At 61.5% G+C, this 115,343-nt stretch carries 97 protein-coding genes, 1 tRNA gene, 2 rRNA genes and 6 pseudogenes (2 of these 106 cut by a window edge); 41 read left to right on the top strand and 65 right to left on the bottom strand.

Annotated elements, in window-relative coordinates; all coding sequences use genetic code 11:
• Positions 1 to 1,211, top strand: the 3' portion of a protein-coding gene (locus QTA58_RS12495) for a TonB-dependent siderophore receptor (protein WP_289669068.1). Its footprint begins 955 nt before the window's first position; only the last 1,211 of its 2,166 coding nucleotides appear in the window; its start codon lies off the left edge, out of view; the stop codon is at positions 1,209 to 1,211.
• A gap of 41 nt (positions 1,212 to 1,252) precedes the next feature.
• Here the strand turns inward: QTA58_RS12495 and QTA58_RS12490 are convergent, their stop codons facing one another.
• From QTA58_RS12490 to QTA58_RS12465, 6 genes are all read right to left on the bottom strand, one after another.
• Positions 1,253 to 2,143 (bottom strand): AraC family transcriptional regulator, encoded by an 891-nt coding sequence (locus QTA58_RS12490; protein WP_289669067.1) that lies wholly within the window; start codon positions 2,141 to 2,143, stop codon positions 1,253 to 1,255.
• Positions 2,144 to 2,518: 375 nt separating this feature from the next.
• A complete protein-coding gene (locus tag QTA58_RS12485; protein WP_289669066.1) occupies positions 2,519 to 4,243 on the bottom strand; it encodes an ABC transporter ATP-binding protein in 1,725 nt (574 codons plus the stop codon).
• Between the two features lie 8 nt (positions 4,244 to 4,251).
• A complete protein-coding gene (locus QTA58_RS12480) occupies positions 4,252 to 5,439 on the bottom strand; it encodes an ABC transporter permease (protein WP_289669065.1) in 1,188 nt (395 codons plus the stop codon).
• An 18-nt stretch (positions 5,440 to 5,457) separates the two neighbouring features.
• Positions 5,458 to 6,444: an ABC transporter permease gene (locus QTA58_RS12475; RefSeq protein WP_289669064.1), complete on the bottom strand. Its 987-nt coding sequence runs from the start codon at positions 6,442 to 6,444 to the stop codon at positions 5,458 to 5,460.
• Positions 6,445 to 6,475: 31 nt separating this feature from the next.
• Positions 6,476 to 8,584, bottom strand: coding sequence for an alpha-amylase family protein (locus tag QTA58_RS12470; RefSeq protein WP_289669063.1), 2,109 nt, complete (start codon positions 8,582 to 8,584; stop codon positions 6,476 to 6,478).
• 111 nt (positions 8,585 to 8,695) lie between these two features.
• Positions 8,696 to 10,624, bottom strand: a complete 1,929-nt coding sequence (locus tag QTA58_RS12465) for an ABC transporter substrate-binding protein (RefSeq protein ID WP_289669062.1) — start codon at positions 10,622 to 10,624, stop codon at positions 8,696 to 8,698.
• Positions 10,625 to 10,866: 242 nt separating this feature from the next.
• Between QTA58_RS12465 and QTA58_RS12460 the strand changes: the two genes are divergently transcribed.
• Complete coding sequence (locus tag QTA58_RS12460; protein WP_289669061.1) at positions 10,867 to 11,865, top strand: LacI family DNA-binding transcriptional regulator; 999 nt, start codon at positions 10,867 to 10,869, stop codon at positions 11,863 to 11,865.
• A 216-nt stretch (positions 11,866 to 12,081) separates the two neighbouring features.
• On the opposite strand, the gene QTA58_RS12455 is transcribed toward QTA58_RS12460, so the two are convergent.
• Both QTA58_RS12455 and QTA58_RS12450 read right to left on the bottom strand, forming a co-directional pair.
• Positions 12,082 to 15,216 carry an autotransporter outer membrane beta-barrel domain-containing protein gene (locus QTA58_RS12455; RefSeq protein WP_289669060.1) on the bottom strand — a complete coding sequence of 1,045 codons (3,135 nt, stop codon included), beginning with the start codon at positions 15,214 to 15,216 and terminating at the stop codon, positions 12,082 to 12,084.
• Between the two features lie 289 nt (positions 15,217 to 15,505).
• Entirely contained in the window at positions 15,506 to 16,399 is an 894-nt protein-coding gene (locus QTA58_RS12450) for a DMT family transporter (protein WP_289669059.1), read from the bottom strand.
• A gap of 105 nt (positions 16,400 to 16,504) precedes the next feature.
• Between QTA58_RS12450 and QTA58_RS12445 the strand changes: the two genes are divergently transcribed.
• The 17 genes from QTA58_RS12445 to msuE all read left to right on the top strand — a co-directional run bounded on the left by QTA58_RS12445 (position 16,505) and on the right by msuE (position 36,885).
• The gene (locus QTA58_RS12445) at positions 16,505 to 17,272 is read left to right on the top strand and encodes a helix-turn-helix transcriptional regulator (RefSeq protein ID WP_085420676.1); all 768 of its coding nucleotides are present in this window, start codon (positions 16,505 to 16,507) and stop codon (positions 17,270 to 17,272) included.
• 435 nt (positions 17,273 to 17,707) lie between these two features.
• On the top strand, positions 17,708 to 18,745 hold the full coding sequence (locus QTA58_RS12440) for an ABC transporter substrate-binding protein (RefSeq protein ID WP_289669058.1): 1,038 nt from the start codon (positions 17,708 to 17,710) through the stop codon (positions 18,743 to 18,745).
• Positions 18,746 to 18,805: 60 nt separating this feature from the next.
• Positions 18,806 to 19,915 (top strand): iron ABC transporter permease, encoded by a 1,110-nt coding sequence (locus tag QTA58_RS12435; RefSeq protein ID WP_289669057.1) that lies wholly within the window; start codon positions 18,806 to 18,808, stop codon positions 19,913 to 19,915.
• Complete coding sequence (locus tag QTA58_RS12430) at positions 19,912 to 20,760, top strand: ABC transporter ATP-binding protein (RefSeq protein WP_085420679.1); 849 nt, start codon at positions 19,912 to 19,914, stop codon at positions 20,758 to 20,760. Before QTA58_RS12435 ends, QTA58_RS12430 begins: the two co-directional genes overlap by 4 nt.
• A 35-nt stretch (positions 20,761 to 20,795) precedes the next feature.
• Positions 20,796 to 22,115 (top strand): NtaA/DmoA family FMN-dependent monooxygenase, encoded by a 1,320-nt coding sequence (locus QTA58_RS12425; RefSeq protein WP_289669056.1) that lies wholly within the window; start codon positions 20,796 to 20,798, stop codon positions 22,113 to 22,115.
• 53 nt (positions 22,116 to 22,168) lie between these two features.
• A complete protein-coding gene (locus QTA58_RS12420; protein ID WP_289669055.1) occupies positions 22,169 to 23,197 on the top strand; it encodes a 2-dehydropantoate 2-reductase N-terminal domain-containing protein in 1,029 nt (342 codons plus the stop codon).
• 48 nt (positions 23,198 to 23,245) lie between these two features.
• Positions 23,246 to 23,803, top strand: a complete 558-nt coding sequence (locus QTA58_RS12415; protein ID WP_085420682.1) for a TetR/AcrR family transcriptional regulator — start codon at positions 23,246 to 23,248, stop codon at positions 23,801 to 23,803.
• 20 nt (positions 23,804 to 23,823) lie between these two features.
• The gene (locus tag QTA58_RS12410) at positions 23,824 to 24,426 is read left to right on the top strand and encodes a DsbA family protein (RefSeq protein ID WP_289669054.1); all 603 of its coding nucleotides are present in this window, start codon (positions 23,824 to 23,826) and stop codon (positions 24,424 to 24,426) included.
• A 118-nt stretch (positions 24,427 to 24,544) separates the two neighbouring features.
• The gene (locus QTA58_RS12405; RefSeq protein ID WP_289669053.1) at positions 24,545 to 26,869 is read left to right on the top strand and encodes a molybdopterin guanine dinucleotide-containing S/N-oxide reductase; all 2,325 of its coding nucleotides are present in this window, start codon (positions 24,545 to 24,547) and stop codon (positions 26,867 to 26,869) included.
• Positions 26,870 to 27,417: 548 nt separating this feature from the next.
• The gene (locus QTA58_RS12400) at positions 27,418 to 29,073 is read left to right on the top strand and encodes an ABC transporter substrate-binding protein (RefSeq protein ID WP_289669052.1); all 1,656 of its coding nucleotides are present in this window, start codon (positions 27,418 to 27,420) and stop codon (positions 29,071 to 29,073) included.
• Between the two features lie 55 nt (positions 29,074 to 29,128).
• The gene (locus QTA58_RS12395) at positions 29,129 to 30,139 is read left to right on the top strand and encodes an ABC transporter permease (RefSeq protein WP_289669051.1); all 1,011 of its coding nucleotides are present in this window, start codon (positions 29,129 to 29,131) and stop codon (positions 30,137 to 30,139) included.
• Positions 30,136 to 30,984: an ABC transporter permease gene (locus QTA58_RS12390; RefSeq protein ID WP_289669050.1), complete on the top strand. Its 849-nt coding sequence runs from the start codon at positions 30,136 to 30,138 to the stop codon at positions 30,982 to 30,984. Before QTA58_RS12395 ends, QTA58_RS12390 begins: the two co-directional genes overlap by 4 nt.
• Positions 30,963 to 32,693, top strand: a complete 1,731-nt coding sequence (locus tag QTA58_RS12385; RefSeq protein ID WP_289669049.1) for an ABC transporter ATP-binding protein — start codon at positions 30,963 to 30,965, stop codon at positions 32,691 to 32,693. The genes QTA58_RS12390 and QTA58_RS12385 overlap by 22 nt, the downstream gene beginning before the upstream one ends.
• Positions 32,690 to 33,769 carry an LLM class flavin-dependent oxidoreductase gene (locus QTA58_RS12380; protein WP_289669048.1) on the top strand — a complete coding sequence of 360 codons (1,080 nt, stop codon included), beginning with the start codon at positions 32,690 to 32,692 and terminating at the stop codon, positions 33,767 to 33,769. Before QTA58_RS12385 ends, QTA58_RS12380 begins: the two co-directional genes overlap by 4 nt.
• Before the next feature lie 138 nt (positions 33,770 to 33,907).
• The gene (locus QTA58_RS12375) at positions 33,908 to 35,011 is read left to right on the top strand and encodes an LLM class flavin-dependent oxidoreductase (RefSeq protein ID WP_289669047.1); all 1,104 of its coding nucleotides are present in this window, start codon (positions 33,908 to 33,910) and stop codon (positions 35,009 to 35,011) included.
• An 86-nt stretch (positions 35,012 to 35,097) separates the two neighbouring features.
• The gene (locus QTA58_RS12370; RefSeq protein ID WP_085420826.1) at positions 35,098 to 36,279 is read left to right on the top strand and encodes an acyl-CoA dehydrogenase family protein; all 1,182 of its coding nucleotides are present in this window, start codon (positions 35,098 to 35,100) and stop codon (positions 36,277 to 36,279) included.
• Between the two features lie 45 nt (positions 36,280 to 36,324).
• On the top strand, positions 36,325 to 36,885 hold the full coding sequence (gene msuE / locus QTA58_RS12365) for an FMN reductase (protein WP_085420692.1): 561 nt from the start codon (positions 36,325 to 36,327) through the stop codon (positions 36,883 to 36,885).
• A gap of 79 nt (positions 36,886 to 36,964) precedes the next feature.
• Here msuE and QTA58_RS12360 read toward each other — a convergent pair.
• Together QTA58_RS12360 and QTA58_RS12355 are read right to left on the bottom strand one after the other, a co-directional pair.
• Positions 36,965 to 37,357 (bottom strand): annotated as a pseudogene (locus QTA58_RS12360) (pirin-like C-terminal cupin domain-containing protein); the annotation flags it as partial.
• Between the two features lie 70 nt (positions 37,358 to 37,427).
• Entirely contained in the window at positions 37,428 to 38,087 is a 660-nt protein-coding gene (locus QTA58_RS12355) for a hydrolase (protein WP_289669046.1), read from the bottom strand.
• A 153-nt stretch (positions 38,088 to 38,240) separates the two neighbouring features.
• Between QTA58_RS12355 and QTA58_RS12350 the strand changes: the two genes are divergently transcribed.
• Positions 38,241 to 39,125 carry a LysR family transcriptional regulator gene (locus tag QTA58_RS12350; protein ID WP_289669045.1) on the top strand — a complete coding sequence of 295 codons (885 nt, stop codon included), beginning with the start codon at positions 38,241 to 38,243 and terminating at the stop codon, positions 39,123 to 39,125.
• 26 nt (positions 39,126 to 39,151) lie between these two features.
• Here the strand turns inward: QTA58_RS12350 and QTA58_RS12345 are convergent, their stop codons facing one another.
• Together QTA58_RS12345 and QTA58_RS12340 are read right to left on the bottom strand one after the other, a co-directional pair.
• The gene (locus QTA58_RS12345; protein ID WP_289669044.1) at positions 39,152 to 40,108 is read right to left on the bottom strand and encodes a zinc-binding alcohol dehydrogenase family protein; all 957 of its coding nucleotides are present in this window, start codon (positions 40,106 to 40,108) and stop codon (positions 39,152 to 39,154) included.
• 130 nt (positions 40,109 to 40,238) lie between these two features.
• Complete coding sequence (locus QTA58_RS12340; RefSeq protein WP_289669043.1) at positions 40,239 to 40,979, bottom strand: SDR family oxidoreductase; 741 nt, start codon at positions 40,977 to 40,979, stop codon at positions 40,239 to 40,241.
• Positions 40,980 to 41,152: 173 nt separating this feature from the next.
• Here QTA58_RS12340 and QTA58_RS12335 point away from each other — a divergent pair, with 173 nt between their 5' ends.
• The 3 genes and pseudogenes from QTA58_RS12335 (at position 41,153) to QTA58_RS12325 (ending at position 42,947) form a co-directional block, all read left to right on the top strand.
• Positions 41,153 to 42,034: an AraC family transcriptional regulator gene (locus QTA58_RS12335; protein WP_341850260.1), complete on the top strand. Its 882-nt coding sequence runs from the start codon at positions 41,153 to 41,155 to the stop codon at positions 42,032 to 42,034.
• 131 nt (positions 42,035 to 42,165) lie between these two features.
• Positions 42,166 to 42,399 (top strand): annotated as a pseudogene (locus QTA58_RS12330) (alpha/beta hydrolase); the annotation flags it as partial.
• Between the two features lie 197 nt (positions 42,400 to 42,596).
• Entirely contained in the window at positions 42,597 to 42,947 is a 351-nt protein-coding gene (locus QTA58_RS12325; RefSeq protein WP_289669042.1) for an ethanolamine utilization protein, read from the top strand.
• A 121-nt stretch (positions 42,948 to 43,068) separates the two neighbouring features.
• On the opposite strand, the gene QTA58_RS12320 is transcribed toward QTA58_RS12325, so the two are convergent.
• From QTA58_RS12320 to QTA58_RS12265, 12 genes are all read right to left on the bottom strand, one after another.
• Positions 43,069 to 44,049: a dipeptide ABC transporter ATP-binding protein gene (locus tag QTA58_RS12320; RefSeq protein ID WP_289669041.1), complete on the bottom strand. Its 981-nt coding sequence runs from the start codon at positions 44,047 to 44,049 to the stop codon at positions 43,069 to 43,071.
• Entirely contained in the window at positions 44,046 to 45,032 is a 987-nt protein-coding gene (locus QTA58_RS12315; RefSeq protein WP_289669040.1) for an ABC transporter ATP-binding protein, read from the bottom strand. The genes QTA58_RS12320 and QTA58_RS12315 overlap by 4 nt, the downstream gene beginning before the upstream one ends.
• Before the next feature lies 1 nt (position 45,033).
• Entirely contained in the window at positions 45,034 to 45,939 is a 906-nt protein-coding gene (locus QTA58_RS12310) for an ABC transporter permease (RefSeq protein ID WP_289669039.1), read from the bottom strand.
• Positions 45,936 to 46,877: an ABC transporter permease gene (locus QTA58_RS12305; protein ID WP_289669038.1), complete on the bottom strand. Its 942-nt coding sequence runs from the start codon at positions 46,875 to 46,877 to the stop codon at positions 45,936 to 45,938. Before QTA58_RS12305 ends, QTA58_RS12310 begins: the two co-directional genes overlap by 4 nt.
• Before the next feature lie 57 nt (positions 46,878 to 46,934).
• Entirely contained in the window at positions 46,935 to 48,557 is a 1,623-nt protein-coding gene (locus QTA58_RS12300; protein WP_289669037.1) for an ABC transporter substrate-binding protein, read from the bottom strand.
• A 373-nt stretch (positions 48,558 to 48,930) separates the two neighbouring features.
• The gene (locus QTA58_RS12295) at positions 48,931 to 49,473 is read right to left on the bottom strand and encodes a flavin reductase family protein (RefSeq protein ID WP_289669036.1); all 543 of its coding nucleotides are present in this window, start codon (positions 49,471 to 49,473) and stop codon (positions 48,931 to 48,933) included.
• 14 nt (positions 49,474 to 49,487) lie between these two features.
• Positions 49,488 to 50,006, bottom strand: coding sequence for a flavin reductase family protein (locus QTA58_RS12290; RefSeq protein WP_289669035.1), 519 nt, complete (start codon positions 50,004 to 50,006; stop codon positions 49,488 to 49,490).
• Positions 50,007 to 50,034: 28 nt separating this feature from the next.
• Positions 50,035 to 51,315 carry an NtaA/DmoA family FMN-dependent monooxygenase gene (locus QTA58_RS12285; RefSeq protein ID WP_289669034.1) on the bottom strand — a complete coding sequence of 427 codons (1,281 nt, stop codon included), beginning with the start codon at positions 51,313 to 51,315 and terminating at the stop codon, positions 50,035 to 50,037.
• A 121-nt stretch (positions 51,316 to 51,436) separates the two neighbouring features.
• Positions 51,437 to 53,347 carry a LysR family transcriptional regulator gene (locus QTA58_RS12280; protein WP_289669033.1) on the bottom strand — a complete coding sequence of 637 codons (1,911 nt, stop codon included), beginning with the start codon at positions 53,345 to 53,347 and terminating at the stop codon, positions 51,437 to 51,439.
• A gap of 236 nt (positions 53,348 to 53,583) precedes the next feature.
• Entirely contained in the window at positions 53,584 to 54,945 is a 1,362-nt protein-coding gene (locus QTA58_RS12275) for a UbiD family decarboxylase (protein WP_289669032.1), read from the bottom strand.
• Positions 54,945 to 56,273 (bottom strand): Zn-dependent hydrolase, encoded by a 1,329-nt coding sequence (locus QTA58_RS12270; RefSeq protein ID WP_289669031.1) that lies wholly within the window; start codon positions 56,271 to 56,273, stop codon positions 54,945 to 54,947. Before QTA58_RS12270 ends, QTA58_RS12275 begins: the two co-directional genes overlap by 1 nt.
• Entirely contained in the window at positions 56,273 to 57,625 is a 1,353-nt protein-coding gene (locus QTA58_RS12265) for an amidohydrolase family protein (RefSeq protein ID WP_289669029.1), read from the bottom strand. Before QTA58_RS12265 ends, QTA58_RS12270 begins: the two co-directional genes overlap by 1 nt.
• A gap of 434 nt (positions 57,626 to 58,059) precedes the next feature.
• Between QTA58_RS12265 and QTA58_RS12260 the strand changes: the two genes are divergently transcribed.
• Entirely contained in the window at positions 58,060 to 58,767 is a 708-nt protein-coding gene (locus tag QTA58_RS12260) for a response regulator transcription factor (protein WP_289669028.1), read from the top strand.
• A 260-nt stretch (positions 58,768 to 59,027) separates the two neighbouring features.
• Here the strand turns inward: QTA58_RS12260 and QTA58_RS12255 are convergent, their stop codons facing one another.
• The 9 genes from QTA58_RS12255 to QTA58_RS12215 form a co-directional block, all read right to left on the bottom strand.
• Complete coding sequence (locus QTA58_RS12255; protein WP_289669027.1) at positions 59,028 to 60,074, bottom strand: substrate-binding domain-containing protein; 1,047 nt, start codon at positions 60,072 to 60,074, stop codon at positions 59,028 to 59,030.
• A 5-nt stretch (positions 60,075 to 60,079) separates the two neighbouring features.
• Complete coding sequence (locus QTA58_RS12250; RefSeq protein WP_289669026.1) at positions 60,080 to 61,699, bottom strand: GMC family oxidoreductase N-terminal domain-containing protein; 1,620 nt, start codon at positions 61,697 to 61,699, stop codon at positions 60,080 to 60,082.
• A gap of 3 nt (positions 61,700 to 61,702) precedes the next feature.
• The gene (locus QTA58_RS12245) at positions 61,703 to 62,146 is read right to left on the bottom strand and encodes a MaoC/PaaZ C-terminal domain-containing protein (RefSeq protein ID WP_289669025.1); all 444 of its coding nucleotides are present in this window, start codon (positions 62,144 to 62,146) and stop codon (positions 61,703 to 61,705) included.
• A 76-nt stretch (positions 62,147 to 62,222) separates the two neighbouring features.
• Positions 62,223 to 63,197 carry a substrate-binding domain-containing protein gene (locus tag QTA58_RS12240; RefSeq protein ID WP_289669024.1) on the bottom strand — a complete coding sequence of 325 codons (975 nt, stop codon included), beginning with the start codon at positions 63,195 to 63,197 and terminating at the stop codon, positions 62,223 to 62,225.
• A gap of 44 nt (positions 63,198 to 63,241) precedes the next feature.
• Positions 63,242 to 64,240 carry an ABC transporter permease gene (locus tag QTA58_RS12235; protein WP_289669023.1) on the bottom strand — a complete coding sequence of 333 codons (999 nt, stop codon included), beginning with the start codon at positions 64,238 to 64,240 and terminating at the stop codon, positions 63,242 to 63,244.
• 113 nt (positions 64,241 to 64,353) lie between these two features.
• Entirely contained in the window at positions 64,354 to 65,832 is a 1,479-nt protein-coding gene (locus tag QTA58_RS12230; RefSeq protein WP_289669022.1) for an aldehyde dehydrogenase family protein, read from the bottom strand.
• 11 nt (positions 65,833 to 65,843) lie between these two features.
• Positions 65,844 to 67,349 carry a sugar ABC transporter ATP-binding protein gene (locus tag QTA58_RS12225; protein ID WP_289669021.1) on the bottom strand — a complete coding sequence of 502 codons (1,506 nt, stop codon included), beginning with the start codon at positions 67,347 to 67,349 and terminating at the stop codon, positions 65,844 to 65,846.
• 14 nt (positions 67,350 to 67,363) lie between these two features.
• Positions 67,364 to 68,155 (bottom strand): 3-ketoacyl-ACP reductase, encoded by a 792-nt coding sequence (locus QTA58_RS12220; protein ID WP_289669020.1) that lies wholly within the window; start codon positions 68,153 to 68,155, stop codon positions 67,364 to 67,366.
• Positions 68,152 to 69,336: a CaiB/BaiF CoA-transferase family protein gene (locus QTA58_RS12215; RefSeq protein ID WP_289669019.1), complete on the bottom strand. Its 1,185-nt coding sequence runs from the start codon at positions 69,334 to 69,336 to the stop codon at positions 68,152 to 68,154. The genes QTA58_RS12220 and QTA58_RS12215 overlap by 4 nt, the downstream gene beginning before the upstream one ends.
• 196 nt (positions 69,337 to 69,532) lie before the next feature.
• On the opposite strand from QTA58_RS12215, the gene QTA58_RS12210 reads away from it, so the two are divergent.
• Positions 69,533 to 70,489: a dihydrodipicolinate synthase family protein gene (locus QTA58_RS12210; protein ID WP_289669018.1), complete on the top strand. Its 957-nt coding sequence runs from the start codon at positions 69,533 to 69,535 to the stop codon at positions 70,487 to 70,489.
• A 149-nt stretch (positions 70,490 to 70,638) separates the two neighbouring features.
• On the opposite strand, the gene QTA58_RS12205 is transcribed toward QTA58_RS12210, so the two are convergent.
• The 7 genes from QTA58_RS12205 to QTA58_RS12175 all read right to left on the bottom strand — a co-directional run bounded on the left by QTA58_RS12205 (position 70,639) and on the right by QTA58_RS12175 (position 77,676).
• Positions 70,639 to 71,499 carry an SDR family oxidoreductase gene (locus tag QTA58_RS12205; protein WP_289669017.1) on the bottom strand — a complete coding sequence of 287 codons (861 nt, stop codon included), beginning with the start codon at positions 71,497 to 71,499 and terminating at the stop codon, positions 70,639 to 70,641.
• 43 nt (positions 71,500 to 71,542) lie between these two features.
• Positions 71,543 to 71,848: a putative quinol monooxygenase gene (locus QTA58_RS12200; RefSeq protein ID WP_085420717.1), complete on the bottom strand. Its 306-nt coding sequence runs from the start codon at positions 71,846 to 71,848 to the stop codon at positions 71,543 to 71,545.
• A 4-nt stretch (positions 71,849 to 71,852) separates the two neighbouring features.
• Positions 71,853 to 72,758 carry an HAD family hydrolase gene (locus tag QTA58_RS12195; RefSeq protein WP_289669016.1) on the bottom strand — a complete coding sequence of 302 codons (906 nt, stop codon included), beginning with the start codon at positions 72,756 to 72,758 and terminating at the stop codon, positions 71,853 to 71,855.
• On the bottom strand, positions 72,755 to 74,293 hold the full coding sequence (locus QTA58_RS12190; RefSeq protein WP_289669015.1) for an aminoglycoside phosphotransferase family protein: 1,539 nt from the start codon (positions 74,291 to 74,293) through the stop codon (positions 72,755 to 72,757). The genes QTA58_RS12195 and QTA58_RS12190 overlap by 4 nt, the downstream gene beginning before the upstream one ends.
• Positions 74,294 to 74,760: 467 nt before the next feature.
• On the bottom strand, positions 74,761 to 75,603 hold the full coding sequence (locus QTA58_RS12185; protein ID WP_289669014.1) for a DUF3313 domain-containing protein: 843 nt from the start codon (positions 75,601 to 75,603) through the stop codon (positions 74,761 to 74,763).
• Between the two features lie 95 nt (positions 75,604 to 75,698).
• Positions 75,699 to 76,988, bottom strand: coding sequence for a HAMP domain-containing sensor histidine kinase (locus QTA58_RS12180; RefSeq protein WP_289669013.1), 1,290 nt, complete (start codon positions 76,986 to 76,988; stop codon positions 75,699 to 75,701).
• 1 nt (position 76,989) lies between these two features.
• Positions 76,990 to 77,676 carry a response regulator gene (locus tag QTA58_RS12175; protein ID WP_085420722.1) on the bottom strand — a complete coding sequence of 229 codons (687 nt, stop codon included), beginning with the start codon at positions 77,674 to 77,676 and terminating at the stop codon, positions 76,990 to 76,992.
• A gap of 264 nt (positions 77,677 to 77,940) precedes the next feature.
• Between QTA58_RS12175 and QTA58_RS12170 the strand changes: the two genes are divergently transcribed.
• Together QTA58_RS12170 and QTA58_RS12165 are read left to right on the top strand one after the other, a co-directional pair.
• Entirely contained in the window at positions 77,941 to 78,426 is a 486-nt protein-coding gene (locus QTA58_RS12170) for a hypothetical protein (protein WP_289669012.1), read from the top strand.
• A 40-nt stretch (positions 78,427 to 78,466) separates the two neighbouring features.
• Positions 78,467 to 79,150 (top strand): isoprenylcysteine carboxylmethyltransferase family protein, encoded by a 684-nt coding sequence (locus QTA58_RS12165; RefSeq protein ID WP_289673148.1) that lies wholly within the window; start codon positions 78,467 to 78,469, stop codon positions 79,148 to 79,150.
• A gap of 43 nt (positions 79,151 to 79,193) precedes the next feature.
• Here the strand turns inward: QTA58_RS12165 and QTA58_RS12160 are convergent, their stop codons facing one another.
• From QTA58_RS12160 to QTA58_RS12140, 5 genes are read right to left on the bottom strand one after another with little or no spacing between them, the layout of a single operon-like run.
• Positions 79,194 to 80,039 (bottom strand): amino acid ABC transporter ATP-binding protein, encoded by an 846-nt coding sequence (locus tag QTA58_RS12160; protein WP_289669011.1) that lies wholly within the window; start codon positions 80,037 to 80,039, stop codon positions 79,194 to 79,196.
• Complete coding sequence (locus QTA58_RS12155) at positions 80,036 to 80,689, bottom strand: ABC transporter permease subunit (protein ID WP_289669010.1); 654 nt, start codon at positions 80,687 to 80,689, stop codon at positions 80,036 to 80,038. The genes QTA58_RS12160 and QTA58_RS12155 overlap by 4 nt, the downstream gene beginning before the upstream one ends.
• Positions 80,686 to 81,453: an AroM family protein gene (locus tag QTA58_RS12150; RefSeq protein ID WP_289669009.1), complete on the bottom strand. Its 768-nt coding sequence runs from the start codon at positions 81,451 to 81,453 to the stop codon at positions 80,686 to 80,688. Before QTA58_RS12150 ends, QTA58_RS12155 begins: the two co-directional genes overlap by 4 nt.
• Positions 81,450 to 82,130, bottom strand: coding sequence for an amino acid ABC transporter permease (locus QTA58_RS12145; RefSeq protein ID WP_289669008.1), 681 nt, complete (start codon positions 82,128 to 82,130; stop codon positions 81,450 to 81,452). The genes QTA58_RS12150 and QTA58_RS12145 overlap by 4 nt, the downstream gene beginning before the upstream one ends.
• The gene (locus tag QTA58_RS12140; RefSeq protein WP_234810910.1) at positions 82,112 to 82,906 is read right to left on the bottom strand and encodes a transporter substrate-binding domain-containing protein; all 795 of its coding nucleotides are present in this window, start codon (positions 82,904 to 82,906) and stop codon (positions 82,112 to 82,114) included. Before QTA58_RS12140 ends, QTA58_RS12145 begins: the two co-directional genes overlap by 19 nt.
• A 219-nt stretch (positions 82,907 to 83,125) precedes the next feature.
• On the opposite strand from QTA58_RS12140, the gene QTA58_RS12135 reads away from it, so the two are divergent.
• The gene (locus QTA58_RS12135) at positions 83,126 to 84,055 is read left to right on the top strand and encodes a LysR family transcriptional regulator (RefSeq protein ID WP_289669007.1); all 930 of its coding nucleotides are present in this window, start codon (positions 83,126 to 83,128) and stop codon (positions 84,053 to 84,055) included.
• A 113-nt stretch (positions 84,056 to 84,168) separates the two neighbouring features.
• Positions 84,169 to 85,539 carry an amidase gene (locus QTA58_RS12130; RefSeq protein ID WP_289669006.1) on the top strand — a complete coding sequence of 457 codons (1,371 nt, stop codon included), beginning with the start codon at positions 84,169 to 84,171 and terminating at the stop codon, positions 85,537 to 85,539.
• A 21-nt stretch (positions 85,540 to 85,560) separates the two neighbouring features.
• Here QTA58_RS12130 and QTA58_RS12125 read toward each other — a convergent pair whose 3' ends face one another.
• The 7 genes from QTA58_RS12125 to QTA58_RS12095 all read right to left on the bottom strand — a co-directional run bounded on the left by QTA58_RS12125 (position 85,561) and on the right by QTA58_RS12095 (position 93,227).
• A complete protein-coding gene (locus QTA58_RS12125; RefSeq protein ID WP_289669005.1) occupies positions 85,561 to 86,568 on the bottom strand; it encodes an AbrB family transcriptional regulator in 1,008 nt (335 codons plus the stop codon).
• 41 nt (positions 86,569 to 86,609) lie between these two features.
• A complete protein-coding gene (locus tag QTA58_RS12120) occupies positions 86,610 to 88,022 on the bottom strand; it encodes an amidase (RefSeq protein ID WP_289669004.1) in 1,413 nt (470 codons plus the stop codon).
• 21 nt (positions 88,023 to 88,043) lie between these two features.
• A complete protein-coding gene (locus QTA58_RS12115) occupies positions 88,044 to 88,931 on the bottom strand; it encodes an ABC transporter permease (protein WP_143531505.1) in 888 nt (295 codons plus the stop codon).
• A gap of 2 nt (positions 88,932 to 88,933) precedes the next feature.
• On the bottom strand, positions 88,934 to 89,851 hold the full coding sequence (locus QTA58_RS12110; RefSeq protein WP_289669002.1) for an ABC transporter permease: 918 nt from the start codon (positions 89,849 to 89,851) through the stop codon (positions 88,934 to 88,936).
• Between the two features lie 62 nt (positions 89,852 to 89,913).
• Positions 89,914 to 91,434, bottom strand: a complete 1,521-nt coding sequence (locus tag QTA58_RS12105) for an ABC transporter substrate-binding protein (protein WP_289669001.1) — start codon at positions 91,432 to 91,434, stop codon at positions 89,914 to 89,916.
• 13 nt (positions 91,435 to 91,447) lie between these two features.
• Positions 91,448 to 92,320 (bottom strand): ATP-binding cassette domain-containing protein, encoded by an 873-nt coding sequence (locus tag QTA58_RS12100; protein WP_289669000.1) that lies wholly within the window; start codon positions 92,318 to 92,320, stop codon positions 91,448 to 91,450.
• Positions 92,280 to 93,227 carry an ABC transporter ATP-binding protein gene (locus QTA58_RS12095; RefSeq protein ID WP_289668999.1) on the bottom strand — a complete coding sequence of 316 codons (948 nt, stop codon included), beginning with the start codon at positions 93,225 to 93,227 and terminating at the stop codon, positions 92,280 to 92,282. The genes QTA58_RS12100 and QTA58_RS12095 overlap by 41 nt, the downstream gene beginning before the upstream one ends.
• On the opposite strand from QTA58_RS12095, the gene QTA58_RS12090 reads away from it, so the two are divergent.
• From QTA58_RS12090 to QTA58_RS12080, 3 genes are all read left to right on the top strand, one after another.
• Positions 93,220 to 94,152, top strand: coding sequence for a LysR family transcriptional regulator (locus QTA58_RS12090; RefSeq protein ID WP_289668998.1), 933 nt, complete (start codon positions 93,220 to 93,222; stop codon positions 94,150 to 94,152). The two genes, QTA58_RS12095 and QTA58_RS12090, sit on opposite strands and share 8 nt — an antisense overlap.
• A gap of 247 nt (positions 94,153 to 94,399) precedes the next feature.
• Positions 94,400 to 95,389, top strand: a complete 990-nt coding sequence (locus QTA58_RS12085; protein ID WP_289668997.1) for a phosphotransferase enzyme family protein — start codon at positions 94,400 to 94,402, stop codon at positions 95,387 to 95,389.
• 10 nt (positions 95,390 to 95,399) lie between these two features.
• Complete coding sequence (locus tag QTA58_RS12080; RefSeq protein WP_289668996.1) at positions 95,400 to 96,728, top strand: aspartate aminotransferase family protein; 1,329 nt, start codon at positions 95,400 to 95,402, stop codon at positions 96,726 to 96,728.
• 56 nt (positions 96,729 to 96,784) lie between these two features.
• Here QTA58_RS12080 and fabG read toward each other — a convergent pair whose 3' ends face one another.
• Entirely contained in the window at positions 96,785 to 97,558 is a 774-nt protein-coding gene (gene fabG, locus QTA58_RS12075; RefSeq protein WP_289668995.1) for a 3-oxoacyl-ACP reductase FabG, read from the bottom strand.
• 302 nt (positions 97,559 to 97,860) lie between these two features.
• Here fabG and QTA58_RS12070 point away from each other — a divergent pair, with 302 nt between their 5' ends.
• The 7 genes from QTA58_RS12070 (at position 97,861) to QTA58_RS12040 (ending at position 103,586) form a co-directional block, all read left to right on the top strand.
• Positions 97,861 to 99,000 carry a PotD/PotF family extracellular solute-binding protein gene (locus QTA58_RS12070; RefSeq protein WP_085420735.1) on the top strand — a complete coding sequence of 380 codons (1,140 nt, stop codon included), beginning with the start codon at positions 97,861 to 97,863 and terminating at the stop codon, positions 98,998 to 99,000.
• A gap of 29 nt (positions 99,001 to 99,029) precedes the next feature.
• Positions 99,030 to 100,160 carry an ABC transporter ATP-binding protein gene (locus QTA58_RS12065; protein WP_085420736.1) on the top strand — a complete coding sequence of 377 codons (1,131 nt, stop codon included), beginning with the start codon at positions 99,030 to 99,032 and terminating at the stop codon, positions 100,158 to 100,160.
• Between the two features lies 1 nt (position 100,161).
• Positions 100,162 to 101,058 (top strand): ABC transporter permease, encoded by an 897-nt coding sequence (locus QTA58_RS12060; protein ID WP_289668994.1) that lies wholly within the window; start codon positions 100,162 to 100,164, stop codon positions 101,056 to 101,058.
• A 3-nt stretch (positions 101,059 to 101,061) separates the two neighbouring features.
• On the top strand, positions 101,062 to 101,868 hold the full coding sequence (locus QTA58_RS12055) for an ABC transporter permease (protein WP_289668993.1): 807 nt from the start codon (positions 101,062 to 101,064) through the stop codon (positions 101,866 to 101,868).
• Positions 101,869 to 101,878: 10 nt separating this feature from the next.
• Entirely contained in the window at positions 101,879 to 102,580 is a 702-nt protein-coding gene (locus QTA58_RS12050; RefSeq protein ID WP_289668992.1) for an isochorismatase family cysteine hydrolase, read from the top strand.
• Between the two features lie 65 nt (positions 102,581 to 102,645).
• Positions 102,646 to 102,828 carry a hypothetical protein gene (locus QTA58_RS12045; protein WP_289668991.1) on the top strand — a complete coding sequence of 61 codons (183 nt, stop codon included), beginning with the start codon at positions 102,646 to 102,648 and terminating at the stop codon, positions 102,826 to 102,828.
• Positions 102,825 to 103,586 carry a DeoR/GlpR family DNA-binding transcription regulator gene (locus QTA58_RS12040; RefSeq protein ID WP_289672994.1) on the top strand — a complete coding sequence of 254 codons (762 nt, stop codon included), beginning with the start codon at positions 102,825 to 102,827 and terminating at the stop codon, positions 103,584 to 103,586. The genes QTA58_RS12045 and QTA58_RS12040 overlap by 4 nt, the downstream gene beginning before the upstream one ends.
• 180 nt (positions 103,587 to 103,766) lie before the next feature.
• Here the strand turns inward: QTA58_RS12040 and QTA58_RS12035 are convergent.
• A pseudogene (locus QTA58_RS12035) lies at positions 103,767 to 104,183 on the bottom strand (transposase); the annotation flags it as partial.
• Positions 104,184 to 104,351: 168 nt separating this feature from the next.
• Here QTA58_RS12035 and QTA58_RS12030 point away from each other — a divergent pair.
• Positions 104,352 to 105,491: an epoxide hydrolase family protein gene (locus tag QTA58_RS12030; protein ID WP_289672993.1), complete on the top strand. Its 1,140-nt coding sequence runs from the start codon at positions 104,352 to 104,354 to the stop codon at positions 105,489 to 105,491.
• Positions 105,492 to 105,927: 436 nt separating this feature from the next.
• On the opposite strand, the pseudogene QTA58_RS12025 reads toward QTA58_RS12030, so the two are convergent.
• From QTA58_RS12025 to QTA58_RS11990, 8 genes and pseudogenes are all read right to left on the bottom strand, one after another.
• Positions 105,928 to 106,032, bottom strand: a pseudogene (locus tag QTA58_RS12025) (IS630 family transposase); the annotation flags it as partial.
• Positions 106,033 to 106,054: 22 nt separating this feature from the next.
• A pseudogene (locus QTA58_RS12020) lies at positions 106,055 to 106,303 on the bottom strand (MBL fold metallo-hydrolase); the annotation flags it as partial.
• A 179-nt stretch (positions 106,304 to 106,482) separates the two neighbouring features.
• Complete coding sequence (gene prpB, locus QTA58_RS12015) at positions 106,483 to 107,388, bottom strand: methylisocitrate lyase (protein ID WP_289672992.1); 906 nt, start codon at positions 107,386 to 107,388, stop codon at positions 106,483 to 106,485.
• A 5-nt stretch (positions 107,389 to 107,393) separates the two neighbouring features.
• Positions 107,394 to 108,923 (bottom strand): tripartite tricarboxylate transporter permease, encoded by a 1,530-nt coding sequence (locus QTA58_RS12010; RefSeq protein WP_289672991.1) that lies wholly within the window; start codon positions 108,921 to 108,923, stop codon positions 107,394 to 107,396.
• Positions 108,923 to 109,360, bottom strand: a complete 438-nt coding sequence (locus QTA58_RS12005) for a tripartite tricarboxylate transporter TctB family protein (RefSeq protein ID WP_289672990.1) — start codon at positions 109,358 to 109,360, stop codon at positions 108,923 to 108,925. Before QTA58_RS12005 ends, QTA58_RS12010 begins: the two co-directional genes overlap by 1 nt.
• Positions 109,361 to 109,371: 11 nt before the next feature.
• Positions 109,372 to 110,367: a tripartite tricarboxylate transporter substrate-binding protein gene (locus QTA58_RS12000; RefSeq protein WP_085420744.1), complete on the bottom strand. Its 996-nt coding sequence runs from the start codon at positions 110,365 to 110,367 to the stop codon at positions 109,372 to 109,374.
• A gap of 61 nt (positions 110,368 to 110,428) precedes the next feature.
• On the bottom strand, positions 110,429 to 111,850 hold the full coding sequence (locus QTA58_RS11995) for a sensor histidine kinase (protein WP_289672988.1): 1,422 nt from the start codon (positions 111,848 to 111,850) through the stop codon (positions 110,429 to 110,431).
• The gene (locus tag QTA58_RS11990) at positions 111,847 to 112,518 is read right to left on the bottom strand and encodes a response regulator (protein ID WP_289672986.1); all 672 of its coding nucleotides are present in this window, start codon (positions 112,516 to 112,518) and stop codon (positions 111,847 to 111,849) included. The genes QTA58_RS11995 and QTA58_RS11990 overlap by 4 nt, the downstream gene beginning before the upstream one ends.
• A gap of 382 nt (positions 112,519 to 112,900) precedes the next feature.
• Here QTA58_RS11990 and QTA58_RS11985 point away from each other — a divergent pair.
• Positions 112,901 to 113,098, top strand: a pseudogene (locus tag QTA58_RS11985) (dihydroxyacetone kinase subunit DhaK); the annotation flags it as partial.
• 52 nt (positions 113,099 to 113,150) lie between these two features.
• On the opposite strand, the gene QTA58_RS11980 reads toward QTA58_RS11985, so the two are convergent.
• The 3 genes from QTA58_RS11980 to QTA58_RS11970 all read right to left on the bottom strand — a co-directional run.
• Positions 113,151 to 113,227: transfer RNA gene (locus tag QTA58_RS11980), tRNA-Met, on the bottom strand.
• 299 nt (positions 113,228 to 113,526) lie between these two features.
• Positions 113,527 to 113,641 (bottom strand): 5S ribosomal RNA (gene rrf, locus QTA58_RS11975).
• 190 nt (positions 113,642 to 113,831) lie between these two features.
• Positions 113,832 to 115,343, bottom strand: a 23S ribosomal RNA gene (locus tag QTA58_RS11970); it runs 1,367 nt beyond the window's last position.

Below are 115,343 nucleotides of genomic sequence, written 5' to 3'. Positions count from 1 at the left end.
ACGATTTCGGCAACGGATTGAGCTTCGGCTCCAATGCCCGTTACAGCAAGTCGAACAACGCATTTGGGAGTGCCTATCTCGCCACTACGCGGACCGATGGTTCTAATCTGGCAGACCGTTATTTCTTCGGCAGCGACACTTCGAACGAACAGTTCATCATCGATGCAAACCTGATTTACGAAACGAACTTCGACAACGTAGACAGCCGCACGCTTGTCGGCGTCGAATACAATAAGTTCGAATCGGAAAACTATAGTTTGTACATTCCGAGTCAGACAGCTCTCTTCCCCGGCGGCACGCCTCCCATCAACTGGGTGAACCCAATCTACTCGGGAGGACCCAGCTCAACGGCCCCCACGTCTGGAACGAGCAACTCTCAGAAAACCAAGGCGATCTATCTACAGCAGGATCTAACCTTCTCCGACAAACTGACCGTCAGCCTGGGCCTGCGCAACGACTGGCTCGACCTAGAGCAAACGAACCTATTCACCGGCGCCACGGCTTCCGATGACCATAGCGAGTTTACCAAGCGGATCGGCGCAAGCTACAAGATCACCGAGGAGCTGGCAGCTTATGCGAGCTATGCCGAGTCCGCGGCACCTCCCGGTATCGGGACCGAGCCCACAACCGGCAAGCAGTATGAGATCGGGATCAAATATCGGCCGGATGCATTTCCTGCCCTGTTTACTGCGTCTGTCTATGACCTGACGAAGGGCAACATTACCGTCTACGACAGCGTCACCTATCTGCCGGCAACGGTCGAAAAAGTCCGGCATCGCGGCTTTGAGCTTGAGGCCAAGGCAGAGATCACTGACAATATCAACTTGATCGCAGCTTATAGCTACATTGATTCCAAAATCGACGAGCCCGGTGGCGCCAACGATGGCAACCGCCTTATGCGGGTTCCCAAACACTTGGTTTCGATATGGGGTACCTACACGCTAGCGGGAGACGGCGCGCGTGGCGACATGACGTTCGGTCTTGGCGCTCGCTATCTGGATTCATATTACCTGAATCTCGCCAACACCGGATCTTCGGAGAGCGCAGTCGTTTTCGATGCTGCCTTTACCTACAAGATCCAAGAGAACACGACGTTCCAGCTGAACGTCAGCAATCTGTTCGACGAAAAGCACATCGCCAGCCAGGATACCGGCGGGGTATACTACAACCCCGGCCGCGCCATCATGGCGACGCTGCGCCAGACCTGGTGATGAACCAGTCCCATCCGAACCATACGGATGGGACAACTCCTTCAGCGGGTTTGCTGCATCCGTCGCCATGCGGCGGGTGTTTGGCCCACGACCTGCCGGAACACCTTCGTCAAATGCGCCTGATCGGAAAATCCGAGCTGGGCAGCTATGTCGGCCACGGTCAGGTCGCCTTCCAGCAAGAGCTTCTTGGCAAGATCGATGCGCTTTCCGAGCTGCCATTGCAGCGGCGTCTTGCCGGTGGTCTGCTTGAAGACATTGGAGAACCAGCTTTCCGACAGGCCGACGGCGGCTGCCATTTCGGCAACGGACATCCGGCAGTCGCCAAGCCCGTCGATGCGCGAAACGAGCCTGTTCATCTGAGCCTGCGTCAGCCTGCCATTGGCTTTTTCGCCGTCCTGTTCGGGTATGTCGAGGAGGCCTGCGACGATGCTGCCCACCAGGCTTTCGGCATAGACGGCATGTTTCGAGGGGTTCGATATTTCGTCCACCAGCAAACCCGCCAGCGTTTCGATGGCTCCGAGATCCTGAATTTCCACCGGCCGGCGCAATGCCGTCAATGCAGCGGAATTCCCCACCGACGGCGAGAGAAATCTCAGCAGCCGGTCCTTGTGCATGTGCAGATTGAGATGCGAGAAACGGTGCATGGATCTGCTGCTCGTCCACATGGGCACACCGGCGGGAACATAGACGGCGCGGGTCATCGGACGATAGTGCGAGAGGCCTCCGTTCCGGTTCGACATCTGAATTCTGGATGACACGTCGTTGAAGAAAATCATGATGCGCGGGTCATCCGCCAGGTAGTAGCCCTTGGCGCCCGCCTGGCTCTCGGCCTCCCAAAAGACGCTCACCAGCCCGTCGAAGCGGCGCCACTTGACCGGCGCCACCACCCGAATGCCTTCGGTATGCCAATTCATGGAATGCCAATAACTCAATCTCGAATCCACTGTTGCTCGGCATGAACAATGGCGAAGCCTCCGGGCAAAGCACCGCGAGGAACCATCTCACGGCAACGATTTTTCCCGGGGTAGCGTCCGAAGCCGCGACTTCCGCCTTTCATGCTCGGGTCGAAGTTCGCCATAATATGAGTACAACTATCATGTTTATCCATCTTGGCAAGCCGCCGCCGCCGTCACGACCGCAGGCTCGTACACGCACACGGCTGACGAGGTGAAGCGTCGCGTACGCTCCGAGCAGCGGACAAACAGGACGCCGACAGCAAAAAGCCGCGTCGTCTGGACCGCCGAGGATAAACGGATATTCGGTTCAAAGCATGGAGAGACCGGCGGCGGATTTCGGCGCGGCGCTTCTCAGGTCTCTTGAAGGCGCATGCGATGCAGCATGCGCTTGTTGCGCGGGTCGGGATTGGGCACCGAAGAGATCAGCCGGCGCGTATAGGGCTCGGATGGATTGGTGCAGATGGTTTCCGCGTCGCCCGTTTCGACGATGCGCCCCTTGTGCATGACCGCCACGCGGTCGCAGAAATAGCGGACGACGGAAATATCGTGCGAGATGAATATGAAACTTAAACCCAGCCGCTGCTGAATGCTCAGCAACAGATCGAGAATCTGGCTGCGGATGGAGACATCGAGCGCAGATGTGGCTTCATCCGCGATGATGACGCGCGGCTCGAGCGCCAGTGCCCGGGCAATTCCGATGCGTTGGCGCTGGCCCCCGGAAAACGCATGCGGGTATCGCTCCATGGCGAGGGGATCGAGACCGACCAGCCGCAAGAGCTCGGCCACCCTTTCGCCGGCCTGCCGGTCCGACATCTGCCCGGAAACGAGGAGCGGGTCGGCAATGATCTGCCTGACCGTCATGCGGGGGTTGAGGGAAGCGAAGGGATCTTGGAATATCAGCCGGACGTCGCGGTGATAGGCTCGCAGTTCCGTCTTGTTGAGGCCGGTGACATCCACGCTGCGTCCCTCGGGCGCTCGGTAGGTGATAGACCCCGACGTCGGTTCCGTGATGCGCAGAAGGAGACGGCCGATCGTCGTCTTGCCGGACCCGCTCTCGCCGACGATGCCGAGGTTTTCGCCCGGATAAAGGTCGAAATCGACGTTATCCACCGCCTTCAGCCCGCCGCTGCTGCCGCCCCCGAAACCGAAGATCTTGCCGACCGAACCATAGGTCTTGCTCAGGCCGCGCACCGAAATCACCGGTTCGACGGCCTTCGCCTCGAATATGGAGGTTGCGGCCGGTGATCTCGCGGCCGCGCCGCTTTCCAGCCTCACGGTGGCATCCAGCAACTGCCGCGTATAGGGATGGCTCGATGCATGGAAGATGCTGTCCACCGGTCCGCTTTCGACGATACGCCCATAGCGCATCACCGCCACCTCGTCGGCTATCTCCGCGACGACGCCCATGTCATGGGTGATCAGCAGCATCGCCATGCCGCGTTCCTGTTGCAGCCTCCTGATGAGGTCGAGGATCTCCGCCTGGGTGGTGACGTCGAGTGCGGTGGTCGGCTCGTCGGCAATCAGGATATCGGGATCGCAGGCGAGCGCCATGGCGATCATGGCGCGCTGCCGCATGCCGCCTGAGAATTCGAACGTGTAGCGGTCGAGCATCCGTTCGGGGTCGGGAATTTCCACCTGGCGGAGCAAGTCGGCCGCCCGGGCACGGGCGTCCTTCTTCGAGAGCTTCCGATGCTGCCTGATGGCCTCGACGATCTGCGAGCCGATCGTATGGACCGGCGACAGCGAACTCATCGGCTCCTGGAACACCAAGCCTATCCGCCCGCCGCGCAGGGCAAGAATCTCGCGGCCCCGTTCGGGAAGGCTGGCAATATCGACAACCCCGCCCGGGCCGTCGAGAAGGATCTGCCCGGAGACAAGCCGGCCCGGCTTGTCGATGATGCGCATCAGCGCGCGGGCGGTCACGGATTTGCCCGATCCGCTTTCGCCGACGAGGCAGAGGGTCTTTCCCCGCCGCAGGTCGAAGCTGACGTCGCGCACCGCATGCAGGATATGCGTCCGGAGGCGAAAGTCGAGCGAGAGGTTGCGCACCGAAAGTATGATGTCCTGCATGGTCATGTCGCCTCTCAGCTATCGTAGGGATCGGCCGCGTCGCGCAGCCCGTCGCCGAAGAAGTTGAAGGAAAGAACGGCCGTCACGACCGCGAGGCTCGGCCAGATGAGAAGCCAGGGCGCGGTGGCGACGGAGCGGACGTTCTGCGCGTCCTGTAGGAGAACGCCCCAGCTCACCACGGGCGGTTTCAGGCCGACGCCCAGGAAGGAAAGCGAGGTTTCCGCGACGATCATCGTCGGCACGGCCAGGGTCACCACCGCCAGGATGTGGCTGGTCAGCGAGGGCAGGATATGGCGGAAGATGATCCGGCGTTCGCGAGAGCCGTCGAGGCGTGCGGCGGTGACGAAATCCTCGCCACGAAGGGCGAAGAACCGCCCTCGCACCTCTCTGGCAAGGCCCGTCCAGCCGAGCAGCGAGACGATCAGCGTCACCACGAAATAGACCGACAATGGCGACCATGTTAACGGGATGGCCGCCGCCAGACCGAGCCAGAGCGGGATGGTCGGCATGGCGCTGACGATCTCGATCACGCGCTGGATGACGGTATCGACCCATCCGCCGTAAAATCCCGAGATCGCGCCGAAGACGATGCCGAGCGTGAGCGAGATCGCAACGCCCGCAAGACCGATCGACATGGATATCCGCGTCCCGTAGATCAGACGGCTGAGCAGGTCGCGGCCGAGCCGGTCCGAGCCGAGCAGATACATGGGTTCCCGGCTGCCGAGCGGACCCATAAGATGCGTCGTCATCGGGATCAGGCCCCACAGCCGATAGGCCGGGCCGTCGACGAAGAAGCCGATCGGTATCACCTTGTTCTCATCAATGACGAAAGTCCGGCGCAAGGCCTGGGGCTCGATCTCGATACGGTAGCCCTTCACATGCGGAAGGAATTCGCGCCCGCCGTCTGCGCCGGGTGCGAAGAACGAGATGCGCTGCGGCGGCGCGAACGTGTATTGCGGCCGGGAGGCGTTCGGCAATCCCGGCGCCAGGAATTCCGCGAAGGCGCCGATCAGATAAAGCAGGAGGATGGTGCATCCCGCGAAGGCCGCGACCTTGTTGCGGAAGAAGCGATGCCGGATAAGGGTCCATTGGCCGGCCGCCGCATCGGACGCGATCGATGCACCCGGTTTCAGGGGGCTTACCGCCGGGCCGGTCTCGGCGGATGCGAGGGAGGATACGAGGGGTCTGTTGTCTGCCAACATGATCTGATCCTCTCGATATCAGTTGAACCGGATGCGGGGATCGAGCGCCGCAAGGAGGATATCCGAGATGAGCATTCCAACGAGGGTCAGGACGCCCATCAGCAGGATGAAGCTTCCGGCAAGATACATATCCTGCCCGACCAGTGCCCGAAGCAGCAGCGGGCCGGCGGTCGGCAGATTAAGGACGATCGCCGTGATGGTGACGCCGGAGACGAGATCCGGCAGGACCCAGCCGATCGAGCTGACGAACGGATTGAGCGCGATGCGCACCGGATATTTCAGGATCACCTTGTGCTCGGGAAGCCCCTTGGCCCGCGCCGTCACCACATAGGGCCTGCTCAGCTCGTCGGAAAGGTTGGCGCGGAGCACGCGGATCATGGCCGCCGTGCCCGACATGGCGATGACGATCAGCGGGATCCACATATGCGACAGCATGTCGAGGAACTTGGCCATGCTCCAGGGAGCGTCGACATACTGGGGCGAGAAGATGCCGCCGACGCTCTGGCCGAAATAGCGGTAGCCCACATACATCAGCGTCAGCGCGAGGATGAAATTCGGGATCGCAAGGCCGATGAAGCCGAGGAAGGTAAAGGCGTGGTCGCCGAAAGAATGGCGGCGCACCGCCGAATAGATGCCGATCGGCAGGGATATCGCCCAGACGAGAAGGAGACTCGCCAGCGAAATCATGAGCGTGGAGCCCATGCGGTCCCAGATGAGGGTCGAGACCGGCTGGTTCCATTCGAACGAATAGCCGAAATCGCCGCGCGTCAGGATGCCCGTGATCCACACGAGATATTGGACATAAACCGGTTGGTCGAGGCCGTACTGGCTGCGCAGGCGCGCGATCGTCGCCTCGTCGAGATTCTGCCCGCCATCCGCCATCGTCGACAGGAGCGACGTCAGGTAGTCGCCGGGCGGGAGCTGGATGATCATGAAGGCGATCAACGACATGCCGAACAGCGTCGGGATCATGTAGAGCACGCGCCGGATGATATAGGCGAGCATGATTTCTCCTCCCTCCTTCCTTTAATGCATCTCAATTCCAGGTGAGATGCACCACCTCCATGGCCTCGATCGAGGGCACTTCGATTTCGACCCGGCCGCCAGCGACGCTGCAGGCGCATTCCTGATCCCCGACGAGCAGTCGCGCGGAGGCGCCGTTGCGGCCTTCCGGCAGCGCCACCGACACGCGCTGCGGGCCGACCGGGAATATTTCCCGCAGCGGCCCTTTCATCATCATCGGGTTCGTCAGGTTGACAAGGCAGACCGCGAGCGCCTCTCCGTTCTCGTGAACCGCGATGTCGAGGACGCCCTTTCCTTCGACCGTGACGCGATGATCCTTCCCGAGCGCCCAGTTCACGGCATTGGCGATCAGCCTGCCGTGGTCGGGAGCCAGAACCTCCCAGAATATCTCGCCGATATTCCACGGGATGTAGACGGTCCTGCCCCCAAGGCCGGTATCGCGGGCGACCACCGCCGCGCCTTTCGGCTCCTCGCGGGGATAGACCTCCTCCATCGGCAGATCCGGAAAATCCGGCACATAGAGGAAAGGCGTGCTCGCATCCTTCTTCGGCTCCACCGCGATCAGCCGCGTGCCGCCGATGATGCGCGATGCGCCTTCATAGCCACCGTTCAGCGGATGATCGCCAGAAAGTGCGACATAGGTGTTCTTCACCGGGCCGCGCGCCGGCGCCGTCATCGACGCACCAAAGGTTTTCGCCAGACCGAAATCGGCACGCCGCGCTCCGGTGGCATCGTAGAGCGAGGTTTCGTAGGCTGCGACGACCGAACCGCCGCGCCTGACATAGGCATCGATCGCGGCGCACTGCGCATCGGACAGGCAGGAGGCGTTGGCGAGGATGATCAGCTTGAAGCGATCCAGCCCTTCCGGGGTCATCACCTGATCGGAAAGGAACTCGAACGGGACGCGTGCCTCCACCAGGGCATGGTAGAAACCGAGATCGTTCTTTTCCGCGCGATGCCGCTCCTCGGGAGCCCAGTGGCGCAATGTGGTCGAGGGATCGATGACGGCGATCTCGGCGGTCGGCTGCATCCCCTCCAGCCATGGCTCTATGTCCGCATGCAGATTGAACGCCTCCACGACCGGCTGTACCCATCGCCGGTCGGGAACGCAGGCGTTGAACTTCGTGAACCACGGGAAAAGCCCTTGCGCAATTCCGTCATGGATCCAGAGCTTGATCTCCTCGCCGCTCTGCACGGAATCCTTCCAGCGGTACTCCTCCTCCGGGCCGATGGACGTGATCAGCCCGACGGGGCGATCGCGGAACGTGCCGCGAATTCTCTTGCCGTTCCGGCCTGCCGACCAGCCCACTTCCACACCGCGGCGGGCCTGATGATCGACGAACAGGATCGGGCAGTGCTTCTGGATCAGCGAGAGATCGAATTCCATCAGCGATGACCCGCTCATGTTCGGAATGAAGCAGGCATGGGGCCGGATCGACTTGACCGTTTCGTCCCAGTGGATGACGAGATCGGTGAGAATGCGCCTGCGCCATGCGGCCCATGCCTGCCATGCCGGGTCCGCCGCATCGGCCGCGAGCGGCAGTTCGAAGCCGGTTTCGTCGCGGAAGCGCTTCCGGTTTTCCTCGCTGTAGGAAATGCCGTGTCCTTGCCAGCGATTGGCAAAAACCGCATCGATATCGTAGCGCTCGACGATCTCGCGAATGACGTCCGTGGTGAAATCGCGGTTATAGCTTCCGAGCGCATCCGTCACGTAGATGCCGGGAAATGCCCAGTGCTCGCGCGGATTTCCGTCCTTGTCGATAGCAACCCATTCCGGATGCGCGCGGGCGGCCTCCTCGTGTATGGCATGCGGGTCGACCCGCGCCATCACATGCATCCCGAGCCGGCGCGCGCCTTCGACGATCTCGCCGAACGGATCGCTGTCTCCGATGAATTTCGAAACATAGTGCAGCGGGATGTCGCTCGGGTAATAGGCGATGTAACCGCCGGCCGAGAGGCACACCGCGTTGGACTTCGTCCGGCGGAAGAGGTCGATCCAGAATTCGGGATCGTAGCGCGCCGGATCATCCTCCGCGAACGTAAGCTGCGTCCAGCGGGTGGCGGCCTTGTACCATTCCTTGGAACGGCTTTCGGTCGGGGAGGAGTTCGTCCGGTTCAGCATGATGCACTTTCCATGGCAAAGGAGTGCCGTTGCCGCCGTCCCGTGACGGCCGCCGCGGATTTTTGAAGTTTCCGCCGCCCGCCTGCCGAAGCAACCGGGCGGCGGGGGAGGTCAGGCCTTGAAGAAGGTCTCGGGATTGGCCGGCGCGGGCGTCGGATAACCCCAGGAATTCGGCATGGTCTTCGCGACATTCACCATGTCGTTCTTGACGACTCCGTAGCTGTCGCTCGGAAGGCAGATGCCGAACACGTAGAACTGGTCCGCCGCGCTCTCGAGGATCTGCGCCATCAGACGCTTCTGCTCTTCCGGATCGGGAGAGCCGAGAACCTGGTCGTAGAGCGCCAGCGCCTCGCGAACCGGCTGCGGCGGCTCGATCGCACCTTTGGAGGCCGGGTCCCGGTACCAGAGCTGCCAGCCCTTGGCATAGAGCGCCTCGGTCGTGTTCGGCAGGAAGTAGCGCGGGTCGAGTATGGCCGCGATCCCGCCATTCCCGCCGAAACGATGGGCGGTCGCATCGTATTCGAGGCCTTGACGTACCCGCACCTCCCAAAGCGAGCGGTCCATCGTCCGCATCTGCACATCCACCCCGACCGCCTGGAACATCGGCAGGGCAAGCTGGAAAATGTCGAGGAAGGTCGCGCGTGCCTGGTCGATCTCGAAGATCACGGTCACCCTTCGGCCGTTCTCGTCGAGCCTGAAGCCCTCACCGTCCTTGTTCGGCAGTATCGTATCCAGAAGCGCGTTGGCGGCATCCGGATTGTATTGGGTAAACTGCGTCGCGAGCCGCTCGTTGTAGAGCGGGTCTTCCGGCCGGATCGCCGGCTGCGATATGGTTCCCTGCCCGATGAACACCGTGTCGATGATTGCCTGCCTGTCGAGCGACATGGAAAGCGCCGCACGGAAATCCCTGTTGTTGAACAGCTTGCGCTTCGCCTCGTCCGGGTGGTTGAGGTTGAGCTGGAACACCATCTCGTTGGTTTCCGTCGAGTTCAGCGTGTAGAATCCGAAATCGCCCTGCTGCTGCGCGTCATAGAGAACCGCCCGGTTGGCCGGCGTCGCGATATATTGATCCATCAGGTCGATTTCGCCCTGCATGGCTTTCAGCAGAAGCACCTGCGGATCGGAAACCATCTGATAGACGATCCGGTCGAGATAGGGCAGCTGGTTGCCCTCCGGATCGACCTTCCAATAGTAGGGATTGCGCTCGGCAATGGCGCGGTCCGTGGTTTCGCCGGGGGCCACCGTCATCTTCCAGGCATGGATCACCGGCCGCCTCGAATTTTGGAAGAATTCGTTGTCGACGACGAGACCCGCCTCGCGCTGGAAAAGCTGTATCCATCCGGAAGCGCCCTTGGCCTTGGCCTCTTCCTCGGCCTTGGGATTATATTTCGGGTGGAACTGCTTCAGATAGTGTTTGGGAGCGCGGGTGGTCTGGTCGTCGTTTGCCCAGGCGAGGCGCAACGGGAACAAACCGTTAGGCTTTTCGAACAAAACCTTGAAGGTCACATCGTCGACCGCTTCGAAACGGGCACGCTTGCCGCCGGCCATCAGATGGTTCTGGCCGACGTCGTTCAATCCTTCGTAGGAGAATATGTCCTCGTACCAGAACATGATGTCCTCGGTCGTGAAGGGAGCGCCATCCGACCATTTCATGCCCTTGCGCAGGCGAAAGGTGAACTCCGTCGCCTCGGCATTGCCTTCATAATGCTCGGCGACATTGGGCACGACGCCGGACCAGTCAGGCGCGTACCTGAGAAGGGGCTCATAGGCCTGGTAACGGAACAGCATCGAAAGCGAGCCGCCGCCGACGATGGCGCTGTTCCAGTCGCCGCCGTGCTTCCCGATCCTTTCCAGAGGCTTCACCACCATCGGATTGACCGGAAGACGTTCGGCGATCGGCGGAAGCTTACCCGCTTCCACAAGCGATTTCAGCACATCCGGCTCCACCGGTTCGGCGGCGAAGCCGTGGAAGGGGAAGCAGGGCAAGAGAGCGGCCGCAGTGCCTGCAGCCAGAAAATTACGGCGAGTGAATTCGGGCATGGGTTCCTCCTCGACGAGAGTACGCGGCCATCCTCCTCAAGACGCTTGCGTACCGGATTTCGAAAACATGGCTTTTGTTAGCCTTCTATTTTCGATATGGTCAGCTTGCAGTTATATTTTTGTTAGGTAAAGCGTTATGTTCAGAGAACCGGATATTCTGCGGAATGAGAGATAAGCTGCGGTCTTCCAGGGCCTTGGAGCCGAATGAAGCGCCTGCAGAAACCGTCACCGAGAAAACGCCCATGACAAAAGTCACCCTGCAAACCATCGCCCGCCATACCGGCCTTTCGAAATTCGCCGTATCCCGGTCGCTTTCGGGAAAGGACGGCGTGAGCGCCGAAACGAGGCAGAGGGTTGAAGCTGCCGCGTTGGAGCTGGGATACAGGCGCACTCGCCCCGCCGATCCGGAAAGCGAGATCGGCTTGATCTTTTACGATATCGACATCGTCAACAGCGAACTGCGGCACATGATCCAGGACGGTGTCCAGCGCGAAGCGCACCGCACCGGAAGACAGATTCGGCTGCAATGGACCCATGACGTGCAGCGCGTCGCCGAGATGACTGAAACGAGCGCCGGCCTCATCCTCGTCGGGCCGCATGAGAAAGCCACCCTGGAGATCGTGAGGGCTTCCGGCGTACCGGCGGTGCGCATGGGCTGGGTCGATCCTCTGGAAGCTGCCGATCATGTCGGGGGCACCGATCACGAGGCCGGCGCGGCGGTCGGAGACTATCTCATTCGGCTGGGCCACCGAAGCATCGCCTTCATTCACGGGATGCCGGGTTACCGCGGCCGGCTGGAGCGCTATTACGGGCTTCGGGAACGGGTCGAAGCGCATGGCGGCATAGAACTCAACCAGCTGTGGTTCGACGAAAACGACGGCTTCGTCCCGGCGCTGCGCCAACTTCAGGCCAGGGGCGCCGCGCCGACGGCGCTTTTCTGCGCCCATGACGGCCTGGCGCTGACCGCCGTTTCGGCGTTGCTCGCCCTCGGATACAGGATCCCTGAAGACATGTCGGTGGTCGGCTTCGGCGATTTCTCGGCGGCAACCCAGATTTCGCCCAATCTGACGACGGTGAAAGTGCACGGCGCGGAGATGGGAGAAGTCGCTCTGCGGCTGCTCATCGAACGGATAGACGCCAAGGGTGAATCGCTGCTGCCGACACGCCGGATCCTGCTCGCCTCGACCTTCGTCGAACGCCGTTCGTCCGGCCCGGCCCCCTCCAGGCCGAAACTGCTTTGACAAGCGCGTTCGATCTCTGGAGCACCATCGCGTGTCTCAATCGCCTGACGAGCTGCAAAACACCTCCCGTCGGGCGGGTGCGTCGAGACCAAGGAATGGGTCGAGAACGGTCGATAGCGCCGAAGCCTGCCTGCATGTCTGGCGGGCATCGGCCTGATCCGGATTCCGGCCTATGACGTCAGCCTGCTTGCGACTGAGCACCCTTCCCGGTTTAGATCACCATTTCACGCGCAGGCCCACTCTGCCTTGTAGTGAATAACTGCCGCCGATCTGGGCGAGGCTCGTGTGGATAAGTCCCTCTCCGTAAAGAGAATACCTGTCCTCGTTCCAGCTATAGGATCCACCCACGCCGAGACCGCCCCACAGGCGATCCTTTTTCAGGTCGAAGTTCTCGCCCGCAACATCGACACGCGTGCCGTCAAGGAACTCGTATTGAAGGTTGGCGATGCCATAGGTGTGAGCCCGGCTGGTCAGGCCATCGTCACCTTTCCAGGTGGTTTCACGGTCAAGCGTAATTGCCAGGCGGCCTTGCAGACTTGTTCCCCTGCCGAGCTTGACCGAAGAACCGAACACATCCACGAACCTTTCGAAATCGACGTGCGAATAGACCATCTGGGCTTGCGGCGTCATCGACCAGCCATCGCCGAACGCGATCCGCTTTCCGCCTTCCAGCGAGAGAGCATAGCCAAATGCATCATTACCGCGGACCAGATTGCGGCTGGCGGTGAAGGAGTGCAAATCCGAGTCGTACCACGCCACCTGCCCCTGGCCGTCGACATATAGTCCATCGTCGCCATACCAGGTCAGCGTGCTGCCGAGGCCATAGCCGTCCGTTGAGATCTTCCCGTCGCCGTGAACGGAGTAAGTGTCGGTCTCGCCATGCGTGTAATGTGCCGCCAAGCCTCCGATCAGCGTCCCGCTCGCGCTTTCGTAAAGAACCCCGTCCACCCCCGTCTGCATCCGGAAGACGTTCTGGTCGAAGGCCGTACCAGCGGTCGAGACATACGGATCAATGGTGGTGTGTGCGCCTTCGATACGCGCCCAGATGCCTGAAGCCGCGACGGCTCCAGGTGGACCGCCGGCAGCGCCATCCACGGGATCGCCGTCGATCAACCAGAACCGGTTGCCGACGCGCTGTTGCAGCGTCGGCATCTGGTTGAGGCCAAGCAACGCCTGCGGGTAGGCTTCATAAGCCGAGGCACCCGGATGGAAGAGAGGATCGGGATCGGGCGGCTCCGGATCAGGCGGATTGATGAGCGCGGAGCGGAGATACCAGCTGTCGGTCTCGGTGCCGCTGTTGTTGCCCTTGAGCAATTGATAGGAATACGCGCCTGCGACGACGACCGGCACACCACCGATCTCATAATCCCCGAGGAGGGTGAACACCCCGTCCGACACGCCAGCCACCGTGACGACCTCTATACCCTCGTTGGTCAACGCACCGAGTCCATTGGTATTGATAACTCTGACCATCGACGTCCCGGATGTATTGCCTGCGATGTCGAGCCTGTCCGTAATGGATGCGTCGCCGCCCAGTTCGGTTTCGAGAAGGATGATGCCGTTGTTGCCGACATAGTTCCCCCCGATGACGATGCGATCGCCGGCACCGCCGCCGGCCGCCGAAATCGTACCGGCGTTGATCACGTTGCCGCTGATACTGGTCGTGCCGCTGCCGTCGTCCGACGCGAGGAACCGCGTGCCGACCGCAAGCGAAAGGTTGCCGAAAAGCGAGAAATTGTCCCGACTGCCATCGAGTATCGAGCCGTTGCGCAGAAATACACCGGTGGTCATGTCCCCCGCTGTTCCGACGGTCATGCTGCCGCCGGTCAGCGTCAGATGGCTGTTGTCGAGGTTGATTGCAGTCCAGTTTTGGATATCGCTGCCGACACGGGTCGCGTTTGCGACATCCGAGATGTTGAGGACATCGGTGCCTCCGCCGCCGCCATCAAGCACCGTAATCCCGGAAAAGCCGCCCCTCAGCGTCAGCGTATCGCTGCCGAGCCCCAGATCGATACGCCCATTGACTGCTGCGCCGTCGGCGATGGCGATATTGCTGTCGCCGTCGTTGCTGAAAATGGCCTTGCCGGAAGCCGATTCCACCACGGAACCGGCCTCGACGTTGATGTTCGTCAAAATGCCCGCAAGCGATTCCGCCGAAATGCCGTAGCCTGTCCCGCTCTGGATATGGCCGGTAACGGTGATCGTTGCCTCGTTGCCGGGCGTTCCGGCAGCGCTTTCATGTCTGGTTCTGATGCCATGGGTACCGCCCTGGGCATTGTGGACTGTGACGTTGAGGGCCGAGCTTCCGCTCGACGTCCTCGCATCGACACCGTTGCCTGTGTCGCCGATCGCCGTGCCAGTCGAGGTAATCGTAACCGGTCCGGTGCCAAAGTGTTGAAGATTGATGCCCGAACTGCCGCCCTTCGTATCAACGGCGTTGATCGTCGCGCTTGTGCTGGAAGTGTCCGCGTAGGCATAAATCCCCGCGCTTCTGTCGCCAATAGCCGTTCCGGTCGAATCGACCTGGAGGGCACCCGTCCCGTAGTGTTGTGCGATAATTCCGTTATATCCACCATGCGTGTCCGCGGCGGTCACGGTGACGTCGGTGCCGTAATTGTCCGCACGGATGCCATCCCCGTCGCTGCCCGCTGCGAGCCCGGTCGACGTGATGGTCAACGCCCCCGTGGTCCGATTGGAGCCCCAGATGCCCTGGTAGACACCGTACGTATCGACCGCTTCGATTGTCAGGCTGGTGCCGGAATTGCCGTAAACGGAGATGCCGGTAAAGCTGGAGCCCGTGACCATGCCGGTCGTGCCGACGTAAATCGAGCCGGTGCCGTCGTGATTGACATTGATCCCGTTGAACTGGCCCGTCACGTCATGCACGCGAACCGTCGTATCTTCCCCGTAGTTGTAGATGCGAATGCCATCGCCGTTGACCTCCGTCGAGGCAATCGATCCGGTCGATACGAAGTTGATATCGCCACCGACATTATTCTCTACATAGACGCCGAAAAAGCCGTTCGTTGTAATCGTGGACGCATGATTGTCGATGAAGGTGACGCCGCCCTGTCCTGAAATGGACATGCCATAGTCGCCACTGGTAACGTCGAGCCCGAACCCTGGCATTGTCGTGATATGGATCGGGCTGTTGTAATAAAAGTCCGCCATGACATCAGCGCCGGAGGACGGGCCAGAGCACACGGATATTGCACCGACGGTGCAACTTCCGGCCAGGGCTGCGCGCTCCATCGGCAAGATTGCCGTCAGCGCAGGGGGAACAAGAGCCGCACTGGAAAGCAGCCTCAGCAAAGCTTTGCGGCGAATATTCTGTCGCCTCGTCTTCTTCACCGCGTGCCCCTTCAGCCTGTCGCGTGCAGCCTTTTGATTTTCGGCACTACGCGCTCATTCCTGAAAATCGTTGATCAAATCGCCTATCGCCGGACCGGTAGCCCGGAGTCGTTATGTGAATATTTTCCAGTTATGGTTAATAGTGATTGAAAATGACGTGCGCGCCCGAAATGCAACCCTCATGGGAGGCCTTAGCGTAGAGATGGTTCTCACCATCGCTCGGGGGCGGGGCGCGACCGACGGACCCCGCCAATGGGGCCTGATCAAGGAAGCCCGAAATTGGGCCGGCTCAACTAATAACTGCCTGTCTCTTTACGCTTGGCTTTCTCTGGACGAGAACGATCCCCGCAATCGTCATGCCGCCGCCGACGAGGTGATAGACATGCAGCGCCTCATCCAGAAACAGTGCGGCGGCCACCGCCGTGATGACAGGGATGAGGTTCATGAAGATCGCCGTGCGCCCGGCACCCAGATGCTTCACCGCCGACATCCAGACGAAGGGCGCGATGATTGAGCCGGGAATGGCGGTGTAGAGGATCATGGCCGCATTGGCCGGCGTGAAGCTCGCCGCGCCTTCCATGAGATAGCCGGGCAGCAGCAGCACGACGGCGGCGCCCATCTGCACATAGAGCGAGGTCCAGACGGCAAGCGGGATGGACCATTTCTTCAAGAGAACGCCATAACCGGCATAGGCAAGAACCGCGATCAGCATGATGGCGTCGCCGCGGCCGACCCCTTGCGAGAGAAGCAGCGACGGGTCGCCTTTGCCCAGCACGACGAAAATGCCGCAAAGCGAGAGAACGCCGCCCAGCATGGCAAGCGATGATGGCTTCTCGCTGAGGAAAAGCGCGCTCAGGATGAGAGTCAGGAGCGGCACCAGCGAGAGCAGGATCGCCATGTTGGTGGCGGAGGTGAAGCTCGCCGCATAATAGCCGAGGCCTTGGCACACGGCCATGCCGAGCAGCCCGAGAATGGCGAGCTTCGGCAGATATTTGCCGATGGTCTTCCTGTGCCGCCAGGCGTCCTTGGCGACGAAGGGCGTCACGAGGACGAAGGCGAGGAACCAGCGCTCGAAGGCGATCACGCCGGGCGGAATGGCTCCCGCTGCGAGCTTGCTGACGATGGTGTTCCCCGCCCAGATGGAGACGGCCAGAAGGGAGAAGAGGAAATATTTGAGAGGCATATGGAACGCTCCGGTTTGTCCAGATTTGCTCTTGGCCTACCAAATGGCGGATTATCGTTATATAGCGTTTTCCAGACAAACCCTTGCGATGATCGGACATGAAGGATGAAGCATCATATCCACGAAGGCGAACGCCCCGCCCCCGTGTCGTTCCGAACCGAGAACTATGACGCGGGCGGCGTGTTCGAGATGCGCCGCCAGCCCTGGGGCAAGGTGGGCTATGCGGTGAGAGGCGTGATGGAGGCCACGGTCGAGGGGCGGCGGTTTCTCTGTCCGCCGCATTACGCCACCTGGATACCCGCCGATGCGCTGCATTGCTGCCATAACCGGCAGAACGTGCAATTCGTCTCGGTCTATATCGAGCGCGAGATTTGCGCCGACATGCCGGAGAGGCCCTGCACGCTTGCCGTGAGCCCGCTCGTCAAGGCCATCCTTGCCGATTTCGCCGCACGCAATATCAAGGTGCCGAAAACCGAGGCGGATATCCGCCTCGCGCTGGTGCTCGTCGATCAACTGCGGCAGGCGCCGCGCCGGGACACCTACCTGCCCGTATCGGACGACGAACTGCTGCGGCCCATCATCGAAGCGCTTCAGGGAACCCCGGGCGACAGACGGTCCCTGGCCGAGTGGGCGCGGTGTCTCGGCACCACCGAAAGGACCCTCTCCCGGCGTTTTCACAGCTCTCTTGGAATATCGTTCAACGAATGGCGCCAGCGGCTGAAGCTGGTCGCTTCCCTCTCCATGCTTGAGAATGACAAGCCGGTGCAGGAAATCGCGGATGATCTCGGCTACGGCAGTCCCTCCGCATTCATCGCAATGTTCAAAAGGCAGACGGGCGTCAGCCCTACGCATCTATCCCGCGACAACGCATAGACGGGCGACGTCGCCCTCCGTGAAGGCCGGATTCCGCGAACGCTCGCCCCGCACGACGATGCCGCCTTCCATGACCGCCTCGAGATCGGTGTCGATTTTCCTCTGCACCCGGCTCGAGGCTCCGAGTCGGACCCATGACAATGAGATTGCGCCCTCGCCCAGTCCATTTCATGGGCAAAATATTCTACTTATTTTATAGAAAAAGAACGACCTGTCTTTCTCAAGGGCCGTCTCACACTTAATCTCTTCTCCAATATCTCGCCCCCACCGGCGGGGAAATATATCGGTCGGATAAACATTACGGGCTTCCCCACTCCCAAGGACAGAAGAAAGAAAAGTATGCCTGAGAAAAAATCCTCCAGAAACGGATATTATCGAGTTGGTGCAACAGCACTGATCTCAGCGACATTGTCTATCGGCCTTCCCTTGCCTTACATGACTGCCGTACACGGCAGCTATGCTCAAGATGCTCAGCAAAAGACGATCACCATCACCGACGAGCTCGGCCGTGAGGTGACGCTGCCTGTTCCGGTCAAGGCCGTCTATCCCGATCTCTGGTACCAGACCGAAATCGTCCGGGCGATCGGTGCCGGCAAGACCATCGTCGCGGTCGATCAGACGGCGGACCCCAACAAGAACCCAACCAATAGCGAGTATTTTGCCGAATTCGCCAACGTGCCCGATGCCGGCAATTTCAACGGGCCGAATTGGGAAACCATCGCCAGCTCCGGTGCGGAAGTCTTCTTCGCGCGCCGTAACTCGCCCTGGCAGGACGCGGTCGAAAAGCTCACCCCCTTCGGGATCAAGGTCGTCGTCGTGAGCACCTGGGATCCGAAGGTTCTGCGCGCGCAACTGCCGAATGTCGGCAAGATCTTTGGTGCCGAGAAAGGCGCAGCCGCGCTGGCGCAGCTCTATGACGATATCGACGACGTCCTGACGCAGCGTCTGAAGGACGCTCCCAGGAAAACCGTCTATTTCGAAAACAACGCCGATTTCGTCACGTCGGTACCCGGCTCCGGCTGGCACGACACAATCGTCCTAGGCGGCGGCAAGAATATCTTCGCGGACGTCAATATCGGCAATACCAGCAGCGCTTCGGTTCACACCTATACGGTCGATCCGGTCGCGATCATCGACCGCAACCCCGACGTGATCATCCATAACGGCGCGGATGGCCTGACGTCCGGCTACCGGCCTTGGGATAAGCAGAAACTGGCGGACCAGGCACAGCGCATCGTCGATCGCCCCGGCTGGAGCACAATCAAAGCCGTCCAGGACAAGAACGTCTTCGTTTTCAATAACTTTCTCTATTCGGCGCTGGGTAAGCAGCTTGGAGCGCTCGTGGTGGCCAAATGGCTTTATCCCGATCGCCTGGCTGATGTCGACCTCGATGCGTACTTCGCCAGATGGCTGGAGCCGCAGGGTGTGAAGGCCAGGTCCGCTTCCGACTACCTCTACAAGCTCGGCGGATAGTCTCACAGCCTCCAGGCACGAACGGGCAGCGCTTCAAGGCGCCGATTTGCGAGGGAAATAATGAGTTCGACACAGACTGACCCATATCTAGCCGACGCCGTGAGCGGAGAGCCCGGCTCCTCCCGACGCCGGCGCGATCGCTACGCGTACCAGAACGGGGCGATCGTCCTCGGGATTGCGGCAGTGATCGTCACCGCACTGGTCGGAATCCAGATCGGCACGTCCGGAGCGACCTTCGGACATGTCCTCGGAACTTTCTATGCGAAAATAACGGCAACCCCGCCGACCGAGCGGGCGGCACTGCAGATCCAGAACATCATCTGGGAACTGCGCGTACCGAGGATCGCGCTCGCCATCCTCGGTGGGGCGGCCCTTGCGATCGCCGGCACCCTGTTCCAGGGCTTGCTGCGCAATCCCCTGGTCAGCCCCTACACCCTCGGCATCGCACCCGCGGCTGCCTTCGGTGCGTCGCTCGCCATCGTCGTGTTCGGCGCGACGGCGGGCAGCGCGAACATTCCGCTCGTGATCGGCGCGCTTCTCTTTTCGTTCCTGAACACGGCGCTGGTGCTTTCGCTCGCCTCCGCCCGTAATCTGAACGCAACGACCCTGATCCTGGTCGGCATCGCCCTGTCCCAATTGTTCGGCGCGCTGACCGCATGCATCCAGTATTTCGCACAGGACGAAGTCCTTGCCGCGATCGTTCGCTGGACCTGGGGGTCGGTCAACAATTCGGCCTGGTATCAGGTGCTGGTGATGTTCGCGCTGCTTGCGCTCACGCTGCCCTACATCCGCTTTCGCAGTGGTGCGTTGAACGCAATCGCTTTCGCCGGAGATGATTCCGCCAAGAGCCTTGGGGTCGCTGTGTCCAGGGTGCGCCTTGAGAGCATCGCCATAGCGGCAACGCTTACAGCCGTCACGATTGCCTTCACCGGCATCATCGGTTTTGTCGGTCTCGTGGCGCCTCATATCGCGAGACTGGTCGTCGGGCCGAACCACCGGTTCCTGATCACCTTCTCGGCAATCATCGGAGCCTTGCTGCTGGTGGTGTCCGACGCCGTCGGCAGGCTGGTGATCTCTCCCGGCGTCATCCCGGTCGGCATCATCGATGCCTTGGTCGGCGCTCCCATCTTTCTCTATCTCATCCTCACCAGGCAAAAGGCGATCGAATGACCCTCGCGATTGACTCCCTCGTCGTCGGCTATGGCAAAAGAACCGTGGTCAAAGGTGCGACCCTCAGGATCGGAAAGGGCGAGCTCGTCGGCCTGCTCGGCTCGAACGGTTCCGGAAAGTCCACGCTGATCAAGACCATCGCCGGGATCAACCGTCATTCGGCGGGAACGATTACGTGGGACGGCACGACAGACCTCGCCGGCTTGCCGCGACGCGAACTGGCGAAGCTCGTCGCCTACGTGCCTCAGTCGATCAGCCTCTCTTTCGGGCTCGACATCAAGGAGGCGGTTCTTCTCGGCCGCACGCCTTATTTCGGGACGCGTCCGAGCGAGCGAGACTGGCAACACGTGGAGCAGGCTATCCGACTGCTTGGCCTGAACGAATTGGGCGATCGTGCCGTGACGGAGCTCTCCGGCGGTCAGGGGCAACGTGTCCTGATTGCCCGCGCACTCGCTCAGAACCCCAAGATCCTGCTGCTCGACGAGCCGACGAGCGCGCTCGATATCCGCTATCAATGGCAGACCCTGACGATCGCCCGTCAGGTGACCCGCAAGAACGACGTCGCGGCCGTGATTGCCATCCACGATCTCAATCAGGCCGCCCGCTTCTGCGATCGCGTGATCTTCCTGAACGACGGCGAGATCATCGCTGAAGGCCGACCAGCCGACGTCTATTCGCCGGAGCTGATCAAGACCGTGTACGGCGTCGAAGTCGAACTCTCGACCCACAAGGGTTTCGTGCAGATCCATCCGGCAGCCGACCAAGACGAACCTCAAAGACCGGTACACCTTGCCGCGGTCCACACATCAAGTGTCGGCGAAAGCCGGCTTCAGGCCCAGGGCTGACATCCGATCAGCCATCGAATTCAAGGACATTCATCATGGCAGAACATTGGGGGAGCCGGCAAAGCGAACGCGGTCCCGGACTGGTTTTAGGATTGCTTCTCGGCGGCACCGGCCAGACAAAAAAGCCGGGCACCAACGGCCCGACCGACAATCTGCTCGACATCGATGCCTATATCGAACAGGCCCGGCAGGCGGAACGGGGCAAGATACACACCATCTTCCTCGCGGATTCGCTTTCGACCAGCGAGACCTCTCCGAAGCCTGGCCTCGAGCCGGTGACGATGCTCAGCGCACTGGCGGCGAAGACGTCGCGGATCGGGCTGATCGCCTCGATTTCGACGTCGTTTACCGAACCCTACAACCTCGCCCGCCAGGTACTGTCGCTTGACCACATATCGAAAGGCCGGGCCGGCTGGAATCTCGTCACGTCCTCGGCGGGCGAGAAGAATTTCGGAAAGCCCCTGCCCGCGCACGACGACCGCTACGCCATAGCGGAGGAATTTGCCGGCGTGGTCCAGGCTCTCTGGGAAAGCTGGGAGCCGGATGCCGTCACCTATGACGAGCGAGGGCGCCAGCGGGTCGATCCCAAGAAGGTTCGCCGCATCGACTGGGACAGCAAGCACTTCAAGGTCCAGGGGCCGCTCGGCGTCTCGCGCAGCCCGCAGGACAAGCCCATCCTGGCCCAGGCGGGCTCCTCCAAGGAGGGCCGGCAGCTTGGCGCCCGCATCGCCGACGTCATCTTCACGACGGGCCTGACGGAAACCGAGCCATCGATCGAGATCTACAGGGATTTCAAGAAGCGGGCGTCCGCTCTGGGGCGCTCTCCGGATTCGATCAAGATCCTGCCTGGCGTCGCGCCTGTCATCGGCTCGACGGATGAGGAGGCGCATCGGTTCTGGCAAAAGATCATCGACGAGATCGATTTTGAAGAGGGCCGCAAGTCCCTGGCCGGCCAGTTCGGCGGCGTGGATTTCGAAGGGATCGACCTCGACGCTCCGATCCCGATCGAAGATCTGCCGCAGACCGCCCACGTGCAGGGTCGGCGGTCCCGGTTCGGGGTGTTCCGGGACCTGGTCGAAAGCGGCAAGGTGCGCACCGTGCGCGACCTCATCGTCTATCACTCCAGCGGGGCGGGCCACTGGTTTCCGATCGGCTCGGTGGAAAACATCGCCGACCAGCTTCAGGAGCGCTACGAGCGCGGTGCGACGGACGGTTTCAACTTCCTGGCCTTCACCCTCAAATACGAGCTCGGCCTCACCGCCCTCACCGAGCACCTCATCCCGGAGCTTCAGCGCCGCGGCATTTTCCACCGCGAGTATCAACACGAGACATTGCGCCAAAACCTCGGCGTCTAGTCCACCAATACAGCCATTAGATCAGGCTTGCTGCTTCGTTTTGGAGACACGAAATGACACGTTATGTAATCGTTGGCGCCGGCGCCGTTGGAGCAAGCCTGGCTGCGCAATTCGAACTGTCCGGAATTGAGTACGTCCTTGTCGGGCGCGGGGCTCAGATCGAACACATCGGGAAGCATGGCTTGAGCTACCAGCGGCCATCCGGTACGCAACAGGTTCAGCTGAATGCCTTCGATCTGGCTGCTCCCCCGGAATTGGAGCCGGACGACATCCTCCTGCTGACGGTCAAATCTCAGGACGCGGCCGGCGCCCTGGCATTCTGGTCGTGGCGAAGCGTGGGGAGCTCGACCAAGACGGCCGCCGAAAGTCTTCCGGTTGTCACTTTTCAAAACGGACTCGCGACAGAGGCGACCGCACTGAGGACGTTTGCACGGGTCTACGCGGCCAGTATCCTGACGCCGGCGCGGTTTACCGAGACGGGGAAAGTCGTCGTAGCCGGCGATCCGCAGGTCGGCGTCGTGACAGTTGGTCCCTTTCCCAAAGGGCATGACGACACGAGCGGCCAGATTGCCTCCGACCTCATTCACGCAGGTTATCTCGCCGAGACCAGCTCCGATATCCGCCGCTGGAAGGCGGCCAAGCTTCTCCACAATGTCCGCAACGTGCTGGAGCTTTTCGACGGAGAGGCCGATACACGTGCTGCGATCGCCGAAGCCCTGGTGGACGAAGCGAGACGAGCTCTCGAGGCCGCAGGCTACAAGCTTGCCTCGCCGTCCGAGCGAAAGGAAGACATCTCGAACTGGCGCGTCGCTCCGAACAGTGGGATCGAGCCCGGCCAGCAATCGACATGGCAGAGCTTCAAGCGCGGCGCTTCGAGTGAGGTCGATTACTTGAACGGCGAGATCGTCTTGCTCGGGCGATTGCACGGCGTCCGCACGCCCTATAACGAGGCGGTGCAAAAACTTGCCGGTCAGCTCGCGCATCGAGGCAGCTTTTCAAGCGCATTACCCCTTGACGATATCCTGTCGCAGGTGGACAAACCGCACACGGCAAGACAGACCGGTCTTGCTTTGGCTCAATGAGCTTGCCCACCTTGTCCGGCCACGTCGGATTGAAAGAAAAGTGCAGAAATGAAAGAAGCAATATCGGATCAGATCCTTACGACGGCGGGCGCCCTTTTCTACCGCGAAGGCATCCGTGCAGTTGGCATCGATCGCATTATTGAAGAGGCGAACGTTGCCAAGGCGACGCTTTACAGGCACTTCCCATCGAAGGATCATCTCGTCGCGGCCTACCTTCAGGCCCGCCACGAGCGAGTGATCCGCTCACTCCAGGAGGTGGTCGACACGCAGAGCGATGCGCGGGACCAGATCAAGCTGATTTTCGAGCGCCTGTACGAAAAGGCCGATAGTCCGGAGTTCCGCGGTTGTGCCTTTGCTCTCGCGGTCGCCGAGCACGGCGATTCCGAGCGTGTCGTGTCCGTGGCGCGGACCCACAAGACGATGGTGCGGGACATTTTCGCCGGCGTGATGGCCAGAGCAAGCAGTCGTCCGGACCAGGCGGCAGCACACCTCTCTCTCCTCTACGAAGGCGCGCTCGCCACCGTGGCGGTGGGAAGAGATCCGAAAGCGGTACTCGTTGCCCGTGATTGCGCGCTTTCCGTTTTCGATGCGGCATCCCCACGATAGTTCCCAAAAGGCAGCCCGGCATGACAAAGACGATCGACTATTTCTTCGGTATCGGCTCACCCTGGTCCTATATCGGTCTCGCGCCCTTCACCGAACTCGCATTCGAGAATGGCGCGACGATCCGTCCCTATGTCATCCCGCTTATCGAGGATAATGGCGCCATCTATTCGCGCAACCGGCCGGAAGCCCGGCGGGCCTACTGGACGAAGGATCTGAAACGCTGGGCGGCCTTGCGCGGCAAGGTGCTGAACTTCGAAAACCGCTCGGCGCTATCGGACCCGACGCCGGCCGGCTTCATGGTCATCGCCGTGATCGAGTCTGGCGGGGACTGGCTGAAGCTTGCGGGCGCGCTTCAGGAGGCCTTCTGGGGGCGGGGCGAAGACATCGGCAATGCCGAAGTCCGCCGCGCGATCGCGAATGCTGCCGGCTTTGATGGCGCGAGGCTGGACGAGCAAGGTAAGAGCGAAGCTATTCAGGCCGTCTGGAAAGACAATTACGAAACTGCCAAGTCTGCCGGCGTCTTCGGCCTTCCGACCTTCCGTTACGAAGATGAGCTTTATTGGGGACAGGACAGTCTCCCCTTCCTTGAGCGCCATCTCAAGGGCGAAAGGCTGGTCGCGTGATCGAACATAAGTCAGGCATCGCAGTTTCGATCCCGCCGGCATCATGAACCCGGGAAAGATCCTTCCCCAAACGGCCTGACGTCTTCCGAAAGGCCATGATCGCGAGGGCGATTTTGAGATGAATGCGTTCAAACCCCATAGCTCCCACTGGGGCGCATTCCTGGGCCGGTTGGAAAATGGCCGGCTGGAGATAAGGCCTCATCCGGACGATCCTCATCCGTCGCCACTCCTGGGAAATCTGGCGGCGGTTGCGGACAGTCCCGTTCGGATCAGGCGCCCCGCCATCCGGCGTGGCTGGCTTGAAGGCAAGCCCGGCCACGCGCAGAAACGCGGCGTCGACGCTTATGTGGAAGTCGGCTGGTCCGAGGCTGCGGACCTCGTCGCCAAGGAACTCCAGCGCGTTTACGGCGAGTTCGGCCCGACAGCGGTCTTTGGCGGTTCCTACGGCTGGTCCAGCGCCGGGCGCTTCCATCACGCCCAGAGCCAGGTCCACCGCTTCCTCAATCTGCTGGGCGGATATGTGCGCTCCGTCAATACCTATAGTTCCGGCGCAGCAATGGTCATCATTCCGCACGTGCTCGGACCCTATGACAGTTTCGATCGAAAGAGCGTGACCTGGGATGCCATCGAGCGCAGCAGCGAACTGATCGTCGCCTTTGGCGGCATGGCCATCAAGAACGCGGACGTGCACGGCGGCGGCATCAGCAACCATATCGTCCTGCCGAAGCTGAAAGGCGCCAGCACGCGCGGCGCACGCTTCATGCTCGTCAGTCCGTTGGCCGACGATTTTCCGCCAGAGGTGAATGCCGAATGGCTGCCGATCATTCCGGGCACCGACGTGGTGATGATGCTGGGGCTGGCGCATGTGCTCGCCACCGAAGGATTGCACGACCGTGGATTCCTCGACCGTTACACGGCCGGATATGATCGCTTCGAGGACTATCTCCTGGGCCGCACGGACAACGTTCCGAAAACCGCCGAATGGGCAGCCGCCATCTGCGGCATCGAGGCCGACACCATCCGGGGACTTGCGCGGACGATGGCCCGTTCCAAAACCCTGATCACAGTCAGCCACTCGCTGCAAAGGGCCGACTATGGCGAACAGCCGGTGTGGATGGGCATCGTGCTCGCGGGCATGCTCGGGCAGATCGGTTTGGACGGCTGTGGTTATTCCTATTCCCTCGGGGCATTGGGCAATATCGGCAAGAACCTTCTCGCCGTTCCCCTGCCGACGCTCCACCAGTTCAAGAACCCCGTGCCGGACTTCATTCCGGTGGCCCGCATCGCCGACATGCTCCTCAATCCCGGCAAGGCGTTCCACTACAACGGCCAGGTGTTGCGCTACCCGGATATCCGCCTCGTCTACTGGGCGGGCGGCAATCCGTTTCATCACCATCAGGATCTGAACAGGTTGCGGAGAGCCTTCCGCCAGCCGGAGACAATCATCGTGCACGAGTCCGCCTGGACATCGACCGCGCGTCACGCGGATATCGTGCTGCCCGCAACGACGACGCTCGAGCGCGACGACATCGGCGCGGCGGACCGCGATCAGCTGATGATCGCAATGAAGCGGCTGATCGAGCCGGTCGGCGAAGCAAGAGACGACCACGAGATCTTTTCCGAGATCGCCCGGAGGCTTGGAAAATTCGAGGCATTCACGGAAAACCGGACGAGCCGCGAGTGGCTCTCCTTCCTGTACGAAACGACGCGCAAGGCGCTTGCTGCCGGCGGGCACGACGCGCCGGATTTCGAGACATTCTGGCAAATGGGTGAAATTCGTCTTCCGCTCAAGCCGGACGATGGAGGCCCGGCGCGCAGATTCCGCCAGGATCCGGATGCATCGCCTCTCGCGACACCATCCGGCAAGATCGAGATCTTTTCACAAACCATCGCAAACTTCGGCTACGACGACTGCGGTGGCCATCCGCAATGGTATCCTCCGAGAGCCGACACGGAAGCTGCGGGCGGCGAAAGTCGTTATCCGCTGCATCTGGTCTGCAATCAGCCGCATCAACGACTGCACAGCCAGTTCGACTACGGCGATTTCAGCCGCTCGACCAAGATCAGGGGCCGTGAGCCGGTTCGCATCAACCCCGCCGATGCGGCGCTTCGTGACATATCGGACGGCGATATCGTGAGACTGTTCAACGGACGCGGCGCCTGCCTCGCTGCGGCCGTGCTGAGCGAGGATGTGCGGCAGGGCGTGATGCAGCTTGCAACAGGGGCGTGGTTCGAGCCGCACGATCCGGCGGCCGACAACGCCATGTGCATTCACGGCAATCCGAACATTCTCACCCGCGACCTCGGCACGTCGAACCTCGCGCAAGGCTGCACCGGGCAGATCACCAAGGTGGAAGTCGAGCTGTTTAAAGAGGCATTGCCTCAGGTGCGGATCTTCGAGAGCATGACGTTTCCAAACGGTGAAAACGGCGCCGGCGCATAAGTGCAGGCTGTCCGCCGGATTTTTACGTCTCGGTCACGCCTCGAGGCTCGGTGCCGGCCAGTTTTCGCTGATCGGGAGCCAGCAACCGCAATAGGTTTATCCGCCCGACATCGTTCGCCAAGGGCCTCCCCCACCCCGACTTCTCGCAACGAGCCCGGCAAAATCCGCAAGGCTGCTGAAACAGCAATCCAAGGCAGTTCGAGAATAGCAATAAAATAATCCACATATTTAGTAGAAAAAGAATAACCAGTCTTTCTCCTTCTGCCCGCCCTGATAGGCTGAAGCTCGTCAACTCGATACCGCAAGCAAGGACCGCGTCATGATCAGAATATGTCCCGCAGAGCGTGTTCTTCGTCTGAAACAGCTTTCACCAGCCGCTCTGTAGCGGCCGCCGCGTCTGCGGTCACGAGATCTCAGGCAGGCATTCGATCGCAGCGGTAACGGCTTGATGCGCACGATCCACAGCCACGGGCATAGGTCTTCGTTCTGATGCCGGCCGCAGGTCGAACCCATCGAAATACATACAACAGATCATCAGGATCAGCCCCATGACCGAACGTTCTTCTCCGCTCTCCCTTTCCCGCCGGCGCCTTCTGGTGACAACGGCCGCGGCCGGGGCTGCTGCCATCTTCGCATCGACGACCAGCTTCACACCCGCGCTGAGCGCCGACGACCCGCGCAACGGCGGTGACATCACTTTCCTCATCGACTCGCTGGGCGACACCTGGATCCCGAACAACAGCGCGATCTCCAGCTTCCAGGGCCACATCTGGGGTCACGTGACCGACAAGCTCGTCTATGTCGATGCCGACGGCAAGGTCAGCCCATGGCTGGCGGAGCGCTGGGAACAGAACGACGACGCAACCCAGTTCACCCTTCACCTGAAGAGCGGCGTGACGTTCTCCGACGGCACCCCGCTCGACGCCTCGGCCGTCGTCGCCAATCTCGACATCTGGTATGCCGGCCGCAAGAGCGAGGGCATCAACCCGATCGGCCTTTTCCCGAAGACCTACGATCACGCAGAGACGGTTGACGCGGCCACGGTAAAAGTCTTTTTCAAAAAGCCGACGCTCGGCTTCATCCCGACGCTGGGCTACCACGGCTCGATCCTGATCTCGCCTAAGACGATCGCGGCCCCGGCTGCGCAGCAGGCCGATCTCAGCAAGACTTCCGGCAGCGGCCCCTATGTGGTCGATTCCTGGAAGGAGGGCGACTTCGTCACGCTCACCAGGCGCGAGGACTACAACTGGGGTCCTGCCGCCGTCGGCCATACTGGGCCGGCCTTCCTCGATACGATCACCTACAAGCTGGTGTCCGAGCCGTCGCTGCGCGTCGCCTCTGTGCAGTCCGGCCAGGCCGACATCGCCTACAACGCCTCGCCGCAGGAGCTTCAGTCTCTCAAGGAGGAAGGTTTCACCATTGCGACGCCTCGCTATCTCGGCTTCGTCAATGGCTGGGCGATCAACACCAAGCTCGCTCCTTACGATGACGTGAAGGTACGCCAGGCCCTGCAGGCCGGCATCAATCGCCAGGAAATCATCGATACCGTCTATACGTCCGACTGGAAGCTCGCGACGTCCTTCGTCCAGAGCAACGTACCCGGTGCGACCGATCACGGCGACTTGCTGGCCTATGATCCCGACAAGGCCGAAAAGCTCCTCGACGAGGCGGGATGGGTCAAGGGTGCCAACGGCATCCGCACGAAGGACGGCAAGCCGCTGTCGCTGACGCTCCACTCCAACCCTTACCTCGCAACATCGAAGTCGATCGACGAGCTCATCGCCCAGCAGCTCGGCAAGCTCGGGTGGAAGATCGACATCCGCGCCTATGACGTCGTGACCTACGGTCAGAAGGTCACGTATGGCGGCCCTGCCGTACCGGCCTACGAAGTGACCCGCAGCTTCATCGACGCCGGCACCGTGGCGAGCATCCTCACCAATGCCAACAACGGCGAGAACTGGTTTGCGCTGGGCGAGAGCGACGCGAAGCTCAACGAACTGCGCGACAGGATCGCCGGCGCCGGCTCCGTCGAGATCAGAAACCCGCTCCTCGACGAGCTTCAGAAATACGTCCTCGAACAGGGTTACTTCATCCCCCGCACGCAGATCGTCCAGCGCATCTATGTGCAGTCGCCGAGGCTCACGGGAGAGACGTACAACGGCGTCGCCTATGCCAGCTACTACACGGCCACGATAAGCGACTGACCCGCAGTGCAACCGAGCCCCGCAGCGCAATCGATTAACGTGAGGAGGTGACGGCATGCGCAATGCCTACCTGACCTACGCCGCAAAACGCCTTGTGCAGGCTGTCGTCGTCATCCTGTTGGCCTATGTGTTCACCTTCGTCGTCGTCAGTATTCTGCCGGGCGATCCGGTAACCAACGTCCTGCGCAACCCGCAGAACGGATTCACCGAGACGGAAATCGAGGAGATCATCGCGGCCCAGGGGCTGGACAAGCCGGTCCTCATACAGTTGTCGACCTCCTTGTCCAACTTCCTGACCGGCGATCTGGGCCTGTCGATGCGGACCAACCGGCCCGTGACGACCCTGATCGCCGAAGTTCTCCTTTCCACCCTGGTGCTTGCGTCCGCGGGTCTCGCCGTCGCGCTGGTGCTGGCCCTTGTGATTGCCTACGGGACCCGGTTCCTTCCGAAGCGGTTCGGCCAGGGCTTACTGCGGGGCTTTCCGTCGCTGTTCCTGTCGGTGCCCAACTTCGTGATCGGCCTGGTGCTGATCCATGCCTTCGGCTTTCAGCTCGGCCTGTTCCGCGTCATCCAGCCTGACAGTTTCTGGGCGACTTTCTTCGCGGCGATCGCGCTCGGCATACCCATTTCGGCACAGATTGCCGAGGTGCTCATCGCCAATCTCGACCATGAGTCGGAGCAGGAATATGCGGCAGTGGCCCGCAGCCGTGGCATCGGGCAAATGCGCCTCTTTGCGAAGCATCTGCTCAAGCCGTCCTCGCTCCCGGTCGTCACCGTCATCGCGCTCACCATCGGAGAACTGCTCGGCGGCTCGCTGATCACCGAGACGGTCTTCGGGCGCAACGGCATCGGCAGTCTGGTGCAGCGATCCGTGACCACCCAGGACCTGCCCGTCCTGCAGGCGGTCGTTTCGCTGGCGGCGGTGGTCTTCGTGCTCGTCAACCTGATCGCCGACCTCGTCTATCCGCTGCTCGACCCACGCGTGAAGCTTCTCGGCGCGCCGGAGCGCCGGCCGGCCGCGGCAGACGAAAGCTCCCTGAATGTCTCGAAGGTGGTGACATCATGAGCCTCGTTTCCTCCTATTCCGTTTCGCGCGGCGCGGCAGCCGGCTGGCTGACGGCCATCCGCATGCCTCCGATCGTTGCGATCTCGTTCGCGGTAGTCGTGCTGGTGATTGCCTGGTCTGTCGCTCCAGGCCTCTTCACGAGCTATGATCCGGTCAACGGCGTTCCCGCCCAGAAGCTGTTGGGCCCGAGCGCCGCGCACTGGTTCGGCACCGACCACCTGGGTCGCGACCTCTATGCTCGGGTCGTCTACGGCACGGCCTCCTCGGTTTCGAGCGCGCTGATCGCCGTCGTCATTGGCGTCGTCGCCGGTGGCGTCATCGGTCTTCTGGCGGGTTTCCTCGGCGGCTGGGTCGATACCGTGCTTGCTCGGCTGGTCGACGTTCTGCTGGCAATCCCGAAATTCCTGCTGGCCGTGATCGTCGTCACCGCGATCGGCTTCGCGACGACGAATGCGGCAATCGCCACCGGCGTCTCGGCGGTGGCCGTCTTCGCCCGGGTCATGCGTTCGGAAGTCATCAAGACCCGGCAGGCGACATTCGTCGAGGCTGCATTCCTGCTCGGCGGGTCGCGCTGGCACATTCTGTGGCGGCATGTGCTGCCGAACGCCTCGCGTTCGGTGCTCCCGCTCGCGGTGCTGCAGTTCGGCGACTCGATCCTGGTGATCGCCAGCCTCGCCTTCCTGGGATACGGCGACCCGCCGCCCGCCTCCGACTGGGGCCTGCTGATTTCGATCGGCAAGGACTACCTCAAGTGGCCATGGCTGGTCTACGCGCCCGCCTTCATCACGATCGCCACCGTCCTCTCTGTGAACAGGATCAGCCGATGGCTCCGCAAGACAGACTGACCCCCATCCCTTTCAACATCGAGACCAAGGCGCCCGAACCGCAACGGCAAGCCTCTCTTCTTCGGATCGCTGGCCTATCCGTTTCCTACGGAGGGCAGCAGGTGGTGACCGATGTCGGCTTTGAGCTCGCCCGCGGCAGGAGCCTGGCCCTTATCGGAGAATCCGGCTCCGGCAAGTCGACCATCGCCCGCGCCGTGCTGCGGCTTCTTGCCGGCGGAGGCCGCGCCACCGGCCGCATCGAATTCGACGGCCAGGACGTGCTCGGACTTTCCGAACGTCGCTTCCGGATTTTGCGCGGACGAGACCTTGGCTTCGTCCCGCAGGATCCCGGCAATTCGCTCAACCCGGTACGGACGATCGGCGTTCAGGCGATGGAAGCGGCGGCGCTTGTCGATGAACCCAGCAAGGCCGTCCGCAAGGCGCTTGTCCTGGAGACATTCGCCCAGGTCGGGCTTGACAACCCTGAGCGCGTCTACGATTCCCACCCGCATCAGCTGTCCGGCGGCATGCTGCAGCGCGTCTTGATCGGTCTCGCCGTCCTCCCGCGCCCGAAGCTGCTCGTCGCCGACGAGCCGACCTCCGCGCTCGACGTCACCATCCAGAAACGCATCCTCGACCTGCTGTCGCGGTTGCAGGAAGAGCTGAACATCAGCCTTCTCCTCATCACCCATGACCTTGCGATCGCCGCCGAGCGCGCCGGCTCGCTTGTCGTGCTCAAGGATGGTGTCGTTCAGGAGGCCGGCAGCACGGCTTCCGTCTTTGCTTCACCGGCGTCGGCCTATGCCAGAAAGCTGCACGCCGACGTGCCGGCTCTCAATCCGGACCGCTATGCCGCCCTGCGCGATCCCGGTTTCCGCCTTCTGGACACCGGCGCCCAGGCGACACCGAAGATCGAGGTGAACTCGATTACCAAGACCTTCGCCGTCGACGGCAGGGTTTTGACGGCGGTGAACGACGTCTCGTTCAGCGTCCCTGCCGGCACGACCCACGCGCTGGTCGGCGAGTCCGGCTCCGGCAAGACAACGACGATCCGCCTGCTGCTCGGGCTCGACCAGCCGGACAAAGGAAAGATTTCGGTCGCCGGGGAACAGCTCACAGGCCGCTCCCGCGATTCGCTGCGGGCCGTATGGCGCCACCTTCAGGTCGTCTACCAGAATCCGTTCACCTCGCTCGATCCGACATGGAAGGTGGAACAGCTGGTGCGCGAGCCGCTCGACCGGTTCAGGATCGGAACGGCCAAGGAGCGGTCCGAGCGGGTCCGCGAAGCTCTGGCCAATGTCGGGCTCGGCGAGCACCTGCTTTCCCGCAAGCCGGCAGCCCTTTCGGGAGGGCAGCGCCAGCGCGTCGCCATCGCCAGATCGCTGGTCCTCAACCCGGACGTGCTGGTTCTGGACGAGCCGACTTCCGCGCTCGACGTCAGCGTCCAGGCCGATATCGTCGAGGTGCTGTTATCGCTGCAGGCCAGGCTCGGTCTGACCTACGTGTTTGTCTCTCACGACCTCGCTCTGGTGCGCCAGCTCGCGCACACCGTCTCGGTCATGCAGCGCGGCCGGATCGTCGAGCATGGAACGGTCGCCGATATTTTTGACAATCCGAAAGCCCCCTACACCGTGTCGCTGCTGGATTCGATCCCCTCCGGCCTCGCCAGCGGCATCCAGGCGCCGCGGATGCGACCGCAGCGACTGTTCAAGGAGGAGAAGATCGCATGACCATCGCAGCGCCCGCCGCTTTGCCGGCGCCGTTTCGCCCGAAACGGCGCCTCGGCTTCAACACCCGCGTCTCCTTCAACGACGACGCTGGGCCGGCGCAGGGGCTGCGCGACGGGATCGAGCTGTTCAGAACGGCAGAGCGGCTGGGCTACCAGTCGGGCTGGGCCTATCAGCGGCATTTCGACCACTATCTCTCCTCGCCGCTGCCTTTCTTCGCCGCAGCCGGCCAGCACACGAAGCATATCGTGCTGGGCTCCGCGGTCATTCCGATGCGTTATCAGGACCCGATCCTGCTCGCGGAGGCGGCCGGCACCACCGATCTGCTGATCGGCGGGCGTCTGGAGCTCGCCATCTCGACGGGTGCCAATGGAGCGTTCGACGCCGTTTTCGGCACGGTCGACACCGATGCCCGGACGGAGGCCAAACGGCGCCAGGCCCGTTTCCTGGCGGCGATCCGCGGCGAGGTCCTCCATGTCGTCGACAAGCCCGGCCAGGGCGCACCGCAAGGCGCCGAACTCCGTGTGACGCCCCACAGTCCGACCCTGCGTTCCCGGATCCGGCAGGGCTCGGCGAGCATCGGCTCCGCGGTGCAGGCCGCGGAACTTGGGATTGGTCTGATTTCCGGCACGGTGCAGCACGACCACGCCGAGGGGGAAAGCTTCGGAGAATATCAGGCTCGCATCATCGAGGCCTATCGTACGACCTGGCGTCTAACCTGGGGCACCGAGCCGCCGCCGGTCGCGGTCGCGGCCTCGATTCTGGTCGGGACCACGGCGGAGCTTCGGGAAAAATACGCCGCTTACGACCTCGAACGCCGCACGCTCGGCATTGCCGCATCCCGGCCCAAAGGCGCTCTGGCACCGTCCAGCCAGCCGGTAGGTGCTCAGATTTCTCCGGTCTTTCAGGGCACTCCGGACAAAGTGATCGAAGCGGTGCTCAACGATCCCGGCCTTGCCGCGGCGGACGAGGTGGTCCTCTTTCTGCCGCCTGCATTCAGTCTCGCTGAGAACGTGCGGCTGTTGACGGACCTCGCGAAAACCGTGGCGCCGAACCTCGGTTGGTCGCCCAGCCTGTAGCCGATCGCACTTTCACGCAGCCGCGGCGCGAAATTTTTCTACGGTTTCTATAGAAAAAGAACGACCTGTCTTCCTCCCGCTCATTCCGCAACTTAGTCTGAACTCATTGTTCGGCAACTCGAATGGAGAAATTCTCACATGGCCGCAGAATTCATCAGCGTAACGTTCCCGAACGCTTCGAACGATCTGACCCCCCTTCCCGATGCCCCCGTGGATCCGCATTTTCTCGAGCGGTATGCACGGTCACTCGATGACTATGGGTTCAATTACACGCTGATTCCGTACTCCTCGTCGTCTTTCGATCCATTTACCCTTGGGGCGACCATCCTCGCTCACACCAGGCAGATCAAGATCATCGTGGCTCTGCGTCCCAACACCGTTTATCCGACCGTCGCCGCCAAGTCGCTCGCCACGCTCGATCAGTTGAGCGGCGGGCGCGTCGTGGTCCACTTTATTGCCGGCGGCAACGATGACGAGCAGGCCCGGGAGGGCGACTTCCTCAGCAAGGAAGAGCGCTACGAGCGGCAGGAAGAATATATCCGCATCCTGCGATTGGCCTGGACATCGACAGCGCCCTTCGATTTCGACGGAAAATATTACCAGTTCAAGCAATTCCGCAGCGCCGTGCGCCCCACGAACGGGACTATCCCCATCTCGCTCGGCGGCTCGTCCGATGCCGCCTATCGCATCGGCGGCTCGCTCTGCGACATCTTCGGTCTTTGGGGAGAGCCGCTCAAGGAAACCAAGCAGCAGATCGACCGCGTCTATGCCGAGGCCGCCAAGGCTGGCCGCACCGACCGTCCCCGCATCTGGGTGACCTTCCGTCCGATCGTTGCTGAAACGGACGATCTGGCTTGGGAAAAGGCGCATCGCGTCCTCGACCAGCTGAACGCCAATCGCCAGAAGGGCCTGGCACGTGCTCCAATCAACGCCGCTCCGCCGGCCAATGTCGGTTCGCAGCGTCTCCTCGAGATTGCGTCGCGTGGCGACGTGCATGACCGTGCGCTGTGGTATCCGACGGTCACCGCCACCAATGCAAGCGGCGCCACCACCGCACTCGTCGGCTCGCCGCGCACGATCGCGGACTCCATCCTCGATTACATCGACCTCGGTGCCGATCTGATCTCCATCCGTGGTTACGACAATTACAACGACGCCGTCGATTACGGCCGCTACATCCTGCCGCTCGTGCGTGAAGGGATTCGCGAGCGCGAAGAGGCGAAGAAAAAGGCTGCCGCCTGATGCGACGGCCCGGCCGCGGCGCCGGGCTCTTTCCCCTGTCCTCCGAACCGCGGCCGGATCCGCAAAATCAGAAAGCGTCGACACGCATGTCCTACGATGCCGCCATCCTCGATGAAACCGTGCGCATTGTGGCGGAAGCCGCACCGGAGGCCGATCGCACGGGCCAGTTCCCATGGGCAGGCATCAGGGCCGTTCACGCCAGCGGTCTTCTCGAGAGCACCGTCGCGACCCGCTACGGCGGCAAGGGCGCCTCGCTTCGTGACGTCGCTTACATTCTGGCGGCTCTGGGGCGCGGAGATCCTTCGGTGGCGCTGATCAGCGCCATGACCATTTTCAACCACCTTGGCCAAGCCACCAAGAACCACTGGCCCGACGCGCTTTATCGCCGCCTGCTGGCTGGAAGCAAGCAGCAGCCTCTGCTCCTCAACGCCGCCCGCGTCGAGCCGGAACTCGGCTCGCCTGCGCGGGGCGGCCTGCCTGCAACTATTGCCCGCCGCACCGCGGCCGGATGGTCCATCTCCGGCCGCAAACGCTTCGTCACCGGCGCCCACGGCCTCACCCATTTCCTTGTCTGGGCGCATACGGACGAGACGCCGGAACGGGTTGGCACCTTCGTCGTGCCCAACGGGCTTCCGGGCATTCACGTGATCGAGAACTGGAGCAGTCTCGGCATGCGCGCCACCGGCTCGCATGACGTGGAATATATCGATGTCGAGATTCCCGCCGAAAACGTGCTTGACCTCGTCGATCCTTCCGTTGCCCAGCAGGACAACCGAGCCCACGCCGCGTTCAATCTGGCACTGACGGCGATCTATCTCGGCGCGGCCGAAGCGGCGCAGGCAGCGTTCATCCGTTTCGCCCATGAGCGCGTGCCCGCAAATCTGGGGCGGCCCATTGCCCAGACCGAACGCTTCGTGACGCTGTCCGGCGAAATCGACCTCCTCGTTTCCGGCGCCAGAGAGATCATTCTCGGCGCGCTCGAAAACAACCAGGGTGAGGCGGAGAGGATGATACGGGCACGGCTGCTTGCCGGCCGGCAGATACGTGACGCCGTACAGATCGCAGTGCGCGGCATCGGCAATCCGGGCCTCAGCGCCGATCTGGGGCTGGAAAGGCACTTCCGGGACGTTCAATCGGTCCTGGTGCATGCCCCACAGGAAGACACGTCCATTGCAATGCTCGGCCGCGCCGCGTTCACGCGCTGGAGCGACGATGAAGCCGCCCGCACCGCCTATCCGGTCGACGTATCGATCCGAAAGTCAGCCTGATCGCAGGTTTTTCCGAACCATTGAGACGAATTCAAAAGGAATGAGATGAGCAACAATCTGATCGTGGGGTTCTCCGGCAACATCAACCGCCCTTCCAGCACATTCGGCTTCGTGGAAAGCGTGGCAGGGGCGTTGGCACAACAGGTCGGCCTGCAGCACGCCGTTTTCGATGTCGAGGATCTCGGCCCTTCGCTGGCAGCCGCGCGATCGGTCGCGGACCTCAATCCTGCAGCCAAGAAAGTGATCAGGACGATCGTTGAAGCGGAAGTACTGGTGATCGGTTCCCCGACCTACAAAGGCAGCTATACGGGCCTGTTCAAACATGCGTTCGACCTGCTCGATCCGGCAGATCTTCGCGGCAAGCCGATCATCCTGACGGCAACGGGCGGCGGCGACCGCCATTCGCTCGTCGTCGAGCACCAGCTTCGGCCGCTGTTTGCGTTCTTCGAGGCTTTCGTCTTGCCGACGGCCATCTATACGTCGAGCCGCGATTTCACCGAAGGAAAACCATCGGCCGCCATCCTTGGCCGCATCAACCAAGCGCTGGCGGAAGCATCCTTGCTGGTGAAGGCACGATCCGGCGCAGTGGCAATTGCTGCCGAATAGGCCGATCGCGCTTCCCTTCGTCGATCTCGTGGCGATCATCACGGACCCAAGAACTCTCTCTTGAGAGGCTGCTTTCCCATCACTCCGGAAGCGGGATGTGCTCATCCCGGTCGTCGGCCGGAAGATCGAAGCGCCCCTCCCCCCATTTCTGTGCGCGCCACTCAGCCTTGGCTTCCTCGATGCGCTCTCTGGATGAGGCGACGAAGTTCCACCAGACGTAGCGCGGGCCGGAAAGCGTCGCCCCGCCCAGGATCATCAGTCGCGCGCCCCGTTCCCCGGCCGCGACCGTGATCCTGTCGCCAGGACGAAACACCATCATCTGGGGTGCTTCGAACTCCCGGCCGGCGATCGAGATCGAGCCTTCGACAATGTAGATGCCCCGGTCCTCATGATTGTCCGGCAGCGGCAGGCGAGCGCCTGCTTCAAGCCTGACATCGGCATAGAATGTCTCGGAAAACATGGTCGCCGGAGCGAATGACAAGGCTCGAAACGATGGGCCTCTTCGCGCCCATCGTCCAATACCCCGTCATCCCTGTCGGATTTTAGTGACCGCCTTTGGTGGTCGGCACCGGCGTGTTGAGCAGCTGCTGCTCCCAGAGATAGGCGATGCCGCTGCCGCCGAAGTGCTGGATGAGCATTTCGGTCAGCTCCTCGACATGCTCGGTGCGCGCCCAGTCGCGCTGCCATTCGCCAGCGAGCGCCATCACGGTCATCGGGTTCGCGCCGGCCGCGATCATCCGCTGGATGGCAACTTCGTGAGACTCCTTCGAAATCCCGCCCGACGCGTCGGTGATCACGGTCACGTCCCAACCTTCGCCGGCGGCTTGGATCACAGGCATTGCGACGCAGACCTCGGTCCACAGGCCGGCGATGATCAGCTGCTTGCGGCCGGTCGCCTTGACCGCGTTCACGACCTTCTCGTCCTGCCAGGTGTTGACCCAGGTACGGTCGATCACCTCCTGTCCCGGAAAGACGTCGGTGATCTGCTTGAAGAGAAGCCCGCCGCGATCCGCAATCACGCTGGTGAGAATGGTTGGAACATTGAAGGCTTTCGCCAGCTTCGCCAGCGCGGTCGTGAGGTTGACCACGGCTTGCGGGTCGTGGCTGTTCAGGTTCGCCAGCTGGTAAGGTTGATGATCGATCAGGACGAGGACGGAATCTTCGGGGCGGAGAAGTGAGTCAAGGCCGTTACGAAAGGTCATGGTTTCATCCTATGTTGGCGATTTATTGAAGCGCGTTTGCTCAAAAGACATGCGCCTTCCGAGGCGCTGCCGCGGGACGAAACTTGTCATTCCCGTTTGCGATGCGGTAGTCCTTGTCCGCGCTAAGCTGTGTCGCAGAATGAGGAACGCCGAGTGGACATCGAAGATCTCCGGACATTCGTCGAAGTTGCCGATGCGGGAGGCGTCACTTCGGCCGCGCTGCGGCTCGGCATCTCCAAGTCGATGGTCAGCCGACGGCTCATGCGGCTTGAAGCGGAGCTTGGTATCCAGCTCCTTGCCCGATCCACCCGCGGGGCTTCTCTGACCGAGGCCGGCGCAACCTTCCGGGATTATGCAGCCAGGGTTACCGCCGAGATCGATGTGGCGAGGGAGACCATCCTGCCCGCTGGTGAGCTCCGCGGCCGCCTGCGGATAGCCGCGCCGCTTTCCTTCGGCCCGACGCATTTCGCACCGGTAATTGCGCAAATGGCGCGCCGCCATCCTCATCTCCAGATCCAGACCTGTTACAGCGATCGTTTCGTGGATCTGATCGGAGAAGGTTACGATTGCGCGATCCGCGTCGGCACACTTCAGGACTCCAGCCTGATCGCAAGACGCGTCGGTCCCCTCCATGGGAGTTTCGTCGCAAGCCCAGACTACATCAAAGCCCATGGCTCTCCGGAGACACCGGACGAGCTTGTCGCCCATCAGGCTCTCATGCAGGGAACGGAAACCTGGCAGGTGATGGATGGAGACGAGGTGATAACCGTTCGCCCTCAGGGACGCTTCAAGGCCGACAACGGGGCTGCTCTCGCTGCCGCCGCAGTAGCCGGTTTGGGTATCGCCGTGCTGCCTGACGATCTGATCAAGAATTATCTGGACTCAGGCGAGTTGGTTCCGGTCATGAAACGCCATCCACCGCCTCCGGCGGGAATATATGTCGTCAGACCGCCCGGGCAGCATCCGGCGAGAAAAATCCGGGTGCTGACCGAAATGCTGATCGAGTGCTTCGACCATGGCCCGGCGTCAAAGGGCTAGCCCGCATGTAAATGGGCGGCGACAAGTCAGGGTGTCATCACGACGCGACCCAGCGGCTTGGCTGTCTCGGCGTATTCATGTGCCTTTGATGCGTCGCTCAACGGAAATGCGCGATCGATCACGACCTCCATGCGTCCCTCGGCCACGGCCTCGAGAAGCTGGCTGACGGTTCTATATACGGCCGGCCTCTCGAAAAGCGGTCCCATGAAGACGCCGTGAAGCGTTTGATTGTTCTGCATCGGTTGCCAGAGGTCGACATTGAGGCTGCCGCCACCTGCATTCCCGACGAACACGAGGCGACCGTCGGGCGCGAGTGCGGATAAGGACGCTTGCAAAGTCGAACCGACAGGATCGATGACGAGGTCGGCCCCCTCGCGGCCGGTCAGCCGAAGAACCTCCTCAACGACATCCTTCTCCAGGCGATCAATGACATGCGATGCGCCGAGCTCAGTCAGGCGCGCTTGTCGTTCCCTGCCGCCGGCCACGGCGATGACGGTCGCACCGGCGTCACGCGCCAGTTGGATTGCGGCGAGACCGACCCCGCCGGCGGCGGCCTGAATCAGAACCGTCTCGGCTTCGCGCAAGCCGCCTTTGGTGATCAGACAATGATAGGCCGTGCCGAAGGAAATTGGCAGCGCCGCCGCCTGTGCCATTTCCACGCCGTCCGGGACAAGCCATGTCCGGGAGGCGGGGACGGACCAAAGCTCCGCATGCGACCCCCGCATGTCGAAGGCGGCCACCTTTTCGCCGATTGCCCGGTCGCGGACATTTTCACCGACCGAGATCACGGTCCCGGCAGCGGCATAGCCGACGATCCAGGAGAACTGCTGTGGCGTAGACCGGCGATTGATCAGATCGCCGCCCTCGATGGAAATCGCCTCGACGGCAATCAGAACATTATCTGGCCCGCAAATCGGATCGGGCACATCGGCATATCTCAAGACTGTCGGAGGACCGGGGTTGTCGTAGACTGCGGCTTTCATGTGCTTTTCCTTTTAAGTGAGGGAAGCTTGCTCGCTTGATAGGTGTCTAACCACCCAGGCTCCTTTGTTTCTGAGGCATGTCAAGCACACGCACGCCCGATGCGATGGAGCACCTGCGGCCGTCTCACTTTCATGAGAGCGCGCCACCATCCACAGTGAGGATCGTCCCGGTGATCTGCCGGGCGGCAGGCGTCGCGAGAAAGGCGACCGCGGCGGCGACATCTTCCGGCTGATTGAAACGGCCAAGGGCCGTCAGGCTACGCTGGTAATCCGCAGATTCGCCCGTCTCGGGATTCGAGTCGGTGTTTGTCGATCCCGGTTGAACGAGATTGACCGTTATGTCCCGAGCACCCAATTCGCGCGCAAGACCGCGATTGAATGCCTGAAGCGCACCCTTGGTCATATAGTAGACCGTGCCAGGTACGCCGACGATACGATCCGCACCTGCTGAACCGATGTTTATGATGCGGCCGCCTTCCTTGAAGTGGGGAATGGCCGCCTTCGACGCCAGCACGGGCCCGCGCACATTGACCGCAAGCAGCGCATCGAGATCCTCGACGGTGAAATCGGCGATATTGTTGTACCGTCCGATTGCAGCATTGTTGACGAGAATATCGAGACCGCCCAGAGCGCGGACGGCTTCGTCCACGGAGCGCTGTATTGCGGCCGGATCGGCGCTGTCAGCCTGGATCGCGACGGCCTTGCGCCCCTTGCCTTCGATCGCCTGAACAAGTTGCGCCGCACTGTCGGCTGACCGCTCATACGTTATCGCCACATTCGCCCCCTTCTCGGAAAGCGCGCGTGCAATTGCTGCCCCTATGCCGCGCGAACCACCCGTCACCAGAGCATTCTTCCCGGCCAGTTCCTGCATGATCCGAACCCTTTCGATGTCGTGTCGCCCTGATGCGCGGTTTCGAGGCTCATTCCTCTTTGGTACCGGAGATCACGGCAGATTTCCTTCGTTGAGCCTGAAGATAGGCGGACACGACGGAGGCCACATTCCCGATTTTCCCAGAGACTTGCCTGATCCTTCCAAATCACTACATGCTTGCGGTGATGGCCTATCCTCTGAAACCAACCACCCAGCTGCTGAACGCCGTTGCTCCCTTTGTCCCGCGACATGGGGGAACCGTTGGCCTCCCGACTTCCGTTCCGCGCCTGACGCTATGGACGAGCACACGCGCCACGTCGCCCACGCCGGCCGTGTTCTACGCCGTTCTACGGGGCACCAAGGTTTTGACCATGGGCGCCAATCGCTTCGAACTGCTGGCGGGCGCCTGCGCGACATCGTCCTTCGGCCTGCCCTATATCCACCAGCTGACCGGCGCGACGCCCGAGCTCCCTTACATCGGTATCAGCCTTCATCTTGATATCGGCATGCTCACGCGCGTCATGCTCGATATGCCCAAACAGGAAGATCGCTGGACGTGCGCGGTCGCGGCTAGCGATCTGAACGGACCGGTCGGCGACGCGTTTGCTCGTCTCGTCGGGCTCCTGGCCACGCCCGATGACGTCGGCGCGCTAGCGCCGCACTACGAGTTCGAGCTTTACTATCGTCTGCTGCAGAGCTCGATGGGCGATACGCTCCGGCAGGTCGGCCGGCGAAACGACCGGTTTCAACAGCTCAAGACGGCGGCTGACTGGCTCGCCGCCAACCACAGCGAGCCGATTGTCATCCCCGACCTGGCGGCCTCTTCCGGCATGAGCGTCACCTCGTTCCACAGGCACTTCAAGGCCGTCACGGGATTTAGCCCGCTGGCCTTCCAGCGCCATATACGCCTGCTGGAAGCCAGAAAGCTTCTTGCCGCCGGGAGCACCAACGTATCGCAAGTGGCCTATGAGGTAGCCTACACAAGCCCGTCGCAATTCAGCCGGGAGTATAAAAGCATGTTTGGCACTGCGCCCGTGGCTGACCTGCAACGCTGAATCCTGCCCGACGATCCGACTGCATGATCTGCCGACTGGGAGGCGCGAGGGGCCAAATTCCTTTCGGCGTTCCTCGTTCGGCGACACAGCTTCGCGCGACGGTGCACTACCGCGTCTCCGTTCGAAATGACATCAAGGCCTTTTCGGAGACCGATCAGACGGAGGACTTGAAGGCGATCACCGTGCCGACGCTGGTGCTGCACGGCGAGGACGACCAGGTCGTTCCGATTGCCGCCTCGGCATCGAAATCGGTCAGATTGCTGAAAAGCGGAACGCTGAAGACCTATCCCGGTTATTCTTACGGGATGCTGACGGTCAATGCCGCCGTACTGAATGAGGATATTCTGGCGTTTATCGCCAGATAACGAGCCTTCGGGACGGAATGCACAAGTCCGTCCTACCACTCAAGCCGGACCACCGCATAGCTCGCTTGTCACGCGATGGTCCGGCAAGTGACCGCCTCAGAAGGGAATACCGCGTTCAAAGGAACTGCGCGGAAAGCTCGGGGAAACGTTGATGACCTGCTCCCACGCACCGGCCCAAACCTTTAAGGAGACAGTCCATGCCCATTCATAAGTTCGCCGTTTCCGACGCGGTGTTTGAACGGTCGCCAGGGCAAGACGGTGAAATCTTCGCCGGCAACCTCCTCGATCAGCGTGACGGCGGGCCGGTCACCATCGGTTTCGGGCGCTATGGACCGGACCAGATCCTGGAGGAGACCATGGCCGTGCACGACACGATGGTGATCCTTGAAGGAAAAATCACCGTCTCCGACGGCCGCAAAACGGTGACGGCAGGCCCCGGAGAGATCATCGCCATGCAGAAAGGCGACAGGGTGACGATCCGCTCCCACGAGAATGGTGCCGTGACCGCTTATGTGACCTATCCTCATTGGCAGCAGCCGGAGGCTTGATCGGCGGGCGTGGAACGGTCGGGACACCTGTTCATGGGCCTGTGAAACGGATCGGACGTCGATCGAAGCTTCCATTGGAGATGAGACCGATCTCGGATGCCCGGCACGATTGTAGCCGGCCTTAATCGCTCTGCCCTTCGTGCAGATGGCAAGCCACCTGATGCCCGTCGACACGGAGCTGGGCCAATTTCGGCATCTCCACCGCGCATCTGTCGAACGCTTGGGGACAGCGGGTCCGGAAGCGGCAGCCACTTGGAGGGTTGATGGGGCTTGGAACTTCACCATTCAGAACGAGCCTGTTGCGCTTCGCCTTAGGGTCGGCGATCGGGATGGATGACAGCAGGGCCTGCGTATACGGATGCTTTGGGGCCGAGAACATGGTCCGGCGATCGCCGATCTCGATGATCTGGCCGAGATACATGACCGCCACGCGATGCGTCAGGTGTTCGACGATCGCGAGATCGTGGCTGATGAACAGCAGCGCCAGTCCCAGCTCCTGCTGGAGATCGGTGAAAAGGTTGACGATCTGCGCTTTGACGGAGACATCGAGCGCCGAGACCGCTTCGTCGCAGATGATGATATCCGGTTTCGGAGCGAGCGCGCGGGCAATGCCGATGCGCTGCCGCTGGCCGCCGGAAAATTCGTGCGGCAATCGCTTCATCGCATCCCGCGGCAGGCGGACCTTGTCGAGCAGGTCGGCGACCTGGTCGTCGATCTCGCTGCGGGACTGGCCCATGCCGAAATTCTCCAGCGGTTCGGCGATGATGTCGCGCACCGAAAGGCGCGGATTGAGGCTGCTGAACGGATCCTGGTAGACGACCTGCAGCTTCTTGCGAAGCCGGCGCATGCCCTGGATCGGCACGGTATCGACGCGCCATCCATCGAGGTAGATCTCGCCGGCGGTCGGCTCCACCAGCCTGAGGATGGTCCGGCCGACCGTCGATTTGCCGCAGCCGCTCTCGCCGACGATCGACAGCGTCTCGCCCGCTTCGACACGAAAGGACACGTCGTCCACGGCGTGCACCTGAGCGCTCCGGCCGAAAAGACCGGTCCTGACCGGGTAATACTTTTTGAGGTTGAAGACTTCCAGAACGCTGCTCATGCGACGACCAGCTCCGTGGCGAAATGGCAGGCAACCTGGTGGTCGGACGCCGTCCTGACGAGTCCCGGCTGCGACAGCCGGCAGATGTCGGTTGCTCCGCGACAGCGCGGCGCAAAGGCGCATCCGACCGTCGCCACGCGCGGATCGGGCACCGTGCCTTCGATTTCGACGAGCCGCCCGGTCTTTCCTTCCAGCGAGGAGCCTAGCCGGGGAACCGCCCCGAGCAGCCCCTTCGTATAGGGGTGCCTCGGATGCGCGAAAATCTCCTCGGCCGTCCCCTCCTCGATCTTGCGGCCGGCATACATGATGATCACCCGGTCCGCCATCTCCGCAACGACGCCGAGATCGTGGGTGATCAGGATGATGGCCGAACCGAACTGTTCGCGGAGCGACCGCATCAGATCGAGGATCTGCGCCTGGACGGTGACGTCGAGCGCCGTCGTGGGTTCGTCGGCGATCAGCAGTTCGGGACGGCATATCAGCGCCATCGCGATCATTACGCGCTGGCGCATCCCGCCGGAAAGCTGGTGGGGATATTCGTTGGCGCGCCGCCTTGGGTCCGGGATACCCACCCGGGTAAGCATCTCGATCGCCTTCTCGGCGGCCTGTCTGCGGGTCATCGTCTCGTGCAGCCGGGCAGCCTCGGCGATCTGGCAGCCGACAGTGACGACGGGATTGAGCGCGGTCATCGGCTCCTGGAAGATCAGGCCGACCTGATTGCCGCGGATGGCGCGCATGGCCGCCTCATCGGCCGACAGGAGATCGCGCCCTTTCAGCTCGACCTTGCCCGAAAGCCGGCATCGGCTTTCGTCGAGCAGCCGCATGATCGACATGGCCGAGACCGACTTGCCGGACCCGGATTCGCCGACGATGGCGACGGTCTCTCCCTTGGAGACGCGGAAACTCAGATCGTTCACGGCGCGCAGGTCGCCGCGCGAGGTCTGGAAGATCGTGGAAAGATGTTCGACGTTGAGCAGGACCATGTCACTTCCGCAATGCAATCCGGGGGTCGAACGCGTCCCGCAGCCCGTCGCCGAGCACGTTGATCGCAAGGACCGTCAGGGTCAGGAACACGCCGGGAATGAAGACCATGTAGGGTTTCACCTGCCAGAGCGCCCGTCCGTCCGACATGATGTTCCCCCAGGAAGGAATGGTCGGCGGCGTGCCCGCGCCGATGAAGGACAGCATGGTCTCGATGATCATCGCGACGGCCCAGACATAGGTGGACTGGATGATCAGCGGGCTCACCGTGCCCGGCAGGAGGTGGCGGAAGATGATGCGGAACGGCCCGGAACCGGAGGTGATGGCTGCCTCCACATAAGGCTGTTCCCGCAGGCTGAGCACGGTGCCGCGAATGAGGCGGGCGATGCGCGGGATCTCGATGATGGAAATGGCGGTGATGACGGTGGTGAGCGAGGCGCCGGTCAGCGACATCAGCGCGATCGCCAGCAGGATGGACGGCACCGACATCAGCCCGTCCATGATGCGCATGATCACGCCGTCCAGCCAGCGGATGTAAGCCGAGATCAGGCCGATCAGCGTTCCGATGACGGCCGAGATGACCATGACCGAAAAGCCGATCATCAGCGAGTTTCGGCCGCCGTAAAGCACGCGCGAATAGAGATCGCGTCCCAGCATGTCGGTGCCGAACCAATGGGAAGCGGACGGCGGCCGCAGACGGCTCAACGTATCCATCGCCCGCGGGTCGACCGTACCTAGGACGGGCGCCAGGATCGAGATCAGCACGAGGATCAGAAGCAGGGTGCCGCCGAAGGTGATCTGGGAGTAACGGCGCGCAAGCGCCCATGACTTGCGGATGTAGCTCACCGGTTTTCGATCCGGCTGCAGCGCCATGGCAAGCTTGAGGTCGCTCTCGATCTGGATGTTCAATAGCGTATCCTTGGATCGAGGAGCACGTAGATGAGGTCGACGGCGAGGTTGACCAGCACGTAGCCGGCGCTGAACACCAAAACGAGGCCCTGGATGACCGGATAGTCGCGGTGGCTGATCGCCTCGAGCGTCAGCCTGCCGAGACCGGGTATCGCGAATATGCTTTCGGTGATCACCGCACCGCCAATCAGGCTCGCGAAGCCCAGGCCGACGATCGTGACGATCGGGATCGACGCGTTCTTCAGCGCATGCGCGAACAGGATGCGGTTGCGGTCGGCACCCTTGGCCTTGGCGGTTCGGATGAAATCCTGGGACAGGACGTCGAGCATCGATGCCCGCGTGACGCGGGCAATCAGCGAGGCAAAACCCATTCCGAGCGTCAGGCAGGGCAGGATCATGCCGAGCAGGTAGGCACCGAAATCCCGGTCGGGCGGCACGTAGCCCTGCACGGGCAGCCAGCGCAGTCCCAGCGCGAAGATGGAAACGAGCAGATAACCGACGATGAAATTCGGGATGGAGAAATTGAGGACCGTGACGGCGGTGAAGGCCCGGTCGAACAGTTTACCGCGGTTGGCGGCCGCGTAGATGCCAAAGGGAACCGAAAGCAGCAGGGCGATGATCAGCCCGCCGAACAGAAGCGACAGGGTAGGACCGACCCGCTGGGCGATCAACTCGGCAACCGGTTCCCTGGAGAAAACCGATGTGCCGAGGTCACCCGAGAGAAGGCGCTGCGCCCAGAGCCCGAATTGCACGTAGAACGGCTGATCGAAGCCCATGGCGACCCGGATCGCCTGGACTTCCGCCGGGGAAGCCTGTTCTCCGGCGATGACGACGGCGGGATCCCCGGGGGTGACGAACAGCAGGCCGAAAACGAAGACGGCGACGACCGCCATCACGGGGATGGTCATGACTATCCGCTGCAGGGCATATCTCAGCATATCATCCTTTCCCCGTGCCGCCTCGGCATGTTCGGCCCGCCTTCATCCTTATTTTCTTCAGGCCTTGTCCCCCTTGGAGATGTTCCAGTAGGCATTGACCGGCGCCGGGAACACGCCCTTCAGATCGGCGCGGTAGGCATGGTAGGTGCTGGTGGCGCCGAGCGGGATATAAGGCAGCGTTTCGAAGGCCTGGACCTGGATCTGCTTGGCGATCACGGCGCGCTCGGCGGGGTCGGCCGACCGGAACCAGGAGGTCTTCAGGGCCTCCAGCTTCGGATCGTTGGCCCAGCCGAACCAGCCCTTTTCGCCGGCTCCGTGGAGCAACTGATTGACCGCGGGATTGGCGACATCGCCGCCGGTCCAGCCGGTGATGAAGCCGCTCCAGCCTCCGGCCTCCACAGGTTCCTTGCTGGTGCGCCGGGTCGCCATGGTCGCGAAATCCATGGCCTGAAGTTCGACATTCATGCCGAGCTTGCGCATCACGTTGTCGAGCACTTGGTTGAGGCCGCTCAGGCGCGGAGGCGACGAAACCGCCAGCAGCACGACCTTCTCGCCCTTGTAACCCGCGGCGGCAAGCGCCTCCTTGGCCTTCTTGAGATCCGCGGTCTTGATGACCGCGGCGTTATCCTCGATGCCGTAGGGCGACTGGCAGTCGTAGAAGCTGTAGCAGGGCAGGACCAGCTTGGGATCGGGCTGGATGGCGCTGATCAGCTCGACCTGGTTGATCGCCATAGCGAGCGCCCTGCGGACGCCCGGATTGTTGAACGGCGGCTGCAGATGGTTGACCTGCAGCATGTAATAGCTGTTCGAGGTCGTGCGCTGGCTGACGACGATGCTCGGATCGCCCTTCATGACCTCAAGGAGGTCGTCGGCCGGTGCCGGCCAGTAATCCTGTTCGCCGGCCATCAGCGCGGACATGGCCGTTGACGGATCGTCGATGACGGTGAAGGCCACCCGCTCGAAGCCGGCGATCTTGCCGCCCGCAATGCCGCTCGGCGGCTCGGAGCGCGGCACGTATTTGTCGAACCGGGCGAAGGCGTTGAACGATCCCGGAACCCATTCCTCGCGAAGGAAGCGGTAGGGGCCGCTGCCGATCGACTCCGTGATCTGCTTGGTCGGATCCACCGTCGCCATGCGCTCGGGCATGATGAAGCATTGCGAGGAATTCGACTTGCCAAGCGCGTCGATCAGCAGCGGGAAATTATGGGCGAGCTTGATCTTGAAGACCTTGTCGCTGACCACCTGATATTCGCCGACCGCCGCCGCGACCGCCCGCCCGAAGCCGTCGCGCGCCGACCAGCGCTTGATCGAGGCGATGCAGTCCGCCGACCGCACCGGCTCGCCGTCGTGGAAAAGCAGGCCGTCGCGCAGCGTGATGACATAGGTCATCCCGTTGTCCTCGGTGGTGTAGCCAGCCGCCATCTGCGGCTGCGGCACGTATTTGTCGTCGACGGCAAACAGCTGGTCGAAGATCATGAAGGCGTAGTTCTTGGTGGGCGGCGCCGTCGTCCAGATCGGATCGAGGCTCTGGAGGCTTTCGCCGATGATGCGCAGCGTCTTGCCCGGCGGCGTGCTGGGGCCGCCTGCGCTCTGCGCAAAAGCCCAGGACGGGAAACCGCTCACGGCAGACGATGCAGCAAGGAGGGAGGCGCTTTTCAGGAGGTCACGTCGAGTTGCCATGATGTCATCTCTCAATAGGAACAGATGGCGGTCGTTCGTCGGAACGAGGCAGCTTTCTAAGCCGGATGAATTGAAGCATCGGGCGTGAGAGCCGGCTAATAGCTGATCGTAACGCCGATGATAAAAAATCGCGGATTCCCGGTGGTTTTCAGGGGTCCGATGCCGGTTGCGTATGACCTTGAGGCAAATGCCTGATTGCTGCGCGCGGCCGATATGCAATTGGGTATCGAATAGGCATTTTCGCGCTTGCAGCAGAAGGATCGGCCTTGGGATCATCGAAAGCGGCGATCAAAAAAATCGACGGGTGGATGCCTTCCGGCATCCACCCGTTCAAGGCTGCAGCATGTATCGCCCTCCGGTCGGCAAGGCGCGATCAGGCGAGGTTGCGATAGCGCCCGTCGAGATAGACCAGCGGTTCGATCCGCCTTTCCGGCAGGCTGATGGTCCTGATCTCGCCGATGAAGATCGTGTGCGACTGGTAGGAGATCGCATGGGCGGTCACGCAGTCGAAGGCGGCCAGGGCAGCCTCGAAGACCGGCGCGCCGGTGACCAGCGAAATCCAGCCGCCTTCGGCAAACCGCCCTTCCCTGTTTCCGGAACTCGCGAAGCGCGATGCCACCGCCTCGTCCTCCTGGGCAAGCACGTTGACGCAGAACACCCCTGCCCTGAGCAGCGGATCGTGGCTCGACGCCGATTTGTTGACGCAGACGAGCAGCGTCGGAGGATCGGCGGAAAGCGCGCTCGCCGAAGTGGCGACGAGCCCGTGAAGCGCCTCGCCGTCGCGGGTGGTGATCAGCGAAACGCCGGCGGGGAGCCGCCGCATGCCCTGCTTGAAGTTGACGGCGTCGGCAGCAACCGGCTCCGGCGGCCGCAGGCCGATCTTGATGTGCCGCGTATTCCATTCGACGTCCATCATGTCCACCATCCCTGCTAACCTGCGCTATCCGGTGCCAGGGGAGCGAGGCGATAGTAACCTCCCCGGAATGTCACGAGCGGCTCCGCGGACGGATCGGCCACGACCCCACTCAGCATGCCGACCGCGATAACCGTGCCGTCGCGTTCGATGATCTCGTCGAGCCGGCAGTCGAAAGCGCCGACGGCCCCTTCGAGGACCGGGGCTCCGGTCGTCAGCGGCTTCCAGACTGCGGTCGTGAACCGTTCGGCGCCCTTGAGGCCCGCCTTGCCGGAAAACACCGCGACAAGGTCCTGGCGATCGGCCGGAAGATAACTGACGGAAAAACAGCGCCCTTCGCGCAGTGCCGAAAGCGCCGAGGTCCCGGCATCGATCGAGACCATGATCCTCGGCGGCCTGGCGCTGAGATGCGTCGCGGACAGGGCGAGGAAACCCGCCCAGCCCTGCTCTCCGGCAGCGGCGACGACCGCCGCCCCCACTGCCCGGTTGCCGATGGCTTTCCAGAAGCCCGGCACGTCGATGTCTGTGCCCGTCATGGCGGCTTTTCCCGGACTCGAAAGCTGGTCAGAAGGCCATCACGTTGTCGCGCAGCATGTCGTGGCTGTATTCGGTGCGGGTGGCGCCGCGCTTCTGCAGCGCCGGCACCAGCTCGTCGACGATCTGGCTGAGATAGCTGGGCTTCAGGTGACCGGTGATGAGGTAACCGTCGCCGCCGACTTCGGCCATCGCCTCGATAAGCTCGGCCGCGACGTCTTCCGGCGTGCCGACGATCGGCCAGCGCGGCGGCGACGTCACGATCTGCCGCAGGGTCACGGCCGGATCCTTGAACTTCCCGAGGATGGTCTGCATGCCGTTGGTCTTGATTTCGCCAACCGGCGCATCGAGGTCGAACTTCGAGAAATCGATACCGGACAGGAACGACATGGAGGCGAGCGAATGCTGCATGCGCTTCTCGAGCATCTTCGGATAGTTCTGCTTGTATTCGTCCGCTTCCTGCCGGCTTTTGGTGATGACCGGGGCGACGGCGAACATCAGCTTGACCTTGGTCGGATCGCGGCCGAAGCTCACGGCATAGGACCGTACGTCGATGCAATACTGCTTCATCTCCTCGATATTCTCGGCGCTGCCCAGCACGACCTCGGCATTGCGGCCGGAGAATTTGCGGCCGCGCGGCGAGCCGCCGGGGGCGATCAGCAGCGGGCAGCCCTGCGGACTGCGCGGCACGTTCAACGGTCCGCGGGACTTGTAATATTCCCCTTCGAAATTGACGGTCCTGACCTTCGATGGGTCGATGAACGTCTCATCGCTGTTGACGACGGCGTCGGGCTCCCAGGCCTCCCATAGCTGCTTGACGAGATCGACGAACTCGTCGGCCATGTCGTAACGCTTGTCATGTTCGAACTGCTTGTCGTAGCCGAAGTTCTGGGCGGCCGCGTCACTGGTCGCCGTGACGATATTCCAGGCCATGCGGCCATTCGAATAGTGGTCGAGGGTCGCCATGGAGCGGGCCAGGATCCAGGGCGGATAGAAGGTCGAGGTCATCGTGGTGGCGACGCCGAGCTTTTTCGTCGCTTCGAGGATATAGGGCGTGACGATGACGGGATCGAATTTCGGCGTCATGGCCGCATGGCGCAGATAGAAGTCCATGTTGCCACCGTAGGTATAGGGTATGGCGGACGTGTCTTCGAGAATCAGGAAGTCGAAGAAGGCCTGTTCGAGGCGCCGCGCCCCATCGCGAAAAATATCCGGCTTGGTCCAGTCGTAGCTCTTGGCGAAATTGGGCGTGTTCCAGCCCTGCACGGTGATGCCCGGACCAAGGAACCATCCCAGATGGAAGGCGCACATATCGAAACCCCTCTTGAAGACCGTTTTGATGGGAAAACGATAGCGGCACGCACCGGGACGGCTGAAATTCAATCTCGCAAATCGTGTGATAAAAATCCGCGATGATCGCCGGTCCAGGGCATCAGACGGTCGCCAGGTCTGCTGCCGCGGTTCCCGGCACGCGCTCCCGGGGCGCGAACGACTTGCGCAGGTTGTCGACGAAGCTGCGGGCCGCATCGCTGAACGGCCCGTCGCGGCGGTGGGCGAGGCAGATGGCGCGGACGATTTGCGGATCGCGGATTTCGTGCACCGACAGGTGCCGGCGGTCCTTGCTGGCCTTGAGCGCATTGGTCGGCAGGATGGTCGCATAACCGCCGATCTTCACGAGGCTGAGGGCCGCGGCCATGGAATCCACCTCCATACGCGGCTTGAGCGTGAGGTTGCGGCCCTGCAGGTGCTCCAGCAGAAGCGCGCGCAAGCCGTGCCGGCTCGATGGCAGGACGAGCGGCAGGTGGACGATGTCCGCCAGCGCGATCGGTCCCTCCGGCAGGAGGCCGGTATCGCTGTTGGTCACCACCGCCATGCTGTCTTCCGCAAGGCAATGGAAGGCGATCTGGTCGTCGTTGACGTACCGGTCCACCAGGGCGAAATCGATCTTGCGGGTCCGCAGCCATTGCAGCAGCGTCGGCGAATAGCCCTCGGCCACCTGCACCTCGCTTTCATTGTGCAGTCCGAGCCAGGCCTGCAGACCGTCGGCAAAACAGACGGCGGTGGAGCTCTCGTCGTCGAGCGCAGGTATCAGGCCGACCTTCAGTCGGCGCACCTGCCTCGAAACCGGCGCGCGCAACTGCTGGATCGCGAGGTTGAGGTCGTTCAGGAGCGGGCGCAGCAGGCCATAGAGGACATCCGCCTTCGGATTGGCTTCAAGCCCGTGGCGTACGCGCTCGAACAGCGGCCCGCCGAGCTGGTCCTCGATATTCTGCAGCCGGACCGTCATCGCCGGCTGGACGATGCACATGCGGTCGGCCGCCTTGTGGACATTGCCCTCTTCATAAAGGGCGACGAAGGAGCGGCAGTGCTTCAGCGACAACCGTTCATTGGGGATTTCACCGGGGAATGCAGCGCTCAGGGAAGCGGAAACGGCAGGCTCGGAAAGCTGCTCGCGCAGCACGCTGGCGAGTTCCTGGGCTTCATGCGCGTGGCCGCGCGCCGACCAGATGGACAGGACGGGATCGAAGGTCGTTTCCGAAAGCCAGCCGCAGCTGAAATGCTGCGCGAGGGCGGGGTTGAGCAGGCTTGTGGGGATCAGGATGGCGAAATTGCGTTCCTGGCCTAAACCCGCGAGCAGTTCGTGCAGCGGCTCGCCTGACCATTCGAGATTGATGCGCGCCCGTTCGGCCAATGAGTTGAGCGGGCCGTGAAGGGCTTCGGGCAGCGCCGGCACTATGATGTCCCTACCGGCGAGACTTCCCGGATTGACGGGCTGGGACACCCATCCCTGTTGCTGCGGGACACCCTGCACCAGCACCCATCGATCGCGGACCTGAATGAGGTCGCCGTCATCGGGAATGCTGAAGAAACCGGCCCTCAGGGCGGCAGAGGCATCCTTCGGATCATAGGTCGGAAAGAGCTGAAAATCCGTGCTGCCGTGCCAGCCTGCCAGCGATGGCGCAAGATCGAGCGGCGCGCCGGGAAAGCCGGCATGCAGGAGGACGGTCGGCGGCTTCCTGTTCGAGCCTGGCGGGAAGGCGCCCGCAACGATGTCCAGCGAGCGGTCCAGCCGTTCGATGAGTGGCCGCAGTATCTGGTAGACGTTAAGCCCCTCCGGCGTCACCACAATACCGGCACGGACCCGCCGGAAAAGCGGGACGCTGAATTCCTCGCCCATCGCCTTGGCATGGGCGCTGACGGTGGAATGGCTGAGGCCGAAGCGCTGGGCGATGCGCGTCACGCTCCCCTCCTGGACCAAGGCGAGGAAGGTGCGGATCTGGATGGAATTCACAACCAGGCGGCTTGACGGATCCAGATCGGAGGTCTCGAGCTGCAGGGGCATTGCGACCGGTCTCCTCGACTCGATGTGCACAGGCAATGATCACTCCCGAAACGGCAGTGACAGCTCTTTCTCTCCTTGGCTCCCTGATGCGATCCGATTTTTATCGTTACAGGATTCTACACTCTCGGCTTCATTGCAAGAATAATATGCATTCGATTTAAATGAACAAAAAGCAGGCAAAAGCACTCACGCGCGCATACCGCCGAACTGGTGTCCGGTTTCACGCATTGGCAGGCTCAATAGGCGTCGAGCTCGCGCTTTACGCGCTCGAGCACGTCCAGCCGGGGGCGGACGAATTCCGAACGCGTGCCTGAATTTCCATCACCGGGCCTCGTCGTCGCAACCATGCCGATCTTGGTCACCGTGAGATTTTCATGGACGGGATCGCACCGGTCGGCCTTCATGCCCGGAAGGACGATCATGTCTTCATGGCCGCGGAAACGTGCTGCGAGAGACCATTCGACCTGGGTCCAGTCCTCCGGGTCGATGTCGTCCTCGACGGCGATCACCAGCTTGAACAGATTGACCTGGCCCATGGCCGCGATGATCGCGCGCTTGGCCTCGCCGAGTGCCGGCCGGTGCATGCTGATGACGGCATGCAGCCGCCCCATCCCGCCCTCGGTCACGAAGACGCGGCGAACCGAGGGAATGATCTTCTGAAGTGCGTGGCAAACCGTCACGCCGATCGCGACGCCGCCGAGAAGGCAGTGTTCGGGCGCAAAACCCGGCAGGATCGCCTGGTATATGGCGTCACGGCGATGGGTGATGCATTTCGCTTCGACGGCGATGCCAGGCCCGTAACGGACGTAGAAGCCGGGAAATTCGGAAACCGCACCCTCGTCGATGAGTTCGCCCGGCTTCAGCACCGCCTCGATCACGATCTCTGCCTCGGCCGGCACTTCAAGGTCGACGGTCTTGCATTTGACCAGGCGCAACGGTTCGCCGAGAATCGCCCCGACCGTATCGAATTCGTCGTCGCCGAGGCCGAGATAGAGCTGCGATCCGAGCATCACGGCCGGGTGGTTGCCGAGCACGACGGCGATTTCGAGATCCTGTTCGAGCTGCCGCGCGCGTTCCGCCATGATGGCCAGATGGTGGTTCTTGGCGATACCGGCCATCATCCGGCTGCCGCCTTCCAACCGGAGGCGGGCGATGGAGACATTCCTTTTGCCGGTATCGGGATGTTTCGCGATGATGACCCCCGCCGTGATATACGGACCCGCCTCGTGCTCGAACCAGTAGGGAACCGGCAGCACCTTGCCGATGTCGAAAGGCAGGTTCACGGTCTCTTCCTGCACCGGCGCGTCCGACACAATGACCGGCGGCACCGGCGATTTCAGCGCGGCGATGCAATGCGCATCGAGCTCGCCGGCCGCGATGTCCAGCGCCTCCTCGAACCTCGCCCGGGAATTCAGCAGGTTGCCGATCACCGGCATGCCATGACCGCGCACGTTCTGGAAAAGCTGGGCCGGACCTTTGCCGCGCAGGCCGAGAACGGCGCTGATCTCGTATTCGAGATCCACCTTGCGATCGACCCTGTGCAGCGATCCGCTCGCCTCCAGCTTTTCGAGAAACGGCCTGAGTCCCTGATCCGTCATTACTGTTCCACCGGCTTTGCGAGGGTAGGCAAGACGGAATGTCTCGCGGCATCCGGCCCGTCGCAAAGAAGAATTGCTTCGAACAGGGTCGCCGCACCGGCGGCCAAGGCGGATGGTTCGCTCCATTCGTCCGGCCGGTGGCTCTTACCGTCGACCGAGGGAATGAACACCATCGCAGCCGGTGCGATGCTCGCCATGAAGGCCGCGTCATGCCCGGCGCCGGATGCCATATCCAGCGTGGATAGACCGAGATCCCGGGCGGCGTGGCGCAAGACGGCGCGCAAGCCCGGATCGCAGGCGACGGGATTGCTGTCCGAGAGAATATTGCAGCATTCGAGCCTGACCGCGCAGTTCTCGGCGATCACCGCCGCCTCGCGCTTGACCGCGACAATGAAGCGATCCATCGCCGGCCGCTCTTCCGCCCGCGCGTCGATGATGATGCGCATGGTGCGGGGCACGACATTGGCCGCGTTCGGCGAAACCTCGACCACGCCGGACGTCGCGACGAAATGGCCGCGCCCCTGGTTGGCGATACGCTGGGCGAGCGAATTGACGAACACCATCATCTGCGCGCCGGCTATGCTCGCATCCCGCCTCAAATGCATCGGCGTCGTCCCGGCATGGTCGGCCGAGCCTTCGAAGACGACTTCCATGCGCGTCACGCCGGCAATGCCGGAGACCACACCGACATCTATCTCGCTTCGTTCGAGAACGGCGCCCTGCTCGATATGCAGTTCGAAGAAGGCGACGATGTCCCGCCGCAATATGTCGCCGAGACCTTCCGGCACACCGCCCATCCGGGCGATCGCGGCCGCGAGACGCTCGCCGCCGGGGCCAGGATAGCCAAGCATCGCAGGCGTCAGCTTGCCCGTCATCGCCCGGCTGCCGACGCAGGACAGCCCGAAATCGCTCGGTTCCTCGGCGAGGAAATCGATGATCTCGAGATTGTGGCGCAGCCTGATGCCCCGTTCACGCAGCGAATGAACGATTTCAAGCCCGGTCATCACCCCGGCGGTTCCGTCGAAACGCCCGCCGTTCGGGACAGTGTCGGAATGGGAACCGATCATGATCGTCCCCGACGCCGGATCCGTGCCCGAAAGATGCCCGATCATGTTGCCGGCGGCATCGATGCCGACCGTCAGCCCGGCCTCTTCGAAACAGGCCTTGATCCAGCGCCGGCCCTTCTCGAACATCGGCGTGAAGGACCGACGGCTATAGGGGCGCGAGGGCTCGGTGATCTCCGCCAGATCCATCACCTTCTGCCAAAGCCGATCCGCGTCTATGGGCAGGTTGTCGGTGAACGGCGGTGACGGGACGCGCTGTTCCATCAGAGCGGCCTGACCATGTTTCCAGCGCCGGGTTCCGAGACGACATTGCGCCCGTCGAAGGCGAGCCTGCCGCGCAGGAAGGTCGCCTCCGCGCGATACGGCATCCTGATGCCGTCATAGGGGCTCCAGTCGACAACATTGTTGCCGCTTTCCGCGGCTCTGTAGATATAGGCGGAGGGTTTGAACACAGCGATATCCGCATCGCGGCCGATCTCCAGCGCACCCTTGCGGTGGCCGATGCGGAACAGCCGCGCCGGGTTTGCGGCCAGCAGCCGCGCCGCATGCGAAAACGACAGCCCCCGCTCGGAGAGCCCCTTGAGGAGAAGCGGATACATGGTTTCGAGGCCGGGCACGCCGGACGCGTTGGACAGCATGTCCGGACTGGATTTCAGCGACCGCGACCAGCTGACATGGTCTGTCGAGACCACGGTGATCCGACCGGCGGCGAGATGGCGCCAGAGCGCTTCCACCTGATCGCGCGAACGGATCGGCGGGTTGACCTTGGCGAAGCCGCCGAGCCGCGCGACATCGTTTTCCTCGTCGAGCGTCAGGTAGTGGATGCAGGCTTCGACCGTCGTATCAAAACCCTGACGGCGATAGCTGTCGCAAAGGTCGTAGCCGCGCGATATCGAGCAGTGCACGACATGCGTCGAACAACCCGTCGCCGCGCCGATCTCGTAGACCTCGGCCATGGCGAGCGCCTCGGCGATGGCGGGGCGGGAAAGCGCATGGGCCCGGTAGTCCCGGATGCCGGTCTCTTCGACCTTGGCGATCGCGGTCCGTACGAATTCGTCGTTCTCGTTGTGGATGCCCGCGATCAGGCCGTGTTTGGCGATCTCGGCGAAACATTCGTTGAGGATGTAGGGCGTGATGCGCGGAAATCTCTCCGGATGCGTGCCGAAGGTCGAAAACTTGAATCCGACCGCGCCGGCCTTGATCATGCCGGGGATCTCGGCAGCACCGGCCCTCGGATGGACCGTTCCGTAGAGACCGAAATCCACCCGCGCCTGCTCGCCCGCCTCCGTCGCCTTGCGGGTCAGCTTCTCGCCGTCGCAGATCAGGTTGCCGTCGTCATAGGGCATGTCGACGATCGTGGTGACACCGCCGGCCGCGGCCGAGCGCGTCGACCAGATGAAGCCCTCCTGGTCTTTCTGGGAGAGGGAATGAACCTGGCTATCGATCGCGCCGGGCAGGATCAGGGCCTCGCCGAAATCATGCCGTTCGCGGGCGGCGGGCGGTTCGCCCTCGCCGACGAACTCGATCGTTTCACCGCGGATCGCGACGAAACCCTTTTCGATCACATCGGCCGCCCGAACAACGCGGCCTGTCAGAACCAAATCAAAATCAACCATGCGGAAGCGTCTTTCCTTCGACGCCTTCACTCTGCCCCATCCCTTCCGGGCGCAATAATTGAAATGCATGAACTGCGTGATAGCCTCGCCCGAAATCAGCTCCCGCCGAGTTCGCGCCCGGTCGAGGAAACGCTTCTGGAGCGCGGCATCATTGTCTCCTATGAAACGATCCGATGATGAGGCCGCAAGTTCGGCCCGGCCTATGCAAGACTGCAAGCCTTTCGCCGGCTTCGGTCAAACACCGTGACATCGCCTTTTGACCAGGTGGTATCCAACAGGGTTGCAATCCCCGATTGATTTTCGCTATAAGTTGTCTGCCTAAATCTCTTCTGGGGCCGGTCGGCAGGGGGGGGGGGTGATAGGTGGCCGGCATGGCCGCAACATCAGAGAAGAGAGGCGCCATCGGACCATCACTATATCGTCGGGACATATAAATGACTGATACGATATTGATTTTCTCTGAAGACATAGAATTTCATTTGCTTTCAAAGCACGTCCTGATGGCAAGTGGCTATCAAGTCATACTGATAACGGAAGAGGCAGACGCAACGACCACCGCGATTCAGCGGAGCCCGTTGGCGATCGTCTTGGACTGCCGCCGGGAGAGCAGTGCCGGCGTCACCATCTGCAAGGCGCTTAAAAATCACCCGAAGACGCGTTCGATCCTCATCGTGGCCGTCGTCGAAAAAGGCAACGAGGCCGCCTATATCAAGATAGTCGAAGCCGGTGCCGACAGGGTCTTCCACCGCCCCACGGACCCGGCGGACGTAATTGATTTTCTGCATCATTACGCGACGAATCCGGCAAGGCTGCAGCGCTATATCATTGAACTTCCGTTGACCCGCATCGATACGATCAACCGGAAGGTCTTTTTCCGGGACAAGCAGGTGATCCTTGGCCAGACCCAGTACCTGATGCTCAAATGCCTGCTGGAAATACCGGGAAAGATATTCCGGCGCGACGAACTCATCGAGGCCGTATGGCCGGACGGAACGTTCGTGGACGACAGGACGGTCGATGTGCATATCGGCGTCCTGCGCAAGGCACTTCGCGAGGCAGGCGCCGGCAATATGGTGCGCACCGTCAGGGGCGCCGGCTATACGGTCGATCTCGAATGGTTGAATTCTGTTTCAGTGCCTTAGAGTGTTTCCTTGTTGGATTGAAGCATTCTGCCGGAGCAGGTTTTCGTTGGGGCAAAGGCGATTGGCGAAGGGCATACCCTCTGGTACGTCCGAGCCGATCGCCTTTGATCCCGGCGGAAAGATGCCCGGCCCTGTGGGTTGGCTGAAACGGGCCGCCTGATCGACCGGCTCCGTTTGAGCCAACAGAATGCTTCAATCCAACAAGGAAACGCTCTAACTGCCGGCAATGGTGAAGCGATAGATGCGGGCGGGGCAGCCTGTTAACGAGGCGGTGCCTTTGCGGTCGTGCCGCGCTCGACATATTCGACATCCAGCTCGACCTTGCGGGGGATCACTTTTCCAGGCTCGCTTCGCACGACCCATTCGCCGGTCTCCACGCCCATTTCGTAGGCCGGCACATTGAGCGTCGATAAGGGCGGATCGACATAGGCCGCGATCTCGAGATTGTCGAAACCGATAATCGAACATCTATCCGGCACCGAAATCCCCTGGCTGCGCAGTTCCGACATCGCCCCGATCGCAAGCACGTCACTGCCGCAGAATACCGCGCTGATCTGCGGGGCCGCAGCCAGAAGGGAGGCCATCATCTGCCTTCCGGCGCCGATCTGATAGGGGGCTTCGCGAATGATGACGTCATCGCGTGTCGCGCCAAGTCCGAGCAGTGTATCGGTAAATCCCGCGACACGCGCCTGAGCGCGGTCATTATTGGTGGTGATACCGGCGATCATGCCGAACGTTCGATGCCCGAGCGCCCAGAGCCGCCGAGCCGCAAGAGCGGCGGCGCGATAATTGTCAAAGCCGATGCTGGTATAGTTGAAGTCCTTCTGCAGGGCATAGGTGACCGCGCAGGAGACGTTATGGGTATTCAGCAGATCGAACGTCTTGCTTCGATGCCGGGTCCCGACAAGGACCAGCGCCTCGATGCCCCGTTCGACCAAGGTCAGTGCCTGCTTGTACTCTTCATCGAGATCGTATTCCGATGTGCTGTAGATCAACGCAAATCCGTTGCGTTCCAAGGATTGCTGCAGGCCGGCCAACATCTCCGCATAGATGGAATGCCTGATTGTCGGAATGATGGCGCCGACGAGATGCGACCGGCTGGACCGCAGTTGCCGGGCCGATCCGTTGCGGACATAGCCCAGGGCCTGAATGGCATGGTCGATCGATTCGACGACACTTGGGCTGACGATCTCGGGATTGTTCAGTCGTCGCGACACGGTTGCCGGCGCGCAGCCGGCCAGTTTCGCGACATCGGCAATGCTGACGCGTTTTGCCAAGGTCTCTGCTTGGGTTGCTTTGCCTGCCATGAAAGTCACCCGTTGCCGCGGATGAAATCGGCTGCCCGTTCGCCAATCATAATCGCTGTCGCATTTGTGTTACCGGAAACCAGTTTCGGCATAACCGAATTGTCGGCAATTCTCAAACCATCGACGCCGCGCACGCGCAACTGGGTATCCACCACTGATTCAGCGTCTCCGCCCATCCTGCAGGTTCCGGCCGGATGGTAGCCGGTGCGCGCATGGGCTCTGACGAAATCCTCGATCTCCTGCTGGCTCTCGACATTGACGCCGGGGAAGTGTTCGTTCTTCAGATAGGGCGCCAGGCTCGGTCCGGCCATGATCTTGCGCCCGAGTCGCACGGAATGCGCGGTCTTGGCAAGGTCATCCGGGTCCGACAGATAGTTCGGATCGATCTTCGGATGATAGAGCGGGTCGTTTCCTGCGATTGACACGGTTCCGCGCGAACGCGGCCGCGTCAGATAGGCGTTCAATGTGCAGCCATTGCCGCCCGGGACGCCCGCAATCCCGGCTTCAACCCCAGCACCCGCCAGGAAATGGAATTGGACGTCCGGCTCGGGATCGCCCTCGTCCAGCCACCAGAACGCGCCGCCTTCGACGACGTTCGATGTCACCGGGCCGGAGCGGAACAAGGCAAATTGCAGGCCCGCCCAGGCCTGCCAGCATGCTTTCTTGTATTTGTCGTAGCTGTAGGGACCGAGCAATTCATAGACCAGGAACACATCGAGATGATCCTGCAGATTGCGGCCGACCTGCGGGCTATCGGCAACGACATCGATGCCGTTGCCGGCAAGCATGGCGCCGTCGCCGATACCCGAATGGAGGAGCAGGTTCGGCGTTCCGATCGCGCCGCATGTCAGGATGATCTCGCGCCTTGCGGCAATGGTTCGGGTAATGGTGTCCGAACGCAGCTGGACGGCGGAGGCGCGGCCGTTTTCGAACAGGATGCGCATCGCCTGGCTGTCCGTCAGAACCAGGAGATTACGCCTGCTCGCGGCAGGACGTAGATAGCAATTGGCGGTACTCGAACGCCTGCCGGCACGATTGGTTACCTGGTAGAGCCCGCATCCGCCGCGTTTTTCCCGGTTGAAGTCGTCGATATAGGGCATCCCGACCTGTTGGCACGCTTTGAGCCAGGCATAGGTCAGGGGATGGGTATAGGCTTGATCGGAGACCTTCAACGGGCCTTCGTTGCCGTGCAGGTCGCCCGACAGGCGTTGATTGTCTTCGGCGCGTTTGAAATAGGGCAGGACGTCGGCATAACCCCAGCCGGCGCAACCATAGTCGGATTTCCAGGCATCGTAGTCGGCGGCCGTGCCGCGGATATAGACCTGCGCGTTGATGGAACTGCCGCCGCCCAGCACCCGTGCCTGGGTAAAGGGGGTTGATATGCCACCCTGATGCTCCTGCGCCGTGGTTTCGAAGCCCCAGGTGAATTGCGGACCCGTCGTCTTGTAATAGGTAACCGGCAGGTGGATATAGGGGCTGCGATCTTTCTGGCCGGCCTCGATCAGCAGCACGCTGGCATCAGGATCTTCGCTGAGCCGCGCGGCAAGGGTGCAGCCCGCGCTGCCGCCGCCGATAACGATGTAATCGACGGCAGAAAGAGAATCATCTTGCAATGCGGTCGCCACGGTTCAGTCTTCCTTCCTTACCCATTTGAGAAGGCCGGTCGCCACGGCCACGATTTCGTTGCGCTGGTTTTTGGCCTCGATGTCGGCAAGGCTGCGACGTTTGACCGTGTCGACAGCCGTGATCGTATAGGTCAAGGTGATGGTGTCGCCGAAGAAGACCGGCGCGGTGAAGCGGATACGGTCATAGCCAAGCGCCACCGGCGTTTCGCCGTTGACAAGGGCATCGTCGGCTTGGGCGACCATCAGGGTCGAGAGCGTGGACATGAAGCCGACCAGAAGCGCGCCATGGGCAATTCTCTGCCCGTAAGCGGAGCGCTCCATCAGCGCCTGATTGACATGAACGGGCGCAAGATCGCCCGTGATGCCGGCAAAGAGATAGACATCGCTTTCGCTGACGGTCTTGGAAAAGGTCACCGTTTGGCCGACCGACACATAAAAATCCTTCATAGCCATTCCTTCCTTCGGTCGGGCAGGCCAGGAATTGCCGTGTCCGCAATCACCCGGCCTGTCCCGCCGCACCTGATCAGAAACCCTTGCCGACCCAATCCTTTACGTTGTCGACGGTAATCGTCGCCGAGTTCAACGTGACGTCGCCTTTCATCGGCTTGCCGATACAGGCGAGATAGGCATATTCCACCCCTTCGGGTGCGACATAGGGAAAGGTAAATGTCGCAAACAGTTTGCCGTCGGCGACCGCCTGAATGGCGTTGTTCTGGCCGTCGAGGCCAGTCACCATGATTTCCTTCTGGCGCCCGGCCGCCTCGATCGCCTTGATCGCGCCGAGTGCCATCTCGTCGTTATGGGCATAGACACCATTGATCTGGCCGGGGCCGAAGCGCTGCAGCACGTCCTCCATGAACTTGGCGGCATTCTCGCGCAGATAGTCGGCATTCTGCGTGGCTACGATCTTCATGTCGGGATGTGTCGCGATCACCTCCTCGAAGCCGCGCTTGCGTTCAACCGCGGAGCTTGCCCCTGCCGTTCCCTCGATCTGGATGATATTGCCCTTGCCGGCAAGCTTATCGACGAAGAACTCGCCGGCCTGGCGCGCGATCGGCTCGTTTTGAGCGGTGATATAGGTCGTCACGTCGGTATTGACCTTGCGGTCCAGGGCAATCACCGGGATGCCGGCCGCCATCGCATCCTTGACGACCGGCGTCAGAGCCTGCTCGGTCAGCGGGCTGATCATCAATACGTCGATATTCTGCGCCAGAAGGCTTTCGACGTCGGAGACCTGTTTTGCCGAACTGTTCTGGCCGTCGGTGATGACAAGATCGACATTGGGAAGATGCTCGGCCGCCCATTTGCGGTTCCCCTCCGTCATGGCGACGCGCCACGGATGGTTCATCGTGCCCTGGCTGAAGCCGATCTTGCATTTCTTGCTGAGATCGACCCCTTTCAGGGGATCGTCCTGCGTGACGGCGATGCTTGCGGTCGCAAGAAGCGTCAGCGCTCCCGCACCGATGACAGTCACTATTCTCGCTCTCTGCTGTGTCATGTTCTCCTCCTTGGCTGACACATCGAAAACTGTTTTGCCGCCTCTCATCTGCGCCGGCGCAAGACTTCCAGCGACACGGCCACGATGATGATGGCGCCCTTGACGATCTGCTGGGTGAAGGGAGAGATGCCGACGAGGTTCATCATGTTGGCAAGAACCGCAAGAATGCAGGCGCCGATCGTTGTTCCGACGACGCCGCCGACACCACCGAATAGGCTGGCGCCGCCGATGACGACGATCGCAATGGCTTCGAGTTCCAGACCGGTGCCCGCGGTCGGTTCGCCGACCGTCAGCCGCGATACGAAAATCAGGGCCGTCAGGCCGGCCAACAGACCTGAAATCGTATAGACGCCGAGCTTGGTGGCGGGCACATTGATGCCCGAAAGGCGTGCTGCCTCGGCGTTGGAACCGACGGCATAGATATGGCGGCCGAAGTCCGTATAGTGCAGGACCAGAAACGACAGGGCGGCAACCGCAAGGAAGATCCAGACCGCAACCGGCATGCCCGCCATGTTCGCGCCGCCGATCCAGCTGAAATTGTTTGCCGTCGATGTCACGTCGATCGGGCGGCCGTCGGCAAGGGTCAGGGCGAAGCCGCGCAGCATCACCATGGCGCCGAGCGTCATGATGAAGGGCGGAATCTGCAACAGAGTGATGCCGAGGCCGTTGATGAGTCCGAAGGCCGTGCCGGCGGCAAGCCCGGCGAGGATGACCACGGGCACCGGCACGCCGATATTCAGCAGCATGGCGGTTGAAACCGAAACCACCGCGACGATCGAGCCGACCGAAAGATCGATGCCGGCGGTCAGAATCACGAAGGTCAGGCCGATGCTGACGATGCCGTAAAGTGCGACCTGCCGCAGGACGTTGATGAGGTTATAGGGGCTGAGGAACGCATCCGAAATCAGCGCCGAGATGACCACCAGAACGATCAATGCCATGAGGAGGCCGCTGATTGCGGCTCTCCGCATCAGGAACTGCAGAATACCCTGCGATGTGCCGAATGTCTTGGCGCCGTCGTGATCCTGAAATTGCATCGCCATGATCTTGTTTCCTCCACTGACTGTCTGCGCCCGATGTGCCTGCGCCGGTGTTTGGTGAGCCAATCCACTGCCGGCGCCTCGCGGAGCCGGTTTGATACGCGATCTGCGTTGTTTCACGTCGGCGCGGAAAAGGACGAGAGATAGGGTGCCGTCGATAGGATGACGGTCTTCACATCGGTGAAATCGTCATAACCGGCATTGCCGAGCTCGCGTCCGAAACCGGATGCCTTGACGCCGCCGAAAGGCAGCTGCGGGGCGCCATCGAGCGTCGTATTGACCCAGACGAGACCGCTCCTGAGCTGACGGCTCGCCGTCATCGCGGTGGCAAGGTTGGTCGTCCAGATCGTATTGGCCAGTCCGTATTGCGTCTGGTTGGCGAGCGCGATCGCCTCTTCGCTCGTGCGAAACCGCGTGACGCTGAGCACGGGCCCGAAGATTTCCTCGGCAAAAAGCGCATGATCGGGCTGGATATCGGCAAAGATGGTCGGCGATACGAAATTGTCGGACAGCCCGGCACCGGGCGCGATACGATCGCCCCCCGCGATCAGACGCTGACCGTCCCGCTTTGCTCTTTCGATATAGCCGAGCACTTTTTGCGTATGCGCAGCACTGATCATCGCGCCGAGATCGGTTGCGGCCAGCTGCGGGTCGCCGATCGTCAGAGCTTCGGCACGTGCAATCAGGCGCTTTAGAAACATCTCGGCAATCCCGTCCGCCACGAGCAGGCGCGAACCGGCAACGCAGCACTGCCCCTGGAACGCAAAGATCGCCTGCAGCGTGCCCTCCAAGGCGCTGTCGAGATCGGCGTCGGCACAAACGATGTTTGCGGATTTGCCGCCGAGCTCAACCGTCACCCTTTTCACCGTGTCCGCGCTTCGCCGGATAATGTGTCGCCCGACCGTCGTCGAACCGGTGAAGCTGATCATGTCGACACCCGGATGTGTCGTCAGCGCTTCCCCGGCTTCGCTTCCCCGGCCGGTCACGATATTCAGAACGCCCGGCGGCAGTCCGGCGCTCGCGGCAAGACGGGCAACTTCAAGAGCCGAGCCGCTCGTCATTTCTGACGGTTTGACGACGACGGTACAGCCGCTGGCGAGCGCGAACGGCACTTTCTTGGCGAAGATCTCGATCGGGAAATTCCAAGGAACGATGACACCGACGACGCCGACCGGCTGGCGAAGCACGAGCCCCGTCTTTTGCGCCGGCAGGTTGGAATAGGCTTCTCCGTGGGACTGCGCCGCCATGCCGGCGGCATGACGAAAGAATGCGCTGGCAGCACCGACATCACCTTTGACGAACCGTCGCGCCTTGCCGACTTCTTCGATCTCGATATCGATCAATCGCTCGGCATTGGCCGTAATCAGATCGGCGATCCGATAGAGAATGTCGGCACGCTCCTGAGCCGGCATGCGCGGCCATGGGCCTTCGTCGAAAGCCTTGCGGGCCGCCGCAACGGCGATATCCATGTCGGCCTGGCCGCCCTGTGCATAGCGTGCCACAAGCGCGTCATTGGCAGGGTTGCTCCGATCGACCGTCTGCCGGCTGGCCGGGCGATGCCAATGATTGGCGATGAAATGGGCATACTCTCTCATGCTTTTTTCCTTCAATCGGTCGCAGCATGCATAATGCGTTCTTCGCTCATCTCGCCCCGCATCAGTTCGCCGGTGATCCGCCCGGCACGCATGACGAGGGTGCGGTCACAAAGGCCGATAACCTCCGGCAGTTCGGAAGAGACGATGATGATGGCGAGGCCCTGGCGATCGGCCAGATCGACGAGAAGCTGATAAATTTCACGCCGCGCACCGATATCGACGCCGCGTGTCGGCTCGTCGATCAGCAGCACCTTGCAGCCGGCGTTCAGAAGTTTGGCGAGCACGCATTTTTGCTGGTTGCCGCCGCTCAGATTCCCGATGGTTTCGCGCGGGCCCGGGGTCTTGACGCGCAACTGGTCGATATAGGCCTTTGCCATGCGGGTCTCGGCGCGACGCGACAAGAACCCGCGGCGGCGAATGGCTCCCAATCCGGCGATCGCGATGTTGAAGGCCAGATCCTGTTCGATGAACAGTCCCTGATGGCGGCGGTCTTCGGGTAGAAGACCTATTCCGTGGGCCAGAGCCTGTTTAGGGGAGGTCGGCATGCTGTTCAGATCGCCGCAGGTAAAACTTTTGCTTTTTGCCCCATCGACACCGCAGAGCGCTCTCAGCAGTTCGGTGCGACCGGATCCCGCAAGTCCACAGACGCCCAGGATCTCTCCCTGCCGAACTGTCAGGGAAGTATCCTTCAGCCATGGGTTGGTCAGATTTTGCACGCTAAGAGCCGGAGGGCCGATCCGCGGCTGCCGATCCGGATAGACGCTCGACATTTCGCGGCCGACCATCATCTTGACAAGCTTGTCCTTGGTCAGATCACCGGTCTTGGCTATCGCGACACACCGGCCATCGCGCAGCACGACGGTCCGGTGCGAAATCGCGAAAATTTCTTCGAGGCGATGGGAAATATAGATGAAACTGACACCTTCCTCGGCCAGTTTCGCGATGATCCCGAACAGGCTCTGCAACTCGCTGTCGCCCAACACCGCCGACGGCTCGTCGAGCACGACGATCCTGGCATCGCGCGACATGGCTTTGGCGATTTCGACGATCTGTCGGTGAGCAACGCTCAGATCGCCCACTTTGGCGTCCGATGCGATGTCGAAGCCCAGTCGCGCGATGGCTCTTCTTGCCCCTGCGTGGGCGGCATTCCAGTCGATCAGGCCCGAGCGCGTCTTCGGCAGACGGCCGAGATAGATGTTTTCCGCAACGGTGAGGTCATTGGCCAGAAGCAGTTCCTGATAGATGACGGCAACGCCGAGATCGAGGATTTGCTGCGGGTTGGCGCGCGCCAGCATCTTTCCGAAAAGCTCGATCTTGCCGCCGTCGCATTGATAGGCGCCGGACAGGATCTTCATCAAGGTGGATTTGCCGGCGCCGTTTTCGCCGACGAGGGCAACGACTTCTCCGGCCTGCAGATCGAAGCTGACCTGATCGAGCGCGACGACGCCGCGAAACCGCTTGGTGATGTTCTCCATGCGAAGAGCGAGCGGCCTTTTGTCTGTCACGTGAACGTTCATGGCAATATCCATCCTCATAGGCGCCTGATATGCATGCCGCCGTCGACGTTGATGATTTCTCCGCTGGCGTAAGGGATTGCACCCGTTGCCAGGGCTGCGACGGCGCGCCCGACATCGTCTGGTTCGCCCCAGCGTTTGAACAGGGTGTTTTCGGCGATATAGTTCGCGTATTTTTCGCGCACCATCGCAGTCATGTCGGTCGCCATCAGCCCCGGACGGATCTCGTAGACCTGGATGTTGTGGTCGCCGAGTTCGAGCGCGAAGAGCGCCGTCATCATCGACAGTGCCGATTTGGCGAGGCAATAGGCCGCCTTGTCGGTCGAGGCGAGGCTTGCATTGGACGAGGTGATCGAAATGATCGAGCGCCGATCACGGCCGTCATTGGCCCGCATCCACCGCGCGATCTCCTGCGTGAGGAAAAAAGTCCCGCGCAGATTGATATTGACGACGCGGTCGAACTCTTCCGCGCCGACCTCGAGCAGGCCGATGCGGCGCGGCACCTGTATGCCGGCATTGTTGACCAGGCAGTCGATCCGTCCAAAGCTTGCCGCCGCCGCGCGGACAAAAGCGGCATGCCCGTCTATGTCGCCGATGTCATGGCGAAGAAAGCGTGCCGATACACCAAAGGCGCCGAGGGCTTTGATGGTCGCATAGGTTTCCTCGTCCTCAACGACATCGTTGAGAACGATATCGAACCCGGCCTGTGCCAGGCTGAGGGCGATGCCGCGACCCAAACCGCGGCGGCCTCCCGTCACGAGAGCGACAGGTCGATCGGACGGCACCGGTGGAAGGGTGGTCTCGCTCATGCCACGGCACCACGATCGAGAAGGGCCGCGATCTCCTGCGCACCGAAGCCGCTGCCGGTCAGAATGGAAACCGTATCCTGGCCCGGTCTTTCGGCAATATGTCGGAGGCCGGGGACCGCTCCGTCGTAACGGTTCGGGTGATTGACCAGTATCGCGCTTTGTCCACTGACCGTTACATTCGCAAATACCTGGTTGTGCTGTGCCTGCGGGTCGCGTGCCAGCTCCGAATAGTTGGTGACCGGGGCAAACCAGACCTTGTGCCTCGAAAGCGCCGTTTCAGCTTCGGACAATGTAAGGCGTGCCAGTCGCGCTGCGACATCCGCCGCCACCCGGTCCCGTTCCAGATAGGCGTCCAGCGTATCGTCCTTCGCAAGCTCGGACGGACCGAGAGCTTCGTCGAGAAGGCCAAGCGCATTCAGGGACATGGCGATATGGCGGCCGTCGGCGGTCTCGTAAATTCCATAGGGCGCTTCGTGGAACCAGGTGGCGAGATGGCCGTCGCGCTTGAAAACCTCAGGCGTCTTGGCGCCGTTCAGGTAGTTCGTAATGGCTTCCGCCTGCAGATCGATACCCGCGTTGAAGAGGCTCGATTCGACCCTCGTTCCCCGGCCGGTTCGCAGCTTGCGAATGATGGCCCCGCCAATTCCAAGCGCAAAAAGGGCGGCCCCGTGCTGATCGACGATCGCGCAGCCGGCGGCAGCCGGCAGGATGCCGGGAGCCTGGCCCGCCGTCGCGGCCACCAATCCGGTGCGAGCCTGAATGAGGAGATCCTGACCCGGCAATTCGGCATAGGGGCCATCCGCGCCGTACCCGCTTGCCGATGCGAAAATGATATCCGGCTTGGCTTCCTGAAGGGCCTCGTAGCCGAGGCCGAGACGATCGAGCGTGCCTGGCCGGAAATTTTCCATGACGACATCGGCGGTCGAAACCAGACGCAGAAACGCAGCCCGCCCTTCCGGCGATTTCAAATTGATGCAGATCGATCGCTTGTTCTTGTTGGCGCAGAGATAAAAGCCTGAGACCTCTCCGACAAAAACCTTGGCACCGGACCAGCGTCTTTCATAGGCGCCGCCGATCGGCTCGACCTTGATGACTTCCGCTCCCATGTCGGCGAGATATTGGGCAGCCGCCGGCCCCTGAAGATAATGGCAAAGACTGATGATGCGTATGCCGCTGAGCATTCTTGAGACCCCTCCCTGGCCCGATGTGCTTTTAGTTATGAAATCCATTTCATAATGTTTGATCATCGTCAATTAGGTTGTTGACATTTTTTCTTCAAAATCGGCATAATTATCGAGAAATCCATGGCGCATTGCAAAAAGATTTGTGCACGTGCGTAGAAAATAAAGAAAACGATTTCATAAATTGGAGGTATAAATGCCAGTCGAGTTTCAGGGGCGGGGTGTCATTCCGGCCTGCCTTATGCCCGCCACCGCGTCGCGGGAAATCGATCGGGACAGTTACAGGCGTCATCTCGGCGATCTTGCCGATGTGGTCGGCTTGTCGGGGATCGTCGTCAACGGCCATGCCGCCGAAGCCCATGCATTGGCGACCGGCGAACAGATTTGGGGGATTGAGACGGCCGCCGAGACGGTCGGCGATCGTTTGCCCGTCATCGCCGGTATTTATTACGAGGGGACGCGACTTGCCAGCCAGATGGCAAGGTCGGCCGAAAAGGCCGGCGCCCATGCGCTTTTGATCTTTCCCCCCAATTCCCTGATGTTTGGAGGCAACGAACGTCCATCGCTCGGAGCTCAATATGTCAAGGATATCGCCGCCGTGACATCTCTTCCCCTGGTGGTCTTCCAATATCCGCGCGCCACGTCCTTATCCTATGCGCTCGACACGCTTGTCTCGCTCTGTGAGGCGGTCGAGACGATCGTGGCAATCAAGGATCTTTGCGCGGACCCGCGCCTCCACGAGCGGACGATCACCGCTCTGCACGGACTATCGCGCCCCGTCCATGTGCTGACAAGCCAGTCGCAATGGCTCGGCGCGTCGCTGTCGATGGGTGCGCGAGGCATCATATCCGGTGCAGGAAGTGTGATTGCCGACCGGCAGCGGGCGCTGTTCGATACCTTTGCCAGGGAGGATTCGACCTTGGAAGAACGGCGGGCTCTGATGCAGACGATCGGCCTGTTCGTCGATGCGCTTTACCGGCCGCCCTATGTCAACTGGCAGGCCCGGATGAAACGCATCCTCTATGAATTCGGCCGGTTGGAAAGCCCCAACGTGTTTGCGCCGCTGCAGGAAATCGACACGGTTGAATGGATGGAAACGGCACGTCTGATTTCGCAGGCGGGACTGTCGCGCGACAATCTCTATTCGATGTGAGCATGCGCTTGCGGGGCAGCCCAGCCGATATCAGGCAGAACCTGCCGGCTCGGCTGCATCTCCAGGATGCCGATCCACGAACCGGATTGCGCGACATTAAAGGGCAAACGGCGGGAGCTCGGTGACGGGCCGACGCAGTGGTCGTCGGCTCAATCCACCGGCGGCGATGTCCGGATACCGATCGGGATCATGGGAGGCTGGGGAACTGCGTCGAAACAGCCCGGCATCGACTGATCATAGTCGATGATCGAGCCTGTCATCATGCCCGACTCAGACGAACACAAGAAGGCGACGGTGCGCGCCACCTCGCCCATGTCGAGCATGCGTCCGATCGGAAGCCTTGCTTCCGCAGCCTCCCGCCAGCCGTCCTGGACACCGTGCCAGCGTCGCATCGTCTCCTCTTCGCCTGGACTATACATCCAGCCGATGCACAGGCCGTTGACGCGCAAGCCATAACGAAGCACGGAAAAACCGGTATTGCGCGTCAGCGTGACGAGCGCCCCCTTCGATGCGGAATAGGCCGAGAGGAAGGACTGGCCGCCGTGCCCGCTCATCGAGATGACGTTCAAGACGCTGCCCGCGACACCGTCGCGGATCATCATGGCGAGGGAGTTCTGCATGATGAAGAACGGTGCTTTGACATTGGTGTCGAATATCCGGTCGAAAGTTGCCGCATCGGTGTCGAGGATCGTCCCGCGCTCCGTGTTTCCGGCCGCATTGACGAGAATATCGACACGGCCGAATTCGGCGTCGCATGTGTCGGTAATCGCCTTGAGCTGGGCCGTGTCGCTCAGATCCGCAGGCACGAACACGGTGCGGCATCCGAGAGCCTGAAACCGGGCTGCAACACTCTCGCCGCGCTCCCGGTTTCGGCCGGTCACGACCAGGTTCGTCAAGCCGCGCTGTACGAGCGTCTCGGCGATTTTTTCGCCCAGCCCCTGCGTCGATCCGGTGATGATGGCTGTCTTGCCGAGGAAGGAAGACAGCGAATGTGCATCTGCTTCTGACATCTTATCGCCCCGGATACGGTGTTTCGGACAAGCGTTCTGGGCTTCAGGCCGGATCGCCGGACTTGGTGGCGATGTCATAGGTCTTCACGTCACGCCGTATCTCCGGCAGCGAAGCGAGCGTCGCCTTGAAGACGCGGTAGTGATCCGATGACTTGTGGGCCTCGACCGCTCCGTTGCTGTCCCATTCTTCAAAAAAGTTGAGGGTGAAGGGTGAACGGAGATCCTCCGCAAACCGGTAGGTGATGCACCCTTCCTCGTCAGCTGACAGGGTGGTGACCACCCTTGCCGCTGCCTTGAGCGCCGCGAAGTTTTCTTCCTTGCATGTCATCGTTCCCGATATGACGATCATTGTTCTACGCCCCCTCGGACGAACTGTTGGAGAAGCAGGTACTGGCCCGCAGAGCCGCAGGCCGGTCGGCCATCCTTGGGAAACCCTCGGTCTTTGCAATCACGGCGGCAATGAAATGGTGAACGGCATCCTCGTCATTCGTCCCGATGATTGCATCGGCCGCTGCCTTGAGCCTGTCCGATGCATTTCCCATCGCCGCGCCAAATCCACAAACCGAAAACAGATGCAGGTCGTTGTCGCCATCGCCGAAGGCGATAAGATCGGAAGGATCCCAGCCGCCCATCGACCCGGCAGCACGCAGCGCAGTTCCTTTCGTGACGTTTTCGGCGGTTATTTCCAGATAGTCTGACTTGGAGCGATTGGCGACGATCGGCCATGCCTGGGCAGACAGCCAGCTTTCCAGCTCGCCGAGATCCTCACTTGGGCCGACGACCATGATCTTTTGTATCTTGGAAAGCATGCCGACGTGGCTTGCGAGCAAAGGTGCAAAACCGACGACGGCGGTTTCGAATTCGACATTGTCGGTATGGCGGGTCACGTACCAATCAAAATCGCTGTAATAGTGTGCCGTCAGCGAAGGGTAACGGTCCATCTGGCCGGCGAATGCGACGATGCAACTGTCGAGCATGGCGCTCGATTGGGTGACTTCCCCGGAGGTGTGAACGACGAGCGCACCGTTCAAAGCCACCATCGGGCCTGACAGACCAATCCGCCTGGCGAGCCCGAGCACGGAACGCGGGGGGCGTGCGCTGACGAGGATGACCTTGACACCGTCATTATAGGCTGTCTGCAGCGTTTGGTGCACAGCCTGCGACAACTGATGGTCGCTGCGCAGCAACGTCCCGTCGATATCGATCGCAAAACCGCCAAAGGCGATCGGCGAGATCTCGTTCCTTTGTTCCAGGCTCATCCGACATTCCTCCATTCCTTTTCGAAAACAGGTCTGTTTCCGAGGGGAGCATCATTGCGCAGCTCCGGAATATCCAGCTGCGCGCACAGCTCGTTGAGCAGCATGACCCCTGTCGCATAGAGCAGGATCGCCTTGCTCTCGCGACCGTCGCCGACAAGATGGAAAGGCATCATGGTGCAGAAATGGATCGCCTCGGCGAACAAGGTCCGGATCTCGGCGAGCGGATCGCCGGTAAGGGCGACGTAGTAATCGCGGGCCCATCGATCCAGGCTGTTGAACAGGTCGAGAACAGGTGAAGGTTCGTAGGAAAACTGCATGATGACTTCGCCGGCCGCTGCCGACCAGTGGAGCGTAAACAGGCTCTGATGGATGAAATCATATTTGCCGTTGACGCTGTGGCTGACCTTCCCGAGGTCGTAATAGATGTCGCAACTGTCATAGCCTCTGGGATCGACGAGGCGAAAGCTTTCCCCGTTGGGGTCCACCATGATGTTTTCGAAGTGAAGATCACCATGGATATAGGCAGAGACGAACGCTGGTCCGACCTGGGCGCGGGCTTTCTGCGACTGCTCGAATTTCGCTAAGAGTTCGGGGACGTTTCGATATTCCTTTCCGTTGATCCACAGGCGTCGCGCATCGACGATTTTTGCAAAGACAGGCGCACGCTCCAGCGTGCGCCGAAGCCGGTGCCAGGCGCGCTGAAAGTGAATCTGATCGAGATAGTCCTGCGGGGCCTGCTGTTTGTGGGGCGCATAAGCCTTCGCATGGATCGCGCCGAGGATCGTCTCCAGGCGCCGGGTCGCGCCATCGAGGCCGACGTCATCGGCAAAAAAGTGTTGGCGCAGCGTTTTCAGGGGCAGGAATTCCTCCTCCATGAACACCAGCTCTTCGGTATCGCCATGCAGGATCACCGCAGGATAGAGAGAGGCGAGGTCGGCCGGAAGATGTCGGAGGAACCGGATCTCGTCCCTTAGTTTCCGGCGCCCCAAATTGCGCGCTTCCTTCCGGAACCGCGTAACGACGTTGGAGCGCGCATAGGATCCGCCTTTGACGTGCGGCTCGCCAGTCGAGGCATGATCGGTCGTGTCACTGTGTCGTGCGGCATGATCTGCGGCAATCGTCCTGACGACGTCAAAGACATGCGTCTCCGGCGAGACAAGCAGCGCTTGGCGGAATTCGGATGCTTTTTCCCCCCGCATGAGGGCAATCCGCCTGGTGTCCGGACTCATGCTGCTTGGCCCGTTTCCGGCATGCTGCAGCAGGTCATTTGCCGGGGGGAGCGACAGAACGGTTGCGTCGGCCCTGGCGCCGAGTAGAAATTCGAGGAGTTCCTCGTCGAGAAGCGCTGCCGCTTCGACCAGGAGGAGATCCATCTGGCTGTCGCTCGGCTTGGCAAAAGCCTGCTTCCAGTCATCGATGGATGTTGGCAGCCTCTTGACCTCCTCGATGCCAAAGCGATTGAAGAGACTGCGCATCGTATCGGAAGCTGGTGACGGCTGCTCAGGATTATTCTGCAGAACGATCGCGGTAATCATAACGCATCTCCGTTTTGGACCTGATCATGGAACACTTGGCGATAGGCATCATGCTGCGCCATCTATAATTGCAGCGGCTAGGGCAGTTTCAAGTAATTTTGTGCGATGCAAAATAAACAAACGTCACGCCCGTGGATTGATAGGGGTAATTTATCTAAATTTTTGAAATACAACCATAAATAACAAATGCTGCAGTGAACAATAAGCTGCTGAAAAGTAGCATTTCTTAAAGCTTCTTTAGGATCTTCATATAAGAGAGAAGTTGTTCCGCTCCGTTTTGTGGGCGCTGCAGCATTGGCCCCAGCGTCGGATCGTTTCATGGGAGACAAGGATGCCGCGCTTCAGGAGCGTTTCCCCGAAACCGCCGCCGCCACCAATCTTGGATGTGCCTTCCCGTTGATGTCATTTCTTCACGAGATGTTCGAAATGCGGCAGAACGCTGCTTCCCGCGACATATATCCCTGTCGCTATCGAGAGGTTGCGGCGCCCTTGTCGGTCCAGGCGGGAGGCAGGCCGAACCGGGCGGCGACGAGCCCCGGAATGCCGGGGGCCGTTCCGAACGCCTTGCAGGCATCGTATTTCGGATCGCCACCGAGCGAGGCCCGCAATCTCTGCATCGATGGTATCGCCGGCATTCCCTTGAACGGGTCCTTGCCCGTGACCAGCATGCGACTGAAATCCGTGGCGAAGGCCGACGACAGGGAATACGCGTCCCCGACAGCCGACACCCGAGCCCTGGTCGTGATCATGTTGGCACCGCGCGACCAGAGCAACGCTGCCCTCTGAGAACCATTCCCGTCGATGGCTTCGGCCTCGATGGCGAGACCGCCGAGGCCGATCGGAAGGCGCGGGATCGGAATCCCGAGCGCTGCTGAAGCACCGAACGAAGCGACGGTGGACGTCGCCGCAACCGAGCGGTTCGTCGCAACGATGTTGGTCACCGTCGCGCGGACGGTGAGGTCCGCCGGCTGGCTCGTCGCAACGATCTTGAAGCGGTCGCTGAGACCGGTGCAGAGCGCCCGGTCGATCGCGTTGGTGACGAGTGCCAGCTCGCCGGGATCGAAGCCACGGCTGTAGATCAGCGCTGATGTCGGTACGATGCGCACCGTCTGTGCGGCAAGCACCGGCGGCGAATCCACACGCAATTTTGCTCGCGTGAGGGTGCCGCCCGATGGGTTCATTCCGTCGTAGGAAGAAAGGGATGTACCTTCTGACAAGGGCACGCTTGCGCAGCCGGACAAGCATGAAAGCAGGACCACGCCGAACGCTGGCCACCGCAGCATTTCAAGCCGTCGCAACATCGAGATCATTGTCAAACCGTCCGAACCGGGATCATCGGTTCAGGCACTACCAGCTCCAGCGTTAACCGCGGTAAAGACAATGTAAAGTTCGGTAAAGGCTGTGGTCAGCCCCAATCTCTCGCGGGGTTGAACATCGCCGGCTGCCGCGGAATCTCCAGCATTATGGCCAAGCCGCCGGCATCCGGCAGCGACGCATGGACCCGCCCGCCATGGCACTCGATGGCCTGTCTGGCGATCGCCAGGCCAAGACCGTACCCCCCTCTCGGTGCCGCGTCGGTGCCCCGGGAGAATGGCTGGAAAATCCGTTCGAGTTCGTCTCGCCTGACGCCCGGCCCCTGATCCGCGACGCATACCTTGAGGAGACGGTCCGTCGTCTCGCATCGCACGACGATTTTCGAATGCTCGGCGGTATATTTGACCGCGTTGCGAATGACGTTTTCCAGCGCCCGGTAGATCAGCTCGCCTTCGACCTCGGCAAGGAAGCTGTCGTCAACGCTGGCGGTAATCGAAACCGCGCGTGCCTGGGCTTCGAACGCTGCGTCGCCGAGGATTTCGTTCAGGAGATCGATGACATCAAGCGTCTGTGTCTTCAACGAGAGACGGGAACCGGCTGTCAGCCTGGCAAGCGTCAGCGCTTCGCCGACCAGCACGTCGAGCCGTTCGATCTCCCGGTCCATGCGATCCAGCATGGTATCGAGTTTCGCCGGGTTCTGCCGAAGGACACCGCCAACGGCCTGCAGGCGCGACAGCGGGGAGCGCAATTCATGGGAGATGTCGTGGAAAAGTCTCCGTTGCGCCTGCTGCAACTCCTGCAGCCGCGCGGCGCTGGAATCGAAATCGTGCGCGAGTGCGGAGACCTCGTCCTTCCGCCCGGCCATCATGTGCCCGATGCGGGCGTCGAAACGACCGTGCGCAAGCGCGCTCAGGCCGTCACGAAGGTGCACGACCGGGCGAATGAGATATCGGGCAAGCGCGGCCGCCGATATCGCGCTCGAAATCAGGATACCGAGCCCCGGCACGAACGGGCCGAGCGTATCGAGAATGGCGCTGTATGGCCGGGGCACGGAGATCCGGTAGCAAACCCCGTCCTTCAGAACGGTCCTTGTCTCCGCCGTGCTGCCGTCGACGCAAATACCGGGCTCCGCGATCCTCGCGATCGTAAGCCCGACCGGCACCGTCTCCTCGCTTGTCCGGGCAAAGCGCCGAGCGGCATCTTCACCGTCCGTGACAAGCAGGTTTTCAGCCAGTTCGAGGACGACTTCCCGTTTCTGACGTTCCAGTCTCGAAGCGGAAGGAAGCGTCTCGAAGAAGTTGAGCGTCAGGATTATGATCACAACGGACGCGGCGAGCGTCAGCCAAATGATCAGGAAGAACTTCTTGAACAGCCGGGGCATGTCAATCCAAAAGCAGTTGATAGCCCTGGCCGCGGACAGACTTTATGCGTGACTGTCCGTCGTGCCTGAGGCCGAGCTTCTGACGCACGCTGCTGATATGCACGTCGATGCGGCGATCAAACGCGGTCAGCGGCTTTCCAAAAGCCCTTTTCGAGATATCCTGCTTCGATACCAGCTGGCCGGCATTGCGGGCGAGAACCTCGAGCAGGCTGAACTCCGTGCCGGTAAGCTCCAGCGGCCGCCCCTCCCATTCGGCCGTTCTGCTGCCTGGATGAACGACCAGCCGCCCGGCTCTCAGCGTGTCGGTGGCCACATCGGCCGCAGGCCGGTTCGCACGGCGAAGGATCGCGCGCACCCTCGCCGCGATCACTCCTGGAGAACAGGGTTTCGTCACGTAATCGTCGGCGCCGAGGTCGAGGCCGGATATCCGGTCGATATCATCGCCTCTCGCCGTCAGCATCAGCACGGAAACCTGACTGAGCTTTCTGATTCTTTGCAGGACCTCGATCCCGTTCATCCGGGGCATCATGATATCGAGCACGATCAGGTCCACCGCGTTTCGCGCGGCCGCGGCAATCGCTGTGCCGCCGTCCGTGCCTCTCGCGACGTCATACCCTTCTTCGACCAGGTATTCCTGCAGCAGCGCCGTCAATTCGGTATCGTCGTCGATGAGGAGGATCTTGTTCATTGCACTCCATCCGTCATTCATGCCGGCCACCCATGAGGAACAAACGCGCAGGGACGGCGGGACTTTATCGAGCTTAACACGATTTGACTGCCACCCCGCCACTGATGAACGGGCGACGCCGATCGTGTTCGGCCACCGCGAAGATCTGCCGTCCCGGATATCGCATCGCAACGTAGAGCGTTCGTAATCCGATAACGGGAGTCGCGGCAACAAGATAGGGAACATGAGCCTCCAAGGCTTGACGCTTGCAATGAGCCCTCGGTTTTGTATATTCGGAATATGCCGAATATACAAAACGAAACCGACAGGGATGAGCAGCGGTTCGTAGAGGACGTGGCACGGCTGCTCGCGCCCTGGGGCGTGCCGCTCGCCGCCGCCCGTCTCTATGGCTATTTGCTTCTCTGCCCTCGCCCTGTCAGCCTCGATCAGATCACCGAAAAGCTGGAGATCAGCAAGAGCAGCGCCAGCGTAGCCGCTCGGCTGTTGGAGAGTTACACGCTGGCGCGTCGTCATAGCGAACCTGGAACCAAACGCGCGCTTTATGCAGTGGCGGACGACTACGAAGCCATGATTCGGCAGCAGAATCGTCTGCTCGACGCATTGGCCGGGCAGTTGAACGCCGGAACTGAACTGGCTGTGCCCAAGGCGGTAAGCGAGCGTCTCGGTGAGATGGCCGATTTCTATCGGATAACGCGAGATGCCATGGAGGATGCCGTGAGCCGCTGGAAGCGTGGCCGACGACGGCAATGAGCCCCGCAGCGGCGCTGACGGTGCGGAGGAAAGGCAGAAAATGGGTCTCTTTCTAAATCTCATCGCTCAGACGATCGTCTGGTTCGGTTTCATGGGCGCGATCATCTTTGTTGCCGCAGGCACGACGGATTACGCTGGCGGGTGGCTTTATCTCGGAATGATGGCCACGCTCTCGGTCGTATTCGGGACAATCATGGCGCGCGTCGATCCTGGCCTGCTCAGGGAGCGCCTTAAACCGCCCGTGCAGAAAGATCAGCCGCTCGCGGACAAGCTGCTTCTCGTCACAATCCTGCTCCTCATGTTGGGAGGAATGGGCTTCATGGCGGCGGATGCGGCGCGCTGGCACTGGTCGGCAATGCCATCTTCCGTGCAGTGGGCGGGCTGCGGGCTGCTTCTCGCGGCGCTTTTGTTCATTTACTGGATCATGCGAACGAACAGCTTTGCAGCGCCGGTTGTGAAAATACAAAAGGACCGCGGGCAGGCGGTCATCACAACAGGCCCTTATGCCATCGTCCGCCACCCGATGTATTTGGGCGCGCTCTTCTATATCGCCGGGACATCGCTCGTACTCGGCTCGTGGTGGGGACTTGCGGCGGTCCCCCTCCTCGCCCTCCTCCTTGGCATGCGGATCGGCATCGAGGAGCAGGCGCTGCGCACGGGTCTCGAGGGCTATGATGAATACGCGCACCATGTGCGTCGGCGTCTGATTCCGTTCATCTGGTGAGACGGCCATCCTGGATCGCAAGGCCCCGCCCCGACAGCCGTTTTTATTTTCGCGATGCCGAGCCGGTCTGAGGCCGGCGGCGGAAAAAGCTCTGGACGCGTTCGGGAGCATCGTCCGAGAACATCGTCTCCGGCGAACCCTGGGACACGATCCGTCCGGCCTCCATGAAAACGATGTCGTCGGCCACCGTCCGGGCAAAACCTGTTTCATGGGTTACGACCAGCATGGTCATTCCGGCCTTGGCCAGCTCCTGCATCACCGCCAGAACCTCGCGCGAGAGTTCGGGATCGAGCGCCGATGTCGCCTCGTCGAAGAGCATGACTTTCGGCTGCATGGCGAGGGCACGCGCGATGGCGACCCGCTGCTGCTGGCCGCCGGAAAGCTGCGAGGGTAACGCATTTTCCCGATGCGAAAGCCCGACTCTGGCGAGAAGCGCACTCGCCCTTTCCTGCGCTTCGGCGCGGCTGCAAAGCCCGGCGGAAACCGGAGCAAAGGCGACATTGGCAAGCGCGCTCAGGTTGGCGAACAGATTGAACCGCTGGAAAACCATTCCCGTACGCCGGCGATGGCCCCGCAGAACACGTTCGCTGGCCGGATAGAGCCGCCCGCCGCGTTCCTCGCGACCGACCAGTTCGCCATCCACCCAAACCTCCCCGGCCACCGGCGTTGCGAGATAGTTGACGCAGCGCAGCAGGGTGGTCTTTCCCGAGCCGCTCGGCCCGACCAGAGCCGTCGTCGTCCCTTCGCGCACGGCAAGGTCGATGCCTTTGAGAATGTCGTGAGCACCATATGAAAGATGCAGGTCGCGCAGCTCGACGGCAATTCCCGGATCGGGCCTCTGCGGCCAGGAGCGTGGCCGCGGGCGGGTATGGATCTCCGGCGCGCTCATGCTGCGGCTGCCTTGCGCGTCAGCTGCTTTTCAAGCGCTATCAGGGCGATATTGATGACCGCGTAGATACCGCCGGCGATCGCCACCATCAGCAACGGGCTGGCTCCCGAATAGATATAGGCGCTGGCCGTGCTCATGATCTCGCTGACGGAAATCGCCGATGCGAGTGAGGTTTCCTTGAAAAGCACGGTCGTACGGCCGACGAATGGTCCCGCCGCGATACGGATGACCTGCGGCACGACCACGCCTGTTGCAAAGGGCAAAGGCGGTATGCCCAGCGCCCTCGCCGCCTCGAACTGGCCGCGCGGAACGCCTTCGTAGCTGGCCCGGAAGATCTCGAAATAATAGGCCGTCGCAAAGAATACGAAAGCGATGATCGCCGCCGTCATGGGGCTGATGGCGCGGCCCATCATGGTCGAGCCGTAAAAGGCCAGAAACAGCAGGATGAGCGGCGGCGTGGTCTGCGCCAGCCAGCTATAGGTACGCACCAGAAGGCCGACTGACCTGTGGGCGCAGATATCGACGACGCATAGCAACGCCCCCAGAATTGTGGACAGGACACAGCTCGTCGCCAGCAGGATGAACGCGTTGAGCAATGCCTGGCCGAAGACCGGGAATCCGTCGGAGATGGCTGTCATGAAGGTACTCATGGTCTTCTCTCCGCGTCTGTGGCGGGAAGAAGATTGAGCGCCATGCCGACGGAGGCCGATGCGGCAGTTATGACCGGAACACCAAGACGTGCCGACAGGGCATCTCCCCCACCGACGGCGGCGCCATAGGCCCAGACCAGCACGATATCCGGAGAGAGCATCGTGAGTTCCGCACCCGCGGCATCGATATCGCCTCCGTGACCGCAGAAAACCAGGTCGAGACTGCGCGCCCAGGGCTTTGCCGCCCAGCCCGCTTTCTGCTGATCGCGCTGTCTGTCGCCATAGACCAGCATGGCGACCTTCGCCGATGGCCTGGTCATCGAAAGAGCGTGGGCATAGGACGACAGGGCGAGCGGCGGAAAGATCACCGGTCTTGTCGAAGCGAAACTGCCCTCGGGAAACTCCTCCGCGGCGCAAACGATTGTCAGATCGACATTTTCGTCGGTTTCGAGTTCCCGGATCGATGCCTGAACCGGCCCGATGAAGCTGTCGCGGTCGAACCATTTGGCCGTCCAGCCCGCGCCGAGCGGCCCTCGGGCGCCGTTTTCGCGTATATTCGAGCGGATGGCGGGAGCGCCGTCGCGTGCCGACATCGCATCCAGCTTGTCCGGCCCCAGCCCTTCAAGGGCATGACGCCAGACGATCCCGATATCCCGGCCGGCTTTTGCCAGCAGCTCTCTGTGAAACGTGTCGAGGTCGGGCCTAGGCCCCTGCCCGAGGCTGATGAATCCGATGCGTGGTTTTGAGCGGTTTGCGGTCGTCACGGATGGCTCCACCGGCGTGCCGAGACGCGCGCCGCAAGGGCAAGCACGCTGCCGAGCAGGATGTAGATAGCCGCCGTCGACAGCAGTATCTCGAAGGGGCGATAGGTCTCGGAAACGATCTCGTTGGCGATCGCCGTCAGTTCGGGAATGGTGATGATGGAGGCGACGGACGTTCCCTTCAGGACAAGCGTGGCATTGGAGAGCCATGTCGGGACGATGACGCGCAGGGCCTGCGGATAGATCACGCGACCCCAGATCAGCCATGCGGGCAGACCGAGCGCGCCGGCCGCTTCATATTGCCCGCTGTCGACGGATTTGAGCCCGGCCCGGAGGATTTCCATCGTATAGGCGACCGCCGAAAGCGTCAGCCCGACCAGCGCCGTAGCGAGAGCGGGCAGGACTATCCCGATCTGCGGCAGGCCGTAATAGACCAGGAACAGGATCACCAGGGTCGGGATCGAGCGCATCAACGTGCTGGCTGCGGCGAGACCCCGCGACAGCGGCGTTTCGCGCCGCAGCCCGCTGACGGCCAGGGGAATGGCGATCAGGGTCGACAGAACCAGGGTGGCGAGGGTCAGCCAGGCCGTCGTCCAGGCTGCCCGCAACAATGCGGGCAGGTTCTCCATAAGAAACGCGAGATCCATCGCCGCCGACCGGATCAGTTGCCGCCGATCCACTCTTTCTCCAGCGCGGCAAGTTCGCCGCTATCCTTCAGGCGCTTCAGCTCCGTATTGACCGCCTCGAGCAGTTCCGGCTGGCTGCGGCTGACGATCAGCGCATGCGTATAGGGCGATACGCCGTCGACCGTGAAGCCGGGTTTGAGCACCTTCAGCGCTGCGTCTTCCTTCACGTGCTGGCTCGCGGTCACGTAATTGATCGCGATTGCATCGATGCGGCCGTTCTTGAGATCGAGAATCTCCTCGGCAATGCCGGGATAGGTCGTGATGGTGATATCGGATCCGAAAATGTCGGCGAGCAGCTTGTTCTCCTGACCGCCGCGAACCGCACCCACCGTCTTGCCCTTCGCGTCCGCAACGGTCGTGATCGTCGTTCCGGCCTTGACCAGCAGCGTCGAGAAATTCTCGATCGTCGGTTCGGTCATGTAGAGATCGGGCGATGCGAGACGCTGGGGCGTGCGCGCGGTGGCCGAGCAGATCATGTCGAAACGGCCGGCCTTCAGGCCGGGGATGGTCGCCGAAAAATCCACGCGCACGAATTCGGTTTTCAGTTCCAGCCCTTCGGCGATCCTGCGGCAAAGCTCTACATCGAAGCCCGTCAGCTTGCCGTCGGTGCCGACGGTGGTCATCGGCGGAGCGTTGCCGGTCGTGGCGATGGTGATGGTGCCGGATGTGGCCAGCTTTTCCGCATAGGACGGTCCGGCGGCATGTGCAGGCGCCACGGCGAATGCGCAAAGCATGAAAGGAACGGCGAAGCCGGGCATTCTCAGGTTCATGACGAGTTTCCCTCTGATTGTCGTTGAGGAGCCAGCATTATCCTTGCGACCGCCATGCGGAAATCGACCGGCGCTGTTTGCTCACGGGCGCGATTGGACCGCAGGCAGCCCCGCCCCGTCCAATATTTTCCTTCTATATTTTCATAGGAAAATACCTATGGTGTGCGGGGGGGCCGAACAACCGCGCCCCTGCGCCGTCCAACCGCCGATGGATCCGCGATGAATCCGAACCTTCGTCACCTTGAGGTCTTTCGCCTTTTCTCACGCGTCATGAGCGTAACCGAAACGGCGCGTCTTCTGCGCATTACCCAGCCCTCGGTCAGCCAAGCGTTGCGCGATCTCGAAAACCAGCTGGGCCTGGAGCTTATCATTCGCGGCCAGGGGCCGCTGAAGCTGACGGCCAATGCGGACCTTCTGCTGAAGAACATGGAAGATGTTCTGGACAACATGCAGGCGCTGCGCGAGCGGGCCGCACGATTGCGTGGCGAGCAGGACAACAGCCTCGCCATCGCTTCGGTACATCCCCTCACCGGCTGGATACTGCCCCAGGCGCTTGCACGGCTCAAGAACAGCCATCCCCATACCCGCATCGCCCTCGAGGCCTATTCCAGCCGCGAGGTGATAAAGCACGTCCAGGACCGTACCGCCGATATCGGTTTCACATTCCTGCCGGTCGACAATCCGGACATGGTCGTCCGGCCGCTGATGACGACGGAAATGGTCTGCCTGCTGCCGAAGAACCACGCACTGGCAGGGAGCGTGCAACTTACCCCTGAAACGCTCGATAACGAAACCATCATCACGTTCGGCCAGCAGGTGCGCCAGGAATTCGATGTCCGCCTCGCCTTCGGCAATGGTAACGAGGCAGGCCGCTTTCTGACGACGAACCTCTCGGTCGTATCCGCCGATCTTGTGCGGCAGGGCCTGGGAATAGCCATTACATTGCCCTTCGTTCTGACCCCCAGAATGACGCAGGACATCGCCGTTTCCGCCTTCAGACCGGAAATCCGCCGTTCACTTGTCGCCATCTATCTCAGGAAGCCGGGCCTTTCGGCGCTGGGCAAGGCCTTCCTGGCGCAGGTGCGGGAGGAAAACCGCGGCTTTGCCGCACATCTCGACGCGCTCGGCGTTTTCGTCAAACCCGGCTGAGCGCAGCCATTAGCGATCACCTATACAAATATCCGCCTTTCTTATTGGACAGGACCCTGTCGGGGGGAGCAGCCTTGGTCACGATGTAATCCTGCATGCCTTGAGGAAATACGATGACCGAACCCTTATGGACCCTTTCCGCAACCAGTCTGCGCGACGCCTACAGAGCCGGGACGCTGCGGCCCGGTGACGTTCTTGAAGCGGTTCTGGAACGCAACGCCGTTGTTGACCCACGCCTCAACCTGTTTGCGACGCTGGATGTGGAAGGCGCGCGCGCGGCGGCGGCCGAAAGCGATGCACGCTTCGAACGCGGCGAGCCGCTCGGCGATTTCGACGGTATCCCCGTGACCATCAAGGACAATATTCACGTCAAGGGGCTGCGTTGCGCCTGGGGCAGCAATCTCTACCTCGACCAGATTTCCGAAGAGGACGAATTGCCGGTCGCGCGCCTTCGCGCCCAGGGTGCCGTCATTCTCGGCAAGACCAATGTTTCCGAATTCACGCTCGGTCGCGGTAATGTCAGCACCCTGGCCTTCGGAACCACACGCAATCCTTGGAACCCGGAACTGACGAGCGGCGCATCGACCGGCGGCGGCGCAGCAGCGACCGCAGCGGGTGTTGCTCCGATTGCATTCGGCACCGATGGCGGTGGATCGATCCGCCGTCCTGCCGCCCATAACGGCCTTGTCGGGCTGAAGCCCTCGACCGGCCGCGTTGCCCGTATCAACGGTCTGCCGCCGATCCTGCATGATTTCGAGATCATCGGGCCGATCGCCCGCACGACGGCCGATCTGGCGATGGCCCTTTCCGCGACAGAAGGCCCGGACGCGCATGACAGGCTTTCATTCGGCTTCACCAAAGGTAAGATCGAGCCGGTCCGCAAGGGTCTGAAGGTACTCTATGTACCGCAGCTTGCCGATATGAAGGTGGAGGAGCCGATCCGCATTTCCTGCGCCCGGGCCGCCGAAAATCTGGCGGCACTCGACTTCGAGGTCGAGACGGGCGGAGCGCCGTTCGACGTAGCCCTGTTCGAGAAACACTGGCCGTCTATCGGTGGATCGGGCCTTGCCTGGCTTCTGAAGGACACGGACTGGGAGGGCAGGATCGGCGCGGCGTACCCGCCGATGATCGAGAAGGGAAAAACGCTTTCCGCCATCGATTATGTCGATGCGCTCATGGCGTTCCGCACGATCTACGCTGAGCTTGCCGTCGCTTTCGAGACATACGATTTCATCATGACGCCTTCGGCGGGCGCCATGCCGTGGAAGGCGGAAGAGTTCGGCCCTCCCTACCACCGCGCTTTCACGGGCTTCGTGAATTCCGCCGGTCTGCCGGGCATCAGCATACCATGCGATCCTGCCGAAGACGGCATGCCCATCGGCTTCCAGTTGATTGCACCCTTTGGGAAGGACTGGGATCTGGTGTCGGTTGCCGCGCTCTACGAAGAGAACCATCCGTGGGCCGACCGCCGCCCGCAAATCTGACGGATCGGGCGCGGCGGCAACTCAGTCGCCGCGCCTCAAACCCGCCGTCCAGAGCGGGCTCAGCAGCATAAGCCCGACAAGCCGGATCAGGTGATGCCCGCTGACGAAACCGGGATCGAGGTTGAGAGCGAAGGCGAGAACCGTCATCGCCTCGACGCCGCCGGGCGCAAAGGCCAGCCATACCTCGTTGAACGGCAGACCTGTCAGAAACGAAGCCAGCGCCGCAAAAATCGCCGCAATGACAATCGCCGCAGCGATGCTTCCCATCGCAGGCCGCAGCACGGCAACGATGGCCATGGGATCCGTTCCGCGCAGGCGCGCACCGATAGCCGAGCCGACGATCACATAGGCGGCGATCAATGCGGCTCCGGGCAATACGCCGGAAACCATCCCGGTGGCATGGAGAATGCCGCTGCCGAGAAGAGCGCCCAGCAATAACCCTCCCGGGATGCGCAACCGTGCGCAGGCCAGCCCGCCGGCGCATGCAGCGGCAAGCATCAGGAAAATATCGCCCGGACCGGCCAGGGCCGCATGTACCTTTTCAGGAGGAGCCGGGCTGACAAGAAGCAGGACCGGCACGAGAGAAACCAGCACGATCTGGCGAAGCGTCTGGCTGACCGTGATCCGCATCAGATCGCCGCGGCTGTCGCTTGCTATGGCCAGCACCGCCGAAAGCGCTCCGGGCACCGAACTGAGGCGGGCCGAGGCGCTGTCCCAATTATGCCGCCGCGCCAGATATTGCGTGCCGACCACCATCGTCGCGATGACCGACAGCGCAAGCAGGATAATGCTGAGGGGCCATTTTTCCAGCTTGCCCAGCATTTCAGGAGAAAGCACCGCCCCCATCGACGCGCCGAGCAGAATGAAGGCCACGCTGCGCAGCCGATCGGGAATCTTGAGCGGGCGCCCCGCAAAAACCGCGACAATGACCGCGATCATCGACCCGCACAGCCAGCCGGCCGGCATGCCTGCCAGCTCCAGAAGCCCCCCGCCGGCCACCCCGATGGCAAGGGTTTCCGCGACGCGCATCCACAAGCTGCGGTCGTAAAGGCCCGATAATTTTCCTGCCATTACCGTACAGCCAGTTCCGGCCAGCGATCCGCCCAGGGATGCGCCTGTTCGAACGATGCCGCGAGATCGAGAAGAGCGTCATCCGCGCCGAATGCTGCGACGGCCTGCAAGCCGACCGGCATGCCGCCGGCGCCCGGGCCGACAGGGATCGAAATGCCGGGATGACCACAGGCATTCACCCAGTTGGTGAAGACCGCATGGCCTCGCGGACCTGCTTCCTTCCCGTCGATGACCGGCGGGAACTGGGAATCGCGGGGCCAGGGATGTGCCGCCGATGCCGGCGTGAGAACCACGTCGAAATCCTCGAAAAGCCTTGCGGCAGCCACGCGAAATGCGTCGAGCGTCTCGATGAATGTCAGGTAGTCGGTTGCGGAAAGCTTCGCTCCGGCTTTCGCCTGTTCGGAAAACGGCGCAGAAACCAGTTGGTGGAACCGTGCGTCGAGCGCGGCCATCTTCGCGAGCCCGGTATTGGCGAGAACCGGCCAGCCGGCATTCACCGATGCGAGATCGAGCGGCAGCGGACCACGTTCGACCTCATGCCCGAGCGCTGCGAACCGGTCTGCGGCTCTTGAACACAGGGCGGCGATTTCCGGATCGACCGGCGCATCCCCGAACCGCTCCACGAACAGGATACGCTTGCGTTCCGGCGTTGCAGAGGCTGCGTCGATAGCCGGAAAGCCGAAGGAGCGCGGGTCCTCGGAATTCGCGCAGCCGATGACGCTCATGATGAGACGGATGTCGTCGACCGTGCGGGCCAGCGGGCCGACGACCTCGCAATCGGCGAGAAGCGGCGGCAGGCCGCCCTGGCGCGGAATGCGTCCGATCGATGGTTTGAGGCCGACGATCCCGACATAGCCGGCAGGGCGGCGGATCGACCCGCCGCCATCCGTTCCCAGAGAATACGGTACAAGCCCGGCGGCCACGGCCGCGACGGAGCCTCCGCTGGAGCCGCCCGGCGTCAGCGCCGGGTTCCAGGGGTTTCCGGTCGAGCCGAAAACCGCGTTTCCTGTGAAGCCCCGCAGCGTGAATTCCGGAACATTGGTCTTGCCGACGATGACCGCGCCCGCCTGGCGCAGAAGCCGCACCGGCAGTTCGTCTTCCGCAGCGATATAGTCGCGATAGAGCTTCGTGCCCCAGACGCAGGGCATGCCCGCCACCAGAAGATTGTCCTTGATGGCGACCGGAATGCCGTCGAGCGGCCCGAGCGGTTTTCCGGTGGCAAAGCGCTCATCCGCCAGCCCGGCCAGCGCACGCGCACCTTCGGCATCGACATGCACGAAGCAGTTCAGCTCGCCGTCCAGACGCGCGATACGATCGAGATAGTGCTCCAGAACGGCAATTGCAGACAGCGAACCTTCCCGCAATGCGGCGCCGAGCTGACGCAGGTTCAGGCGGTATATCGAGTCTTTCATATCCATGACCTGTCGATACGATTACTGTGAGGAATCCGGAGCAAGCCAGGCACGAAGACCCTCGCCGAGGAACGTGATCCCGGCAACCAGAACCAGCATTGCGAGGCCGGGAATGTTGACCAGCCAGGATTCGAAGAAAACGAAGTCCTTCGCCTCGGCGATCATCAGCCCCCAGGAGCTGTCCGGCGGACGGATGCCCAGCCCGAGGAAGGACAACGCAGCCTCGAGCAGGATCGCATGCGCCATTTCCAGCGTCCCCACGACGATCAACGGGCTGACGAGATTGGGAAGGACTTCCCCGATCATGATCCTGACATTGGAAAGGCCCGCCGCCCTGGCTGCAAGCACGAATTCTGCATTGCGCAAGCGCATCGTCAGGGATCGCGTCACGACAAGGAACTGATCCCAGAGGAAACAGGCGAGGATCAGCATCATCAGCGGCAGGGAATTGCCGAGAAGACCCACCAGGGAGATCGCCACCAACATGATGGGAAGGCTGAGCCGCACGGTCAGGAGGAACATCACCGCCATATCGACGCGCCCGCCGAAATAGCCTCCCAGCAGGCCGAGTCCTATGCCCATGACGGCCGAAAGCACGATCGTTCCGAAGCCGACGAGCAGCGAAAGCCGCGCGCCATATATTAGGCGGCTGAGATAGTCGCGGCCGAGATGGTCGGTGCCGAGAATATGGCCCCACGTTCCGCCTTCCATGAAAACCGGCTGGACAAGGCGATTGGCGAGCGACTGTTCATAGGGCGAGTAAGGTGCGATCCACGGCGCCAGGATGGCGACCAGCGTTATGAAGCCGATAATGAAAACGCCGGTTGCAAGGCCCCAGCGCCCGACGGGAATACGTGGCCCTTTCCAGAGACGTGCCGCCGGAACGCTTCCGGTAATCCGAGAGTTCATGGTCATTCCAGTCTGATACGGGGATCGATCATCATATTGACGATATCGGCAAGCAGCGTCAGCACGACATAGGCCGCCGAAACGGCCAAGAGCGCGGCCTGCACCACCGGATAGTCATTCTGGTTGATGGCTTCCCACGTGAGATAACCGATCCCGTGAATTGCGAAGATGTTTTCCACCACCACGGAACCGCCGAGCAGAAAGCCGAACTGGACCGAGGCGACGGCCACGACCGGCACGAGCGTGTTGCGCAGGGCGTGCTGCAGATAGATCTGCCAGGGACGCAGCCCCTTGGCCCGTGCGGTGCGGATATATTCCGAACGCATGACCTCGATCATGCCGGCACGGGAGATACGGATGATGGCCGGCATCGAATAGAAGGCCAGCGCCATGGCCGGCATTGCCAAATGCCGCACGGATCCTCCCCCCGAGATAGGCAGGACTGCAAACTGTATTCCAAGGACAAGGATCAGCAGGAAGCTCAACCAGAAAATCGGTGTCGAGACGCCGAGAAGAGCGATGAACAGGGCAATGCGATCGATGATGCTTCCGGGTGCGCGGCCCCCGGCCATTCCAAGCGGTATGGCGACGGCAAGCGCCATCGTAATGGCCATGGCTCCAAGGGAAAGCGTCGCGGGCAGGCGTTCGGCAATCAGCGAAAGCACCGGACTGCCGTAGTAGAACGAGGTGCCCACATCCCCCTGGAGCGCCTTGATGAGCCAGTTCCAGTATTGCACCGGCAGCGGCTTGTCCCAGCCATAGGTCTTGCGCAGGAATTCGACGTAATCCGCGCCGCTTCCCTCGCCGGCCAGCGAGATCGCCAGGTCGCCCGACATTTTCAGCATGACGAAACTCATGAAGGAGATCGTCAGCATGACCAGTACGGCGAGACCCAATCTGCGGGCTATGTAATAGGCCATCGGCATCTATCCCTGCATTGAACGATCCGCCCCGCATGCTTTCGCGGCGGGGCGGCGTATCGTCATTTCCAGCTTGCACGCCAGAATTCGACATTCTCGTCGGCCGGAACCGGCACGTCGACGCCTTTCGACATGACGTAGTTGACCGGCATGCTGAACAACGGCGCCCAGTAGGCCTTGTCGGCGATCTGCTTCAGGGCGGTCTCGTAGAGAGCCTTGCGCTTGTCCTGGTCGGCAATCGTGCCCGCTTCCTTCACGGCCTGCGTCACGACAGGATCGCGGGACTGGTCGTCGGGAGATTCGGCAAAGAAGAACGGCAGGATGGCGCCGACATCGTTTACGCCGGCCGAGCCGAAATCGTCGATGACGATCGGGGTCTTGTGGTCGCGCCGTGCCTGGATCACTGCCGAGTATTGCAACCAGTGAAGGTTCGCGCGGACGCCGATGGCATTCAGGTAGCCGATGATGGCTTCGGCGACGGGACGGCTGCGATAACCGTAGATATCGATATCGAAACCGTTGGCGTAACCGGCCTCAGCCATCAGTGCCTTCGCCTTCTCGACGTCATAGGGGTATTGCGTCACATCGGCAAAGCAGCCGAACTGCGAAGGCGTGCATGCCGAGGGGATCGGCTTCGAGGCGCCGCCGACCAGCGTTTTCGCCATGGCCTCGCGATCCATCGAATAGGCGATCGCCTTGCGGACACGTTCATCTTTCAGCGGGCTCGCCGGGTCCGACAGACCGGCCGCATCGAGCGTCAGGAAGCCGATGCGGAAGGTTTCGGCGTTGATGACGTCGACCATCGGCATGCGCTTGAGCTTTTCTGCCTGATCGGAGGGAATGTAATAGGCCCAGTCGATGCCACCGCTGATCAGTTCCGCCACCTGGGTGTTCACGTCTGGGATGGCGCGGTAGATGAACGTACCGATAGCCGGCTTGCTCTTGCCGCCGCCCTCGAAATAATCCTCGTTGCGTTTGAACACGACATCGTTGCCGCTGCGCTCGGCGACCATGAACGGCCCGGTCCCGACAGGCTTTTCGGAAAATGCCTGGATTCCTACGCTCTCGCGGTATTTTTTCGGCACAACGGGAAGCTGGATAATGTATTCCAGCGCCAGAGGCGCGACATCACGGCCGACAACGCGGATCTTGTGGGGGTCGAGAATGTCGACGCGCTCTATCCAGCCGCCTGTCATGCGGTTGAAAACCTTGTTTTCGGGATCGGCCGCGTACATCAGACTGTAAGCGACATCCTCCGCCGTCATCTGGTCGCCGTTGTGGAATTTCACGCCCTGACGAAGATCGAACTCCCAGGTCTTGTCATCGACCTGTCGCCACGCGGTCGCGAGCAGGGGCTTCAGTTCGAATGTGTTCGGATCGCGATAGACCAGCGCGTCATAGGCCAGCAGGCCGAGAAGAAAACCTTCGCGCCCCGGGGAATGATAACGGTCGAGGCTCGGGAGTTTCGCCTGGAAGGCAGCGACAAGCGTATCGTTATCCTTGCCTGCGAAGGCATGCACCGGCAAGAAGGCAATCGTTGCGGCAAGCAGCGACAGAACATTTTTTCTGAGGCTCGTGGTCATGGCATTCTCCATTTCAGGACGGGCGGTTTTCGGGAGGAATGAAAGCAGCAAGAAGAAGAGCGCGCGCCTGGTCGGGATCCACGGGCAGGACGGCGGACAGCAGGCGGCGCGTATAGTCGTGCACAGGTGCGCGCAGGACATTCCCAACCGGGCCGTCCTCTACGAGCTTCCCGTGATACATGACCGCAACCCGGTCACACAGTTCGGAGACGACGCCGATATTGTGCGTGACAACGAGATAGGACAGACCAAGTTCGACCCTGAGCTGTTTCAGCAATTCGAGAATCTGCGCCTGCACGGATACGTCGAGCGCCGATGTCGGTTCGTCGCAAACCAGAATTCTGGGCTCGTTTATCAGGGCTCTCGCAATGGCCACGCGCTGACGCTGGCCGCCGGAAAGTTCGTGGGGAAAGCGCCGGGCAAAGGATGCCGGTAATTCGACCTTCCGCAGAATGTCTTCCACCCGCGCTTCCACCTCGTCCCTGCTCACCTTGCGTGCGGCGCGCAACGGCATCGAGATGATGTCGACCAGACGCTTGCGCGGATTGAGCGAGGCATAGGGGTCCTGAAAGACCGGCTGGACAAGTGAGGCCAGATGAAGACGCGAATAGGTGCTGATTTCACGACCGAAAACCTGCAAGTCGCCCCGGGTAGGTTCGAGCAGGCCGAGCATCATGCGCGCAAGCGTCGTCTTGCCCGAACCCGACTCGCCGACCAGCGCAAGAGATTCTCCCTCGTAAAGCCTCAGGCTGACCTCGTTGACCGCGATGAATGGCTCCTTGCGGCCCTTGACGGCAAATTCCCGGGTTGCCATGGCTGCTTCGAGCGCAATCGTGCGCGCAGTATTAACCAGCATGCGCAGTCTCCGGGAGATGGAGGGGAGCAAGGGCCGGTGCCTTCGGCACTGCGGCGATCAGGGCTTTCGTGTAAGCTTCGCGCGGGTTTGCGAGAACCTGCCTGACATCGCCCGTCTCGACGATCAGGCCGGATTTCATCACCGCTATCCTGTCGGCAATCGCCGCAACGACACCGAGATCATGGGTAATGAACAGGATCGCTATTCCGAAGCTTTCCTGAACGGATTTCAGGAGCGAAAGCACCTGGGCCTGCATGGTAACGTCCAGCGCCGTCGTCGGCTCGTCGGCAATGAGGAGCTGCGGCTCGCACATCAGCGCCATGGCGATCATCGCCCGCTGGCGCAACCCGCCCGAAAGCTGATGCGGATATTCATTCATGCGTGTTTCGGGCCTGGTGACGCCAACCCGGTCCAGCAGGCCGATTGCCGTTGCACGGGCCTTCCGCCGATCGCGCGAAACGTGGCGCAGATACACTTCCTCGAGTTGCCTGCCGATCGTCATGGTCGGATTGAAGGCCATCGTCGGATCCTGGAAGATCATGCCGATCGCACGTCCCCGCAGATCCTGCATCTGCCGCTCCCCGTAGCGGGAAATATCCTGTCCGGCGAAGATCGCACGCTCCATGCGGCGGGTCGCTCCGGCCGGCAGCAGATCGAGAACGGAAAGCGCGGTGAGCGATTTGCCGGATCCGGATTCACCGACAAGGCAGAGGGTTTCGCTACGCCCGACCGTGAAGGAAACGCCCTTTACAGCATGCAGGAGACCTTCCTTTAGAGAGAAATCAACCTCAAGGCCACCGATATCGAGGAGAGCATCCAACCTGTTCTGATCCTGTCCAGTTTCTTTATTTTGTTCCCGGTGAGGACAATTGCAGAGTTTTTCCATTAGAACTAATACAAAACTTCTATGTCGACATAAGGGATCGGTTATGAACATCGGCCTCCGCCAGTTGGAGACATTCCGCCTTTTCGCGCGTACGCAGAGCGTCACCGAAACGGCACGCCTGATGCGCGTTTCGCAGCCGGCCGTCAGCCAAACGCTGAAGGAACTGGAGGGGCAATTCGGTTTTGCTCTTTTCGTGCGGTCGAACGGCAGGACCCGGCTGACAATCGAGGCCAATAACGTATTGCCGGAAATCGAACGTCTCTTCGCCCAGATGGCATCCCTGCGAGGCAAGGCCGAAGAACTGAAGGACAACCGGGCCGGCGCATTGTCGATTGCTTCGGTCCCTTCATTTACGGCGCAGATACTGCCCGACGCCATCAAAGCGTTCAGGGCGGCGCGCAGCCAGGTGAAAATCCGCACCGAGGTGCACACGGCCAGCGATGTCGTAAGACAGATCCGTCAGGAATACTGCGATATAGGTTTTGCATTCATGCCGCTCGACGAGGTCGGCGTTTCAGTGCAGCCGCTCCTGCGCATGTCGATGGTGTGCCTTGTACCTGCCGGGCACCCTCTTGCCGGCAATGATATCATCACCGCCGCAGATCTGATGAAACAAACGATCATCGTTCATGGCGCGGAAACCACACCGGGCTTTATCCTGCGCGAAAGCCTGGGTGAAGAAGTCGCCGGTTTTCAGGTTCTGACGACGAACCAGTCTGTGACCTCGATGCACATGGCGCAAAGCGGACTGGGCATCGCATTTGCCCACCCGCTCGTGCTGGCCCACGATCCGCTGGGAAAAGTGGTCGCCATTCCCTACGAACGTCATGTACCCCTGACTTTCGCGCTTCTTTATTCGCGCAACAGACCCGTTTCGCGCATTGTTCTGCAATTCGAGGCGATATTGCGCAAGGGCATCATAAGCTTCAGCAAGGAGCTTCGGGATCGGGGGCTGGAAAGCGAATGCCTCATATGAGGGGCATGAACAGGGATATGCCGTCCTCTCCGCGCACCGCATTGGCGCCGGTGGCTGCCTAACGGCACGGTCGACCAAGCGGCGCTGCGACGCAGCTTAAACATCCGGGGAAAACGAGCGTATCCGACTCCGCCCTGCTTTCCGCGTGAACAACCGCGAGCTTGACCCGGGCGCACACGATTTATGTTGCAATCCCAACATTTTTATTGTTGGAATTGCAAAACAATCCACCGATCGGAATGTCGAAGTGTTGTACGACGCAGATTTTCTAACCCGGCTTTCCACTGCCGTCAGCGCGCTCTGCCCGGTCTGGGCGGTATCGGCGCATGCAAACGTCAAGCTTCTGACCATTTCGGAAAACGCGACGTTCCTCGTTCACGACGAAACCCCTGACCGGAAGCTGATCGTTCGGGTCCACCGACCCGATTATCATTCGGAGGCGGAAATCCTGTCTGAGCTTGCCTGGATCGAAGCGCTCCGGCGGGATGGGGTCGTCCCCACGCCCCGGCCGATCCCGGCCGGAGACGGCAGCCTCCTTCAGAAGTTCTCCGATGGCGAAACGGTTCGCCATGCGGTCGCCTTCGAATTCATGAGCGGCAAGGAACCGGATACGGATCTCGACCTGGCGAAGTGGTACGGAGCACTTGGCGAAATCAATGCCCGCCTGCATCAGCATAGCCGCCAGTGGGCTCATCCGGACCTGTTCATCCGCAAGACCTGGAACTTCGACCGGATCCTCGGTGATGGCGCCTATTGGGGCGACTGGCGCGCCGCCCTCGGCCTGACGCCCGACGGCAAGGAGGTTCTGGAGCGGACCCACGCGATGCTGGAAAAGCAGACACGGGCCTATGGCTACGGCGCCGACCGGTTCGGCCTCGTTCATTGCGACATGCGTGCCGCCAACCTGCTGGTCGAGGGCGACCGGCTGGGCGTCATCGATTTCGACGATTGCGGCCTCTCCTGGTTTGCCTATGACTTCGCCGCCGCGATCAGCTTCATGGAGCATGAGCCGTTCATTCCGCAATTGATGGCGGCATGGCTGGAAGGCTACCGGCGCGTCGCACCGCTCGATCCGGAGCATGAAGCGGCCCTGCCGATGTTCATCATGCTCCGGCGCATGCAACTCACCGCCTGGATCGCCTCGCATGCAGAGACGCCGACGGCGCAATCCATGGGCACGGCCTATACCGACGGCACCGTGGCGCTCGCCGAGCGCTATCTGGCAAAACACGGTTGAGGAAGCCCCGATGAGCACCGCCACCAAAGAAATCCTCGACCTCAACCGCTTCGATGCAACACGGACGGAAGGCTTTCCGCCTGATCTCGCAGAGCGCGTCGCCCGGCGGCAGGCGACCTTCGGAGCCTCCTCCGTTCTCTTTTACGAGCAGCCGATCGAGATGGTGCGCGCTAAGGGCGCCTACATGTATGACGTCAACGGCCGCAAATATCTCGACGTTTACAATAACGTGCCGTCCGTCGGCCACTGCCACCCTCGGGTGATCGAGGCCGTTGCACGCCAGGTCGGTGAGCTCAACATCCACACGCGCTACCTCAATCGCGTCGTCGAGGCCTACAGCGAAAAGCTGCTCTCCCGGTTTCCCGATAGCCTGAGCAATGTCGTGATGACCTGCACGGGCAGCGAGAGCAACGATCTGGCCATGCGGATCGCCCGCATCGTGACGGGTGCGGACGGTTTCATCGTTACCAGGGCCGCCTATCATGGCAACACGGCGCTGGTGACCGAGATCTCGCCGTCTTCGTTGCGCAAGCGCAAGCCGGCGCCCTTCGTGGCGGTCGTTCCGGCGCCGTCGGCCCGCGACGGCATGAGCGTCGGGGAGAGTTTCGCGGCCTCGGTCGAAGGAGCGATCGCAGAGCTGAAGTCACGCGGCATCGGCCTTGCCGCGCTGATCATCGACACGATCTTCTCGAGCGACGGCATCTATGCCGATCCCGCCGGCTTCCTGAAGGCTGCCGCCGATGTCGTACACCGCGCCGGCGGCCTGCTGATCGCCGATGAGGTCCAGCCGGGCTTCGGTCGCACGGGCGGTGGTCTCTGGGGCTTCGAGCGGCATGGCTTGACGCCCGACCTCGTCACCATGGGCAAGCCGATGGGCAACGGCTTTCCGATGGGCGGCGTCGTCACCCGACCGGAATTCCTCAAGAGGTTCTGCGAAGAGACGGGCTATTTCAACACCTTCGGCGGAAACCCGGTGGCGGCGGCAGCCGGCCATGCCGTCCTGCAAGTGATCGAAGAGGAAGAACTCGTCGCGCGGGCGAGCACGGTCGGCGCCTATTTCAAGCGGTCGCTCACGGACTTGCGGGCGTCCCATCCGGAAATCGGCGAGGTTCGTGGGGCCGGCCTGTTCATCGGCCTCGATTTCGTCGATCCGGAAGACGGCACGCCGGATACCGCGCTCGCGACCCTTGCCATCAACCAGCTGAAGCAGAACGGCATCCTCATCGGGGCTGCCGGCGAGTATGGCGCGACGCTGAAGATCCGTCCGCCGCTGTGCTTCTCCAACGAGGATGCCGACTTCTTCACCGGCACGCTGGACAGCATTCTCAAGATGCGCTGAAGCGCCTGAAAGGCCGGTAGGGAAGCCAGGCGACCTTCGCCCGGCTTCTTCCGTCTTCAGCCCATCGCTTCCAGTGCACCAAGCGATTCCGGCAGGATCTGGCCGCCATCGACGACGATCGACTGGCCGGTGATGTAGGCGGCCTCCTCCGACGCGAAGAACAGCGCCGCGTTTGCGATGTCCGCCGGCGTGCCCAGACGGCGCAGCGGCACGGAAGCCTCCATGGCGGCGATGTATTCCGGGCCGTTGCCCTCGAGGCCCTCCGTCATGATGTTGCCCGGCATCACGGCATTGACCGTGATGTTCTTCGGCGCCAGTTCGATCGCGGCCGTGCGCATGAAACCGAGCTGGCCGGCCTTGCTCGCCCCATAATGTGCCCATCCCGGATAGCCGGTGATGGGCCCTGTGATCGACGAGGTGATGATGATGCGGCCCGAGCCGGCCCTGGTCATCGCCGGCAGCACGGCGGAGATGCCGAGAAAGGTGCTCTTGAGATTGGTGGAGATCACGTGGTCGAAATCACCGGCTGTCATTTCGCCCAGCTTCGCAGCCGGGAAAATGCCGGCATTGACGCAGAGCACGTCAACGCCGCCATAGCGGGTGACTGCTGTCTCGACCATCGCCTTACAGCCCTCTTCCGTGCTGACATCCGCGGCAAATCCCGATGCGTTCGGACCGATTTCAGCCGCCACCTTGTCGGCATCACCCTGGCTGCGCGACACGACCACGACATTCAGTCCCGCCTCCCCGAAGCGCAGGGCGATGCCCTTGCCGATACCCCGGCTTGCGCCGGTCACGATGACGGTTTTCCCCTGTAGTGATTTCAACATGTCCTGCTCGCTTTATTGTTGTGACTTCCACAAATGAGAGATCGCACCTGCACCAATTTCATGCATCGGATTAAAACATCGCCACGCCGGCTGCACAAAAGGAATGCAAAGAAAATGCGTGCAATTGCGCCGGTTTTATCCTGTGACCCGAAATTGGAAACGGCACCGGATACTCACTGAGCGTCATTGCGCAACGCACAATGAACGACGAAATAAATGTTGTAAACTACACATTTTTGCGACACACTTCCAACATCAAACATCCATGAGCCGATCAAGCGGCCAAGACAAGGGGAACGACAATGATGAAAATCTCCAGGCGCAACATGATGCAAATGATGGGCGCGGCCGCCTTCGCCGGACCGCTCGCGAGCGCCACCCGCGCCTTCGCGGCCCGCGAGAAGGAGCTCAACATCCTCTGCTGGGAAGGCTACAATTCCGCGCAGGTGCTGGACCCCTTCCGTTCCAGCCAGTCGGCCGCCGTCAAGGCCGAGAGCCTGACCAACGATCCGACCATGATCAACCGGCTCCGGGCCGGCGAGACCAGGATCTGGGATCTCATCAACGTCAACAATCCCTGGGCCCGCAAGATCATGGCGCCGGCCGGCCTGATCAAGCCGCTGCCGCGCGCCGAATTCGAGCCCTACTTCGACACCATGCTGCCCGGGTTCAAGGCGCCCTATCGTTGGGCGATGAGCGACGACGGCAAGGACCTCCTCGGCATGGCCCAGCGCTTCGGGCCCTACAGCTTCGTCGTCAACACCGACGAGATCAGTAAGGCGACGGCCGAAGAACAGGGCTGGGACCTGTTCAACGATGCCTCGCTCGCCGGCAAGTACGGCATCCAGGAATCCGACGACTGGAACGTCTTCAACATCTTCCTGGTCGCCGGCATCAACCCCTTCAAGGAGCATACGGAAGAGGAATTCAAGGCTTTCGCCGAAACCGCCGAGAAGGTCTTCAAGGGCGCCAAGATGGTCGGCGACATGGCTTCGCTCAACCAGGCGCTCGTCTCGGGCGAGATCGATCTCTACATGACTGGCGGTACCTATTCGGTTTCCCCGGCACGGGCGGACGGCTATCCGAAGCTCCGCGCAATCACGCCGCTCAAGGGTCCGATCGATGGCAAGGGCGGGATCTCGTGGATCGAGATCACCTCGACCGTCAACAATCCCGAGCTCTCGCCGCTTGCCGTGGAATTCCTGAAATATGTCCAGGACCCGCAGGTCGCCCACACCGTCGCCTTTGCTGAAGGCACGTTCAATCCGGTCAGCCAGATGGGCAACCCCAAGTGCTTCGAACTCTTCACCAAGGAAGAACTGGAAGCCATCCAGTGGGACAGCCTCGAGGAGGACATGGCCCGTTCGGCCGAGTACGACATCGTGCCCGACTACGACAAGGCACTGGAACTGATGACGGCGGCCAAGCGCCTGCGCGGCTGAGCCGAACCTGTTCTGACGGAGCAAACGACATGAGCCTTGCGACGATCTCGCCCACCCTGCCCGACACCGCCACCAAAACCGACGACGCAGTCCTTCCGGCAACGGCGCCGGTTTTGCAACTGGTCGGTGTCCGCAAGATCTTCGGCGACTTCGCCGCCGTCGACGGCATCAATGTCGATATCAAGGAGGGCGAATTCGTCACCATTGTCGGACCCTCCGGGTCCGGCAAGACGACCCTCCTGCGCATGCTGGCCGGCATGGAATCGCCGTCCGAAGGCTATATCACGCTCCGCGGCGAACTGATCAACGACGTACCGCCCGACAAGCGGCCGACATGCCTTGTCTTCCAGTCGCTGGCCCTGTTTCCGCACAAGACCGTCGGCGAAAACATCGAGTTCCCGCTGAAGGTCCGCAGGATGGCCGCCGCCGAACGCAAAGCCCGCGCGCTCGAACTCATGCGCATGGTGCGCCTGCCCGAACATTATTACGCCAAGAACGTGATGCGCTGCTCGGGCGGTGAAAAACAACGCGTCGCGCTCGCCCGCGCCTTTGCCTATGATCCCGACGTGCTGTTCTTCGACGAACCGCTGTCAGCCCTCGACTACAAGCTGAAGAAGGTGCTGGAAAAGGAACTGAAGGACCTGCACCGCGAGAGCGGAAAGACCTTCGTCTACATCACCCACTCGCTCGAGGAAGCCATGGTCATGTCCGATCGCGTCGGGGTGATGAGCCGCGGCCGCCTCGTGCAGATCGGCACGCCGGAGGAAATTTACACGAAGCCGGCAACGCGCTTCGTCGCGGAATTCTTCGGCGAAGTGAACAGTTTCGAAGTAAGGCGCGACGGTCAGGGCGGCTGGATCCTCGGCGATGGACAGTCAATCACCGTCGCTCCGACGGACGAGGTGATCGGCGACACGGCAACCGTCATCGTTCGACCGGAGACCATGCGTTTCGTCACCGGCCCATCGACCGCCGGCAACCTGATCACGGGCAGGATCTACAACGAATACTCGCTCGGCTCGCGCATGCAGTATCAGGTCCATTCCGGCGACCGGATCTATCTCGTCGAAGCCGCACGGGCAGCGGTCCCCGGCTTGTCGTCAGGCGACAGCGTCACCATCGGCTGGGACGCCCGCGACGCCATCGTGGTGGGAGGCTGACATGGCGGCCGTGACATACACCGCAACCGCCGGCGAGCGAAGCTTGCTGCCTGCCATCCCTGCCGGACTTCGCGCCGCCGCGCCCGTCACCCTCCTTTTGGTCCTCGGATTTCTCGCACCGCTGCTGACGGTGGCCGCCTATGCGTTCGCCACACCGAAGAGCTTCGACGTTTTCCGCTCTTTCACACTTGCCAACTTCTCCACCGTATTCGATCCGTCGAATACGGTGTGGATGTCGTTTGCCTGGTCGCTCGGCTATGCGGCCGCAACCGTGGCGCTGCTGGCGGTGATCGCCTATCCGATCGCCTACGGCCTCAACCGGATGTTCGGCAAAGGGTCGGGCCTCGTCGGCGTGCTCTTCGTCTTTCCGCTGTTCGTCTCGGAAAACGTCCGGCTCTATGGCTGGGTGTTGTTCTTCATCAAGAACGGCGTACTCGACGGCGGGCTCAAATGGCTTGGTTTTTCCGGCGGTCCGGAAGTGCTCTATAACCCGGGCGCCATTCTGTTCGGGATGCTCTACGTCTATCTTCCCTTCATGCTGTTCCCGATGTCGCTCGGTATTGCGATGATCCCCAGGGATCTGGTCGATGCGGCGCGCGACCTCGGGGCCAGCCGGCTCATGATCTGGCGTGAAATCGAGTTGCCGCTCGCCATGCCCGGCATCCTGATCGGCATGCTGCTCACCTTCGTGCTCGGCGCCGGCGCCATCGCCGAATCCAAGATCCTTGGCGGCCAGTCGGTCATCACCATTGCGCAGGACATCGAGGTTGCCTTCACCTATGCGCAGAACTGGCCGCTCGGCTCGGCACTCGCTCTCCTGCTCGTCGCCATTGTCAGCGGGCTTGCGCTCTACGTCCTGTCGAAGCTCGATCTCGACCGCATTCTCGGCAAAAGGTGAGACATGGAAACCCGTTCGCAAATCCGCGCCCGCGCCTTCGTGAAAGTCTGGACCGCCTTTGTCATTCTCGCCATCTACCTGCCGATCATCTGCGGTGCGCTGGCCGGCCTGTCGAAGGGACGTTATTTCGGCTTTCCGATCCGCGTCTTCTCAACCGAATGGTGGGGCAAGACCTTCGCGTCGCTCGAAATCCAGTCACTGGTGCAGAACTCCCTGCTGATCGCCTTCATCGTCACTCTGGTCTCGGTGGTCTTCGCCTTCTTCGGCGCGCTTGCCTTTGCCCGCTACGACTGGAGGGGACGCAAGCTGTTCCAGAAGGCGATCCTCTTGCCGGTCTTCTTTCCGCAGCCGGTGCTGGGGCTTGCCCTTCTCTTGTGGTTCAACGCGCTCGGCATCAATCCGAGCTGGCAGACGGCCGTCGTCGCCCATCTCGTCTGGATCGTTCCGGTCGTAACGCTAGTGATCGCGATCCAGGTCTATTCCTTCGACCCGACGCTCGAAGAGGCTGCCCGCGACCTTGGCGCCAGCCGCTGGTTCATCCTGCGCGAGGTGACCTTGCCGATCCTCTGGCCGGGCATCTGGTCGGGCGCGCTCTTCGCCTTCCTGCTTTCCTGGGGCAATTTCCCGTTGTCGCTCTATACCGCCGGCGTCGACTCGACGATCCCGAAATGGCTCTATTCGAAGATGGTCGCCGGCTATTCGCCGATGGTGCCGGCGCTCGGCACGATGAGTACGCTTTCGGCCGCCGCCGTGCTCCTTATAGGGGGCCTCGCCATCGCGCTGGTGCGCCGTCGCCAGGCGGATGCATGAGGGCGGGCACGTGAACTGGAAAACCGAACGGCGTTCCTTCTACTATCAGGGCGCACCGGAACCCGAGGATCCTGTGCTCGAAAAGGGCAAGGTGGCCTTGCTTGTCATCGACATGCAGAACACCTATCTCGACCGCCCGGATCCCGCCACCCTCACGGGGGACGAGCTTGCCCGCTATCACGCTTGGACACTTTTCCACGAGCGGATGCACGGCACCGTCATCCCCAACAACCGGCGCCTCCTGGAGCGCTTCCGCACGCTCGGTCTCGACGTGTTCTTCGCGCGCATCGCATGCCTGCGCACAGACGGCCGCGACCGCTCGCTCAGCCAGAAGAAACCGGGCTGGAACGATCTTCTCCTGCCCAGGGAGGAGGAAGCCTCGCAGATCCTGCCGCAGATCGCCCCCCGCGACGGCGAGATCGTCGTCACCAAAACCACCGACAGCGCGCTGACCGGCACCAATCTCAGGCTTGTGCTGGCCAACATGGGCATCACCCACGTCGTGTGCAGCGGCATCTTCACCGACCAGTGCGTCTCCTCGACGGTCCGCAGTCTCGCCGACGAGAGCTTCGACGTCATCGTCGTCGACGACGCCTGCGCCGCCGGCACGATGAAACTGCATGTGAGTGAACTTGAGCGGCTCCATATGATCTATGCCAATGTGATGACTACAGACGAGCTGATCGCGTACCTGCCGCAGCCGGGGGCCTGAGACGAGCGGGGATAGAAAAGCCACGACACTTGTTCGACCTCGTTGTTCCTGACACAACTCTCGCGATGAACGCACCGGAAATCCATACGATCGCCTGCCCGGCCTCCGACGAAGACCAGGCCTATGCCGGCCCTCATGCAGATGCCGGCAGGGGTATGGGCGGCGCGGTCTACGATGCGGCGCTGGCCGGCGGACTGGAATGGATGGCTGAAAAGACCGGCGGAATGCTGAGGAGCAAGCGGCGATGAAGAAACCGAAGAGCGTACGTCAAGAATGCATCCTGACCGAGCTCAACCAGGCGCCGAGCCTGCGCGTGGCGGAACTTGCCCGACGGCTCCACGTCTCGACCGAGACCATCCGCCGCGACCTCGACGAGATGACCGGACAGGGCCTGTTGAACCGTACCTACGGCGGAGCCGTGCGCTCTCTCTCCACCGAACCGTCGGTAACCGAGCGCCACACCCTTTTCGTCGCCGAGCGCGAGCGGATCGCCAAGGCGGCGGTGCAGATCCTGAAAGGTGCTCAGGTGCTGATGATCGGCTCCGGCTCGACGACGGTGCACACCGCCAGGCGCATTGCGGTGGAGATGAAGAACATCACCGTGCTCACCCATTCCTTCGGCGTTGCAACCGTGCTCGCGATCAATCCGACCATCAAGGTCCTCATGTTGCCGGGCGATTATCACGCCACCGAGGGCGCGACTGTCGGCGCGCACACGGTTTCGTTCCTCAATTCCTTCTACGCCGATTTCGCCATTCTCGGCGCGAGCGGCCTCGGCCCCGACGGGCCTTCCGATGCGCTTCTCGAATGCGGGGCGGTCTATAGCGCCATGGTGGCACGCGCCGCAGGCACCGTCGTCGTTGCCGACCACTCCAAGCAAGACCGGCTGTTCCCGGCCCGTTACGCGTCCTGGCGCGACATCAATCACGTGGTGACGGATAAGATGCCGGGCGATGATCTGAAGAACAACCTGGACGACAATGGTGTGAACCTCACGGTCTGCTGACCGGGAGACGGCTCGCACTCGATCAAGGGCGGCGGCTATTTTGTCGGGCCTGTCCTGATCGCCAACACCCATAGCGTCGGCATCACCCATCACGGCGCGGTACGGCTGCACGGCTGACGGAGCCGCATTCAACCGTGGCCTTGAATGCTTCAATTTGCCGTAGGTTAGAGCGGTTTCCTTTCAGTCTGGGTCATAGCCGCAGGAGGCGAAGTAGTTGGCGCACTCCTGTGGTAGGAAGTGGTCGACCAGCTTGCCGATAAGGGACCACAGACCGGAGACGGTCCGCTCGCCGGCCTTACGCAGCATGGCTTTGAGACGGGAGAAGGCTTTCTCGATTGGGTTGAAGTCGGGGCTGTAGGGCGGGAGGAACATGAGGCGGGCACCGGCGGCCTCGATCAGCGCACGGACGTCGGCACGCTTGTGGCTGGAGAGCTTGTCCATGATGACAATGTCGCCTTGCCTGAGGTCGGGCACGAGGACCTGACCGACATAGGCCTCGAACCAGTCGCCGTTGATCGGCCCGCCGAGCACCATCGGCGCGACCATGCCGGTCATGCGCAGACCTGCGACCAGCGTGGTTGTCTTGCGATGGCCGTGCCGGTATCCATGCGTTCGATTACAACAGGCAGAAGGTTCGATTTCAACCTCGGCGACGTACCGAGCAGTATGCCGAGTGGCCTTCGGCTCTCAGAACATCCATCGACAATAGCGGATTGGTGGACACCCTCTTCCTCGAACCGCATCCCAGTTTCAGCGGAGAACATCATGATCTCACCCTACACGATCAACATCCCTGACGAACGGCTTGCCACGATCAGAGCCAAGGTCGAGGCTTATGACTGGAGCCAGCTGCCGGATGCGGAAGGCTGGTCGGCGGGGGTCGGGGTTGATGACCTCAAGCGGCTCGCCGCTTATTGGCGGGACAGCTATGACTGGCGTGCGGTCGAACGGCGCCTCAACGCACTCCCCAACTTCACGGCCGACGTGGAAGGCGAGCACATCCACTTCGTTCATGTGAAGGGCGACGGCTCCAAGCCGCCCGTCCTGCTTCTCCACGGCTGGCCGGGCTCGTATCTCGAATTCGAGCGGCTCTTGGAGCCGCTCGCAGCGGACGGGCACGATGTTGTCGTCCCCTCGCTTCCTGGCTTCGCGTTCTCCACCCCGATCACGGGCCCGATCGGCCCGCGGCGGGCTGCTGCGCTCGTGCATGGGCTGATGATCCAACTGTTCGGCGACGCGCCGTATTTCATTCAAGGGGGCGATTGGGGCCACGCCCTCGCGGTCTGGGCAGCGCATGATCGACCGGACGCTCTGCTCGGCATCCATATCAACATGATGACCGTGCGTGCGGAGGATGCCGCTCCGACGACCGACGAAGAGAAGTCCTTCGCCGCCAAGCGGGCCGCGATTGCCGATCGGGAGAGCGCCTACTTTCACGAGCAGGCAACCCGCCCGCAAACGCTCGGCGTCGCGATGGCCGACAGCCCGGTCGGAGCGGCCGGCTGGATACTCGAAAAGTTCGGCAAGTGGGCCGATCTTCCGACAACCGCCGATGGCGACCCGGACATCTGGAGCAAGTTTTCCGAGGAGGAACTCCTCACCAACATCATGCTCTACATCGCGCCGGCATCGTTCGTGACTGCAACCTGGATCTACTACGGCAGCCGGCTTGAGGAGTCGCGGATGCTTCCGGCCGGCACCCGCATCCAGGTGCCGACCGGCGTTGCGGCCTTCCCCGATCCGGTGTTCTTGCCGCCGCCGCGCTCGTTCGCGGAGAAGACCTACAATATCGTGCATTGGACCGACATGCCGCGGGGCGGGCATTTCGCCGCGCTGGAAGAGCCGGAACTGATGCTGGCCGACCTGCGCGCCTTTATCGCGACGGTGTCGGGCGCGCGCTCCTGAAGGTGGAGATCTCCGTTTCCGAAGCGCGGCGTGTGGCGCTGGCGGCGCAGGGCTTCAATGCCCTGCGTCGTCACGACCGCATCGGCGCAGGCCTGCTGTGAAGGGCGATCGACCGCCTTGGTCGTCATCGCCGCTATAACCCGCCAGAGCCGTCGGGAGCCCCGCTCAGCCCCTTGGGTGCAGCGAGGCTCCAGCGGGCGGCCAGCGCGCCTTAGAACGTCTTGCCGCCCGTGTAGGACGCTCTCGCGGTTCGATCCGTCCGGGCCGTGATGGATCGGCGCTTTGCCATCGGCATTGCGGGGAAGGCGGACTGCTACAGCTTACCTACGTTTCGTCGCCGAATGGGTCGACATATCGTGCACGGCACGCGGTATGGCCATTGGCAGCACCCATATGATCGCAATCAGGAACGCGCGACGTATAGAGCGGTTTCCTTTCAGTCTGGGTCATAGCCGCAGGAGGCGAAGTAGTTGGCGCACTCCTGTGGTAGGAAGAGGTCGACCAGCTTGCCGATAAGGGACCACAGACCGGTGACCCCGCGATATAGCAGCTTCGCATGCGACTTCTGAGGTGTAGATTTTGGAGCCGGTCACTTGCGCCCAAGCTACCGCATCGAAAGAATGATCGTCATGTTCATGCCCGATGAAGATTTTATCAACACCTGCACCCCGATCCAGCGCCTTGAAAACACGCTCCACTAGCGCCTTGTCGGAAGGAGCTTCTTTGTCATTGAATTTCGATACGACGCCATCAATTAGAATCCCGGTCCCACCTATCTCATAGTACCAGTTCGTAACTCCGAACCACGTCATCCTGACGTCGCTCGTCTCCGTCGCCGCAGCCGAACCAGCAGGCACAGACAGCAGTGTCGCCGCAAGCAATGCCGCTTTCCGTGAGAATGTCGTCATGTTTTCCTCCATTCAAAATTTCCGTGGGAGCGCATCATGTGCGCGGTCGACCGTTGCCTCAGCGTCAGAACCAAGTCTGCTCCTCACGACGGTAGACGGCTGGCCACAATACCGGCATCAAGAGCCTCGTAATCGGCCAGACCGATCAGCTCATAGAGGGCGGAGCGAGTTTGCATGCTCGGAATAGAAAGAGCGTTGGAGCCATTGCGGAAGAGATCATCGTACAACAACTGCTGCGCGTGGTTGGCAACCCGCAGAGAAGAGACCGGCCACATGACGATGCGAAAGCCTATGTCTTGGAGCCTATTCGCGGAAATGATGGGTGAGCGGCCGAACTCGGTCATGTTCGCGAGAAGAGGGACCTCGCCCATGGCTGCGGCGAATTCAGCGAACATGACTTCGGTCGTCAGTGCCTCCGGGAAGATGGCATCGGCTCCGGCCCGGACGTACAGGCGAGCCCGGTCGATTGCCCGCTCCATTCCTTCGTCTGCAACAGCATCGGTCCTGGCGATGATCAGCAGTGAGCTCCGAGCTCGCGCCGCTGCGGCGACCTTGGCGGCCATGTCTTCGGGGGTCGCAAGTTTCTTGTCGTTCAGGTGACCGCATTTCTTTGGCAGCACCTGGTCCTCGATCTGGACTGCAGCCGCCCCGACCTCCTCAAGACGGCGCACCGTGTTCATGACGTTCAGGACCTCGCCAAAGCCGGTGTCTCCATCGACAAGCAATGGGAGGCCGGATGCGCGCACGATCTGGCGGGTGAAGAACAGCACGTCCTCGAGCGTCAGGATCCCGAGATCAGGTAGCCCCATGGAGGCGCTCATCGCTGCTCCGGAAAGGTATAGCGCCTTGAACCCTGCTGCCTTGGCCTGTAGGGCCGCAACTCCGTTGTGAGCGCCGGGCATCATGACAATCTCAGGCCCGCGCAAAAGCGCGCGAAGCCTATCGCCCGCAGAAGTATCGTCGTGTTTGCTCGATACGAGGTAGCTCATCGCGATCACTCCGCCTGGACTGCCGTGTTGTGCCGCCACCTCGTGAACCTCGGCAGAAGCAGGGGGAGAAGTAGAACAGCGGCAGCCATGATCCACAGAGTGATCGAGATCGGGCTCGACCATAGGATGGCCACATCACCGGCGGAGAGAGAAAGCGCCCGCCTCAGGCTCTGCTCCAGTATCTTGCCGAGCACGAAGCCGAGGATGAGCGGTGCCATCGGAACGCCGGTTCGGCGAAGAAGATATCCTCCCACCCCGAGCGCCACCATGAGCACGAGGTCGAAGGTCGTCGACTTGCCAGAGTAGACGCCGATTGCGCTGACGACGACAATGAACGGCACCAGAACCCAGGCCGGGACAGACAGCATCCTGGCGAACACGCCGACAAGCGGGATATTGATAGCAAGAAGGATGAAGTTGCCAATGAAGAGCGAGGCGATGAGTCCCCAGACCAGATCGGGCTGCGAACGGAAGAGCGCGGGACCCGGCGTCAAGTTGTAGAGCGTCAGGACGCCAAGCATGATCGCGGTCGTCCCGGAGCTGGGAATGCCCAGCGTCAGCATCGGGATGAAGTTGGAATTGGACGCGCTGTTGTTGGCCGCCTCGACTGAAGCCAGCCCGCGCACCTCTCCCTGTCCGAAGCGGCTTCCTTCCGGATCGCTCCTTTCAACGACACGCTTTTCGGTGGTGTAGGCGAGCGCAGAAGCCACGGTTCCACCCGCGCCTGGAAGAATGCCGACAAAGAACCCGATCAGCGACCCGCGCAGCGTCGCCATATTCGTGAAGCGCATTTCGGCCCCGTTGAACAGGGAGCGCCCGAGCTGCTCGATACGGACGGCTGCTCCACCGCGCATCGTGTCGAGCATGATCAGCAGTTCGCTGATAGCAAAGAGACCGATCACGATGGTGGCGAACTGGACGCCGTCCACCAGGTTGGGGGAGCCAAATGTGTAGCGATAGACGCCGGAGTTGGCGTCTATGCCGATTGTGGAGATGGCGAGTCCAAGCCCGATCGCGAGCATGGCCTTCACAGGCTGATCCGTGAGGAGGCCCGTAAGACAAGCGAAGGCGAAGACCATGAGGGCGACATACTCGACTGGCCCGAAAGCCAAGGCCCACTTCGCTAAAACCGGAGCTGCAAGTACGATCCCCAAAGTTGCGATAGCCGACCCGACAAACGACGTCCAGGCAGACAGCGAAAGTGCGATGCCGGCCTTTCCTTGACGCGCGAGCGGGTAGCCTTCCAGAGCGGTCATCACCGCCGACGCCTCGCCTGGCACGTTGAGCAGGATGGCGCTGATCCGTCCGCCATACTCCGACCCGATATAGATCGCCGCCATGAAGATCAGCGAGCCTTCCGGAGGAAGTCCCAACGCGAACACGACGGGAACCAGCATGGCGACGGCGTTGATGGGTCCAAGACCCGGCAGGACGCCAACCATGGTGCCGACGACAGCTCCAAGCGCAGCCAGCAGCAGGTTGGTGGGGGCAAGAGCGACACCGAAGCCATGCATGAGGTGGTTGAACGTATCCATCAGACGATCCCTCCGAATGGTCCCACCGGGAGGACGACCTCCAGAACGCGGTCGAAGAGCAGGTATGACGAAACAGCCAGCACGACGCCCGTTACCGCACCCTGCCACCACCTAGCGCCGAAGATCATAGCGATCGGGATCATGAAGATCGTGGTCGCGATCACGAAGCCGAGCGGCTGGAAGAGCAGCGCATAGCCCACGAGGCAGCCTGACAGGGCTGCAAGCGCTCCCGTGGGACCTGCTGGGCCGGACGAAGGCTCTCCCGGCTTCAGAACCAGGATGACGCCACACAGCGCGATCATGCCCGCAGCTATGAGCGGAAAGGCGCGAGGTCCGACAGGTTCGTAGGCAAAGGGAGCCTGAAGTCCGTACCCGAAGACGAGCATTATTGCTGCGACCGCTATTGCGGTCGCTCCCAGGATGCGGTCGGTTTTCATGATGTAAGGCCTTATTTGGTCGTGGCGAGACCGAAGTCAGCGGCGAGCTTCTTGTATGACGCCACCTGTTTCTCCACGAACGCCTTCGTTTCCTCGCCCGTCATGGGTAGCGGGAAAAGGTTACGCTTCTGGAGTTCGGCGGCGTAGTCGGGAGACTGCATCGTCTTGGCGAATGCATCAGCCCACCACTTGTAGTCCGCGTCGCTGACTTCAGGTCCCACGTAGAATCCGCGGGCGATGGGCCACTTGATGTCAAACCCCTGCTCGATGGCAGTCGGCACCTGGGACAGCTTGCCTGGGAGCCTCTGTTCCGAGAAGATCGCAAGGAGCTTCAGCGGCGCGCCGCCATCGATCGCTGCCTGGCTGTCACCGACGTCGTTCATGCAGACATGGACGTGTCCGCCCTGCAGAGCCGTCGCGCAATCCCCGCCGCCTTCGAACGCGACGAAGCGCATGGCCTTGTAGTCGATGCCTGCCGCCCGCGCCGCCATCGCGGCCTTCATCCAATCCTGGCTGCCAATCGTGCCGCCGGCTCCGATGATGACAGACTTCGGGTCTTTCTTGATGGCCGCCATCAGGTCCGTCAGCGACTTGTATTCGCTGCTGTCCTGGACGACGACAGCGCCGTAGTCCGTGCCAACGCTGGCGACCCAGCGGACGTCCTTCTCGGAATATGCCCCGAACTTGCCCTGAGCGAGGTTCAGGAGCGATCCAGCGGAGAAAGCCACGACGACGTTAGGTTCGGCACGGCGCTGGCCGACGATCGCGTTATAGGCCACAGCGCCAATGCCCCCCGGCATGTACGAGACGCGCATCGGGGACTTCACTGCACCCGATTGCTGGAGCGTCGCCTGGGCGAGCTTGCAGGTGATGTCGAAACCGCCGCCCGGCTGGGCAGGCGCGATGCATTCCGGGTTCTTCGGCTCGGCTTGCGCAAGAGACGGAGCGAAGGAAACGGCTGTAAAGGAAATGGCGGCGGCGAGCGCGGCGCGAGATGCGATTGTCATTGATGATCCTCCAGATGACGGACGCAGACCTCCTATCTGCGAGGCTCGTCATATATCCGCTTCAAGCTTTCAACTGGCTTTCAATCGCAAGCGGCAGCCGGACCGAGACGATAAGGCCGCTTCGATCGGACCTGTTCCTCACTTGCATCGATCCGCCGCTGGCGCGGGCCACGGTCAGCGCGATCGCCAGGCCTAGACCGCTACCGCTCGTCACCCTCCGACCGCTGCGGAAGCGCGTACCGGCGTAAGCCAGCTCCTCTTCCTCCATACCCGGCCCCTCGTCCATGACCTCGACGACAACCCAGCCGTCCTCGCGCAGAAGAGTCACCGTAAGGAGACTGCTTTCAGGCCCGTACTTGATGGCGTTGTCCAGGATGTTCATCACCGCTTCCTGGAAAAGCCCCTCGTTGGCCCGGATCCTCAGCGCAACCTCTGGAGGATCGACCACGCAGTCCATCCGGCGGCTACGGATACGTGGCCACAGCATGCGGACGACCTCGGCGAGGGACTCGGCGACATCGATAGAGGCTTGCGGGTATGTCTCCGTGCCTTGCGAAGTCCGGGCCTTAGCTAGGGCGAGAAGCTGGTTTGTCGTCCGAATGGAGCGATCCAGCACGACTTTCGACGACTGCAACGCCGCACGGACTTCGTCAGGGTTCGACTGGCGCAGCGCGTAGTCGATCTGGGTGCGCAGGATCGTCATCGGCGTCCTGAGCTGATGTGATGCGTCGTCCAGGAATCGGCGCTGTTGTTCGGCTTGCTCCACGTTTCTCGCCATCAACCGGTTCATAGCCTCGACCGCCGGCCGAACCTCCTTGGGCAGGCCAGCGACCTCGAGAGGCTTCAACTCGTCAGGCTCGCGAGCATCGATGGCTTCACGCAGCCTGTTGAGTGGCTTCAGCGCCATATAGACCCCGACGCCTATCAGTGCACCGAGGACCGCAACGACCAGGATGTCGCGCAGAATGGCGCGAATGATCAGCTCGTTCTGGAAGGTGGTGCGCGACAGCTTCGTCTCGGCAACCTGGATTGTGATCTGAGTTCCATCTGGTTTCGCAGGATCGAGCGGGCGGGAAAGCGCGCCAACCCGGATAATTTCGCCGAAGTAGTCGCCGTCATGGAAACGGAGCTGGCCCTGTTTAAGGTTCGGCGTCTCCGGCAGAAGCACGTCCCCGATCTGCACCAGCCCGTCGCTTGTGGATACGTTGAAGTAGACTTTGCCCTGTGCGGTAAGCTGGAAGAACTCGAACAGGTTATAGGGAAGCTCGACCCCGACGCCACCGCTTTCCGTTGAAATGTTTGCATCGATCGCCCTGACGGCTCCGGCGAGGGATCGGTCGTAGGCGCTATCGGCCATCTCCTGGACGGTCGTCGCACTGAACCAGAGCGTCGAGCCCATCGCAAGAATGATCGCCGGAACAATCCACACCCCGAGGGTGACCGCTAGAGGACGTCCTGTTTTATGGGTGCCAGTGGCGCTCATGTCGCACCCGCTTCAAGCACGTAGCCGAGGCCCCGAAGCGTCCTGATTTGGACGGAGTGAGAGAGCTTCTTCCTTAATCGGTGAGCGATGACCTCTATCGCTTCGAGCTGGATGTCGGCGTCGTAGGAGAACATCCTGTCGACGATCTTCTGCTTCGACATCGGCTCTCCCGCATGCTGTACGAGAATGCGCAGGAGCGAGTGCTCGCGGGGCGAAAGGTCCAATGGATCGCCATTGAGGGTAAAGCGCTGCTCGGCGGAATAGTAGGTTAGGTCACCGCACGAGAAAGTACCTGCGTTTCGCCCATGGGCCCGACGCACCAGCGCCACCAGCCTTGCCTCCAACTCCTCAATTGCAAACGGCTTGGCCAGGAAGTCGTCCGCGCCTTCATGCAGCGTCCCGATTCGTTCGGTCAACGTGTCGCGAGCCGTCAGGACGAGTGCAGGTGTCGTGTCTCCGCGGCTGCGCATGGCCGCTAGAACCGCGCGTCCATCCTTCTTCGGCAGTCCGAGGTCCAGGATGACAGCGTCGAACTCTTCTTGTCGCAACCGTTGATCCGCCAACGCTCCATCATCAGCCCAGTCGATCATGAAGGCATACCGCTGCTTCAGGGCCTTGATCAGCCACTGCGCAAGCTCTGCGTCGTCTTCGACTAAGAGAAGTTTCAAAAGTCTGTTTCCGGTTGTCGGCCTAAATCATCTCTAGCCTGAAAACATGCTGGTTGGAAAATGCACGCCTCAGCACCCCCAGGAATGATGCCATTCCGGCAGCCCACGCTGCATCCCCCCGCCGGCGCATGGAAATAAATACGATTACCGGGGCAGTCAGCAAGGCCGGTGCTGCACTTGGCATCGCCACTCCGGTGACAACGACTTTCGCCAATCTCCTGACCATAGTCGATGGAGAGGCCTCGCGCGTCTGAAACAAGAAATGGCGAGCATCTTGGGAGGAGGCTCACATGCAAGACCTGAACCTGTTGCGAATCCTCGTCGCAGTCCATGAATGCCAGACGGTCACCGGCGCGGCAAACCGGCTGAACATGTCACAACCGAACTCTATCTCGCCTACAATATTGCTCACGAGTTCATGGTCGCGCACGGCCTGCGGATCCAGCGCTCGCTTGTCGGCACTTATGCCACGTCGCTCGACATGCAGGGCCTTTCCGTCACGCTCGCCTTCCTCAGCGACGAGGAGTTTTCTCTGTGGGATTCGCCCGTTTCAACCGCTGCATTGCGCTGGGGCTGCTAGATCCTCGGCCCTGTTACCAAAGAAAAAGCCCGCGCGGGGCGGGCATTTTGTTTGGTTGCGGGGGCAGGATTTGAACCTGCGGCCTTCAGGTTATGAGCCTGACGAGCTACCGGGCTGCTCCACCCCGCGTTATAAGGTTTTTGCCCTGGGCAAAATACCGGTGCGGTAAATCCGTGCGGGATTTATCGCGGCGATGTGAGTGCGACGCACTTACATCTACTGCCGGAGCAAGTTGCGGAGCAACTTGTCTCCTGTAAGGAGGGCACCGGCAAGATCCTGTGCGCTTCCTCGCATTTCAGTTTGTCTGCCATGTGCCCCAAAACGACAAAAGCCGCCTTTGGGGCGGCCCTTGGGATCGGCCAGGGGCCGTTGTTTTCGTGCGAGAAGATTATTTGATCCACATTTCCATGTGGCATTGCCTTTAACAGACCTGGCAGCGACCTACTCTCCCGCGTCTTGAGACGAAGTACCATTGGCGCAGGGGTGTTTCACGGCCGTGTTCGGAATGGGAACGGGTGCAGCCACCCCGCAATGACCACCAGGTCGATTAAGGGCAATGTTTGTTTGAGAAGCTGGAGACTGTCAGGCCTTAGTCAATAGGCATTAGGCAATAGTCTTTTTTGAACACGTCCTGGAGCGGACCGAGGCTACTGCCTACTGCCTAACTCCTACTGGCTGCTCATGAGCGGACGAACGCTTTGCGTTCGCCGCGAGATGAGCATGAACAATGAGAACGATCAAGCCGATCGAGCGATTAGTACCGGTAAGCTTCATGCATTGCTGCACGTCCACACCCGGCCTATCAACGTGGTCGTCTTCCACGGCTCTGATAGGGAATACTCGTTTTCAGGGGGGTTTCCCGCTTAGATGCCTTCAGCGGTTATCCCGTCCATATATAGCTACCCTGCTATGCCCTTGGCAGGACAACAGGTCCACCAGAGATATGTCCATCCCGGTCCTCTCGTACTAGGGACAGATCCTGTCAATATTCCTACACCCACGGCAGATAGGGACCGAACTGTCTCACGACGTTCTGAACCCAGCTCACGTACCGCTTTAATTGGCGAACAGCCAAACCCTTGGGACCTGCTCCAGCCCCAGGATGCGATGAGCCGACATCGAGGTGCCAAACAACCCCGTCGATATGGACTCTTGGGGGTCATCAGCCTGTTATCCCCGGCGTACCTTTTATCCGTTGAGCGATGGCCCTTCCACGCGGGACCACCGGATCACTATGACCGACTTTCGTCTCTGCTCGACTTGTCAGTCTCGCAGTCAGGCGGGCTTATGCCATTGCACTCGACGAGCGATTTCCGACCGCTCTGAGCCCACCATCGCGCGCCTCCGTTACTCTTTCGGAGGCGACCGCCCCAGTCAAACTACCCACCATACACTGTCCCGGACCCGGATGACGGGCCGCGGTTAGACATCCATGACGATAAGGGTGGTATTTCAAGGATGGCTCCACGAAGACTGGCGTCCCCGCTTCAAAGCCTACCACCTATCCTACACATGCCGACACGAATGCCAGTGTAAAGCTATAGTAAAGGTGCACGGGGTCTTTCCGTCTGACCGCAGGAACCCCGCATCTTCACGGGGAATTCAATTTCACTGAGTCTATGTTGGAGACAGCGGGGAAGTCGTTACGCCATTCGTGCAGGTCGGAACTTACCCGACAAGGAATTTCGCTACCTTAGGACCGTTATAGTTACGGCCGCCGTTTACTGGGGCTTCGATTCAGAGCTTGCACCCCTCCTCTTAACCTTCCAGCACCGGGCAGGCGTCAGACCCTATACGTCGTCTTTAGACTTCGCAGAGCCCTGTGTTTTTGATAAACAGTCGCTACCCCCTGGTCTGTGCCACCCCAAAATGGTTGCCCAAATTGGGGTCACGCTTCTTCCGAAGTTACGCGTGCAATTTGCCGAGTTCCTTCAACATAGTTCTCTCAAGCGCCTTGGTATACTCTACCTGACCACCTGTGTCGGTTTCGGGTACGGTCTATAAGGTGGAGCTATTTCCTGGAACCGCCCCACTGCCCACCCAATCCAATAAGGATGAACAATTTTTGCGATCCGTCACTACCACCAGGCCCACGAATATTAACGTGGTTCCCATCGACTACGCATGTCTGCCTCGTCTTAGGGGCCGGCTAACCCTGCTCAGATTAACTTTAAGCAGGAACCCTTGGTCTTTCGGCGAGAGGGTCTCTCACCCTCTTTATCGTTACTCATGTCAACATTCGCAC

Source organism: Neorhizobium sp. CSC1952 (assembly GCF_030378245.1).
GTDB classification, from domain to species: domain Bacteria; phylum Pseudomonadota; class Alphaproteobacteria; order Rhizobiales; family Rhizobiaceae; genus Neorhizobium; species Neorhizobium oryzae_A.
Note: the sequence above shows the minus strand (reverse complement) of the source record. Positions and strands in the feature narration are given on the sequence as shown.

Coding starts and splice junctions, on each gene's coding strand:
- QTA58_RS12125 (WP_289669005.1), bottom strand. CDS start 86,568: ATGCGCGTCGCGGAAACCCTTGCCATCGGGGTGGCCGGCGGGGGGCTT.
- QTA58_RS12055 (WP_289668993.1), top strand. CDS start 101,062: ATGGAAACCCGTTCGCAAATCCGCGCCCGCGCCTTCGTGAAAGTCTGG.
- QTA58_RS12340 (WP_289669043.1), bottom strand. CDS start 40,979: ATGCAGGAACTGGCCGGGAAGAATGCTCTGGTGACGGGTGGTTCGCGC.
- QTA58_RS12180 (WP_289669013.1), bottom strand. CDS start 76,988: ATGCCCCGGCTGTTCAAGAAGTTCTTCCTGATCATTTGGCTGACGCTC.
- QTA58_RS12165 (WP_289673148.1), top strand. CDS start 78,467: ATGGGTCTCTTTCTAAATCTCATCGCTCAGACGATCGTCTGGTTCGGT.
- QTA58_RS12400 (WP_289669052.1), top strand. CDS start 27,418: ATGACCGAACGTTCTTCTCCGCTCTCCCTTTCCCGCCGGCGCCTTCTG.
- QTA58_RS12105 (WP_289669001.1), bottom strand. CDS start 91,434: ATGACCACGAGCCTCAGAAAAAATGTTCTGTCGCTGCTTGCCGCAACG.
- QTA58_RS12230 (WP_289669022.1), bottom strand. CDS start 65,832: ATGAGAGAGTATGCCCATTTCATCGCCAATCATTGGCATCGCCCGGCC.
- fabG (WP_289668995.1), bottom strand. CDS start 97,558: ATGTTGAAATCACTACAGGGGAAAACCGTCATCGTGACCGGCGCAAGC.
- QTA58_RS12430 (WP_085420679.1), top strand. CDS start 19,912: ATGACCCTCGCGATTGACTCCCTCGTCGTCGGCTATGGCAAAAGAACC.
- QTA58_RS12295 (WP_289669036.1), bottom strand. CDS start 49,473: ATGATGGACGTCGAATGGAATACGCGGCACATCAAGATCGGCCTGCGG.
- QTA58_RS11995 (WP_289672988.1), bottom strand. CDS start 111,850: ATGAGCGCCACTGGCACCCATAAAACAGGACGTCCTCTAGCGGTCACC.
- QTA58_RS12450 (WP_289669059.1), bottom strand. CDS start 16,399: ATGCCTCTCAAATATTTCCTCTTCTCCCTTCTGGCCGTCTCCATCTGG.
- QTA58_RS12120 (WP_289669004.1), bottom strand. CDS start 88,022: ATGAAAGACTCGATATACCGCCTGAACCTGCGTCAGCTCGGCGCCGCA.
- QTA58_RS12375 (WP_289669047.1), top strand. CDS start 33,908: ATGGCCGCAGAATTCATCAGCGTAACGTTCCCGAACGCTTCGAACGAT.
- QTA58_RS12385 (WP_289669049.1), top strand. CDS start 30,963: ATGGCTCCGCAAGACAGACTGACCCCCATCCCTTTCAACATCGAGACC.
- QTA58_RS12095 (WP_289668999.1), bottom strand. CDS start 93,227: ATGTTCATAACCGATCCCTTATGTCGACATAGAAGTTTTGTATTAGTT.
- QTA58_RS12435 (WP_289669057.1), top strand. CDS start 18,806: ATGAGTTCGACACAGACTGACCCATATCTAGCCGACGCCGTGAGCGGA.
- QTA58_RS12320 (WP_289669041.1), bottom strand. CDS start 44,049: ATGAGCAGCGTTCTGGAAGTCTTCAACCTCAAAAAGTATTACCCGGTC.
- QTA58_RS12210 (WP_289669018.1), top strand. CDS start 69,533: ATGCCAGTCGAGTTTCAGGGGCGGGGTGTCATTCCGGCCTGCCTTATG.
- msuE (WP_085420692.1), top strand. CDS start 36,325: ATGAGCAACAATCTGATCGTGGGGTTCTCCGGCAACATCAACCGCCCT.
- QTA58_RS12300 (WP_289669037.1), bottom strand. CDS start 48,557: ATGGCAACTCGACGTGACCTCCTGAAAAGCGCCTCCCTCCTTGCTGCA.
- QTA58_RS12155 (WP_289669010.1), bottom strand. CDS start 80,689: ATGAGTACCTTCATGACAGCCATCTCCGACGGATTCCCGGTCTTCGGC.
- QTA58_RS12080 (WP_289668996.1), top strand. CDS start 95,400: ATGAGCACCGCCACCAAAGAAATCCTCGACCTCAACCGCTTCGATGCA.
- QTA58_RS12040 (WP_289672994.1), top strand. CDS start 102,825: ATGAAGAAACCGAAGAGCGTACGTCAAGAATGCATCCTGACCGAGCTC.
- QTA58_RS12410 (WP_289669054.1), top strand. CDS start 23,824: ATGACAAAGACGATCGACTATTTCTTCGGTATCGGCTCACCCTGGTCC.
- QTA58_RS12355 (WP_289669046.1), bottom strand. CDS start 38,087: ATGACCTTTCGTAACGGCCTTGACTCACTTCTCCGCCCCGAAGATTCC.
- QTA58_RS12255 (WP_289669027.1), bottom strand. CDS start 60,074: ATGGCAGGCAAAGCAACCCAAGCAGAGACCTTGGCAAAACGCGTCAGC.
- QTA58_RS12440 (WP_289669058.1), top strand. CDS start 17,708: ATGACTGCCGTACACGGCAGCTATGCTCAAGATGCTCAGCAAAAGACG.
- QTA58_RS12465 (WP_289669062.1), bottom strand. CDS start 10,624: ATGCCCGAATTCACTCGCCGTAATTTTCTGGCTGCAGGCACTGCGGCC.
- QTA58_RS12065 (WP_085420736.1), top strand. CDS start 99,030: ATGAGCCTTGCGACGATCTCGCCCACCCTGCCCGACACCGCCACCAAA.
- QTA58_RS12135 (WP_289669007.1), top strand. CDS start 83,126: ATGAATCCGAACCTTCGTCACCTTGAGGTCTTTCGCCTTTTCTCACGC.
- QTA58_RS12060 (WP_289668994.1), top strand. CDS start 100,162: ATGGCGGCCGTGACATACACCGCAACCGCCGGCGAGCGAAGCTTGCTG.
- QTA58_RS12115 (WP_143531505.1), bottom strand. CDS start 88,931: ATGAACTCTCGGATTACCGGAAGCGTTCCGGCGGCACGTCTCTGGAAA.
- QTA58_RS12190 (WP_289669015.1), bottom strand. CDS start 74,293: ATGATTACCGCGATCGTTCTGCAGAATAATCCTGAGCAGCCGTCACCA.
- QTA58_RS12205 (WP_289669017.1), bottom strand. CDS start 71,499: ATGTCAGAAGCAGATGCACATTCGCTGTCTTCCTTCCTCGGCAAGACA.
- QTA58_RS12160 (WP_289669011.1), bottom strand. CDS start 80,039: ATGAGCGCGCCGGAGATCCATACCCGCCCGCGGCCACGCTCCTGGCCG.
- QTA58_RS12370 (WP_085420826.1), top strand. CDS start 35,098: ATGTCCTACGATGCCGCCATCCTCGATGAAACCGTGCGCATTGTGGCG.
- QTA58_RS12245 (WP_289669025.1), bottom strand. CDS start 62,146: ATGAAGGATTTTTATGTGTCGGTCGGCCAAACGGTGACCTTTTCCAAG.
- QTA58_RS12130 (WP_289669006.1), top strand. CDS start 84,169: ATGACCGAACCCTTATGGACCCTTTCCGCAACCAGTCTGCGCGACGCC.
- QTA58_RS12305 (WP_289669038.1), bottom strand. CDS start 46,877: ATGCTGAGATATGCCCTGCAGCGGATAGTCATGACCATCCCCGTGATG.
- QTA58_RS12265 (WP_289669029.1), bottom strand. CDS start 57,625: ATGGTTGATTTTGATTTGGTTCTGACAGGCCGCGTTGTTCGGGCGGCC.
- QTA58_RS12425 (WP_289669056.1), top strand. CDS start 20,796: ATGGCAGAACATTGGGGGAGCCGGCAAAGCGAACGCGGTCCCGGACTG.
- QTA58_RS12445 (WP_085420676.1), top strand. CDS start 16,505: ATGAAGCATCATATCCACGAAGGCGAACGCCCCGCCCCCGTGTCGTTC.
- QTA58_RS12280 (WP_289669033.1), bottom strand. CDS start 53,347: ATGCCCCTGCAGCTCGAGACCTCCGATCTGGATCCGTCAAGCCGCCTG.
- QTA58_RS12175 (WP_085420722.1), bottom strand. CDS start 77,676: ATGAACAAGATCCTCCTCATCGACGACGATACCGAATTGACGGCGCTG.
- QTA58_RS12335 (WP_341850260.1), top strand. CDS start 41,153: ATGCTTGCGGTGATGGCCTATCCTCTGAAACCAACCACCCAGCTGCTG.
- QTA58_RS12195 (WP_289669016.1), bottom strand. CDS start 72,758: ATGAGCCTGGAACAAAGGAACGAGATCTCGCCGATCGCCTTTGGCGGT.
- QTA58_RS12485 (WP_289669066.1), bottom strand. CDS start 4,243: ATGACCATGCAGGACATCATACTTTCGGTGCGCAACCTCTCGCTCGAC.
- QTA58_RS12070 (WP_085420735.1), top strand. CDS start 97,861: ATGATGAAAATCTCCAGGCGCAACATGATGCAAATGATGGGCGCGGCC.
- QTA58_RS12030 (WP_289672993.1), top strand. CDS start 104,352: ATGATCTCACCCTACACGATCAACATCCCTGACGAACGGCTTGCCACG.
- QTA58_RS12480 (WP_289669065.1), bottom strand. CDS start 5,439: ATGTTGGCAGACAACAGACCCCTCGTATCCTCCCTCGCATCCGCCGAG.
- QTA58_RS12270 (WP_289669031.1), bottom strand. CDS start 56,273: ATGGAACAGCGCGTCCCGTCACCGCCGTTCACCGACAACCTGCCCATA.
- QTA58_RS12200 (WP_085420717.1), bottom strand. CDS start 71,848: ATGATCGTCATATCGGGAACGATGACATGCAAGGAAGAAAACTTCGCG.
- QTA58_RS12090 (WP_289668998.1), top strand. CDS start 93,220: ATGAACATCGGCCTCCGCCAGTTGGAGACATTCCGCCTTTTCGCGCGT.
- QTA58_RS12240 (WP_289669024.1), bottom strand. CDS start 63,197: ATGACACAGCAGAGAGCGAGAATAGTGACTGTCATCGGTGCGGGAGCG.
- QTA58_RS12285 (WP_289669034.1), bottom strand. CDS start 51,315: ATGTGCGCCTTCCATCTGGGATGGTTCCTTGGTCCGGGCATCACCGTG.
- QTA58_RS12415 (WP_085420682.1), top strand. CDS start 23,246: ATGAAAGAAGCAATATCGGATCAGATCCTTACGACGGCGGGCGCCCTT.
- QTA58_RS12390 (WP_289669050.1), top strand. CDS start 30,136: ATGAGCCTCGTTTCCTCCTATTCCGTTTCGCGCGGCGCGGCAGCCGGC.
- QTA58_RS12140 (WP_234810910.1), bottom strand. CDS start 82,906: ATGAACCTGAGAATGCCCGGCTTCGCCGTTCCTTTCATGCTTTGCGCA.
- QTA58_RS12185 (WP_289669014.1), bottom strand. CDS start 75,603: ATGATCTCGATGTTGCGACGGCTTGAAATGCTGCGGTGGCCAGCGTTC.
- prpB (WP_289672992.1), bottom strand. CDS start 107,388: ATGAGCTACCTCGTATCGAGCAAACACGACGATACTTCTGCGGGCGAT.
- QTA58_RS12275 (WP_289669032.1), bottom strand. CDS start 54,945: ATGACGGATCAGGGACTCAGGCCGTTTCTCGAAAAGCTGGAGGCGAGC.
- QTA58_RS12460 (WP_289669061.1), top strand. CDS start 10,867: ATGACAAAAGTCACCCTGCAAACCATCGCCCGCCATACCGGCCTTTCG.
- QTA58_RS12225 (WP_289669021.1), bottom strand. CDS start 67,349: ATGAACGTTCACGTGACAGACAAAAGGCCGCTCGCTCTTCGCATGGAG.
- QTA58_RS12315 (WP_289669040.1), bottom strand. CDS start 45,032: ATGGTCCTGCTCAACGTCGAACATCTTTCCACGATCTTCCAGACCTCG.
- QTA58_RS12380 (WP_289669048.1), top strand. CDS start 32,690: ATGACCATCGCAGCGCCCGCCGCTTTGCCGGCGCCGTTTCGCCCGAAA.
- QTA58_RS12260 (WP_289669028.1), top strand. CDS start 58,060: ATGACTGATACGATATTGATTTTCTCTGAAGACATAGAATTTCATTTG.
- QTA58_RS12010 (WP_289672991.1), bottom strand. CDS start 108,923: ATGGATACGTTCAACCACCTCATGCATGGCTTCGGTGTCGCTCTTGCC.
- QTA58_RS12045 (WP_289668991.1), top strand. CDS start 102,646: ATGAACGCACCGGAAATCCATACGATCGCCTGCCCGGCCTCCGACGAA.
- QTA58_RS12470 (WP_289669063.1), bottom strand. CDS start 8,584: ATGCTGAACCGGACGAACTCCTCCCCGACCGAAAGCCGTTCCAAGGAA.
- QTA58_RS12325 (WP_289669042.1), top strand. CDS start 42,597: ATGCCCATTCATAAGTTCGCCGTTTCCGACGCGGTGTTTGAACGGTCG.
- QTA58_RS12420 (WP_289669055.1), top strand. CDS start 22,169: ATGACACGTTATGTAATCGTTGGCGCCGGCGCCGTTGGAGCAAGCCTG.
- QTA58_RS12000 (WP_085420744.1), bottom strand. CDS start 110,367: ATGACAATCGCATCTCGCGCCGCGCTCGCCGCCGCCATTTCCTTTACA.
- QTA58_RS12345 (WP_289669044.1), bottom strand. CDS start 40,108: ATGAAAGCCGCAGTCTACGACAACCCCGGTCCTCCGACAGTCTTGAGA.
- QTA58_RS12395 (WP_289669051.1), top strand. CDS start 29,129: ATGCGCAATGCCTACCTGACCTACGCCGCAAAACGCCTTGTGCAGGCT.
- QTA58_RS12110 (WP_289669002.1), bottom strand. CDS start 89,851: ATGGCCTATTACATAGCCCGCAGATTGGGTCTCGCCGTACTGGTCATG.
- QTA58_RS12235 (WP_289669023.1), bottom strand. CDS start 64,240: ATGGCGATGCAATTTCAGGATCACGACGGCGCCAAGACATTCGGCACA.
- QTA58_RS12475 (WP_289669064.1), bottom strand. CDS start 6,444: ATGCTCGCCTATATCATCCGGCGCGTGCTCTACATGATCCCGACGCTG.
- QTA58_RS12005 (WP_289672990.1), bottom strand. CDS start 109,360: ATGAAAACCGACCGCATCCTGGGAGCGACCGCAATAGCGGTCGCAGCA.
- QTA58_RS12220 (WP_289669020.1), bottom strand. CDS start 68,155: ATGAGCGAGACCACCCTTCCACCGGTGCCGTCCGATCGACCTGTCGCT.
- QTA58_RS12215 (WP_289669019.1), bottom strand. CDS start 69,336: ATGCTCAGCGGCATACGCATCATCAGTCTTTGCCATTATCTTCAGGGG.
- QTA58_RS12290 (WP_289669035.1), bottom strand. CDS start 50,006: ATGACGGGCACAGACATCGACGTGCCGGGCTTCTGGAAAGCCATCGGC.
- QTA58_RS12405 (WP_289669053.1), top strand. CDS start 24,545: ATGAATGCGTTCAAACCCCATAGCTCCCACTGGGGCGCATTCCTGGGC.